102 protein-coding genes, 2 tRNA genes, 1 other RNA gene, 1 pseudogene and 2 riboswitches (1 of these 108 running past the window's edge) are annotated in these 112601 nt (G+C 73.3%); of the genes and pseudogenes, 74 read left to right on the top strand and 32 right to left on the bottom strand.

Going from position 1 to position 112601, the window contains the following annotated elements; translation table 11 throughout:
- On the top strand, window positions 1-2842 hold the 3' portion of the coding sequence (locus tag ACFW6A_RS23060; RefSeq protein ID WP_386642416.1) for an NAD-glutamate dehydrogenase. It extends 2120 nt beyond the left edge of the window; 2842 of the gene's 4962 nt are visible here — the last part of the coding sequence; the start codon falls outside the window, past its left edge; its stop codon occupies window positions 2840-2842.
- 130 nt (window positions 2843-2972) lie between these two features.
- Here ACFW6A_RS23060 and ACFW6A_RS23055 read toward each other — a convergent pair whose 3' ends face one another.
- Together ACFW6A_RS23055 and ACFW6A_RS23050 are read right to left on the bottom strand one after the other, a co-directional pair.
- Window positions 2973-4295, bottom strand: a complete 1323-nt coding sequence (locus tag ACFW6A_RS23055) for a glycosyltransferase 87 family protein (RefSeq protein WP_351854880.1) — start codon at window positions 4293-4295, stop codon at window positions 2973-2975.
- Between the two features lie 352 nt (window positions 4296-4647).
- Complete coding sequence (locus ACFW6A_RS23050; RefSeq protein ID WP_386642413.1) at window positions 4648-8712, bottom strand: FHA domain-containing protein; 4065 nt, start codon at window positions 8710-8712, stop codon at window positions 4648-4650.
- 556 nt (window positions 8713-9268) lie between these two features.
- Here ACFW6A_RS23050 and ACFW6A_RS23045 point away from each other — a divergent pair.
- From ACFW6A_RS23045 to ACFW6A_RS23030, 4 genes are all read left to right on the top strand, one after another.
- Window positions 9269-11014: a serine/threonine-protein kinase gene (locus tag ACFW6A_RS23045; protein ID WP_386642410.1), complete on the top strand. Its 1746-nt coding sequence runs from the start codon at window positions 9269-9271 to the stop codon at window positions 11012-11014.
- Window positions 11015-11176: 162 nt separating this feature from the next.
- A complete protein-coding gene (locus tag ACFW6A_RS23040; protein ID WP_386478234.1) occupies window positions 11177-12430 on the top strand; it encodes a serine/threonine-protein kinase in 1254 nt (417 codons plus the stop codon).
- A gap of 132 nt (window positions 12431-12562) precedes the next feature.
- Complete coding sequence (gene prfB, locus ACFW6A_RS23035; protein WP_351855224.1) at window positions 12563-13672, top strand: peptide chain release factor 2; 1110 nt, start codon at window positions 12563-12565, stop codon at window positions 13670-13672.
- Window positions 13673-14036: 364 nt separating this feature from the next.
- Window positions 14037-15155 carry an LPXTG cell wall anchor domain-containing protein gene (locus ACFW6A_RS23030; RefSeq protein WP_386642407.1) on the top strand — a complete coding sequence of 373 codons (1119 nt, stop codon included), beginning with the start codon at window positions 14037-14039 and terminating at the stop codon, window positions 15153-15155.
- Window positions 15156-15232: 77 nt separating this feature from the next.
- On the opposite strand, the gene ACFW6A_RS23025 is transcribed toward ACFW6A_RS23030, so the two are convergent.
- Window positions 15233-15415 carry a hypothetical protein gene (locus ACFW6A_RS23025; RefSeq protein ID WP_043227494.1) on the bottom strand — a complete coding sequence of 61 codons (183 nt, stop codon included), beginning with the start codon at window positions 15413-15415 and terminating at the stop codon, window positions 15233-15235.
- A gap of 237 nt (window positions 15416-15652) precedes the next feature.
- Here ACFW6A_RS23025 and ftsE point away from each other — a divergent pair, with 237 nt between their 5' ends.
- From ftsE to ACFW6A_RS22995, 6 genes are all read left to right on the top strand, one after another.
- Complete coding sequence (gene ftsE / locus ACFW6A_RS23020; RefSeq protein ID WP_351855218.1) at window positions 15653-16342, top strand: cell division ATP-binding protein FtsE; 690 nt, start codon at window positions 15653-15655, stop codon at window positions 16340-16342.
- Between the two features lie 21 nt (window positions 16343-16363).
- Entirely contained in the window at window positions 16364-17281 is a 918-nt protein-coding gene (ftsX, locus tag ACFW6A_RS23015; protein WP_351855216.1) for a permease-like cell division protein FtsX, read from the top strand.
- Between the two features lie 78 nt (window positions 17282-17359).
- Window positions 17360-18532, top strand: coding sequence for a S41 family peptidase (locus ACFW6A_RS23010; protein WP_386642404.1), 1173 nt, complete (start codon window positions 17360-17362; stop codon window positions 18530-18532).
- Between the two features lie 18 nt (window positions 18533-18550).
- Window positions 18551-19087, top strand: a complete 537-nt coding sequence (gene smpB, locus ACFW6A_RS23005; protein WP_351855211.1) for an SsrA-binding protein SmpB — start codon at window positions 18551-18553, stop codon at window positions 19085-19087.
- A gap of 80 nt (window positions 19088-19167) precedes the next feature.
- Window positions 19168-19536: a transfer-messenger RNA gene (ssrA, locus tag ACFW6A_RS23000) on the top strand.
- A gap of 186 nt (window positions 19537-19722) precedes the next feature.
- Window positions 19723-20802 (top strand): hypothetical protein, encoded by a 1080-nt coding sequence (locus ACFW6A_RS22995; protein ID WP_351855209.1) that lies wholly within the window; start codon window positions 19723-19725, stop codon window positions 20800-20802.
- A 10-nt stretch (window positions 20803-20812) separates the two neighbouring features.
- Here the strand turns inward: ACFW6A_RS22995 and ACFW6A_RS22990 are convergent, their stop codons facing one another.
- Window positions 20813-22162, bottom strand: coding sequence for an MFS transporter (locus ACFW6A_RS22990; protein ID WP_386642401.1), 1350 nt, complete (start codon window positions 22160-22162; stop codon window positions 20813-20815).
- Between the two features lie 84 nt (window positions 22163-22246).
- Here ACFW6A_RS22990 and ACFW6A_RS22985 point away from each other — a divergent pair, with 84 nt between their 5' ends.
- From ACFW6A_RS22985 to ACFW6A_RS22955, 7 genes are all read left to right on the top strand, one after another.
- Entirely contained in the window at window positions 22247-23230 is a 984-nt protein-coding gene (locus ACFW6A_RS22985; protein ID WP_386642398.1) for a LysR family transcriptional regulator, read from the top strand.
- A gap of 108 nt (window positions 23231-23338) precedes the next feature.
- Entirely contained in the window at window positions 23339-24694 is a 1356-nt protein-coding gene (locus tag ACFW6A_RS22980) for a nitrate/nitrite transporter (protein ID WP_386478253.1), read from the top strand.
- A gap of 84 nt (window positions 24695-24778) precedes the next feature.
- On the top strand, window positions 24779-25915 hold the full coding sequence (locus ACFW6A_RS22975; protein WP_351855198.1) for a uroporphyrinogen-III synthase: 1137 nt from the start codon (window positions 24779-24781) through the stop codon (window positions 25913-25915).
- A 22-nt stretch (window positions 25916-25937) separates the two neighbouring features.
- Window positions 25938-26456: a GNAT family protein gene (locus ACFW6A_RS22970; protein WP_351855195.1), complete on the top strand. Its 519-nt coding sequence runs from the start codon at window positions 25938-25940 to the stop codon at window positions 26454-26456.
- A 62-nt stretch (window positions 26457-26518) separates the two neighbouring features.
- Window positions 26519-28798 (top strand): UvrD-helicase domain-containing protein, encoded by a 2280-nt coding sequence (locus tag ACFW6A_RS22965; RefSeq protein WP_351855192.1) that lies wholly within the window; start codon window positions 26519-26521, stop codon window positions 28796-28798.
- 399 nt (window positions 28799-29197) lie between these two features.
- The gene (locus tag ACFW6A_RS22960) at window positions 29198-30613 is read left to right on the top strand and encodes an NAD-dependent malic enzyme (protein ID WP_351855189.1); all 1416 of its coding nucleotides are present in this window, start codon (window positions 29198-29200) and stop codon (window positions 30611-30613) included.
- Between the two features lie 382 nt (window positions 30614-30995).
- On the top strand, window positions 30996-31277 hold the full coding sequence (locus tag ACFW6A_RS22955; protein ID WP_017237029.1) for an HU family DNA-binding protein: 282 nt from the start codon (window positions 30996-30998) through the stop codon (window positions 31275-31277).
- Between the two features lie 85 nt (window positions 31278-31362).
- Here the strand turns inward: ACFW6A_RS22955 and murA are convergent, their stop codons facing one another.
- Window positions 31363-32709 carry a UDP-N-acetylglucosamine 1-carboxyvinyltransferase gene (gene murA / locus ACFW6A_RS22950; RefSeq protein WP_386483659.1) on the bottom strand — a complete coding sequence of 449 codons (1347 nt, stop codon included), beginning with the start codon at window positions 32707-32709 and terminating at the stop codon, window positions 31363-31365.
- Between the two features lie 299 nt (window positions 32710-33008).
- On the opposite strand from murA, the gene ACFW6A_RS22945 reads away from it, so the two are divergent.
- The 9 genes from ACFW6A_RS22945 to ACFW6A_RS22905 all read left to right on the top strand — a co-directional run bounded on the left by ACFW6A_RS22945 (window position 33009) and on the right by ACFW6A_RS22905 (window position 43813).
- Window positions 33009-33569 (top strand): YqgE/AlgH family protein, encoded by a 561-nt coding sequence (locus ACFW6A_RS22945; protein ID WP_351857312.1) that lies wholly within the window; start codon window positions 33009-33011, stop codon window positions 33567-33569.
- Window positions 33570-33599: 30 nt separating this feature from the next.
- Window positions 33600-33896: a DUF3039 domain-containing protein gene (locus ACFW6A_RS22940; protein ID WP_043227505.1), complete on the top strand. Its 297-nt coding sequence runs from the start codon at window positions 33600-33602 to the stop codon at window positions 33894-33896.
- Window positions 33897-34132: 236 nt separating this feature from the next.
- A complete protein-coding gene (locus ACFW6A_RS22935) occupies window positions 34133-35437 on the top strand; it encodes an extracellular solute-binding protein (RefSeq protein WP_386642394.1) in 1305 nt (434 codons plus the stop codon).
- Window positions 35434-36396: a sugar ABC transporter permease gene (locus ACFW6A_RS22930; RefSeq protein WP_351856930.1), complete on the top strand. Its 963-nt coding sequence runs from the start codon at window positions 35434-35436 to the stop codon at window positions 36394-36396. The genes ACFW6A_RS22935 and ACFW6A_RS22930 overlap by 4 nt, the downstream gene beginning before the upstream one ends.
- The gene (locus ACFW6A_RS22925) at window positions 36393-37241 is read left to right on the top strand and encodes a carbohydrate ABC transporter permease (RefSeq protein ID WP_386642391.1); all 849 of its coding nucleotides are present in this window, start codon (window positions 36393-36395) and stop codon (window positions 37239-37241) included. Before ACFW6A_RS22930 ends, ACFW6A_RS22925 begins: the two co-directional genes overlap by 4 nt.
- A 4-nt stretch (window positions 37242-37245) precedes the next feature.
- Window positions 37246-38871 carry a beta-N-acetylhexosaminidase gene (locus ACFW6A_RS22920; RefSeq protein ID WP_351856934.1) on the top strand — a complete coding sequence of 542 codons (1626 nt, stop codon included), beginning with the start codon at window positions 37246-37248 and terminating at the stop codon, window positions 38869-38871.
- Between the two features lie 309 nt (window positions 38872-39180).
- Complete coding sequence (locus ACFW6A_RS22915; RefSeq protein WP_351856936.1) at window positions 39181-40056, top strand: FAD binding domain-containing protein; 876 nt, start codon at window positions 39181-39183, stop codon at window positions 40054-40056.
- The gene (locus ACFW6A_RS22910; protein WP_386642388.1) at window positions 40053-41489 is read left to right on the top strand and encodes a 2Fe-2S iron-sulfur cluster-binding protein; all 1437 of its coding nucleotides are present in this window, start codon (window positions 40053-40055) and stop codon (window positions 41487-41489) included. The genes ACFW6A_RS22915 and ACFW6A_RS22910 overlap by 4 nt, the downstream gene beginning before the upstream one ends.
- On the top strand, window positions 41486-43813 hold the full coding sequence (locus ACFW6A_RS22905) for a xanthine dehydrogenase family protein molybdopterin-binding subunit (protein WP_351856940.1): 2328 nt from the start codon (window positions 41486-41488) through the stop codon (window positions 43811-43813). The genes ACFW6A_RS22910 and ACFW6A_RS22905 overlap by 4 nt, the downstream gene beginning before the upstream one ends.
- Window positions 43814-43894: 81 nt before the next feature.
- Here ACFW6A_RS22905 and ACFW6A_RS22900 read toward each other — a convergent pair whose 3' ends face one another.
- Both ACFW6A_RS22900 and ACFW6A_RS22895 read right to left on the bottom strand, forming a co-directional pair.
- On the bottom strand, window positions 43895-44278 hold the full coding sequence (locus ACFW6A_RS22900; protein WP_351842067.1) for a hypothetical protein: 384 nt from the start codon (window positions 44276-44278) through the stop codon (window positions 43895-43897).
- Window positions 44279-44341: 63 nt separating this feature from the next.
- A tRNA-Cys gene (locus ACFW6A_RS22895) sits at window positions 44342-44413 on the bottom strand.
- A gap of 469 nt (window positions 44414-44882) precedes the next feature.
- Between ACFW6A_RS22895 and ACFW6A_RS22890 the strand changes: the two genes are divergently transcribed.
- The 8 genes from ACFW6A_RS22890 (at window position 44883) to ACFW6A_RS22855 (ending at window position 53220) form a co-directional block, all read left to right on the top strand.
- Window positions 44883-45191, top strand: coding sequence for a hypothetical protein (locus tag ACFW6A_RS22890; RefSeq protein ID WP_386642385.1), 309 nt, complete (start codon window positions 44883-44885; stop codon window positions 45189-45191).
- 10 nt (window positions 45192-45201) lie between these two features.
- Window positions 45202-47313, top strand: a complete 2112-nt coding sequence (locus ACFW6A_RS22885) for a hypothetical protein (RefSeq protein WP_386642382.1) — start codon at window positions 45202-45204, stop codon at window positions 47311-47313.
- Window positions 47310-47960, top strand: a complete 651-nt coding sequence (locus ACFW6A_RS22880) for a hypothetical protein (RefSeq protein WP_386642379.1) — start codon at window positions 47310-47312, stop codon at window positions 47958-47960. Before ACFW6A_RS22885 ends, ACFW6A_RS22880 begins: the two co-directional genes overlap by 4 nt.
- 141 nt (window positions 47961-48101) lie before the next feature.
- On the top strand, window positions 48102-49559 hold the full coding sequence (locus tag ACFW6A_RS22875) for an MFS transporter (RefSeq protein ID WP_386642377.1): 1458 nt from the start codon (window positions 48102-48104) through the stop codon (window positions 49557-49559).
- Window positions 49560-49599: 40 nt separating this feature from the next.
- The gene (locus ACFW6A_RS22870; RefSeq protein WP_190222087.1) at window positions 49600-49800 is read left to right on the top strand and encodes a ribbon-helix-helix protein, CopG family; all 201 of its coding nucleotides are present in this window, start codon (window positions 49600-49602) and stop codon (window positions 49798-49800) included.
- Entirely contained in the window at window positions 49797-50183 is a 387-nt protein-coding gene (locus ACFW6A_RS22865; protein ID WP_386642373.1) for a type II toxin-antitoxin system death-on-curing family toxin, read from the top strand. The genes ACFW6A_RS22870 and ACFW6A_RS22865 overlap by 4 nt, the downstream gene beginning before the upstream one ends.
- Before the next feature lie 126 nt (window positions 50184-50309).
- Complete coding sequence (locus ACFW6A_RS22860; protein ID WP_351842055.1) at window positions 50310-52106, top strand: DEAD/DEAH box helicase; 1797 nt, start codon at window positions 50310-50312, stop codon at window positions 52104-52106.
- A gap of 472 nt (window positions 52107-52578) precedes the next feature.
- Complete coding sequence (locus ACFW6A_RS22855) at window positions 52579-53220, top strand: IclR family transcriptional regulator (RefSeq protein ID WP_386642370.1); 642 nt, start codon at window positions 52579-52581, stop codon at window positions 53218-53220.
- 121 nt (window positions 53221-53341) lie between these two features.
- Here ACFW6A_RS22855 and ACFW6A_RS22850 read toward each other — a convergent pair whose 3' ends face one another.
- Window positions 53342-54283, bottom strand: a complete 942-nt coding sequence (locus ACFW6A_RS22850; protein WP_386482479.1) for a helix-turn-helix domain-containing protein — start codon at window positions 54281-54283, stop codon at window positions 53342-53344.
- Window positions 54284-54400: 117 nt separating this feature from the next.
- On the opposite strand from ACFW6A_RS22850, the gene ACFW6A_RS22845 reads away from it, so the two are divergent.
- Window positions 54401-55504 (top strand): acetylhydrolase, encoded by a 1104-nt coding sequence (locus ACFW6A_RS22845; protein ID WP_386642367.1) that lies wholly within the window; start codon window positions 54401-54403, stop codon window positions 55502-55504.
- Window positions 55505-55548: 44 nt separating this feature from the next.
- Window positions 55549-56331, top strand: coding sequence for a S16 family serine protease (locus tag ACFW6A_RS22840; RefSeq protein ID WP_351842049.1), 783 nt, complete (start codon window positions 55549-55551; stop codon window positions 56329-56331).
- On the opposite strand, the gene ACFW6A_RS22835 is transcribed toward ACFW6A_RS22840, so the two are convergent.
- The 4 genes from ACFW6A_RS22835 to ACFW6A_RS22820 form a co-directional block, all read right to left on the bottom strand.
- Entirely contained in the window at window positions 56264-57601 is a 1338-nt protein-coding gene (locus ACFW6A_RS22835; protein WP_351842047.1) for an MFS transporter, read from the bottom strand. The two genes, ACFW6A_RS22840 and ACFW6A_RS22835, sit on opposite strands and share 68 nt — an antisense overlap.
- The gene (locus tag ACFW6A_RS22830) at window positions 57598-57774 is read right to left on the bottom strand and encodes a hypothetical protein (protein WP_351842045.1); all 177 of its coding nucleotides are present in this window, start codon (window positions 57772-57774) and stop codon (window positions 57598-57600) included. Before ACFW6A_RS22830 ends, ACFW6A_RS22835 begins: the two co-directional genes overlap by 4 nt.
- A 431-nt stretch (window positions 57775-58205) precedes the next feature.
- Entirely contained in the window at window positions 58206-58814 is a 609-nt protein-coding gene (locus ACFW6A_RS22825) for a helix-turn-helix domain-containing protein (protein ID WP_351842043.1), read from the bottom strand.
- A gap of 116 nt (window positions 58815-58930) precedes the next feature.
- Window positions 58931-59407 (bottom strand): Lrp/AsnC family transcriptional regulator, encoded by a 477-nt coding sequence (locus tag ACFW6A_RS22820; protein WP_386642364.1) that lies wholly within the window; start codon window positions 59405-59407, stop codon window positions 58931-58933.
- A gap of 121 nt (window positions 59408-59528) precedes the next feature.
- Here ACFW6A_RS22820 and hppD point away from each other — a divergent pair, with 121 nt between their 5' ends.
- Entirely contained in the window at window positions 59529-60674 is a 1146-nt protein-coding gene (hppD, locus tag ACFW6A_RS22815; protein ID WP_351842042.1) for a 4-hydroxyphenylpyruvate dioxygenase, read from the top strand.
- A 57-nt stretch (window positions 60675-60731) separates the two neighbouring features.
- Here hppD and ACFW6A_RS22810 read toward each other — a convergent pair whose 3' ends face one another.
- Window positions 60732-62159, bottom strand: coding sequence for a tetratricopeptide repeat protein (locus ACFW6A_RS22810; RefSeq protein WP_386642361.1), 1428 nt, complete (start codon window positions 62157-62159; stop codon window positions 60732-60734).
- A gap of 97 nt (window positions 62160-62256) precedes the next feature.
- Here ACFW6A_RS22810 and ACFW6A_RS22805 point away from each other — a divergent pair, with 97 nt between their 5' ends.
- Window positions 62257-63645: an FAD-linked oxidase C-terminal domain-containing protein gene (locus tag ACFW6A_RS22805; RefSeq protein WP_351842038.1), complete on the top strand. Its 1389-nt coding sequence runs from the start codon at window positions 62257-62259 to the stop codon at window positions 63643-63645.
- A 76-nt stretch (window positions 63646-63721) separates the two neighbouring features.
- On the opposite strand, the gene ACFW6A_RS22800 is transcribed toward ACFW6A_RS22805, so the two are convergent.
- Window positions 63722-64213, bottom strand: coding sequence for an SsgA family sporulation/cell division regulator (locus tag ACFW6A_RS22800; protein WP_351842036.1), 492 nt, complete (start codon window positions 64211-64213; stop codon window positions 63722-63724).
- Window positions 64214-64517: 304 nt separating this feature from the next.
- Here ACFW6A_RS22800 and ACFW6A_RS22795 point away from each other — a divergent pair, with 304 nt between their 5' ends.
- Both ACFW6A_RS22795 and ACFW6A_RS22790 read left to right on the top strand, forming a co-directional pair.
- Window positions 64518-65834 carry an RDD family protein gene (locus ACFW6A_RS22795; protein ID WP_386642358.1) on the top strand — a complete coding sequence of 439 codons (1317 nt, stop codon included), beginning with the start codon at window positions 64518-64520 and terminating at the stop codon, window positions 65832-65834.
- Window positions 65835-65957: 123 nt separating this feature from the next.
- Entirely contained in the window at window positions 65958-66632 is a 675-nt protein-coding gene (locus tag ACFW6A_RS22790) for an RDD family protein (protein ID WP_351842032.1), read from the top strand.
- 21 nt (window positions 66633-66653) lie between these two features.
- Here ACFW6A_RS22790 and ACFW6A_RS22785 read toward each other — a convergent pair whose 3' ends face one another.
- Window positions 66654-66932 (bottom strand): hypothetical protein, encoded by a 279-nt coding sequence (locus tag ACFW6A_RS22785; protein ID WP_351842030.1) that lies wholly within the window; start codon window positions 66930-66932, stop codon window positions 66654-66656.
- A 384-nt stretch (window positions 66933-67316) separates the two neighbouring features.
- On the opposite strand from ACFW6A_RS22785, the gene ACFW6A_RS22780 reads away from it, so the two are divergent.
- Both ACFW6A_RS22780 and ACFW6A_RS22775 read left to right on the top strand, forming a co-directional pair.
- On the top strand, window positions 67317-69749 hold the full coding sequence (locus ACFW6A_RS22780; RefSeq protein ID WP_351842028.1) for an immune inhibitor A domain-containing protein: 2433 nt from the start codon (window positions 67317-67319) through the stop codon (window positions 69747-69749).
- A gap of 145 nt (window positions 69750-69894) precedes the next feature.
- Complete coding sequence (locus ACFW6A_RS22775) at window positions 69895-70206, top strand: hypothetical protein (protein ID WP_351842026.1); 312 nt, start codon at window positions 69895-69897, stop codon at window positions 70204-70206.
- 55 nt (window positions 70207-70261) lie between these two features.
- Here ACFW6A_RS22775 and ACFW6A_RS22770 read toward each other — a convergent pair whose 3' ends face one another.
- Together ACFW6A_RS22770 and ACFW6A_RS22765 are read right to left on the bottom strand one after the other, a co-directional pair.
- The gene (locus tag ACFW6A_RS22770) at window positions 70262-70861 is read right to left on the bottom strand and encodes an isochorismatase family protein (RefSeq protein ID WP_386479363.1); all 600 of its coding nucleotides are present in this window, start codon (window positions 70859-70861) and stop codon (window positions 70262-70264) included.
- Window positions 70862-70969: 108 nt separating this feature from the next.
- Window positions 70970-72298: a nicotinate phosphoribosyltransferase gene (locus ACFW6A_RS22765; protein WP_351842022.1), complete on the bottom strand. Its 1329-nt coding sequence runs from the start codon at window positions 72296-72298 to the stop codon at window positions 70970-70972.
- A 109-nt stretch (window positions 72299-72407) separates the two neighbouring features.
- On the opposite strand from ACFW6A_RS22765, the gene clpS reads away from it, so the two are divergent.
- The 10 genes from clpS to ACFW6A_RS22715 all read left to right on the top strand — a co-directional run bounded on the left by clpS (window position 72408) and on the right by ACFW6A_RS22715 (window position 80058).
- Window positions 72408-72713: an ATP-dependent Clp protease adapter ClpS gene (gene clpS / locus ACFW6A_RS22760; RefSeq protein WP_043228132.1), complete on the top strand. Its 306-nt coding sequence runs from the start codon at window positions 72408-72410 to the stop codon at window positions 72711-72713.
- On the top strand, window positions 72713-73294 hold the full coding sequence (locus ACFW6A_RS22755) for a DUF2017 domain-containing protein (RefSeq protein WP_351842020.1): 582 nt from the start codon (window positions 72713-72715) through the stop codon (window positions 73292-73294). The genes clpS and ACFW6A_RS22755 overlap by 1 nt, the downstream gene beginning before the upstream one ends.
- A 318-nt stretch (window positions 73295-73612) precedes the next feature.
- Complete coding sequence (locus ACFW6A_RS22750; protein WP_351842018.1) at window positions 73613-75049, top strand: amino acid permease; 1437 nt, start codon at window positions 73613-73615, stop codon at window positions 75047-75049.
- Between the two features lie 77 nt (window positions 75050-75126).
- Window positions 75127-75552 carry a M67 family metallopeptidase gene (locus ACFW6A_RS22745; protein ID WP_351842016.1) on the top strand — a complete coding sequence of 142 codons (426 nt, stop codon included), beginning with the start codon at window positions 75127-75129 and terminating at the stop codon, window positions 75550-75552.
- A riboswitch (cobalamin riboswitch) is annotated at window positions 75545-75693 on the top strand. (Overlaps the previous gene by 8 nt.)
- 37 nt (window positions 75694-75730) lie before the next feature.
- Window positions 75731-76705 carry an ABC transporter substrate-binding protein gene (locus tag ACFW6A_RS22740; RefSeq protein WP_351842014.1) on the top strand — a complete coding sequence of 325 codons (975 nt, stop codon included), beginning with the start codon at window positions 75731-75733 and terminating at the stop codon, window positions 76703-76705.
- A complete protein-coding gene (locus ACFW6A_RS22735; protein WP_386642353.1) occupies window positions 76702-77778 on the top strand; it encodes a FecCD family ABC transporter permease in 1077 nt (358 codons plus the stop codon). Before ACFW6A_RS22740 ends, ACFW6A_RS22735 begins: the two co-directional genes overlap by 4 nt.
- Window positions 77775-78560 carry an ABC transporter ATP-binding protein gene (locus ACFW6A_RS22730; RefSeq protein ID WP_351842010.1) on the top strand — a complete coding sequence of 262 codons (786 nt, stop codon included), beginning with the start codon at window positions 77775-77777 and terminating at the stop codon, window positions 78558-78560. The genes ACFW6A_RS22735 and ACFW6A_RS22730 overlap by 4 nt, the downstream gene beginning before the upstream one ends.
- 44 nt (window positions 78561-78604) lie before the next feature.
- A complete protein-coding gene (locus ACFW6A_RS22725; RefSeq protein ID WP_351842009.1) occupies window positions 78605-78721 on the top strand; it encodes a putative leader peptide in 117 nt (38 codons plus the stop codon).
- Between the two features lie 102 nt (window positions 78722-78823).
- Window positions 78824-79102, top strand: a complete 279-nt coding sequence (locus ACFW6A_RS22720) for a MoaD/ThiS family protein (protein ID WP_351842007.1) — start codon at window positions 78824-78826, stop codon at window positions 79100-79102.
- Between the two features lie 5 nt (window positions 79103-79107).
- Window positions 79108-80058, top strand: a complete 951-nt coding sequence (locus tag ACFW6A_RS22715) for a PLP-dependent cysteine synthase family protein (protein WP_189847358.1) — start codon at window positions 79108-79110, stop codon at window positions 80056-80058.
- Window positions 80059-80065: 7 nt separating this feature from the next.
- Here the strand turns inward: ACFW6A_RS22715 and ACFW6A_RS22710 are convergent, their stop codons facing one another.
- Entirely contained in the window at window positions 80066-80545 is a 480-nt protein-coding gene (locus ACFW6A_RS22710) for a type II toxin-antitoxin system PemK/MazF family toxin (RefSeq protein ID WP_351842005.1), read from the bottom strand.
- A gap of 206 nt (window positions 80546-80751) precedes the next feature.
- On the opposite strand from ACFW6A_RS22710, the gene ACFW6A_RS22705 reads away from it, so the two are divergent.
- On the top strand, window positions 80752-81504 hold the full coding sequence (locus tag ACFW6A_RS22705; RefSeq protein ID WP_351842002.1) for an MBL fold metallo-hydrolase: 753 nt from the start codon (window positions 80752-80754) through the stop codon (window positions 81502-81504).
- A gap of 77 nt (window positions 81505-81581) precedes the next feature.
- Here the strand turns inward: ACFW6A_RS22705 and ACFW6A_RS22700 are convergent, their stop codons facing one another.
- Both ACFW6A_RS22700 and ACFW6A_RS22695 read right to left on the bottom strand, forming a co-directional pair.
- Window positions 81582-82835 carry a PTS transporter subunit EIIC gene (locus ACFW6A_RS22700; protein ID WP_351842000.1) on the bottom strand — a complete coding sequence of 418 codons (1254 nt, stop codon included), beginning with the start codon at window positions 82833-82835 and terminating at the stop codon, window positions 81582-81584.
- Between the two features lie 304 nt (window positions 82836-83139).
- On the bottom strand, window positions 83140-84438 hold the full coding sequence (locus tag ACFW6A_RS22695) for a PTS transporter subunit EIIC (protein ID WP_351841998.1): 1299 nt from the start codon (window positions 84436-84438) through the stop codon (window positions 83140-83142).
- A 237-nt stretch (window positions 84439-84675) separates the two neighbouring features.
- Here ACFW6A_RS22695 and ACFW6A_RS22690 point away from each other — a divergent pair, with 237 nt between their 5' ends.
- From ACFW6A_RS22690 to rdgB, 4 genes are all read left to right on the top strand, one after another.
- Complete coding sequence (locus ACFW6A_RS22690) at window positions 84676-84909, top strand: PTS glucose/sucrose transporter subunit IIB (RefSeq protein ID WP_351841996.1); 234 nt, start codon at window positions 84676-84678, stop codon at window positions 84907-84909.
- 151 nt (window positions 84910-85060) lie between these two features.
- Window positions 85061-85792 carry a ribonuclease PH gene (gene rph / locus ACFW6A_RS22685; RefSeq protein WP_351841994.1) on the top strand — a complete coding sequence of 244 codons (732 nt, stop codon included), beginning with the start codon at window positions 85061-85063 and terminating at the stop codon, window positions 85790-85792.
- A 99-nt stretch (window positions 85793-85891) separates the two neighbouring features.
- Window positions 85892-86278: a hypothetical protein gene (locus tag ACFW6A_RS22680; protein ID WP_386479383.1), complete on the top strand. Its 387-nt coding sequence runs from the start codon at window positions 85892-85894 to the stop codon at window positions 86276-86278.
- A gap of 8 nt (window positions 86279-86286) precedes the next feature.
- Window positions 86287-86895, top strand: a complete 609-nt coding sequence (rdgB, locus tag ACFW6A_RS22675) for an RdgB/HAM1 family non-canonical purine NTP pyrophosphatase (RefSeq protein ID WP_351841992.1) — start codon at window positions 86287-86289, stop codon at window positions 86893-86895.
- 49 nt (window positions 86896-86944) lie between these two features.
- On the opposite strand, the gene ACFW6A_RS22670 is transcribed toward rdgB, so the two are convergent.
- The 3 genes and pseudogenes from ACFW6A_RS22670 to bcp all read right to left on the bottom strand — a co-directional run bounded on the left by ACFW6A_RS22670 (window position 86945) and on the right by bcp (window position 87868).
- Window positions 86945-87028 (bottom strand) — tRNA-Leu (locus tag ACFW6A_RS22670).
- 35 nt (window positions 87029-87063) lie between these two features.
- Window positions 87064-87293 (bottom strand): annotated as a pseudogene (locus ACFW6A_RS22665) (HNH endonuclease); the annotation flags it as partial.
- A gap of 107 nt (window positions 87294-87400) precedes the next feature.
- Window positions 87401-87868 (bottom strand): thioredoxin-dependent thiol peroxidase, encoded by a 468-nt coding sequence (bcp, locus tag ACFW6A_RS22660; protein ID WP_030760903.1) that lies wholly within the window; start codon window positions 87866-87868, stop codon window positions 87401-87403.
- Between the two features lie 124 nt (window positions 87869-87992).
- Between bcp and ACFW6A_RS22655 the strand changes: the two genes are divergently transcribed.
- The 3 genes from ACFW6A_RS22655 (at window position 87993) to ACFW6A_RS22645 (ending at window position 89146) form a co-directional block, all read left to right on the top strand.
- A complete protein-coding gene (locus ACFW6A_RS22655) occupies window positions 87993-88313 on the top strand; it encodes a DUF3618 domain-containing protein (protein WP_351841989.1) in 321 nt (106 codons plus the stop codon).
- Window positions 88314-88336: 23 nt separating this feature from the next.
- Window positions 88337-88672, top strand: coding sequence for a co-chaperone GroES (locus ACFW6A_RS22650; protein WP_030760898.1), 336 nt, complete (start codon window positions 88337-88339; stop codon window positions 88670-88672).
- 48 nt (window positions 88673-88720) lie between these two features.
- Window positions 88721-88792: riboswitch (guanidine-III (ykkC-III) riboswitch) on the top strand.
- A 33-nt stretch (window positions 88793-88825) separates the two neighbouring features.
- Window positions 88826-89146 (top strand): multidrug efflux SMR transporter, encoded by a 321-nt coding sequence (locus ACFW6A_RS22645; RefSeq protein WP_351841987.1) that lies wholly within the window; start codon window positions 88826-88828, stop codon window positions 89144-89146.
- Here ACFW6A_RS22645 and ACFW6A_RS22640 read toward each other — a convergent pair whose 3' ends face one another.
- Window positions 89147-91318, bottom strand: coding sequence for a transglycosylase domain-containing protein (locus tag ACFW6A_RS22640; RefSeq protein WP_386479389.1), 2172 nt, complete (start codon window positions 91316-91318; stop codon window positions 89147-89149).
- Between the two features lie 357 nt (window positions 91319-91675).
- Here ACFW6A_RS22640 and ACFW6A_RS22635 point away from each other — a divergent pair, with 357 nt between their 5' ends.
- The 4 genes from ACFW6A_RS22635 to ACFW6A_RS22620 are packed head-to-tail and all read left to right on the top strand — an operon-like array spanning window position 91676 to window position 95612.
- A complete protein-coding gene (locus tag ACFW6A_RS22635; RefSeq protein ID WP_351842083.1) occupies window positions 91676-92479 on the top strand; it encodes an ABC-2 family transporter protein in 804 nt (267 codons plus the stop codon).
- Window positions 92472-93320, top strand: a complete 849-nt coding sequence (locus tag ACFW6A_RS22630; RefSeq protein ID WP_386642349.1) for an ABC transporter permease — start codon at window positions 92472-92474, stop codon at window positions 93318-93320. The genes ACFW6A_RS22635 and ACFW6A_RS22630 overlap by 8 nt, the downstream gene beginning before the upstream one ends.
- Window positions 93321-93329: 9 nt before the next feature.
- The gene (locus tag ACFW6A_RS22625; protein WP_351841983.1) at window positions 93330-94328 is read left to right on the top strand and encodes an ATP-binding cassette domain-containing protein; all 999 of its coding nucleotides are present in this window, start codon (window positions 93330-93332) and stop codon (window positions 94326-94328) included.
- Between the two features lie 15 nt (window positions 94329-94343).
- Complete coding sequence (locus ACFW6A_RS22620) at window positions 94344-95612, top strand: DUF445 domain-containing protein (protein WP_351841981.1); 1269 nt, start codon at window positions 94344-94346, stop codon at window positions 95610-95612.
- A 166-nt stretch (window positions 95613-95778) separates the two neighbouring features.
- On the opposite strand, the gene ACFW6A_RS22615 is transcribed toward ACFW6A_RS22620, so the two are convergent.
- The 4 genes from ACFW6A_RS22615 to ACFW6A_RS22600 form a co-directional block, all read right to left on the bottom strand.
- Window positions 95779-96081 (bottom strand): hypothetical protein, encoded by a 303-nt coding sequence (locus ACFW6A_RS22615; protein ID WP_351841979.1) that lies wholly within the window; start codon window positions 96079-96081, stop codon window positions 95779-95781.
- 67 nt (window positions 96082-96148) lie between these two features.
- Window positions 96149-97978 carry a DEAD/DEAH box helicase gene (locus ACFW6A_RS22610; protein WP_386642346.1) on the bottom strand — a complete coding sequence of 610 codons (1830 nt, stop codon included), beginning with the start codon at window positions 97976-97978 and terminating at the stop codon, window positions 96149-96151.
- Window positions 97979-97980: 2 nt separating this feature from the next.
- Window positions 97981-99393 carry a transcriptional regulator gene (locus tag ACFW6A_RS22605; RefSeq protein WP_386642344.1) on the bottom strand — a complete coding sequence of 471 codons (1413 nt, stop codon included), beginning with the start codon at window positions 99391-99393 and terminating at the stop codon, window positions 97981-97983.
- Window positions 99394-99454: 61 nt separating this feature from the next.
- Window positions 99455-100144, bottom strand: a complete 690-nt coding sequence (locus tag ACFW6A_RS22600; protein WP_319010316.1) for a hypothetical protein — start codon at window positions 100142-100144, stop codon at window positions 99455-99457.
- A gap of 298 nt (window positions 100145-100442) precedes the next feature.
- Here ACFW6A_RS22600 and ACFW6A_RS22595 point away from each other — a divergent pair, with 298 nt between their 5' ends.
- The 3 genes from ACFW6A_RS22595 to ACFW6A_RS22585 all read left to right on the top strand — a co-directional run bounded on the left by ACFW6A_RS22595 (window position 100443) and on the right by ACFW6A_RS22585 (window position 102882).
- The gene (locus ACFW6A_RS22595; RefSeq protein ID WP_386642339.1) at window positions 100443-101195 is read left to right on the top strand and encodes a hypothetical protein; all 753 of its coding nucleotides are present in this window, start codon (window positions 100443-100445) and stop codon (window positions 101193-101195) included.
- A gap of 126 nt (window positions 101196-101321) precedes the next feature.
- Window positions 101322-101525, top strand: a complete 204-nt coding sequence (locus ACFW6A_RS22590) for a hypothetical protein (protein ID WP_386642336.1) — start codon at window positions 101322-101324, stop codon at window positions 101523-101525.
- A 163-nt stretch (window positions 101526-101688) separates the two neighbouring features.
- Complete coding sequence (locus ACFW6A_RS22585) at window positions 101689-102882, top strand: DNA cytosine methyltransferase (protein WP_386642333.1); 1194 nt, start codon at window positions 101689-101691, stop codon at window positions 102880-102882.
- Here the strand turns inward: ACFW6A_RS22585 and ACFW6A_RS22580 are convergent, their stop codons facing one another.
- From ACFW6A_RS22580 to ACFW6A_RS22570, 3 genes are all read right to left on the bottom strand, one after another.
- Window positions 102883-103362 (bottom strand): very short patch repair endonuclease, encoded by a 480-nt coding sequence (locus ACFW6A_RS22580; RefSeq protein ID WP_386642330.1) that lies wholly within the window; start codon window positions 103360-103362, stop codon window positions 102883-102885. It abuts the gene before it with no gap.
- A gap of 77 nt (window positions 103363-103439) precedes the next feature.
- On the bottom strand, window positions 103440-104399 hold the full coding sequence (locus ACFW6A_RS22575; RefSeq protein ID WP_386642327.1) for a NaeI family type II restriction endonuclease: 960 nt from the start codon (window positions 104397-104399) through the stop codon (window positions 103440-103442).
- 108 nt (window positions 104400-104507) lie between these two features.
- Entirely contained in the window at window positions 104508-105530 is a 1023-nt protein-coding gene (locus ACFW6A_RS22570; protein ID WP_386642324.1) for an SEC-C metal-binding domain-containing protein, read from the bottom strand.
- A gap of 62 nt (window positions 105531-105592) precedes the next feature.
- On the opposite strand from ACFW6A_RS22570, the gene ACFW6A_RS22565 reads away from it, so the two are divergent.
- The gene (locus ACFW6A_RS22565; protein WP_351841959.1) at window positions 105593-106432 is read left to right on the top strand and encodes a class E sortase; all 840 of its coding nucleotides are present in this window, start codon (window positions 105593-105595) and stop codon (window positions 106430-106432) included.
- Here the strand turns inward: ACFW6A_RS22565 and ACFW6A_RS22560 are convergent.
- Window positions 106404-107849: an MFS transporter gene (locus tag ACFW6A_RS22560; protein WP_386642320.1), complete on the bottom strand. Its 1446-nt coding sequence runs from the start codon at window positions 107847-107849 to the stop codon at window positions 106404-106406. The genes ACFW6A_RS22565 and ACFW6A_RS22560 overlap by 29 nt on opposite strands.
- Window positions 107850-108040: 191 nt before the next feature.
- On the opposite strand from ACFW6A_RS22560, the gene ACFW6A_RS22555 reads away from it, so the two are divergent.
- From ACFW6A_RS22555 to ACFW6A_RS22535, 5 genes are all read left to right on the top strand, one after another.
- Window positions 108041-108571, top strand: coding sequence for a winged helix-turn-helix transcriptional regulator (locus ACFW6A_RS22555; RefSeq protein WP_351841955.1), 531 nt, complete (start codon window positions 108041-108043; stop codon window positions 108569-108571).
- Between the two features lie 73 nt (window positions 108572-108644).
- Entirely contained in the window at window positions 108645-108950 is a 306-nt protein-coding gene (locus ACFW6A_RS22550) for a DUF6412 domain-containing protein (RefSeq protein ID WP_386479972.1), read from the top strand.
- Window positions 108951-109317: 367 nt separating this feature from the next.
- Complete coding sequence (locus ACFW6A_RS22545) at window positions 109318-110112, top strand: membrane protein insertase YidC (protein ID WP_351841953.1); 795 nt, start codon at window positions 109318-109320, stop codon at window positions 110110-110112.
- Between the two features lie 138 nt (window positions 110113-110250).
- Window positions 110251-111120: a fumarylacetoacetate hydrolase family protein gene (locus tag ACFW6A_RS22540; protein WP_351841951.1), complete on the top strand. Its 870-nt coding sequence runs from the start codon at window positions 110251-110253 to the stop codon at window positions 111118-111120.
- Window positions 111121-111339: 219 nt separating this feature from the next.
- The coding region (locus ACFW6A_RS22535) for a choice-of-anchor A family protein (RefSeq protein ID WP_386642316.1) at window positions 111340-112601 on the top strand (1262 nt) is incomplete at its 3' end.

Below are 112601 nucleotides of genomic sequence, written 5' to 3'. Positions count from 1 at the left end.
CCTGCGCCAGGCCGGTTCGACGTTCAGCCAGGACTACATGGAGGACACCCTCCGCAACAACGTCCACACCACCCGGCTGCTCGTCTCCCTCTTCGAGGCCCGGATGGCGCCGGAGCGCCAGCGCGCCGGCACCGAGCTGACCGACGGCATCCTGGAGGAGCTGGACGGCGCCCTCGACCAGGTCGCGAGCCTGGACGAGGACCGGATCCTGCGGTCCTTCCTCACCGTCATCAAGGCCACCCTGCGGACCAACTTCTTCCAGAAGGCGGCCGACGGCGCCCCGCACGCGTACGTCTCCATGAAGTTCGACCCGCAGGCCATCCCCGACCTGCCGGCCCCGCGGCCCGCCTTCGAGATCTGGGTGTACTCGCCCCGCGTCGAGGGCGTCCACCTGCGCTTCGGCAAGGTCGCCCGAGGCGGCCTGCGCTGGTCCGACCGCCGCGAGGACTTCCGCACCGAGATCCTCGGCCTGGTCAAGGCGCAGATGGTGAAGAACACCGTCATCGTGCCCGTCGGCGCCAAGGGCGGCTTCGTCGCCAAGCAGCTCCCGGACCCCGCCGTGGACCGCGACGCCTGGCTGGCCGAGGGCATCGCCTCGTACAAGACCTTCATCTCGGCGCTGCTCGACATCACCGACAACCTGGTGGCCGGCGAGGTCGTGCCCCCGGTCGACGTGGTCCGCCACGACGAGGACGACACCTACCTCGTCGTCGCCGCCGACAAGGGCACCGCCACCTTCTCCGACATCGCCAACGGCGTCGCGGAGGACTACGGCTTCTGGCTCGGCGACGCCTTCGCCTCCGGCGGCTCCGCCGGCTACGACCACAAGGGCATGGGCATCACCGCCCGCGGCGCCTGGGAGTCCGTCAAGCGGCACTTCCGCGAGCTGGGCCACGACACCCAGACCGAGGACTTCACCGTCGTCGGCGTCGGCGACATGTCCGGCGACGTCTTCGGCAACGGCATGCTGCTCTCCGAGCACATCCGCCTGGTGGCCGCCTTCGACCACCGCCACATCTTCATCGACCCCACCCCGGACGCGGCCACCTCGTACGCCGAGCGCCGCCGCCTCTTCGACCTTCCCCGCTCCTCCTGGGCCGACTACGACACCTCGCTGCTGTCCGCGGGCGGCGGCGTCCACCCGCGCACGGCCAAGTCGATCCCGGTCAACGCCCACATGCGGGCCGCGCTCGGCATCGAGGAGGGCGTCACCAAGCTCACCCCGGCCGAGCTGATGAAGTCGATCCTCCAGGCCCCCGTGGACCTGCTGTGGAACGGCGGCATCGGCACGTACGTGAAGTCCTCGGCCGAGTCCAACGCCGAGGTCGGCGACAAGGCCAACGACGCCATCCGCGTCGACGGCCAGGACGTCCGCGCCAAGGTCGTCGGCGAGGGCGGCAACCTCGGCGCCACCCAGCTCGGCCGCATCGAGTTCGCCCGCAGCGGCGGACCCGGGCGCGAGGGCGGCAAGATCAACACCGACGCCATCGACAACAGCGCCGGCGTCGACACCTCCGACCACGAGGTCAACATCAAGATCCTGCTCAACGGGCTCGTCGCCGAGGGCGACATGACCGTCAAGCAGCGCAACAGGATCCTCGCCGAGATGACCGACGAGGTCGGCCGGCTCGTGCTGCGCAACAACTACGCGCAGAACACCGCCCTCGCCAACGCCGTCGCCCAGTCGCCGTCCCTGCTCCACGCCCACCAGCGCTTCATGCGCCGCCTGGGCCGCGACGGGGCGCTCGACCGCTCGCTGGAGTTCCTGCCCAACGACCGGCAGATCCGCGAGCTGCTCAACAACGAGAAGGGCCTCAGCCAGCCCGAACTCGCCGTCCTCCTCGCGTACACCAAGATCACGGTGGCCGACGAGCTGATCGGCACCGAGCTGCCCGACGACCCGTACCTGGCCGGCCTGCTCCACGCCTACTTCCCGACGCTGCTGCGCGAGAAGTTCGGCGAGGCCGTCGACAACCACGCGCTGCGCCGCGAGATCATCACGACCGTCCTGGTCAACGACACCGTCAACACCGGCGGCTCGACCTTCCTGCACCGCCTCCGCGAGGAGACCGGCGCGTCCCTGGAGGAGATCGTCCGCGCCCAGACCGCGGCCCGGACCATCTTCCGGCTCGGCGAGGTCTGGGACGCCGTCGAGGCCCTCGACAACCGGGTCCCGGCCGAGGTCCAGACCCGGATGCGGCTGCACTCCCGCCGACTCGTCGAGCGCGGCACCCGCTGGCTGCTCAACAACCGGCCGCAGCCGCTCGCGATCGGCGAGACCATCGACTTCTTCGCCGAGCGGGTCGAGCAGGTCTGGGAGCGGCTGCCCGAGCTGCTGCGCGGCTCGGACGCGGAGTGGTACCGCTCGATCCTCGACGAGCTGACCGGCTTCGGCGTCCCCGAGGAGCTGGCCGTGCGCGTCGCGGGCTTCTCGTCCGCCTTCCCGACGCTCGACATCGTCGCGATCGCCGACCGCACGCAGAAGGACCCGCTGGCCGTCGCCGAGGTCTACTACGACCTGGCCGACCGCCTGCGGATCACCGACCTGATGGACCGGATCATCGAGCTGCCGCGGGCCGACCGCTGGCAGTCCATGGCCCGCGCCTCCATCCGCGAGGACCTCTTCGCCGCCCACGCGGCGCTCACCTCCGACGTCCTGGCCGCCGGCAACGGCACCTCGACGCCCGAGGAGCGCTTCAAGGCGTGGGAGGAGAAGAACGCGGCGATCCTGGGCCGTGCCCACACGACCCTGGAGGAGATCCAGGGCTCGGACACCTTCGACCTGGCCAACCTGTCGGTGGCCATGCGGACGATGCGGACGCTGCTGCGCACGCACAGCTAGCCGAGGGAGAACCGGAGGGCCCCGCAGGACGCGTCCGCGTCCGGCGGGGCCCTCCGGCCGTTCCGGGGCAGTGGGGGCTGCGCGGGCCGTGGGGACGTGGGGCCCGTGCGGGCTGCGCGGGCCGTGGGGGCTATGAGGGGGGCTGTTCCTGTACGGGGGTGACCGTGGCCCGCCACAGGCGGTGGGCGGCGACGACGGCCGCGGCGAGCAGCAGGGCGTTGCGGAGGACCATCACCGTCAGGCCGGCGGGGGCGCCGGCGACGACCTCCGCGTACAGGACGGGGTACGCGAGGGAGCTGAGCGCCGCCGCGGGGAGCAGGAGCAGCGCCACCGGGCGCATCACCGTGCGCCGGGAGGTCAGGCAGACGGCGGCGAGGCCGAGGAGCCAGACCAGGTACTGGGGGCTGATCACCCGGCTCGTGACGGTGAGGAGCAGGACGGCGGCGAGGGCGGCGTCGAACGGGGTGGCCTCGGTCCAGCGGACGGCCCGGAGCCGCCACAGCACCAGCCAGAGGAGGGCGGCGACGGTCAGCAGCAGGAACAGGTGGCCGAGGGTGGAGACGTACGGCCCGACGTACTCGTACGCGCCGTAGCGGATCTCCGCCGTTCCCGGCCACAGGCCGGCCGCGCGGCCCAGGGCGAGCGCGGTGCCGCCCAGCGACTCGACCTGGACGCCCCGGGCGCCCTGCCCGCGCAGGAAGCCGAGCGAGCCGGAGAAGAAGAGCGCCAGTACGGCGAGGAGGGTGGCGGCGGTGACCGCCGCGGCCGTCCACGCCTCCCGGGTGGTGCGCCCCCGGGGCGTGCCGATCAGGGCGAGCGCCGGCCACACCTTGACCAGCGCGCCGAGTCCGGCGAGCGCGCCGCCGAGCCGGTGGGCGGCGGGGGAGCGGCCCTTGAACAGCAGCAGGGCGAGGACGGCGAGGGCGGTGGCCTGGACGTCGTACCGGGCGAGCGGCAGGTGCAGGAGGAGCGGCAGGGCGCAGACCCAGTACCAGGCGCCGTGGGTGAGCCGGGAGCGGTCGGCGACGGCCAGGCCGAGGGTGACGGCGGCGTCGGCGAGGAGGGTCAGGACGACGAACGCCTGGGTGTAGCCGAGCCAGGGCATCAGCAGCCCCGGGGCCATGATCACCAGCCCGGCGCCGGGCGGGTACTGCCAGGTCGGGTCCGAGGGCGGGAAGGTGCCGTCGGCGAACAGGCCGTACCAGTGGCGGTAGAGGAGCTGCACCTCGTGGCCGACCCCGCCGATGCCGAGGCTGTCGCTCGCGAGCAGGGCCAGCATGCCGACGCGGGTGACCAGCCAGACGGCGGCGAGCGCGAGGGCCGGGCCGCGGCCGACGGTGACGAAGGTGGCGGACGTGAAGGTGTCCGACTCGAAGGGCGAGCGGGTGAGGGAGGGGGGTGCGGGGGCGCGGGGACCGGAGGCGCGGGAGCGGGGGCGATCGGGCGTCGTCACGCTCCGACCTTAGGTCCGGTATGGGAGATATGCCCTATGCGGAGGGCGGGGGGACGCCCGTCTTGGTGAACTCCTTGGGGGGTGGGGTGGGGTGGGCGGACGGACCCGGGGCTGGTGTCGGGTTCAGGTTCGGGCCTGGGCCCGGGGCCAGGACTTGGGCCGGGGTCGAGGTCGAGGCGAGGTGAGGCCCGGGGACGGGTCGGGTCTGGGCCAGGGTCGGGCTCGGGGGCGAGTCCGAGCCAGGGTCGGGTCTGGGCCGGGGACAGACGTGGGTCGGGGCGGGCGTGGGTCCGATTCTGGGCTTGGGGGAGCGGGGCCGGGGCCGGAGTCCGGACCCGGCACGAGCTCGGGGTCAGGCGTGGGTGAGTGGGGGGACCGGGGCGGCCTCGACGGAGCGGGCCGCGCGGTCCAGGGCGCTGGCCAGCAGGGCCAGGTCCGTCGGGCCGTTGCCCAGCTCGCGGACCGGGCGGCGGGCGGGCGGGTCGCCCATCCGCTCCCACTCCAGGGGGACCACGGTCGGGCGCTGGGTCGCCGTCCGGGGGATCCTGCCGGTGACGCGTCCTGCCTGGAAGGGCGTCACGCGGCCGTCGGGGTGCCCCAGCCGGCCCCGGCCGGGCGCCGGGACGTCGGGGCCGGGCGTGGCGGGCGGCGCGTCCAGGACCACGCGGAGCCGGGCGCCGTGCGCCAGGTCCGTGTCGGCGGTCCGGTCCGGGCGGGCGGAGGCCGCGATCAGGTGCACCCCGAGCCGCTCCCCGTGCCGCGCGACCGCCTCCAGGGCCCGGACGACGGACCCGGCGGCGGGCCGCCCCGGGGCGCCGAGGGCGGGGGCGACGAGGGCGTCGAAGTCGTCCACGAGCACGACGAGCCGCGGCAGCGGCACCCGGCTCGCGGCCGGGCGCGGGAGGTGGTCCTCCTCGCCCCCCGGCCGGGGCACGCGCGCGCTGCCCCGGTCGCCGGCCGGCGCGTGTCCGGCGTCCGCCCGGAGCGTCCGGCCGCCGGCCCGCTCCCCGGCGTCCGCCGCTTCGGCCGGCCGCCCCCCGGGCAGGCCGCTCGACGCCGCCGCGACGTCGCCGGCCCCGGTACGGGACGTGCGGCCGCTCGCGGCGCCGGGGAGCTCCCCGGCGCCCGGGTACGGGATCCGGCCGCTGCCCTGCCGCGGGAGGTCGCCGGCCCCGGGGTGGGCGGTCCGGCCGCTCGGCGTACCGGAGAGGTCCCCGGGAGCCGGGTACGGGGTCCGGCCGCTCGCGGCGGCGGAGAGGTCGCCGGAGACCGGGTACGGGGTGCGGGCGCCGCTCGTTCGGGGGAGGTCGCCGGCGCCGGGGTGGGGCGTGCGGCCGCTCGCGGTGGCGGGGAGGTCCCCGGGAGCCGGGTACGGGGTCCGGCCGCTCGCGGTGCGGGGGAGGTCGCCCGGGGTCGGGTACGGGGTGCGGGGGCCGTTCTGCCGGGGGAGGTCGCCGGCACCGGGGTAGGGGGTGCGGGCGCTGGTGGAGCGGGGGAGGTCGGCGGTGCCCGGGTGGGGGGTGCGGCTGCTGGAGGTGCCGGTGACGTCCTCCGTGCCGGGGTAGGCCGACCGGGCGCCGCGCCCCGGGTCGTCGGTGCGCAGGGTGCGGCCGCTGGGGCGGGCGGGCAGGTCGGCGGCGCCCGCGCGGCCGCCCAGGCGGCCGCCGAAGGCGGCCGGGAGGTCGCCCACGCGGGCGCGGCCGCCCAGCCGGTCGCCGGGGGTGTCGGGAAGCTCGTCCGAGGCGCGGTCGGACGGGGCGTCCGCGCCCTGGTACGGGGTCCGGGCGCCCGGCGGGCTGTCGCCGACCGCGCCGGTGCCCGTGCGCAGGGTCCGGCCGCTCGGCCGGTCGCCGGGCTCCGCCGCGTCGGGGAGCCGGAGGCTCGCCCGGACGCCCTGCGGCACCGACTCGGCGGCGCTCGCGGACCGCTGTCCGATCACCGAGCGGGTGCTCCGGAGCTCGCCGAGGTCCGCGTCCCCCAGCAGCTCCGCGCGGCGCTTCAGCTCCGCGCCCAGCGCCTGCGCGAACTCCCGCATCCGCACCGGGTCCGACGCCACCAGGTGCTCGGTGACGTGCGGCAGCTCCGTACAGGCCGCGAGGCCCTCGCCGCGCTCGCCGCCCGCCCCGTCCACCAGGAGCAGCCCGAGCCGGTCCGGGCGGCCGCCGGCCGCGAGGGAGGCGGCGACGGCGCGCAGCAGCTCCGTGCGGCCGCTGCCCGCCGGGCCCTCGATCAGCAGGTGCGGGCCCTCCGCCGTGAGGTCGACGGAGAGCGGGCCGCGCGGGCCCGCACCGAGGACGGCCGTGCCCTCCCCGGCGGACGCCCAGCGGGCCATCAGCGACGCGGGCGTGGCCCGGGCGAGACCCAGCTCGTCCAGGAGCCGGGCCGACGGCGGCAGCGCGGCCGCCCGTCCGGGCGCGGCCGACGCCGCGTCCGTGCGCAGCGGGGCCAGCGCCCGCCCGAAGCGCTCCGCCCAGGCGACGGAGACCGCGTCCACGACGCCGACCGTGCCGTGTCCCGCGGCCCGGCCGCCGGACGTCCGCAGCAGCCGCAGCGCCGTCGCCACGTCACCGCTCAGCAGGGCCGCGGCCCCGCACTCGCGGAAGGCGAGGGAGGCCGCGCACGCCGCCTCGTAGGTGGCGGCGACCGGCGAGGCCGGGGAGGCCGGGGGCGCCTCGGCCAGGCAGATCAGGTGGATGCCGGCCGCCGCGCCGGCCCCGGCGAGCCGGGCCACCGTCTCGCGCAGCGCCGCCGTGCCGGGGTCGCCGTCCACGACGACGAGGGTCGCCGGGCCCGTGTGCCGCGCGGCGGCCTCCGCGACCGCGGCGCGGTCCGCGCTGGCCCAGCCGGGCCCCAGCGGGCCGTCGTCCAGCCGGCGGGTCAGCTCGGCCGTACGGGCCTCGGCCTGCTCGCGGTCGTACGCGAGGAGCAGCCGGCAGTCCTGGCCGTGCGCGGGCCGCACGTGCGGGAGCCAGCCGAGCCAGCCCCAGGCGCGCCGCCGCTCCTCCAGGGAGCGGTTGCGGTCGGCGCTGACCAGGACGATCTCCAGGTCGGCGGGGGAGTGCAGGGCGGCCAGCTGGGCCACCACGGAGCGGGCCAGGCCGGCCAGCCGGTCCGCCGGTCCGGCCAGGCCCAGGGAGCCGGCCTCGCGCAGCCCGACGGTGACGGGCACCCCGGACAGCTCGGCGCGGTCGGCGGTGCCGAGCCGGACGACCAGGGCCTCCGGGTGGTGCGGGGCCCGCTCCCACAGCCGGGGGCCGGGGCCGAGCGCGGTGAGCAGGACGGCCGCCGGATCGGGCCAGGTGTCCGGCGCGGCGGTCGCGCCGGACACCTCGGACCAGGGGGTCTCGGAGGCCGCCGCGGCCGGGCGGGCGCCGGGGGCCGGCTCCGCCTCGCGGCCGCCCGCGAGCCGCCGGGCCCAGGCGCCGAGCCCGCGCCGGCCGGTCCTGCGGGTGGCCGGGTCGCCGCCGTCGGAGTCCGTACGGACGCGGCCGTGCGCCCCGGCCCCGTCACCGCCGTCGGGCTCCGGGGCCCTGGCGTGCCCGGCGTCCGGCCGCGCCCCGGCCAGGGGGACGCCCCGCGCCCCGCCGTGCGTCTCGGGGCCCTGCCCGGCCCACGAGGGCGCGCCGGCGGCAGGGGCGGGGTCCCGGGGCCCGGCGGACGCGGGCCACGCGCCCGTGGGGCCGTCCGGGGCCGGCCACGCGCCCGTGGGGCCGTCGTGCGGGGCCCGCGGGGCGTCGGTCCCGTCCGGGGAGGCGGCCGGCGGCAGGGGGATCCGGAGGTGGCCCTCGCCGTCGGGGGCCGTGGGCAGGGCCTCGCCGTCCGCGGGGGCGTCCTCGGGGACCGTGAGGCGGAGGGTGGACTCGCCGAGGCGGAGGAGCGCGCCGGGGCGCAGCCGGACGGGGCGGTCGCCGACGGGGGCGCCGTCGAGCGTCGTGCCGTTGGTCGAGCCGAGGTCGGCGACGGTGACCCGGCCGTCCCGGGCGACGGTCACCGTGCAGTGGGCGCGGGAGACGTCGGGGTCGTCCAGCGGCACGTCCGCCTCGACGGAGCGGCCGATCCTGATCGCCCCGTCGTGCAGCAGGTGCACCCCGCCCGCGTCCGGTCCGGCGACCACGTGCAGCCGGGCGGCGGAGGACGCGGTGGCGGCGAGGCCGGTCCGGTCGTCCGGGTCGGGGGCCTGGAGCGCGAGCACCGCCCCGTCCACCAGCGGCGGCTCGCCCAGGACGCAGCAGCGGGCGTCCAGCCGCTCCGCGCCCGCGTACAGCACGGGCGTGCCGGTGCCGGCCGCGTCGGGGCCGGTGACGGCGGCGGCCAGGTTCGAGGCCACGGCGGACAGCGCCGTGCCCGCGGGGGCCGTGACGAGCACGTCGCGGGCGCGCCCGGCGTGCGGCGCGAGGACGGTCAGCCGGATCTGCATCGCCGTCAGCGGTCCCTTCTGCGCGACATGCCCGGCAGGGGACCGCCCCGTGTCACCCCCCACCCGGCACGGACGCGTCGCCCGGTACAGGTCGGCACGGCGCGGGGGCTCCCGACCCCATGGACGCGACGTGCTGGAGGCATCCTCGCACCTGCCGCCGACAACCCGCCGCCGGGTCACCCCGAAGTGATCTTGAACCGTTGTCCGCGGCCGCCGGGTGTGACGCGAAAACGCCAGGTCGACCCGGGGCACGGGGCCGGTGCGGCAACCATCCCGGCCGGAGGAGCGTCTTCTTCCGGACAAGTTGGGACGGAATCCGGGTGGGGTTCCGGCCGTGCCCGCCGCCGGGGACGGACGGCTCTCCGGCGGTCCGGCGGGTCGAACGCGCCAGCGGAAATCCGCCGGTGGACGACCGGGCTGTGACCCGTTCGGCGGCACTAGAGTGGGTCGGACACCCGGACGGGTCACAACAGAGACGACAGGACCTCCGGGGCCCGGCTCGGCACGCCGAGCGGCGCCGGCCACCCGGGACCACGATCAGCAGGGAGCGCGTGACGTGCGGCCTATCGGCAGCAAGTACCTGCTCGAGGAGCCGCTCGGCCGCGGCGCCACGGGCACCGTCTGGCGAGCCCGCCAGCGGGAGGCGGCGGGCGCCGAGGCGGCCGTGGCCGGCCAGCCCGGCGAGACCGTCGCGATCAAGGTCCTCAAGGAGGAGCTGGCCAACGACGCGGACATCGTGATGCGCTTCCTGCGCGAGCGGTCCGTGCTCCTCCGGCTCACGCACCCGAACATCGTGCGGACCCGCGACCTGGTCGTCGAGGGTGACGTCCTGGCCCTGGTCATGGACCTCGTCGAGGGCCCCGACCTGCACCGCTACCTGCGCGAGAGCGGCCCGCTGACCCCGGTCGCCGCCGCCCTGCTCACCGCGCAGATCGCCGACGCGCTCGCCGCCAGCCACGCCGACGGCGTCGTCCACCGCGACCTCAAGCCGGCCAACGTGCTGCTGGCCGAGCGGGACGGCGCCATGCACCCGATGCTGACCGACTTCGGCATCGCCCGCCTCGCCGACTCCCCGGGCCTCACCCGCACCCACGAGTTCGTCGGCACGCCCGCGTACGTGGCGCCGGAGTCCGCCGAGGGCCGCCCGCAGACCTCCGCCGTCGACATCTACGGCGCCGGCATCCTCCTGTACGAGCTGGTCACCGGCCGTCCGCCGTTCGCCGGGGGCTCCGCCCTCGAGGTCCTCCACATGCACCTCAGCGAGGAGCCCCGCCGCCCCTCCACGGTGCCCGCGCCGCTGTGGACGGTCATCGAGCGCTGCCTCAGCAAGAACCCGGACCTGCGGCCCAGCGCCGTCAACCTGGCGCGCGGCCTGCGCACGGTCGCGGCCGGCATCGGCGTCCACTCCTCGCCCGCCCAGATCGAGGCCGCCGAGGGCGTCGGCGCTCTCCTCGCCCCCGACCCCGACCCGGCGCAGGTGCCCGGGACGCCCGGCGCGGCGGACCCCACGCAGGTGCTGCCCGCCGGGGCCGGTGCCGCCGCGGCCTTCGACCCGGCCGCCGCCACCAGCGTCCTGCCCACGGGCGGCCCGGCCGGCGCGGCCGACCCCACCACGGTGCTCCCGACGGGCGGCCCGGCCGGCGCGGCGGACCCGACCGCCGTCATGCCCGCCATGCCGCCGAACCCGCCGGCGGAGGACCCGCACCCCTGGCAGACCCAGCTGCGCGCGGCCCGGGACCGCAACGAGCAGACCCAGGTGCAGTACCTGGACCCCGACGAGGACCCGCTGCGCCGCCGCCCGGCGCGCCGCCCGCAGCAGCCGCCGCAGGCTCCGCCGTACCAGCAGGGCCCGCCGCCGCAGCAGTACCGGCAGCAGCCCCAGCAGCCGCCCTACCAGCAGCCGCAGCAGCCGCCGCCGTACCAGCAGCAGCGCCCGGCACCCCAGCGGCCCGCCCCGCAGCCCTACCAGCCGGCCCCGCAGCAGTACGCGCCCCCGCAGCCCCCGCAGCAGCAGTACGCGCCGCCGCAGCAGCCGCAGCCCCAGCCGCCCGCCCCGCGCGAGCCGCGCCGGCGCAGCGCCAACCCGGTGCGGATCCCCGGACTCGGCTGCCTCAAGGGCTGCCTGGTCATGGTCGTCCTCTTCGTGGTGGCCGGCTGGCTGGTCTGGGAGCTCACCCCGCTCCAGGACTGGATCGCCCAGGGCAAGGGCTACTGGGAGGCCATCGGCGACGGCATCTCCACCGTCACCGACTGGATCTCCAGCATCGGCGAGGCCACCGGATCCGGCGGTACCGGCCAGTAGCAGCGGCCGCCCCCGGGGCGGCCCCGAGGGCGGTGCGCCCGCGTTCCCGCGGTCGTACCGCCGATTTATCGACTTCCGAGGGGTGATTTCCCTCCGGAAGTGACGTCCGGCGGCCGGGGACGCGTAACTTTGACGCGAACCGCAGCCGCTGAGGGAGCAGTCTTGGCACGGAACATCGGCAGCCGCTACACCGCCCACCAGATCCTCGGACGGGGCAGCGCCGGAACGGTGTGGCTCGGCGAGGGACCCGAAGGGCCCGTCGCCGTCAAACTGCTGCGCGAGGACCTGGCCTCCGACCAGGAGCTCGTCGGCCGCTTCGTGCGGGAGCGGACGGCCCTGCTCGGGCTCGACCACCCCCGCGTGGTCAAGGTCCGCGACCTCGTCGTCGACGGCAACGACCTCGCCCTCGTGATGGACCTGGTCCGCGGCACCGACCTGCGCACCCGGCTGGACCGCGAGCGCCGCCTCGCCCCCGAGGCCGCCGTCGCGATCATCCGCGACGTCGCCGAGGGCCTGGCCGCCGCCCACGCGGCCGGCGTCGTGCACCGGGACGTGAAGCCGGAGAACATCCTCCTCGACATGGAGGGCCCGCTCGGCCCCGGCGGCGCCCACCCCGCGCTCCTCACCGACTTCGGCGTCGCCAAGCTCATCGACACCCCCGGCCGCACCAAGGCCACCCGGATCATCGGCACCCCCGACTACCTCGCCCCCGAGATCGTCGAGGGCCTGCCGCCCCGCGCCGCCGTCGACATCTATGCCCTCGCCACCGTCCTGTACGAGCTGCTGGCCGGCTTCACCCCCTTCGGCGGCGGCCACCCCGGCGCCGTCCTGCGCCGGCACGTCACCGAGACGGTCGTCCCGCTCCCCGGCATCCCCGAGGAGCTGTGGCAGCTGCTCGTCCAGTGCCTCGCCAAGGCCCCCGCCTCCCGGCTGCGCGCCTCCGAGCTGGCCGCCCGCCTCACGGACGTCCTGCCGCTGCTCAAGGGCATCCCGCCGCTGGACGTGGACGAGCCGGGCGCCGAGCCCGCGCCCCAGGAGCCGTACGAGGAGCCCGCCCACGCCGTCCCGGACGGCGCGGCCGCCGACACCGCGCGCCGCCGCGCCGCCGTGCCGCTGGTGCCCGGCGCCTCCGCGGACTCCCACCGCGACACCCACACCTCCATGCGGGTGCCCGGCCCGGACGAACTCTCCGGCGGCCCGCACGGCACCGCCCGGGCCCCGCGCCCGGCCGGCGCCCGGCGCCCCGGCTCGGCCCGGAACAAGGCCGGTGCGGTCCGCAAGCGCCGGATCGTCCTCGGCATCGCCGCCGCCCTGGCGGCGGGCGCGCTCGGCGTCGGCGGCTACCTGGCGGTCGCCGGGGACGAGGGGACCGCGCCCCAGGACTCCCGCCCGTCCTCGGCGCCCGCGCAGCCGTAGGGCCCGGCCGCCCCCGGAGCGGGCGGTCGCGGGACCCGGTGGCCCCGGCGCCGGGCGGTCGCGGGACCCGGTCGTCCACGGGCCGGACGGGCGCAGGTTCGGCTCCCGGCCCGGAGCCGTTACGCTGGACGCGTGGCAGTCGTCGATGTATCCGAAGAGCTGAAGTCCCTCTCCTCGACCATGGGGTCGATCGAGGCCGTCCTGGACCTCGACAAGCTGAGGGCAGACATCGCCGTGCTCGAAGAGCAGGCCGCGGCCCCGTCCCTCTGGGACGACCCGGAGGCGGCGCAGAAGATCACCAGCAAGCTTTCCCACCTCCAGGCCGAGGTCCGCAAGGCCGAGGCGCTGCGCGGTCGCATCGACGACCTCGGGGTGCTCTTCGACCTCGCCGAGGAGATGGACGACGCGGACACCCTCGCCGAGGCCGAGGCGGAGCTGGTCTCCGTCCGCAAGGCGCTCGACGAGATGGAGGTCCGCACCCTCCTCTCCGGCGAGTACGACGAGCGCGAGGCGCTGGTCAACATCCGCGCCGAGGCCGGCGGCGTCGACGCCTCCGACTTCGCCGAGCGCCTCCAGCGCATGTACCTGCGCTGGGCCGAGCGCCACGGCTACTCCACGGAGATCTACGAGACCTCGTACGCGGAGGAGGCCGGCATCAAGTCGACCACCTTCGTCGTCAAGGCCCCGTACGCCTACGGCACCCTCTCCGTCGAGCAGGGCACCCACCGCCTGGTGCGCATCTCGCCCTTCGACAACCAGGGCCGCCGCCAGACCTCCTTCGCGGGCGTCGAGATCCTCCCCGTCGTCGAGTCCTCCGACCACGTCGAGATCGAGGAGTCCGACCTCCGCGTCGACGTCTACCGCGCCTCCGGCCCCGGCGGCCAGGGCGTCAACACCACCGACTCGGCCGTGCGCATCACGCACATCCCGACCGGCATCGTGGTCTCCTGCCAGAACGAGCGCTCCCAGATCCAGAACAAGGCGAGCGCCATGAACGTCCTCCAGGCCAAGCTCCTGGAGCGCCAGCGCCAGGAGGAGCGGGCCAAGATGGACGCCCTCAAGGACAGCGGCAGCTCCTGGGGCAACCAGATGCGCTCCTACGTCCTCCACCCGTACCAGATGGTCAAGGACCTCCGCACGGAGTTCGAGGTCGGCAACCCGCAGTCCGTCCTGGACGGCGAGATCGACGGCTTCCTGGAGGCCGGCATCCGCTGGCGCAAGCAGCAGGAGCAGGCGAGGTAATCGCCCCGCAGCGTTCCTTTCGGGCCCCGCACCCCTCGGTGCGGGGCCCGGTGCGTTCGCCGGTGCAAGCGGTCGGGGGGCCGTCGGGGTGCTTTGTCGACAAGGGAACTGCCGTTGCGGGGGCCGTAGTTCCGGGTTTACGTCACAGTTGCATCGTCACATGTCGTCCAACTGGTGATCTTTCGGGCATCGCACGCGCAACGGCCTTGACGCTGCATCGGAAACTCGGAAGGGTGGCTGGATGGCATGCGCATATCTGGGGCGCGTGTGAACGGGGGCAGGTCCAGTAACCATGACGCTTCCCGTGCCCGGGGCCCCTGGCGCTGCCCCATGACGAGATGAAGCTACTGGGGGTAGCAACCAGATGACCAACAAGACGCGAGTCCGCCTGGCGCGAGTCGCGGCCGGTGCCGTGATCATCGCCGGTGCGTCCCTGACCGCGGCGGGCGCCGCGCAGGCCGTCGGCGGGAACGACGATGCCCTCGTGAACGTCAGCGTTCAGAACGGGGAGGGCGACGGCGACCCCTGCGAGACGGACCCGCTGGGCTGCAACCCGGGCGGTGGCGCTGACGGTGGTGCCGATGGCGGCGCTGACGGTGGCGCCGACGGTGGCGCGGCTGACGGTGGTGCCGACGGTGGCGCGGCCGATGGTGGCGCCGACGGTGGCGCGGCTGACGGCGGTGCCGACGGTGGCGCGGCCGATGGCGGTGCCGACGGTGGCGCGGCCGATGGTGGCGCCGATGGTGGTGCGGCTGACGGCGGTGCCGACGGTGGTACGGCCGATGGCGGTGCCGACGGTGGCGCGGCCGACGGCGGTGCTGACGGCGGTGCGGCCGACGGCGGTGCTGACGGCGGTGCCGATGGTGGTGCGGCCGATGGTGGCGCTGACGGTGGCGCGGCCGATGGTGGCGCCGACGGTGGCGCGGCTGACGGCGGTGCTGACGGTGGCGCGGCCGACGGCGGTGCCGATGGTGGTGCGGCCGATGGCGGTGCCGACGGTGGCGCGGCCGATGGTGGCGCCGATGGTGGTGCGGCTGACGGCGGTGCCGACGGTGGCGCGGCCGACGGCGGCAACGGCAACGGTGGCAACGGCGGTAACGGCAACGGCGGCAACGGCAACGGTGGTAACGGGAACGGCGGCAACGACGCCGGTTCCACCACCACGACCGGTGGCTCGGCCGACGGCGGTTCCTCCGCCGACGGTGGTTCGGGCGACTGCACCGTGACCGCCGACGGCGTCGAGTGCGGTGGCTCGACCGGTTCCACGGGCTCGACCGGTTCGACCGGCTCGAACAACAACACCGACACCCAGCAGGTCGGCTCGCAGCCGGTGCAGCAGGGCGAGGCCAAGGAGGAGCTCGCCGAGACCGGTGCGGCCGAGACCTCGTTCCTGATCATCGGCGCCGCCACCATGATCGCCGGTGGCATCGGCTTCCGCTTCCTGCCGCGCCTCGTGGCCGGCGGACGCGGCGCCGCCGCCTGAGCGCAGTAGTACGCAGAAGGGCCGGGGAGGCTTCCTCCCCGGCCCTTCGGCATGCCACGCTCCGGCTCGCGTGCGGCTCAGACCGTGCGGACCGCCGCCAGCAGTGCCAGCGTCGCCACCAGGGCGATCACCAGCGTCAGCACCATCGCGGGGGACAGTCCCTGCGGCTCCAGACGCTGGCGGCTGGCCCGGCAGACGGGACAGCGACCCTCGGCGACCGGGGCCGCGCAGCTGGCGCACACCAGTCGGTCGTAGGTCATACGCTCTCCTCCTCCCGCACGGGGCTCACACCGGGACAACGCCCGGTACCGTCCGGACGTTCCCCCTACCACTCTGCCAGCTCCGCGGGGTTCCGGCGCGCCCCGGCCGCGAACGGCCCCGGACCGCCCCCGAGGGCGAAAAAGGATAAAGCACGCAAGCCCGGACCGCGACTGCGCGGGGCTTCCCGGTTCGCGTAAGGTCACGCACACCTACTCCCGGCCGACCGTGGTGCATTCGTGATCCGATTCGACAACGTCTCCAAGTCCTATCCGAAGCAGAACCGCCCCGCGCTCCGGGACGTTTCCCTGGAGATCGAGAAGGGGGAGTTCGTCTTCCTCGTCGGTTCCTCCGGCTCCGGAAAGTCGACCTTCCTCCGGCTGATCCTGCGGGAGGAGCGCGCCAGCCAAGGGCAGGTGCACGTCCTCGGCAAGGACCTCGCCCGAGTGTCCAACTGGAAGGTGCCGCACATGCGGCGCCAGCTCGGCACCGTCTTCCAGGACTTCCGCCTGCTGCCGAACAAGACGGTCGCGCAGAACGTGGCCTTCGCCCAGGAGGTCATCGGCAAGCCGCGCGGCGAGATCCGCAAGGCCGTGCCCCAGGTGCTCGACCTGGTCGGCCTCGGCGGCAAGGAGGACCGCATGCCGGGCGAGCTGTCCGGTGGTGAGCAGCAGCGCGTCGCGATCGCCCGCGCGTTCGTCAACCGCCCGATGCTGCTGATCGCCGACGAGCCCACCGGCAACCTCGACCCGCAGACCTCCGTCGGCATCATGAAGCTGCTCGACCGCATCAACAGGACAGGGACCACCGTCGTCATGGCGACCCACGACCAGAACATCGTCGACCAGATGCGCAAGCGCGTCATCGAGCTGGAGAAGGGCCGCCTCGTCCGCGACCAGGCGCGCGGCGTCTACGGCTACCAGCACTGACGGCGGGGGAACCAGAACACCATGCGCGCTCAGTTCGTGCTCTCCGAGATCGGCGTCGGCCTCCGGCGCAACCTGACGATGACCTTCGCCGTCATCGTCTCCGTGGCCCTGTCGCTGGCCCTCTTCGGCGGTGCCCTGCTCATGCGCGAGCAGGTCTCCACGATGAAGGACTACTGGTACGACAAGGTCAACGTCTCCATCTTCCTCTGCAACAAGACGGACGCCTCGACCTCGCCCAAGTGCGCCAAGGGCGCCGTCACCAAGCAGCAGCGCGAGCAGATCCAGGCCGATCTGAAGAAGATGGACATCGTGGAGAACGTCATCCACGAGAAGGCCGAGGAGGCCTTCGCGCACTACAAGGAGCAGTACGGCGACACCGCCATCGCCTCCGTCATCACCCCGGACCAGATGCAGGAGTCGCTCCGGGTGAAGCTGAAGGACCCGGAGAAGTACAAGGTGGTCGCCACCGCCTTCGCCGGCCGGGACGGCGTCGAGTCCGTCCAGGACCAGCGCTCCATCCTGGAGACGCTGTTCAACATGATGCGCAGCGTGAACTACGCGGCCGTCGCGCTGATGCTCCTGATGCTGATCATCGCGCTGATGCTGATCATCAACACGGTCCGCGTCTCGGCCTTCAGCCGCCGCCGCGAGACCGGCATCATGCGGCTGGTCGGCGCCTCCAGCTTCTACATCCAGATGCCGTTCATCATGGAGGCCGCCTTCTCCGGCCTCATCGGCGGCGCCTTCGCCTGCGTGCTGCTCGTGGCCGGCCGGTACTTCCTCGTCGACCACGGCCTCAACCTCGCCGAGCAGATGCCGCTGGTGAACTTCATCGGCTGGGACGTGGTCCTCGCCCAGCTGCCTCTGGTGATCGTCATCGGCCTGCTGATGCCGTCCGTGGCCGCGTTCATCGCGCTGCGCAAGTACCTGAAGGTGTGAGAAGAGACCTCCGGCGGCGGATGGCGTCCTGAGGCCAAAGCCCCGGGAGCGCCGTCGCCTTGTCCTAGAGTGGGCGCCATGCCGGCCGGCCCCGCGCCCCTCTGTCTCCGGCCCCGCGGCGTCGTCCGCGGGGCCGTTCTCACGCTGGTCTTCGCCGGGGTCCTCGCCACCGGCGCCGCGACCGGCGCGCTGCCCCGGGAGGACGGCGCCGGGCGGGAGCCCCGTACCGGCGCCGGGGACCGCGCCGTCTTCGACCGGGCGGCCCTCCACCGCGTCGCCGCCGAGGCCGTCGCCGACGGCAAGTCGGGCAAGCAGGCCGCCGAGGAGTTCGTGAGCCGCAGCGGCGACCGCTGGGGCGCGGTCTACGACCGCCGGGAGTACGCCGAGTTCGAGGAGTCCCTCGACGGCGCCTACACCGGCGTCGGCCTCTCCGTGGCCGGTACGTCCCCGGGCGGCGGCGCCGAGGTCACCCGGGTCCGGGCCGGCGGGCCCGCCGAGCGGGCCGGGGTGCGCACAGGGGACCGGCTGCTCGCGGTCGGCGGACGCCCCACCGAGGGCCGGTCCGCCTCCGAGGTCGTCTCCCTGCTGCGCGGCGACGGCGTGGCCGGCTCCACCGTGGCCCTGCGCGTCCGGCGCTCCGGCATGACCTGGACCCAGACCGTGCGGCGGGAGCGGCTCGCGACCGACCCCGTCACCGTCAGCCGCCCCGACGAGCGGACCGTCGTCATCAGGGTCGCCGCCTTCACCCGCGGCGTCGGCGCCCGGGTCCGGGAGGCGGTCCGCACCGCCCCGGCCGGCGCGGGGGTCCTGCTCGACCTGCGCGGCAACTCCGGCGGCCTGGTCGACGAGGCGGCCTCCACCGCCTCCGCCTTCCTGGACGGCGGCCTCGTCGCCACATACGACGTCGAGGGCGAGCAGCGGGCCCTGTACGCGGAGCGGGGCGGCGACACCGGCCGGCCCCTGGTCGCCCTGATCGACGCCGGCACCATGAGCGCGGCCGAGCTGCTCACCGGTGCGCTCCAGGACCGGGGCCGGGCGGTGACCGTCGGCTCCAGGACCTTCGGCAAGGGCGCGGTGCAGATGCCGAGCACCCTCCCGGACGGTTCGGTCGCCGAGCTGACCGTGGGCCACTACCGCACCCCCGCCGGGCACGAGGTCGACGGGCGCGGCATCGCCCCCGACCTGCCGGCCGCGAAGGGGGCGGAGGAGCGGGCCCGCACGGTATTGAGTGGCCTCGGAGGGGGCTCGTAGTGCGAAAATGACCGCACTATGGCTAAGGGACTCGTCAACGTGCAGGGAAAGCCTGCCAAGAAGCCCCAGGACAAGGGGCCCGAGCGCAAGCTCATCGCGCAGAACAAGAAGGCGCGCCACGACTACCTCATCCTCGACACGTACGAGGCGGGCGTGGCGCTCATGGGCACGGAGGTGAAGTCGCTCCGGATGGGGCGGGCCTCGCTCGTGGACGGCTTCGTCCAGATCGAGGGGCACGAGGCGTGGCTGTACAACATCCACGTCCCCGAGTACATGCAGGGCAGCTGGACCAACCACTCGGCGAAGCGGAAGCGGAAGCTGCTGCTGCACCGGGCGGAGATCGACAAGCTGGAGCAGAAGGCGTCGGAGACCGGTCACACGATCGTGCCCCTGGCGCTGTACTTCCTGGGCGGCCGGGTGAAGTGCGAGATCGCGCTCGCCAAGGGCAAGAAGGAGTACGACAAGCGGCAGACCCTGCGGGAGAAGCAGGACACCCGCGAGACGGCGCGGGCCATCGCGGCGGCGAAGCGGCGGCAGCGCGCCCAGGAGCGTTAATCCGCTGGCAACCGGGCCCGCCGTTCACGTACCATGGGCCACGCACCCCACCGAGGGCGCACCTTTTGAAAAAACAACATGGGGATGATCGGTTTCGACAGCGGATGTCGAAGCAGGGGAAGCGTGTCGAGGAAGCGGCAATGATCTCGTAAACCACGCGCCGAAACCAATAATCGCCAACACCAAGCGCGATTCCTTCGCCCTCGCTGCCTAAGTAGCGACTTGCGAAGTGTCAGCCCGGGGCTGTTCCCGACCCGGATCCTGGCATCATGAAGGGGACTAAACCTTGATCCCGGTCACGGGGTGAAGAGGGAAATCAAACAGTGACTGAGCCCGTTCCGGACTTGTCTGGGTGATCCGGAGGGCTGAGAAACTCGTACCAGACTGCACACGGAGAAGCCCTGGTTCCGCACCGTTGGACGCGGGTTCGATTCCCGCCATCTCCACCGAGAGCCCGGGAGGCCACGCGCCTCCCGGACACCTCATCCCATGTGGGCGAAGGCCCGGCGACCGCACGAGCGGCCGCCGGGCCTTCGTCGTGTCCGCGGGGGCGTCGCGCCCCCTTGTCGACTTGGTCTGTACCTGCCACTCTTCCGGAGCCGCCCCCCAGGACACGGCAACCCCCGGAGGCACGTATGCGTCACCGACCCCTCGCGGTCCTGCTCATGCTCCTCGCCCTGCTCGTCCCCGCCACCGCCCCGGCCCAGGCCGCCGCCGCCCCCGTGCAGGTCTACGGCGCCTGGCACTGCGGGGACGACTACTGCACCTGGGCCACCGTCCGCGACCTCGCCGAGTTCGACGCCAAAAACCACTGGCTGGTCGACCGGGGCGACGGACGCCCCTCCGTCAACCTCGTCGTGCTCAGCTTCGTCGAACCCCTCAAGCTGCTGCGCCGCACCACGGACGCCGGCACCGTGAACGGCGTCCCCGCCGGGATGAGCCGGGACGTCGTCCAGTACTTCACCTCCCGGGGCGTGCGCGTCATGCTCTCCATCGGCGGCATCACCTACACCGACGAGTGGGACGCCGCCCTCGCCGAGGACCCCGCCCGGCTGGGGCGGAACGCCGCCGCCGTCGCCGCCGACCTCGGCGTCGGCATCGAGATCGACTACGAGCAGAACACCGGCCCGAACCTCGCCGGCCTCCAGGCCTTCATCGACGCCTACCGCTCCGTCCACCCCTACGACGCCACCGGCACCCGGCCCGCCGCACGGCTCACCATCGACACCGCCGCCGGCGACCGCTGGCTGATCGACATCAACCGCAAGGCGACCGCCGACTGGCTGCGCACCGACGCGCCCGTCCTCGACTACGCCAACGCCATGGTGACCGCGCGCCCCTCCTCCGCGAGCACCCACACGGCGAACTGGCAGGAGCACATCGACGGCAAGGCGCAGTTCGCCCCGCCCGTCCCGCCGCTCGCCCCCGCCAAGTTCACGGCCGGACTGTACGTCGCCTACGGCCGCAGCCCGCTGCCCGAGTGCACCGACTTCGCGAACTCGCTGCAGAAGGCCACCGGCGACTGGGTGCGCAACGCGGCCCCCCACGGGGCCGGCACCACCCCGGGCCTGCTCGGCTACATGTTCTGGGCCGCCGAGAAGCCGTCCACCCGGGGCCTCGGCACGCAGGAGCCCGACGGCTGCGAGGGCGGCGTCGGAGCCGGGGCCACCGCCCACGGCGTGCAGGTGCCGATGCCGCCGCTGCGCCAGAGCTGAGCCGGCGTCCTCACCCGCGGGCGCGGCGGTCGACGCCGGCCGCCGCGCACAGGGCCAGGGCCAGGGCCGCCGCCGTCACCGGGAGGACGAAGCCGAGCGCGGGGGCCGGGGCGTGGTCGGCGGTCCATCCCGCGGCGGCGGAGCCGGTGGCGATGCCGCCCAGCAGGGCGGTCACGGCCAGGGTCATGCCCTCGTTCAGCTGGGAGGGCGGGGTCAGCCGCTGGACCAGCGCCATGCCCGTCACCATCGTGGGGGCCGTCGCCATGCCCGCCACCAGGAGCCCGGCGGCCAGCGCGAGGAGCGACCCCGTCCCGGACACCAGCAGCGGGGCCGCCATGAGGAGCGTCATCGCCGCCAGGCAGGTCCGCAGGCCCGCCGTGCGGCGGGCCCGGCCGTAGAGGAGGCCGGCCGCGCAGGAGCCCGCCGCCTGGAGGGCCAGGACGGGGCCCGCCAGGGGGCCGTCCACGTACGCCAGGGTGGTCACCTCCATCGAGCCGAAGATCGCGCCCGTGGCCAGGAAGACCGCGAGCAGGGGCGCCATGCCGGGCGCGCGCAGCGGCGAGCCCGCCGCGGTGCGCGGGGCGACCGGCGGCTCGGTCGACCGCTGGGCGGCGAAGAGCAGGACGCCCGTCAGGAAGAGGAGGGTGGCCGCCAGCGCGCCCGCCTCCGGGAAGAGCGCCGAGCAGAGCACCGCCGCCAGCACCGGGCCGAGCATGAAGCACAGCTCGTCGACGGCCTGCTCGAAGGCGTTCGCCGTGTGCAGGGCGGCCGGGTCGCCGCGCAGCAGGTGCGCCCACCGGGCCCGGGACATGCCGCCCGTGTTCGGCGTGGCGGCGGCGAGCGCGATCGCGCAGAACAGCGTCCACGCGGGCGCGTGCCCGCGCACGCAGAGCAGCAGCACCAGATGGCCCAGGGCGGCCACGGCCGCGGCCGGGACGGCCACCCGGGCCTGCCCGTGCCGGTCGACCAGCCGGGCCACCCACGGGGCCGTCACGGCGCTTGCCACCAGTCCGGTCGCCGTGATCGAACCCGCCAGCGCGTACGAGTCGTACGCCGCCGAGATCATGATCACCTCGCTGACCCCGAACATCCCCGCCGGCAGCCGCGCGATCAGGTTCCCGGCCGTGAACGCACGCGCCCCGGGCACGGCGAAGAGCCGCCGGTAGGGATTGCGGGGGAGCGGGGGGCCCGGGACGCCGGCGGAGGAGGCCGGCGGCGGGGCCGGCGCCGGAGCCGTGGCTGATGCCGGGGTGGCGCGCTGGGCCGGGACCGGGTCCGGGGCCGGGGTCGTGGAGGTGTGCGGGGCCGGGTCCGGGGCCGGGGTCGTGGAGAGGTGCGGGGCCGGGGTGGGGTGGGGCATGGGACCAGGCTCGGGGCGGGGCGGTGGGGGCGTCCAACACCTGTGCGGTCGCCATTCACGCACCCGTGTTGTTGAATGCGGCGGGTGCCCCCTCCGTACGACATCGAGCCCCGGCTGCTGCGCGCCTTCACCGCCGTCGCCGAGGAGCTGCACTTCACCCGCGCCGCCGGACGGCTCTTCGTCGCCCAGCAGGCGCTCAGCCGGGACGTCCGGCGGCTGGAGCGCGAGATCGGCGCCCAGCTCTTCGTGCGGACCACCCGGCAGGTCGCCCTCACCCCGGACGGCGAGCGGCTCCTGCCGCACGCCCGCCGGGTCCTCGACGCCCACGACGCGCTCCGCGACGCCTTCCGCGCCGAGCCGCGCCCCCTCCTCGTCGACCTGAACACGCCCGGCCTCACCCACGACCGCGTCCTGCGCCGCGCCCGCGAACTCGCCCCGGAGCAGGAGCTGATGGCCCGCTTCGAGTCCGGGCTCACCGGAGCCGCCGGGGAGATCCTGGCCGGGCGGCTCGACGTCTCCTTCGGACGGTACGGCGGGCTCCCGCCCGCGCTGCGGGCCCGGCTCGACGCGTGCTTCGTGCGGTACGAGCCGATGGCGGTGATCCTGCCCGAGGACCACCCGCTCGCCGCCCTCCCCGAGGTGCCGCTCGGCCGGCTCGCCGGCGAACGCCTCTACGCCGGCGCGGGCAACGACCGCACCCCCGAGTGGACCGACCTCGCCGCCCGGCTCTTCGCCGGCCGCGGCATCGACCTCGCGCCGCCCGCGCCGCTCGCCGTCGGCAAGGAGGAGTTCCAGCGGGTCATGGCCAGGCACCGGCGGCCGGTCCTCGCCGTCGTCGGCTTCCCGCCCATGCCCGGCTGCGTCCTGCGGCCCCTCGTCGACCCCGTCCCCCTCTCGCCCGTCAGCCTGGTGTGGCGCAGGGGACTGCGCCACCCCGGTCTCGACGCCCTCCGCGCGGCCGCCGCCGAACTCGGCGGGCGCGAGGGCTGGCTGCGCCGCCCGCCCGGCTCCTGGCTGCCCGACGACGAGCCGGGGGTGCCGCTCACAGGGCCGGCCCCCGCCGGGTGAGAGCAAGGTTCCTCCGGCGTCACCTCGCGGCACGGCCCTGAAACGCCGGGTTCCTACCGTCGGGGGCACCAGGATCCGGGACCGGGTCCGACTCCGTGGAGGTGCGAGATGGGCGGGCGCTGGATCGACGTCTGGGAGCCGGAGGACGAGGCCTTCTGGCGGGAGAAGGGCGAGCGGATCGCCCGGCGGAACCTCGCCTTCTCCGTGTTCTCCGAGCACATCGGCTTCTCCGTCTGGAGCCTGTGGTCCGTGATGGTCCTCTTCATGGGGCCCGAGTACGGGATCGACCCGGCGGGGAAGTTCTTCCTCATCGCCACCGCGACCTTCGTCGGCGCGCTGATCCGCATCCCGTACACCTTCGTCGTCGCCCGCTTCGGCGGCCGCAACTGGACGGTCTTCAGCGCCCTGCTGCTCCTCCTGCCCACCGGCTTCGCCTACGCGGTGATGGAACCCGGCACCTCCTACGGCACCTTCGTCCTCGTGGCCGTCCTCACCGGCGTCGGCGGCGGCAACTTCGCCTCCTCCATGACCAACATCAACGCCTTCTTCCCGCTCCGGAAGAAGGGCTGGGCGCTCGGCCTCAACGCCGGCGGCGGCAACATCGGCGTCCCCGTCGTCCAGCTCGTCGGCCTCCTCGTCATCGGCACCGCCGGCGCGCTGCACCCGCGGATCGTCCTCGGCGTCTACCTGCCGCTGATCGTCGCCGCCGCCGTCTGCTCGGCGCTCTTCATGGACAACCTCACGCCCGTCAGGAACGACACCGGCGCCTTCCGCGAGGCCGTCCGGGCCCGCCACACCTGGATCATGGCCTTCCTGTACACCGGCACCTTCGGCTCCTTCATCGGCTACAGCTTCGCCTTCGGCCTGGTCCTCCAGACCCAGTTCGGCCGCACCCCGCTCCAGGCCGCCTCGCTCACCTTCGTCGGCCCGCTGCTCGGCTCCCTCATCCGGCCCCTCGGCGGCTCCCTCGCCGACCGGCACGGCGGCGCCCGCATCACCCTCGCCACCTTCCTCGCCATGGCCGCCGCCACCGGGATCGTGGTGTACGCCTCGGTGACCGAGTCCCTCGCCGTCTTCCTCGTCGGCTTCACCGCCCTCTTCGTCCTCAGCGGCCTCGGCAACGGCTCCACCTTCAAGATGATCCCGGCGATCTTCCTCGCCCAGGGCCACCGCAAGGGGCTGAGCGGCGAGCCCGCCGAGGCGTACGGACGGCGGCTCTCCGGCGCCTCCATGGGCGTCATCGGGGCCGTCGGCGGCCTCGGCGGCCTCGGCATCAACCTCGCCTTCCGGCAGTCCTTCCAGACCACCGGCACCGGCACCTGGGCCTTCGTCGCCTTCCTCGCCTTCTACGCCGCCTGCATGGCCGTCACCTGGGCGGTATACCTTCGCCGCCCGCCCCTCGTCCCCGACACCGCCGAGTCCGCCGAGGAGCCGGTGACCCGGCCCGGATACGCGAAGGTGTGAGCGGAGGTGCCCGGCGCGTACCGTAACGGCCAGGAAATACGCGTGAACCCCGACCGTCACGCGTCCGCGTCACCCTCGATGACCATGGACCAGCACGAACACGGACCCCTGGCCGGCTTCACCGTCGGCGTCACCGCGGCCCGGCGCGCGGACGAACTCATCGCCCTGCTGCGCCGGCGCGGCGCGGCCGTCGTGCACGGCCCCGCCCTGCGGATCGTCCCCCTCGCCGACGACACCGAACTCCTCGCCGCCACCAAGGAGATCATCGGCAGCACGCCGGACGTCGTCGTCGCCACCACCGCGATCGGCTTCCGCGGCTGGGTCGAGGCGGCCGAGGGCTGGGGGTGCGGCCCCGAGCTCCTCGACGCGCTCCGCGGGGTCGAACTCCTCGCCCGCGGGCCCAAGGTCAAGGGCGCGGTCCGGGCCGCCGGGCTCACCGAGTCCTGGTCGCCGTCGTCCGAGTCCATGGCCGAGGTCCTCGACCGGCTCCTCGCCGAGGGCGTCGACGGCCGGCGGATCGCCCTCCAGCTCCACGGCGAACCGCTCCCCGGCTTCGTCGAGGCGCTCACCGAGGCCGGGGCGACCGTGCTGGGCGTGCCCGTCTACCGCTGGATGCCGCCCGAGGACCCGGTGCCGCTCGACCGGCTCATCGACGCGGTGCTGTCCGGCTCCGTCGACGCGCTCGCCTTCACCAGCGCGCCGGCGGCGGCCTCGCTGTTCGCCCGCGCGGGCGAGCGGGGGGTGCGGGACCGGGTCGTCGAGGCGCTGAGGCACGAGGTGCTCGCGGTGTGCGTGGGCCCCGTGACGGCGCTGCCGCTCCAGGCCGAGGGCGTCCCGACGCACCAGCCCGAACGCTTCCGGCTCGGGCCGCTCGTGCAGCTGCTGTGCACCGAACTGCCCGCCCGGTCCCTGGTGCTGCCCGTCGCCGGGCACCGCGTCGAGATCCGGGGGCACGCGGTGCTCGTCGACGGCGAGCTGCGGCCCGTGCCGCCGGCCGGCATGGCCCTCCTCGGCCTGCTGGCGCGGAAGCCCGGATGGGTGGTGTCGCGGGCGGACCTGCTGCGGGCCCTGCCGGGTTCCGGGCGGGACGAGCACGCGGTGGAGACGGCGATGGCGCGCCTCCGCGCGTCGCTCGGCGCGCCCAAGCTCGTCCAGACGGTCGTCAAGCGCGGCTACCGCCTCTCCCTGGATCCCCTCGCCGACGACGCCGGAGCCCCGTGACCCGGCGGGTACCGTACGCACCATGGACGACAGGGTGGGGATCCGGGAGGCCCGCGACGCGGACGCGGAGGCGCTCGCGCGGGCGCTGGCGCGCAACCGGGCGTACATGCGCCCCTGGGAGCCGGACCGGGCCGAGCGGTACTACACGGCCGAGGCGCAGGCCGAGCGGCTGGCCGACGGCGGCCGGCGCTGGTTCGCCGTCGACGGGGAGCGGATCGTGGGGGCCGCGATCCTCTCCGGGATCGTCCTCGGGCCGTTCCGCAGCGCGAGCCTCGGCTACTGGGTGGACCCGGAGTACGGCGGTCGGGGCCTCGCCACCGCCCTCACCGAGGAGGTGGTCCGCGCCTCCCGCGACACGCTCGGGCTGCACCGGATCGAGGCGTGCACCCTGCTCGACAACCACGCCTCGCAGCGCGTGCTCGCCAAATGCGGCTTCGAACGGATCGGCACGGCCCCGCGCTACCTCCACATCGCGGGGGAGTGGCGCGACCACCACCTCTTCCAGCGGATCCTGCACGACCAGGCACCGCCCCTCGCCTGACACGGCAGCCACCGGTGGCGTACCTTTGACGGCTGCCCAGTGCACGTCAGAAGGGGGCCTTAGTGGCCGCGCAGGAAGCCGTCGACACGGTCAGAGACCGTGAGATCGGCGTCGAGCAGGAACATCTGGACCAGGTCTACCGCCGCCTGGAGGAGAAGATCCACGAGGCGGAGTTCCTGATGAACGACGCCGCGCAGAAGGGGCACGTCGGCACGCCCGGCGCCCTCGCCGAGCGCGACGCCCAGGTCTTCCGCGCCGGCGTCCACCTCAACCGGCTCAACAACGAGTTCGAGGACTTCCTGTTCGGGCGGATCGACCTGCTGGAGGGCAAGGACGGGGTCAAGGGGCCCGACGGCGCCTACACGTCCGTGGAGCCCGCCGACGACGCCGTCCGCGCCGACAACACCGCCGACATCGGCGAGACCCTGCACATCGGCCGCATCGGCGTCCTGGACGCCGACTACTCCCCGCTGGTCATCGACTGGCGCGCGCCGGCCGCCGCGCCCTTCTACCGGTCCACGCCCGTCGAGCCCGGCCGGGTGGTGCGCCGCCGGGTCATCCGCTCCAAGGGGCGGCGGGTCCTCGGCGTCGAGGACGACCTGATGCGCCCCGAGCTGAAGGCCGCCCTGGACGGCGCCGAGCTGCCCGTCATCGGCGACGGCGCGCTGATGGCCGCCCTCGGCCAGGCCCGGAGCCACTCGATGCGCGACATCGTCTCGTCCATCCAGGCCGAGCAGGACCTCGTCATCCGCGCCCCCGCCGCCTCCGTCACGTACGTCGAGGGCGGGCCGGGCACGGGCAAGACCGCCGTGGCGCTGCACCGGGCCGCCTACCTGCTCTACCAGGACCGCAGGCGGTACGCCGGCGGCATCCTGATCGTCTCGCCGACCCCGCTGCTCGTCTCGTACACCGAGGGCGTGCTGCCGTCCCTCGGCGAGGAGGGGCAGGTCGCCATCCGGGCGCTGGGGAACCTGGTCGACGGGGCCGAGGCCGACGCGTACGACGAGCCCGCCGTCTCCCGGATCAAGGGCTCCTCCCGGATGCTCGCCGTGCTCCGCAAGGCCGCGAGGGGCGCCCTCGACCAGCCCGACACGCCGAAGCTGCTCCGGGTCGTCGCCTTCGGCCGCCGCCTGGAGCTGGAGGAGAACGAGCTGCGGCGGATCCGGCAGAACGTGCTGTCCGGCACCGCCCCCGTCAACCTGCTGCGGCCCCGCGCCCGCCGCCTCCTCCTCGACGCCCTCTACGCCCGCTCGGGCGCCGCCGGCCGGCACAGCGACCCGGAGCTCGCCGCCGAGCTGCGCTCCTCCTTCGACGAGGACGTGTCCACCGAGGACTCCTTCCTCGCCTTCCTCGACGCCTGGTGGCCCGAACTGGCCCCGCGCGCCGTCCTCGACGCCATGGGCGACGAGAAGCGGCTCGGCCGCTGGGCCCGCCGGATCCTCAACCCCGGCGAGGTCCGCCGGGTCGCCCGCTCGCTGCGCCGGCCGGGCCTCTCCGTCCACGACGTCGCCCTCCTCGACGAGCTGCACACCCTGCTCGGCGCCCCGGCCCGGCCGAAGCGGAAGCGGGAGTACGACCCGCTGGACCAGCTGACCGGCCTGGAGGAGCTGATGCCGGTGCGCGAGGAGACCCAGCGGGAGCGGGCCGAGCGGCTCGCCGCCGAGCGCACCGAGTACGCCCACGTCATCGTCGACGAGGCGCAGGACCTGACGCCCATGCAGTGGCGGATGGTCGGCCGGCGCGGCCGGCACGCCACCTGGACGATCGTCGGCGACCCGGCGCAGTCCTCCTGGTCCGACCCGGACGAGGCCGCCGCCGCCCGCGACGAGGCGCTGGGCTCGCGGCCGCGCCGCCGCTTCGAGCTGACCGTGAACTACCGCAACCCGGCCGAGATCGCCGAGCTGGCCGCCAAGGTCCTCGCCCTCGCCATGCCGGGCAAGGAGTCCCCGAGGGCGGTCCGCTCGACCGGCGTCGAGCCCCGGTTCGTCGCCGTGGCCGGGGGTGGCGACCTGGCCGGGACCGTGCGGGCCGAGGCCGAGCGGCTGCTCGCCCGGGTCGAGGGCACGGTCGGCGTGGTCGTCGCCATGGACCGGCGCGCCCAGGCCGCCGGCTGGCTCGACGGCCTGGGCGACCGGGTGGTGGCGCTCGGCTCCCTGGAGGCGAAGGGGCTGGAGTACGACGCCACCCTCGTCGTCTCCCCGGCCGAGATCGCCGACGAGTCCCCGGCCGGGCTGCGGGTGCTGTACGTGGCCCTCACCCGTTCGACGCAGGCGCTGACGGTGCTCGCGGGGGAGCGGGACCTGCCGGACGAGGCGGGGGTGCCGGACCTCCTGCGGGACTGAGGCGGCCCGGACGGCCCTGGCGCGCGGTGGCGATTTCAGGTCAACACGCGCCGGGGGAATCACCTTCGGGGAGGGTTTGTTAGCCTGGTCGTGACACCGGCTCGATCCAAGCCCCCGGGCCCAACCTTCGTCCCTCAGAGGGACCACTTGCCGCGAGGCGAGCATGGCGGGTCGGTGTCACTTAGACGTACATACGAAGTTGGGGCCCCGGTCGTCTTCCGATGACCGGGGCCTCTTCTGTTGCCCGCGAAACTCTCGTATGGTGGAAACTACTTTCCGAAAACAAAATGACCGCATTACCTGCTACCGGCGGGTAGGTGCGACGATCGGAGGGCGCCGCCAGGGCAACCAGCCGGGGCGGCGTAGCAACGAAGCTAGGGAAAGCAGAGGAACCCGGCCATGGCAACGGCGCCCAGCGTCTCGTACTCGATGACGGTCCGGCTGGAGGTGCCCGCGAGCGGCACCGCGGTCTCGCAGCTCACCGCAGCGGTCGAGTCCCACGGAGGTTCCGTCACCGGCCTCGACGTCACCGCCTCGGGCCACGAGAAGCTCCGGATCGACGTCACCATCGCCGCGACCTCCACCGCGCACGCCGACGAGATCGTCGAGCGGCTGCGCGACATCGAGGGCGTCGTCCTCGGCAAGGTCTCGGACCGCACGTTCCTGATGCACCTCGGTGGCAAGATCGAGATGGCGTCCAAGCACCCCATCAGGAACCGTGACGACCTCTCGATGATCTACACCCCGGGCGTGGCCCGCGTGTGCATGGCGATCGCCGAGAACCCCGAGGACGCCCGCCGCCTCACCATCAAGCGCAACTCGGTCGCGGTCGTCACCGACGGCTCCGCCGTCCTCGGCCTCGGCAACATCGGCCCCAAGGCCGCCCTGCCCGTCATGGAGGGCAAGGCCGCCCTCTTCAAGCGCTTCGCCGGCATCGACGCCTGGCCGATCTGCCTGGACACCCAGGACACCGACGCCATCGTCGAGATCGTGAAGGCGATCGCCCCGGGCTTCGCGGGCATCAACCTGGAGGACATCTCCGCCCCCCGCTGCTTCGAGATCGAGGCGCGGCTGCGCGAGGCCCTGGACATCCCGGTCTTCCACGACGACCAGCACGGTACCGCCATCGTCGTGCTCGCCGCCCTCACCAACGCCCTGCGGGTCGTCGGCAAGGGCATCGGGGACGTCAGGGTCGTCATGTCCGGCGCCGGCGCGGCCGGTACGGCGATCCTCAAGCTGCTGCTCGCCGCCGGCGTGAAGCACGCGGTCGTCGCCGACATCCACGGCGTCGTGCACGCCGGCCGCGAGGACCTGGTGGAGGCCCCGGCCGACTCGCCGCTGCGCTGGATCGCCGACAACACCAACCCGGAGGGCGTCACCGGCACCCTCAAGCAGGCGGTCGTCGGCGCCGACGTCTTCATCGGCGTGTCGGCCCCGAACCTGCTGGACGCCCAGGACGTGGCCGCGATGGCCGAGGACTCCATCGTGTTCGCGCTCGCGAACCCCGACCCGGAGGTCGACCCGGCCGCCGCCCGGCAGACCGCCGCCGTGGTCGCCACCGGCCGCTCGGACTTCCCGAACCAGATCAACAACGTCCTGGTCTTCCCCGGCGTCTTCCGCGGCCTGCTCGACGCGCAGTCCCGCACGGTGAACACCGAGATGATGCTCGCGGCCGCCAGCGCCCTCGCGGACGTCGTCACGGAGGACGAGCTGAACCCGAACTACATCATCCCGTCCGTCTTCAACGACAAGGTCGCGGGCGCCGTCGCCGGCGCCGTGCGGACCGCCGCGAAGGCGGCGGGCGCGGGCGCCTGACGGCCGCTCCGGGGCGCGCCCGCGCGCCCCGGACGCCTCCGGGGGTCCCCCGGGGGGCGGTAACCGAGCGTGTCGCGATTCGCGGAGCCGTAAACCCGCCTTTAGGGTGGCTTTTCGGCTCCGCACCGTTTGCGGGGAGTCGACGCTACGTCACCACCAGGGGGTTCCGGCGCTTTTCGTGTGACCCCAGGGGGTGCCGGATTGGCGTTCCCGCCGCTGGTGGGGGCAGGATGCTCCCCCGAGGACTTCGTCCAGGGGGGAACCCCCAGGGCGCGAGGGATCCACGAGAGGCAGACCCCGGTTCCGGGGACTGTCCGAGGCCCCTGGCAGCATCGGCTTCGATCTCACGCCTCACAGGCAAGAAGAACACGGGAGTAACAACATGAACCGCAGTGAGCTGGTGGCCGCGCTGGCCGACCGCGCCGAGGTGACCCGCAAGGACGCCGACGCCGTGCTGGCCGCCCTCGCCGAGACCGTCGGCGAGGTCGTCGCCAAGGGCGACGAGAAGGTCACCATCCCCGGCTTCCTGACCTTCGAGCGCACCCACCGTGCCGCTCGCACCGCTCGCAACCCGCAGACCGGCGACCCGATCAACATCCCGGCCGGCTACAGCGTGAAGGTCTCCGCGGGCTCGAAGCTCAAGGAAGCCGCCAAGGGCAAGTAAGCAGCCTGTAGGCGCACGAAAAGGGCGGCCACCCCTTCCGGGGTGGCCGCCCTTCCGTATGCCCCTCTGAGGGCCCCTGGCGGGCTCAGACGAGTGCGCTGCCCGGCAGCTCGACCTTGGCGCCCAGCTCCACGAGCTTGTCCATGAAGTTCTCGTAGCCGCGGTTGATCAGCTCGATGCCGTGGACCCGGCTGGTGCCCTGGGCGGCGAGGGCCGCGATCAGGTACGAGAAGCCGCCGCGCAGGTCCGGGATGACCAGGTCGGCGCCCTGGAGGCGGGTCGGGCCGCTGACGACCGCAGAGTGGAGGAAGTTCCGCTGGCCGAAGCGGCAGTCGGAGCCGCCCAGGCACTCGCGGTACAGCTGGATGTGGGCGCCCATCTGGTTCAGCGCCGAGGTGAAGCCGAGCCGGGACTCGTACACCGTCTCGTGGACGATGGAGAGGCCGGAGGCCTGCGTCAGGGCGACGACCAGCGGCTGCTGCCAGTCGGTCTGGAAGCCGGGGTGGACGTCGGTCTCCAGGTGGATCGCGTTCAGCGAGCCGCCCGGGTGCCAGAAGCGGATGCCCTCGTCGTCGATCTCGAAGGCGCCGCCGACCTTCCGGTAGGTGTTGAGGAAGGTCATCATCGAGCGCTGCTGGGCGCCGCGCACGTAGATGTTGCCCTCGGTGGCGAGCGCCGCGGACGCCCAGGAGGCCGCCTCCAGGCGGTCCGGGAGGGCCCGGTGGGTGTAGCCGTCGAGCTTGTCGACACCGGTGATCCGGATGGTCCGGTCGGTGTCCATCGAGATGATGGCGCCCATCTTCTGCAGGACGCAGATGAGGTCCTCGATCTCGGGCTCCACCGCCGCGTTCGACAGCTCGGTGACGCCCTCGGCGAGCACCGCGGTGAGCAGCACCTGCTCGGTCGAGCCGACCGAGGGGTACGGGAGGCGGATCTTGCAGCCGCGAAGGCGCTGCGGGGCCTCCAGGTACTGGCCGTCGGCCCGCTTCTCGATGGTCGCGCCGAACTGGCGGAGCACGTCGAAGTGGAAGTCGATGGGCCGGCCGCCGATGTCGCAGCCGCCGAGGCCGGGGATGAAGGCGTGGCCCAGGCGGTGCAGCAGCGGGCCGCAGAAGAGGATCGGGATCCGCGACGAGCCGGCGTGGGCGTCGATGTCGGCGACGTTGGCGGACTCGACGTGCGTCGGGTCCAGCACCAGCTCGCCGGGCTCCTCGCCGGGGCGGACCGTCACGCCGTGCAGCTGGAGCAGCCCGCGGACGACGCGGACGTCGCGGATGTCCGGCACGTTGCGCAGTCGGCTCGGACCGCTGCCGAGCAGGGCGGCGACCATCGCCTTGGGCACGAGGTTCTTCGCGCCGCGGACGCGGATCTCACCCTCCAGCGGGGTGCCGCCGTGGACGAGCAGTACGTCATGGCTGTCTGTGCCGGTCATGAATCTCGCGTTCCGGAGTCGTCGGTCGGGTGGCCAGAGAAAAGGGTAAGGGGCCATTGCACCCCGATCGGGCCCCTCGGGGTGCCTGTCAGATGTAATGAATTCGGCACAACACCCTCCGTTTCCGTGATCTTGCGGAGGGTCACCGTCCGGTTGTCTCCGGCGGGCGGTCCGTCACCTCCCGTCCCGCCCCTCCCGACCTGCGAGGCTCGCTCGCTTTCCCCCGGATTCCCCCGGCCTCTCCCCGCGTCGCGCCCGAGAACCCCCGCGCGCGCCGAAGATGCGGGATCATGTGTCGCATGACCGAGGTGTCCTCGCTCACAGGACGGCTGCTCGTGGCCACCCCCGCCCTCGCGGACCCGAACTTCGACCGCGCGGTGGTGCTGCTGCTCGATCACGACGACGAGGGCTCGCTCGGCGTCGTCCTCAACCGCCCCACCCCCGTCACCGTCGGTGACGTGCTCGCCCCCTGGGCCGGGCTGGCCGGCGAGCCGGGCGTCGTCTTCCAGGGCGGCCCCGTCTCCCTCGACGCGGCCCTCGGCCTCGCCGTCATCCCCGGCGACGAGGGACCGCTCGGCTGGCGCCGGGTCTTCGGTGCGATCGGCCTCGTCGACCTGGAGACCCCGCCCGAACTCCTCGGCCCCGCGCTCGGCGCCCTCCGCATCTTCGCCGGCTACGCGGGCTGGGGCCCCGGCCAGCTGGAGGCCGAACTGACCGACGGCGCCTGGTACGTCGTCGAGTCCGAGCCCGGCGACGTCTCCTCCCCGACCCCCGAGACCCTCTGGCGCCAGGTGCTGCGGCGCCAGCGCGGCGACCTCGCGATGGTCGCCACCTACCCCGACGACCCTTCGCTCAACTGAGGCCCGCGGGGTTCAGTACCCTTGGGTCCCATGAGCACTCTCGAGCCCGAGCGCGGGGCAGGTACGGGAACCCTCGTCGAGCCGACGCCGCAGGTGTCCCACGGTGACGGCGACCACGAGCGCTACGCCCATTACGTCCAGAAGGACAAGATCATGGCGAGTGCCCTCGACGGCACTCCCGTCGTCGCCCTGTGCGGGAAGGTCTGGGTGCCGGGGCGCGACCCCAAGAAGTACCCGGTCTGTCCGATGTGCAAGGAGATCTACGAGTCCATGGGCTCGGGCGGAGACAAGGACAAGGGCGGCAAGGACGGCGGCAAGGGGAAGTAACCCCCGCCACCGGCCCCGTCGGGAACGGCCCCCGTCGTACGCACCAGCGGTGCGTACGACGGGGGCCGTTCCGTTTTCCCCGGGGCCCGCGGCGGGCTCGCGGGGCCCCGCCGACGGGCCCGAAGTGGTCGAGACCTCTTGTCGTGATCGCCGGGCGCGCCTAACCTCACCGCTGTTGTTGTGAGGCACGAAACGCCCGTTGCGCATGGTGCAACGCATGCTCGGAGGGGAACGTCATGAAACTTCCTGCCCGGATCGCCGCCCCCATCGCCCTGCCGCTCGCCGCCCTCGTCCTGGCCGCCTGCGCGCCCCAGACCTCCGCCCCCGCCGCCGACGGGGACGAGAAGACCGGCACCCTGCGGGTCTGGCTCTTCCAGGAGGTCGCCAACCAGCCCAAGGAGAAGGTCGTCGACGGCGTCGTCGCCGCCTTCGAGGAGAAGCACCCCGGCGCCGACGTCGAGGTCGAGTACATCCCCGTCGAGACCCGCGCCCAGCGCGTCAAGGCGGCCTTCAACGACCCGAAGTCCGCCCCCGACGTCATCGAGTACGGCAACACCGACACCGCCGGATACGTCGCGGACGGCGGACTCGCCGACGTCACCGCCGAATTCACCGCCTGGGACCAGGCCGCCGACACCGACGCCACCGCCCGGGAGTCCGTCACCGTCGACGGCAAGGTCTACGGCGCCCCGCTCTTCGTCGGCGTCCGCGCCCTCTACTACCGCACCGACGTCTTCCGGGAACTCGGCCTCGCCACCCCCAGGACCCAGGACGAACTCGTCGCGACCGCGAAGAGGATCCGCAAGGAGAAGCCGGAGCTGTACGGCCTCGCCGCCGGCGGAGCCTTCACCTACGGCGCCCTGCCCTTCGTCTGGGCCGCCGGCGGCGACCTCGCCACCCGGGACGCCTCCGGCTCCTACCGGGCCGCGCTCGACTCCGACGCCGCCGTCAGGGGCCTCACCACCTACACCTCGCTCCTCGGCGACGACAACTGCCCCGCCGCCACCTGCGCCCAGATGGGCGGCAACGCCACCATCACCGCCTTCGCCGCCGGCAAGGCCGGCATGGCCATAGGCGGCGACTTCAGCCACGCCGCCGTCGAGGCCGGACAGGTCAGGGGCAAGTACGCCGTCGTCCCGCTGCCCGGCACCACCCCCGGATCCATCGCCCCCGCCTTCGCCGGCGGCAACAACATCGGCGTCCTCAAGTCCACCTCGCACCGCACCCTCGCCGTCGACCTCATGAAGGAACTCGCCGGCAAGAAGACCCAGGCCGGGCTCTTCGACGCGATGGGCTTCCTGCCCACCTTCACCGACGTCCGCGCCGACGCGGCCCGCCGCAAGCCCTTCGTGAAGCCCTTCATCGACACCCTCGCCGCCGGCACGAAGTTCGTGCCCGCCACCCCCGCCTGGGGCCGCATCGACTCCTCGCTCGTCGTCCCCACGATGCTCCAGGAGATCGCCAGCGGCCGGAAGGACGTGAAGACCGCCGCCGGCGACGCGGCGAAGAAGATGGACGCGTCCTTCGCCGAGGCGGGATGAACCGCGTGACGCTCACCGCCCCCGCGCCGCCGGCCCCCGCGCCCCCCGCGAAACGGCCCGCCCGCCGCCCCCGGAGTCGTACCGGCACCTCCGCCTGGACCCCCTGGCTCTACCTCCTGCCCGCCCTCGCCGTGCTCGGCGCCCTGCTCGTCTACCCCGTCTACCAGCTCGGCCTGATCTCCTTCCTGGAGTACACCCAGGCCCAGGTCAGCGGCGGCGCACCCACCTCCTTCCAGGGCCTCGGCAACTACACGGCCCTCTTCGCCGACCCGCAGTTCCGCCAGGTCCTCCTCGCCACCGTCGTCTTCGCCGCCGCCTGCGTGGCCGGCACCCTCGTCGTCGGCTGCGCGCTCGCCGTGCTCCTCACCCGGGTACGGGCGCTGCCCCGCCTCGCCCTGATGCTCGCCGCGCTCGGCGCCTGGGCCACCCCCGCCGTCACCGGCTCCACCGTCTGGGTCTTCCTCTTCGACGCCGACTTCGGCCCCGTCAACAGGCTCCTCGGCCTCGGCGACTTCTCCTGGACCTACGGGCGGTACAGCGCCTTCGCGCTCGTCCTCCTCGAAGTCGTCTGGTGCTCGTTCCCCTTCGTGATGGTCACCGTCTACGCCGGGATCCGGGCCGTCCCCACCGAGGTCCTGGAGGCCGCCGCCCTCGACGGCGCCTCGCAGTGGCGGATCTGGCGGACCGTCACCGCGCCGCTGCTCCGCCCGATCCTCGCCGTCGTCACCATCCAGTCCGTCATCTGGGACTTCAAGGTCTTCACCCAGATCTACGTGATGACGGGCGGCGGCGGCATCGCCGGGCAGAACCTGGTCCTCAACGTCTACGCCTACCAGCAGGCCTTCTCCTCCTCCCGGTACAGCCTGGGCGCGGCCATCGGCGTCGTCATGCTGCTGATCCTGCTCGCCGTGACCCTGGTGTACCTGCGGCTGCTGCGCCGCCAGGGGGAGGACCTGTGACCGCCCGCCACGCCCCGCGCGTCCGCCGCCCCGGACGGCTGCTCGCCGAGGCGGCCGCGCTCCTCACCGCCGTCGCCGTCGCCTTCCCGCTGTACTGGATGGTGCTCTCCGCCTTCAAACCGGCCGGCGAGATCCAGTCGACCGAGCCGAGGCCGTGGACCCTCTCCCCGTCCCTCGACTCCTTCCGGCGCGTCTTCGAGCAGCAGGACTTCGGCCGCTACTTCCTCAACAGCCTGCTGGTGGCGACCGCCGTCGTGCTCGCCTCCGCCGTCATCGCCTTCCTCGCCGCGACCGCCGTCACTCGCTTCCGCTTCCGGTTCCGCACCACGCTCCTGGTGATGTTCCTGGTTGCCCAGATGGTGCCGGTCGAGGCGCTGACCATCCCGCTCTTCTTCCTCATGCGCGACGCCGGACTCCTCAACACCCTCGGCTCGCTCGTCCTGCCGCACCTCGCCTTCTCGCTGCCCTTCGCGATCTGGATGCTGCGCGGCTTCGTCCGGGCCGTGCCGGAGGCGCTGGAGGAACAGGCCCGGATCGACGGGGCGAGCCACGCCCGCTTCCTGTGGACGATCCTCTTCCCGCTGGTCCTGCCGGGCCTGGTGGCCACCAGCGTCTTCTCGTTCATCTCCACCTGGAACGACTTCCTCTTCGCCAAGTCGTTCCTCATCAGCGACACCTCGCAGTCCACCCTCCCGATGGCACTGCTCGTCTTCTTCAAGCCCGACGAGAACGACTGGGGAGGCATCATGGCCGGCTCGACCGTGATGACGATCCCGGTCCTCGTCTTCTTCGTACTCGTACAGCGCCGCCTGGTCTCCGGACTGGGCGGGGCGGTGAAGGACTGACACGATGACAGAGACGGACCTGATCCCGGCGCCCCTGACGGCCGGCCACCCGGAGGGCCTGCTCCCGCTCGGCGCGGGCACCGCCCTCGACGCCGGACCCGGCACCGGCCCCACCGCCCGCTGGCTGCGCTCCGTCCTCGGGGCCGCCACCGGCCTGCCCCTCCCCGACGGCACCGGCCCGGGCGCGGTCCGGCTGCGGATCTCCCCGGAGACGGAGCGGGAGCACGGCCCCGAGGGCTACCGCCTCTCCGTGAGCGGCGACGGCGTCCTCCTCGACGGCGGCGGGCCCGCCGGGCTCTTCTGGGGCGCCCAGACCCTCCGGCAGCTCCTCGGCCCCGACGCGTACCGCCGGGCGCCGCTGCCCGGGCGGACCTGGGGGCTGCCGTACACCGAGGTGGCCGACCGCCCCCGCTTCGGCTGGCGCGGCCTCCTCCTCGACGTCTCCCGGCACTTCACCGCCAAGGAGGACGTGCTGCGGCTGCTCGACCTGATGGCCGCGCACAAGCTGAACGTCTTCCACTTCCACCTCACCGACGACCAGGGCTGGCGGATCGAGATCGAGCGGTACCCGCGGCTCACCGAGGTCGGGTCCTGGCGGGCCCGCTCCAAGCGGGGCCACCGGGCCTCGCCGCTGTGGGACGACACCCCGCACGGCGGCTTCTACACCCAGGACGACATCCGGGAGATCGTCGCCTACGCCGCCGAGCGGCACATCACCGTCGTCCCCGAGATCGACCTGCCCGGCCACTCGCAGGCCGCCATCGCCGCCTACCCCCGGCTCGGCAACACCGACGTCGTCGACACCGCCGCCCTCACCGTCTGGGACACCTGGGGCGTCAACCCGAACGTCCTCGCCCCGACCGAGGAGGTGCTCCGCTTCTACGAGGGCGTCCTCGAGGAGGTCCTGGAGCTGTTCCCGTCGACCTTCGTGCACGTCGGCGGCGACGAGTGCCCCAAGGACCAGTGGAAGGAGTCCCCGGCCGCCCAGGCCCGGATCGCGGAGCTGGGCGTCGGCGACGAGGAGGGCCTCCAGTCCTGGTTCATCCGGCACTTCGACCGCTGGCTCGCCGACCGGGGCCGCCGCCTCATCGGCTGGGACGAGATCCTGGAGGGCGGCCTGGCGGAGGGCGCGGCCGTGTCGTCCTGGCGCGGCTACGGCGGCGGGATCGCCGCCGCCGAGGCCGGGCACGACGTCGTCATGTGCCCGGAGCAGCAGGTCTACCTCGACCACCGGCAGGACGGCGGCGAGGACGAGCCGGTGCCGATCGGCTTCGTGCGGACCCTGGAGGACGTCTACCGCTTCGAGCCCGTCCCGCCGGGCCTGTCCGAGGCGGCGGCCCGGCACGTCCTGGGCACCCAGGCCAACGTGTGGACCGAGGTGATGGAGAACCGGGCCCGCGTCGACTACCAGGTCTTCCCCCGCCTCGCCGCCTTCGCCGAGGTCGCCTGGTCCGCGTTGCCCGCCCCCGCCGACCGCGACACGGACGGCTTCCTGCGCCGCATGGAGACCCACTACCGGCGCCTCGACGCCCTCGGCGTCGCCTACCGGCCGCCGGCCGGCCCCGCGCCCTGGCAGCGCCGCCCCGGCCTCCTCGGGCGCCCGATCGACGGACCGCCCCCGATCGTGTGAGGCAGCTCGCTCTCCGGGGTCACCCGGGAGCGGCGAAACGGGAGTTACCTTCTCTGTCAGGGCGTCCCGTGGCGTCCCGGGACGGTTCCGGCCATCCCGGGCGTCCCGGGTGGCCGGGGCGTCCGGCGGCGAGGGGGCGCGCGCGGCCCCTCGCTCCGGACGGCCCGGAAGATGTGCCAGAGTTGCCACGTCCGGCCTGTGAGCACGTACGGTACGCCCACACACAGGCGCGCCGTGCGCCCGCTCGCACGCGCGCGGCGGCCGGGCACAGTCGGGGACGTACCGGGACAACCGGGAAGGGGCAGCGGGTTGACCACGCACGCACCACAGACGGCGCAGTCCGTGACGCTGCCCGCCTCGCTCGACGAGGCGGTGGACGCGCTGACCGCGATGCCGGCGGCCGTGCCCGTCGCCGGCGGCACCGACCTCATGGCCGCCGTCAACCGCGGTCAGCTCCGCCCCGCCGGACTCGTCGGCCTCAGCCGCATCAACGAGATCCGCGGCTGGCAGTACCAGGACGGCCACGCCCTCCTCGGCGCCGGCCTCACCCACGCCCGCATGGGCCGCCCCGACTTCGCCGCCCTCATCCCGGCCCTCGCCGCCGCCTCCCGCGCGGCCGGGCCGCCGCAGATCCGCAACGCCGGCACCCTCGGCGGCAACGTCGTCACCGCCGCCCCCACCGGCGACTCGCTGCCCGTGCTCGCCGCGCTGGAGGCCGACCTCGTCGTCGTCGGCCCGCTCGGCAGCCGCGAGATCCCCGTCTCGCACCTGCTCGCCGGCCGCGACCTGCTCGCCCCCGGCGAGCTCGTGGCCTTCGTCCGGGTGCCGCTGCTGCACGCCCCGCAGGTCTTCCTCAAGGCCACCGGACGCACCGGCCCGGCCCGCGCCACCGCCTCCGTCGCCGTCGTCCTCGACCCGGCCCGGCGCGGGGTGCGCTGCGCCGTCGGCGCGGTCGCCCCGATGCCGCTGCGCCCGCTGGAGGCCGAGCGCTGGATCGCCTCCCTCGTCGACTGGGACAACGACCGGGGGCTCGCCCCGGAGGCCCTGACGGCCTTCGGCGAGTACGTGGCCGCCGCCTGCGTCCCCGACCCGCCGGGCGAGGAGCAGCTGCCGCCCGCCGTACAGCACCTGCGGCGCACCGTCGCCACACTCGCCCGCCGGGCACTGGGGAGGGCCCTGTCGTGAACGCCGGCAACAACGAGCCGAACGAGACCGTGGCACCCGCCGCGCCGGGCGGCTGGGAGCCGATCCCGCAGAGCGAGGGGTACGACGAGGGCGCGACCGCCTTCGTCCACCTGCCGCCGGAGTTCATGCTGGACGGGGTGCCGCTGGAGGCCCCCGGCCACGGCTACACGCCGCCGATGATCGTGCCGCTCCAGCCGCTGACGCAGCCCGCCGAGGGCGTGGAGTTCTTCGCGCCGGAGCCGGAGCCCTTCCCCGGGCCGTTCCAGGAGCAGGGCCCCGAGCCGCTGCCGCACGGGTACGGCGAGGAGGCCGCGGGCGTTCCCGCCGCGCGTCCGTACGCGGAGCACGACCCGCACGCGACGGCGGAGTGGCACTTCGGCGGGACCGGCCAGTGGGAGGTCCCGGTCGTCCCCGAGGCGGCGGGGGCCCTCCGCGAGCCGGCGCCCGGCTTCCCGGCCGAGCCCTTCGAGCAGGCCGAGCCCCCCGTGCCGGCCGAGCCCCCCGTGCCGGCCGATCCGTTCGAGTCCGTCGCGCCGGCCGCGCCCGTCGCGGAGGAGCTGGCCGCCCCCGGGCCCGTCTCGTACGAGCAGGCCCCGCCGACCCTGCCGGGCGGCGCGCCGGCGCCGTGGGCGGTGCCGGATGCCGCGGCGGAGCCCGTACCGGCGCCCGCCTCGGAGCCCGTCGCGGAGCCCGCCTCGGAGCCCGTGGAGGAGGCGCCGTCCGTCGTCGAGGAGCCCCCGTCCGTCGAGGAGCCGGGGGCGGAGCCGGAGCCGGAAGCGGGGCCCGGGGCCGTCGTCGAGACGGCCGGGGCCGAGCCGGGCCTCCCGGACGTGCCGGACGCCCCGGTCCCCTCGTACACCTCCGTCGACAGCGACGAGCACCCGCACACCTCCTACGTGCTGCGGGTCAACGGCGCCGACCGGCCGGTCACCGACTCCTGGATCGGGGAGTCGCTGCTGTACGTGCTCCGCGAGCGGCTCGGGCTCGCCGGGGCCAAGGACGGCTGCTCGCAGGGCGAGTGCGGGGCGTGCAACGTGCAGGTGGACGGCCGGCTCGTGGCCTCCTGCCTGGTGCCCGCCGCGACCGCCGCCGGGTCCGAGGTGCGGACCGTCGAGGGCCTCGCCGTGGACGGCGAGCCGTCCGACGTGCAGCGCGCGCTCTCCCGGTGCGGGACCGTCCAGTGCGGCTTCTGCATCCCGGGCATGTGCATGACCGTGCACGACCTGCTCGAGGGCAACCACGCCCCCACCGAACTGGAGACCCGCCAGGCCCTCGCCGGCAACCTCTGCCGCTGCTCCGGCTACAAGGGCGTGCTCCAGGCCGTCGAGGACGTCGTCGCCGAGCGCGCCGCCGGCGCCACCGAGCACGCCACCGCGGGCGAGGACGACGCCTCCCCCCGCATCCCGCACCAGCACGACGGAGGCTCGGCGTGAGCAGCGACGCGACGACCGCCATCCCCACCCTCCCCTTCGCGGAGGCCGCCGGGGCCGCGCCGGAGCCCGAGACCCCGCTCCAGGGGCTCGGCGCCTCCCTCCCGCAGGCCGACGCCCGCGCCAAGGCCGAGGGCACCTTCCCGTACGCCTCCGACCTGTGGGCGGAAGGCCTGCTGTGGGCCGCGATCCTGCGCTCCCCGCACGCCCACGCCCGGATCGTCTCCGTGGACACCTCGGCCGCCGAGGCGATGCCCGGCGTCCGCGCCGTGGTGACCGCCGCCGACGTGCCCGGCGCCGCCACCTACGGCCGGCAGGTCGCCGACCGGCCCGTCTTCGCCGACGGCCTGGTCCGCCACCACGGCGAGGCCATCGCCGCCATCGCCGCCGACCACCCCGACACCGCCCGGCTCGCCGCCGCCGCCGTCCTCGTCGAGTACGAGCTCCTGGAGCCCGTCACCGACCCGGAGAAGGCCTTCGCCGCCGAACCCCTCCACCCCGACGGCAACCTGATCCGGCACATCCCGCTCAGCTTCGGCGACCCCGAGGCCACCGGCGAGGTCGTCGTCGAGGGCCTCTACCGCGTCGGCCGCCAGGACCCCGCCCCCATCGGCGCCGAGGCCGGACTCGCCGTGCCCCGCCCCGACGGCGGCGTCGAGCTGTACACCGCCTCCACCGACCCGCACACCGACCGCGACCTCGCCGCCGCCTGCTTCGGCCTCGCCCCCGACCGGGTCAAGGTCGTCGTCACCGGCGTGCCCGGCGCCACCGGCGACCGTGAGGACCCCGGCTTCCAGATCCCGCTGGGCCTGCTCGCGCTGCGCACCGGCTGCCCGGTGAAGCTCACCGCCACCCGCGAGGAGTCCTTCCTCGGCCACGCCCACCGCCACCCCACCCTGCTGCGCTACCGCCACCACGCGGACGCCGAGGGCCGGCTGGTGAAGGTCGAGGCGCAGATCCTCCTCGACGCCGGCGCCTACGCCGACTCCTCCTCGGAGTCCCTGGCCGCCGCCGTCGCCTTCGCCTGCGGCCCGTACGTCGTCCCGCACGCCTTCGTCGAGGGCTGGGCCGTCCGCACCAACAACCCGCCCTCCGGCCACGTCCGCGGCGAGGGCGCCATGCAGGTGTGCGCCGCCTACGAGGCGCAGATGGACAAGCTCGCCGGCCGGCTCGGGATCGACCCCGCCGAGCTGCGCATGCGGAACGTACTGGCCACCGGCGACCTCCTGCCCACCGGCCAGACCGTCACCTGCCCGGCCCCCGTCGCCGAACTCCTCGCCGCCGTGCGGGACTTCCGGCTGCCGCCCCTCCCCAAGGACACCCCGGAGGAGGAGTGGCTGCTGCCCGGCGGACCGGAGGGCGCGGGCGAACCCGGCGCGGTGCGGCGGGGCGTGGGCTACGCGCTGGGCATGGTGCACATGCTCGGCGCCGAGGGCACCGACGAGGTCTCCACCGCCACCGTCCGGGTCCTGGACGGCGTCGCGACCGTCATCTGCGCGGCGGTGGACACCGGTTCGGGCTTCTCGACCCTCGCGCGCCAGATCGTCCAGGAGACCCTCGGCGTCGACGAGGTCCACGTCGCCCCCGTCGACACCGACCAGCCGCCGGCCGGCGCCGCCACCCACGGCCGCCACACCTGGGTCTCCGGCGGCGCCGTCGAACGCGCCGCCAAGATGGTCCGCACCCAGCTCCTCCAGCCGCTGGCCCACAAGTTCGGCATGTCGACGGAGCTGCTCCAGATCAGCGACGGCAAGATCACCTCGTACGACGGCGTCCTGTCGACCACCGTCGCCGAGGAGATGAACGGCAAGGAGCTGTGGGCCACCGCCCAGTGCCGCCCGCACCCCACCGAGCCGCTGGACGGGTCCGGGCAGGGCGACGCCTTCGTCGGCCTCGCCTTCTGCGCGATCCGCGCGGTCGTCGACGTCGACGTCGAACTCGGCGCCGTCCGGGTCGTGGAGATGGCCGTCGCCCAGGACGTCGGCCGGATCCTCAACCCCGCCCAGCTCGCCACCCGCATCGAGGCCGGCGTCACCCAGGGCGTCGGCGCGGCCCTCACCGAGAACCTGCGCACCGCCCGCGGCCTGGTCCGCCACCCCGACCTCACCGGCTACGCCCTGCCGACCTCGCTGGACGCGCCGGACATCCACATCGTGAAGCTCGTCGAGGAACGGGACGTCGTCGCCCCCTTCGGGGCGAAGCCGGCCAGTGCCGTCCCGGTCGTCACCTCGCCGGCGGCCGTCGCGGCGGCCGTCCGAGCGGCCACCGGCCGCCCGGTCAACCGCCTGCCGATCCGGCCCCAGGCGGCGGTGGCGGCGACCCCCTGACCGGGCGGACGGCCCCCGCCGCCCGGCGGGGGCCGTCCGCTCCGCGAGGGCCGGCCGACCCGCGAGGGGGCCGGCCGCCTCTCACTCCTCCGCGATCTCCACGCGGGAGGTCAGCTGGGAGGCGGCCAGCACGGTCCCGCGCGTGAGGAGGGCGGCCAGCAGGACCGTCCCCCACCCCTCGACGTGCATGGCCGAGACCTTCGGCGCCAGCCAGGACAGCAGCCACCAGATCAGGGCGTCCTGCGCGAACCCGACCGCCCCGAACACGGCGAGCACCGGCACCGGCACGCGCCCCGAGGGCCCGACGTACACGAGTTGGGTGAGCACGACCACGACGACCGCCGCGACCATCAGCCCGAGCAGGGCGTCGGCGTCCTCGCCGTCGAAGGTGATGCCGGGCAGCAGCCCCCCGGCCAGGCCGACACCCACGAGGGTGCCCAGTCTGCGTCTGCCGTGATCATTCATGCGGCGGACCATGGCACATCCCCGTACGGCCGGGGAAGGCCGTACGGGGATGTGCCGAAGCGGAGACCGCGGCGGGATTCGAACCCGCGTCACTCGCTTTGCAGACGAGCCCCTGAACCACTCGGGCACACGGTCGTGTCGGTGTGGCGACAAGGAAGACACTAGGAGCCGCCGGAAAGGGCCTCAAGGGGATCCGGAGGCATGCCACGGGACCGCAATGCCACTGCCATACGCCGTTCACAGTCGGGGTAGGGGTGGAGGCGGGGACGGAGGCGGGGCGGAGCACCTGACGAACTTGCCGACGGCCCGGGTGGCCGATAGCGAACGTGAACGTATATGCAGTATCGGTTCGCCTGCTACTTGGGCTGGGTGGTACGGGTTTCCTCGACCGGCTGGATCTCGACGTGTACGTCCGTGTGCTTCTGCGTATACGCGTAAGCTTCCGTGCTTCACCGGTGGACGGGGGTATGCGATGGCCTGGCAGGAGTGGGAACGGCTCAAGGCCGAAGCGGCTGAGCGACAGTCGACGCAGATGCAGCTGAACCGAGCCGGCGGGGGCGCCGGAGCTCCCGCCGGTGCCGGTGGGGCAGGTGTCCTGGGAAGCGTGCCCGAGAAGAAGAAAAAAGCCGCCAACACCATCGAGACCACGCTGGAGCCGGGCACGCGGAAGGCGGCCGACGTCGCCGACGCGCCCACGGCCGCGGCTGTCAGGTCCTTCGCGGGCTGGGACACGGCCGTGGGCCTCAGGAAGGCCCACGAGAAGTGGGACGACCAGGTGAAGCAACTGCTGGGGCGGCTGAGTTCGCACAAGGCCGGCTTGCGGGGCGCGGTCAGCACCCTGACGGGAACCGACGCCACGGCCGGACTGACGGTCCGCTCCGTGCAGTCCGGCCTCTCGGGCCTGGAACGGTAGGGCGGGACCTGTGCCGAGCTATCAGCAGATCATGGAGACGGACTTCTCCGCTCTCACCGGCGCCGCGGACGGCTGGAAGAACATGGCGGCGAAGTTCACGATCCTCGAGGACATCTTCGCGAAGGAGGTCCAGAGCGTCTCGACGGGAGGCGGCTGGAGCGGGGAGAGCGCCACCGCGTCGATCCAGCCCTTCGTGGTGACACGCAAGGAGTACGCCTCCGCGCAGAAGGAAGCGCGCGCCATGGAGTCGCTCCTCCGTGACGCGCACGCCGGGTTCGTCGAACTCAAGGCGGCGGTGAAGTCGGCGGTCGCCGACGCCGTCGACGCGGGGATGAAGGTCTCGGACAGCGGCGTCGCGAGCTACGACTTCGGCAAGGTCGACGCGACCACGGCGAAGACCGTCCGTCAGGACCCGGACCTCCCGAACGTCGAGGACTCCCACACCCGCGCCATCATGAACGCGGTGAAGGCGGTCGGCGAGTGGGACGAGGACGTGAAGCGCGCCCTCCTGAACGCCTCGGGCGCGGACGCGAGCTGGCCGGTCGGGTTCAACCCGAGGCCGGTCGGCGACGTCGAGGCGGTGGAGGCGCTGGCCCTGACGGAGAAGGTCCGCTCGGGGAAGGCCTCGCCCGAGGAGCTCGAGCACTACCGGAAGCTCCTGAGCCAGAACGCCGACGACAAGCGCTTCAGCGAGGGATACCTGTACGGCCTGGGCGCGGAGGGGATGTTGCGACTCGCCGACCAGATGAACAGGGCGGCCCACGACGGCGACGTCTCCGCAGCCGACAAGAAGCTCTACGAGTCCCTCACCACGAGCCTCGCCACGACGCTCGTGTCGGGCACCAGGGACCCGAACAGCTACGCCTACAGGCCCTTCATGCAGGAGCTCGACAACGTCGGCGACGAATCGCTGGGCGGCGACGACCCGGTCCACGGGTACCAGGTCCTCACGACGCTGATGGAGAACGGCGAAGGCTACGGGAAGCAGTTCCTCAACGACGTGGGCCACGGCATCATCGACGCCGAGCGGGAGCACGTGGACTGGTCGCACGACGATGACCCCGAGCGCCCGAACCTCGTGGCCGATCCGCTGGACGCACTGCTCAGGACCATGAGCGAGGACCCGGAGTCGGCCGAGTACTTCCTCGACCCGGCCGCCCAGGGGAACAAGAACGACCACCTCGCGTACCTGCTCACCGAGCGCGAGTGGGACCTCGAGGGCACGCCCAAGGCGGAGGGCCTCGGCGCGGCCCTCCAAGCCGCGGCCACCGGCCACGCGCCCGGCGAGAAGCTCGGCCCGCCCGGCCCGCACACCGAGGGCCAGGCGCGCGTGATGCACGACACCATCCGGCTGCTCGACAGCGAGATGGGCGGCGACGAGTTCCCGGAGCACTTGGAGGACCTGCGCCGGCCACTGGCCCAGGCGATGGCCGACTACGTATCCGACACGCATGTGATTCTTCAGGGGCAGGAATCGGACTACGGCGGCGTCGGTGGCAGCGACTCCATCCACGGTTCGGGGAAGGAGTCGCACATCGCCGTGGGGCAGGGAAGCCTCGTGCGGGTTATGCGGGGGATCGCGGACGACGCCCCTGCCTTCTCCCTGCTGTACGACACCGAGCGGACCTACTCCGCCTCGGTGCTGGACGGCGCCCCGGGCTTCTCGGGCACCGTGCACGATTCCAGCGCCGACTGGAACAACCGGGCCAGCGGCATCGGCAACGCCATGGGCGCACTCAACGGAATCGGCACCGATGTGTACGTCGACAAGCAGGACGACAGGGAGAAGTGGGCGGAGCAGACGGCCAACTACTCGGTCAACGGCGTCAACGGAGTCATCGGAGAGCTCCCGGTGGTGGGTTCGGCGGCCAGTTCGCTCGTCGACACGATCGGCTTCCACTGGGAGCAGAGCGTCAAGGACGACGCGGAGGACACGGCAAAGCGGGAGGGCAGCGAGGGCTATGCCAAGGGAGCGGACGGCCTCAACCAGATGATGGACAACTGGGGAAAGCGCGAGCAGGTCATGGAAAGCAGTGCCCACGAAACGGCGCGGCGTGAGGCCAACACTTCGTTCACCAGCGGCAGGGATGCGGCCAGAGCGCATCTTCAGTCGCCGAAGTGAGGGTGGAGATGCGCAAGCGGTTCGCCGGGCTGCTCGCCCTCGCCGTAATGGTCACGTCCTGTGCGTCCGAGTCCGAGCCCATGCCCTCCGTGGAGTCTCTCTGCGTCATGCGGGAAGGCTCGGACGGCGAGAAGGCGGTACAGCGGACACTCCGGTCCGATCGGTTCGGCACCACCTTCTACGTGACGACGGAGGAGCTGGTGCAGCGCCTCGGCGAGTATCTGCGCGAGGCGAGGGGCGGGACCGTCAACACGTGTGATTACGCTCCCCGACCCCAGCAGGGTTCGAAGGGGGTGGGCGTCCGATTCTCGTGGACCCCACCCGGTGAGTTGGACTGGGGCAGGGTGCCGCCGGAGGAGGTCACCCGCTACGACGTCAACGGTGTGCGCGTCGAGTCGATCCACTGGCTCGCCAAGCTTTCCGTGGCATGCCGACTGCCGGGAGAGCTTGCGGAAGCCTCCCGGAAGGCGATGTTCCAGGTCGAACTCTCGAATCTGCTGAACTCCGAGAGGCGGGAGGACACCGAGGCCGAGAAGCGGCAGATCGAGCTCCTCTACATCCTGGCGGGACGGGCCACCGACGCACTCGGTTGTGAGGGCGATCCCCTCAACGGCGCCCCCGTGGTGAAGCCGTCGCCCGCCTCGTAGGGCTCCGCGGCGGGCGGTGCGCCGGGGGCCGGCCAGGGCCGCCGTAGGCCGTCCGCAACCGGGGGCGTACGACCAAAGGGGGAAGGCGGGATACGACCCGCGACAGGGGTCACATCGGGGGACGACCCTTACCCTGGGCCCATGAGCGCCCTCGAACCCCGGGAAGCCGGGACCGCCGTCGATCCCCTGCCCCCCGAAGCCCCGAGGGGCTCCGTCCTCGACGCCACCCATCGGGCGCTCAGCATCGGGATCGTGTCCGTCGTGCTGCTCATCGCCTTCGAGGCGACGGCGGTCGGGACGGCCATGCCGGTGGCCGCGCGGGAGCTGGACGGGGTGTCCGTCTACGCCTTCGCGTTCTCCGCGTACTTCACGACCAGCCTCTTCGGGATGGTCGTCGCCGGGCAGTGGTCCGACCGGAACGGGCCGCTGGTGCCGCTGACGGCCGGGATCAGCGCCTTCGCGGCGGGGCTGCTGCTGTCGGGGACGGCCGCCGCGATGTGGGTGTTCATCCTCGGGCGGGCCGTGCAGGGGCTGGGCGGCGGGCTGGTGATCGTCGCGCTGTACGTGGTCGTCAGCCGGGCGTACGAGGAGCACCTGCGGCCCGCGATCATGGCGGCGTTCGCGGCGAGCTGGGTCGTGCCCTCCGTGGTCGGGCCGCTCGCGTCGGGGACGATCACCGAGCACCTGGGGTGGCGGTGGGTCTTCGTCGGGATCCCCGTGCTCGTCGTGCTGCCGCTGGCCCTCGCGCTGCCGGCGATCCGGCGGACCGCCTCCGGGCCCGCCGATCCGTCGGCGCCCGTCGCGCCCTGGGACCGGCGGCGGATCCTGCTGGCCCTCGCGATCTCGGCGGGCGCCGGGCTGCTCCAGTACGCGGGGCAGGAGCTGCGCTGGCTGTCGCTGCTGCCCGCCGCCGTGGGCGCCGTGCTGCTCGTGCCGGCGGTGCGGGGGCTGCTGCCGCGCGGCACGGTGCGGGCGGCGCGCGGGCTGCCGTCGGTGGTGCTGCTGCGGGGCGTGGCCGCGGGGTCGTTCATCGCGGCGGAGTCCTTCGTGCCGCTGATGCTCGTCACCCAGCGGGGGCTGAGCCCCACGCTCGCCGGTCTCTCGCTGGCCCTCGGCGGCCTGACCTGGGCGCTCGGTTCCTGGATCCAGTCGCGGCCATGGACGGAGCCGTACCGGGAACGTCTCGTCGTGCTCGGGATGGTGCTCGTCGCCCTCGCGATCGCCGCCGCGCCGAGCGTGCTGCTGCCGGCCGTGCCGGTGTGGGTGGTGGCGGTGGCCTGGGGCTTCGGCTGTCTCGGCATGGGCGTGGTGATCGCCTCGACGAGCGTGCTGCTGATGAAGCTGTCGCCGCCGGAGGAGGCGGGCGCGAACTCGGCGGCCCTCCAGATCTCCGACGGGCTGTCGAACGTGCTGCTGCTCGCCGGCGGCGGCGCGGCCTTCGCGGCACTGGGCGGCGGGGCGGTCGGGCACGCGGTGACCTCGGCCGCCTCCGAGGCCTCCCATCCGGGCGCCTTCGCCGCCGTCTTCCTGCCGATGGCGGGGGTCGCGCTGGTGGGGGCGTGGGTGGCGACGCGGCTGGGGGTACGGACGGGGGGCTGAGTGGTACCACTCTGACCCCACCCGGTGGTACCGTTCTGGTATGGCCATGAACCTGCGTCTTCGCGACGACCAGACGGAAGCCCTCAAGCAGCGCGCCGAGCAGGAGGGCACCAGCATGCACGCCCTCCTCCTCAAGGCGGTGGACGACTACCTGGCGCGCACGGCCCAGGAGGCGATCGTGCGGAAGACGGCCATGGAGCAGGCGGCCAAGTGGCACGAGCTGATGGAGCGCCTGAAGTGACGTGCGTCTACCTCTCCGGCGAGGACGTCCTGGTCATCGCCGGATACGCGGTCGACGACCAGGCCATCGTCGTCCGGGACGCGGGGCTGCTGGAGTCGGCGGTGCACAGGCCGTCCGCGGCGATGTTCGGCGAGGAGGCCTATCCCGGCCCCGTCGACAAGGCCGCCGCACTCCTCCAGTCCCTCGCGGTCAACCGTCCGTTCGTCGACGGGAACAAGCGCACGGCCTGGCTCTCCTGCGTCACCTTCCTCGCCATGAACGGCGTCCAGTTGCGACCGGACATCGACGCGGCGGAACGCCTGGTCGTCGACGTCGCCACCGGCTCGCTCGACGAGGTCAAGGCGATCGCGCAGGGGCTGCGCGAACTGATCCTCCCGGCGTGAGGTGGGTCGCAAAGCGCGCGGCCCCGCACCGTTTCGATCGAGGTTCCGTCCACCCCGCCGGTAAGGTGGCCCGGTTGTCATATCTGGACGAGCGTCTGGACGAGCGTCGAACCGTGACCGGAGATCGTGACTACCACCACCGCCACCTCCTCTCATCACCTCTCTCCCGCCTTCCCCGGCCGTGCTCCCTGGGGCACCGCCAACAAGCTGCGCGCCTGGCAGCAGGGCGCGATGGAGAAGTACATCCAGGAACAGCCCCGTGACTTCCTCGCGGTCGCCACACCAGGGGCCGGCAAGACCACCTTCGCGCTGACCCTCGCGTCCTGGCTGCTGCACCACCACGTCGTGCAGCAGATCACGGTCGTCGCCCCCACCGAGCACCTCAAGAAGCAGTGGGCGGCCGCCGCGGCGCGGATAGGGATCAAGCTGGACCCGGAGTACAGCGCGGGGCCGCTCAGCAAGGAGTACGACGGCGTCGCCCTGACCTACGCCGGCGTCGGCGTGCGCCCCATGCTCCACCGCAACCGCTGCGAACAGCGCAAGACCCTCGTCATCCTCGACGAGATCCACCACGCCGGTGACTCGAAGTCCTGGGGCGAGGCGTGCCTGGAGGCCTTCGACCCGGCCGCGCGCCGGCTCGCCCTCACCGGCACGCCCTTCCGCTCCGACACCAACCCGATCCCCTTCGTGACCTACGAGGAGGGGAACGACGGCATCCGGCGGTCCTCCGCCGACTACACCTACGGATACGGGAACGCCCTCGGCGACGGCGTCGTCCGCCCCGTCATCTTCCTCTCCTACAGCGGCAACATGCGCTGGCGCACCAAGGCCGGCGACGAGATCGCCGCCCGGCTCGGCGAGCCGATGACCAAGGACGCCGTCTCGCAGGCCTGGCGCACCGCGCTCGACCCGCGCGGCGACTGGATGCCGAACGTGCTCCGCGCCGCCGACCAGCGCCTCACCGAGGTGCGGAAGTCGATCCCGGACGCGGGCGGCCTGGTGATCGCCTCCGACCAGGACTCGGCCCGCGCCTACGCCAAGCTGATCCGCGAGATCACCGGCACCAGGGCCACCCTCGTCCTCTCCGACGAGGCCGCCGCCTCGGAACGCATCGACGAGTTCAGCGAGTCCACGGACCGCTGGATGGTCGCCGTCCGCATGGTGTCCGAGGGCGTCGACGTGCCCCGCCTCGCCGTGGGCGTGTACGCGACGACGATCTCGACGCCCCTGTTCTTCGCCCAGGCCGTCGGCCGCTTCGTGCGATCGCGCAGGCGCGGCGAGACGGCGTCCGTGTTCCTTCCCACCATCCCCAGCCTCCTCGGCTTCGCCAGCGAGATGGAGGTCGAGCGCGACCACGTCCTCGACAAGCCGAAGAAGGCGGGCGAGGACGAGGACCCGTACGCCGAGTCCGAGAAGGAGCTGGCGGAGGCGGAGAAGCAGCAGGACGAGGACACCGGCGAGCAGGACATGCTGCCCTTCGAGGCGCTGGAGTCCGACGCCGTCTTCGACCGCGTCCTCTACAACGCCGCCGAGTTCGGCATGCAGGCCCACCCCGGCAGCGAGGAGGAGCAGGACTACCTCGGCATCCCGGGCCTCCTCGAACCCGACCAGGTGCAGCTCCTCCTCCAGAAGCGGCAGGCCCGGCAGATCGCGCACAGCCGCAAGAAGCCGGACACCGAGGCCGACCTGCTGGAGCTTCCGGCCGAGCGGCGCCCCGTCGTTTCCCACAAGGAACTCCTGGAGCTGCGCAAACAGCTCAACACCATGGTCGGCGCCTACGTCCACCAGAGCGGCAAGCCGCACGGCGTGATCCACACCGAGCTGCGGCGGGTCTGCGGCGGGCCCCCGAGCGCGGAGGCCACCGCGGGCCAGATCCGCGAGCGGATCAAGAAGGTGCAGGAGTGGGCCACCCGGATGCGGTGACCCGGGTCCCCGGCCCGATGCGGTGACCCGGCCCCCGGCACGATGCGGTGATCCGGCCCCCCCGGCACGTGAGGAGGCCCGTACGACGGCGGTCGTACGGGCCTCCTTCCCGTCCCGCGCGAGGCGGGGCGGGAGCCGGGGCCGGCCCCCACGGACGGCCGACCGGCACCTTCCACGCTACGTGCACGACATAGCCGTTCTTGTCAGCCAAAGTCCCGAGGAGGGCCGACGAAGGTCCTGAACCGTCCGCATCCGGTCGCCCGCGCCCGGATTCTGGACGAGGTCTTCCGCTGAGCGGAGCGGGTCGCTACTGTCCCGGCACAAAGCAACCGCCCCGTGGCAGCGCCGCCGCGGAGCGCAGCCGGTGTTTCCCCTTCCTGCCGGCGGCCTCTGACGTGCGTCGCCGACGGGACCGGCGCCGCGAACCCCGTGGGAGCCCGCCGCCACTTTCTCTTTCGAAGGAGAGGGCGTCGTGACCGCGGAGACCTCCCAGACGCTCGACAGGGGACTCAGAGTCCTCAAACTGCTCGCCGACACCGACCACGGCCTGACCGTCACCGAGTTGTCCAACAAACTCGGGGTCAACCGGACCGTGGTCTACCGGCTGCTCGCCACCCTGGAGCAGCACGCCCTCGTCCGCCGCGACCTCGGCGGCCGGGCCCGCGTCGGCCTCGGCGTGCTGCGCCTCGGCCGGCAGGTCCATCCCCTGGTGCGGGAGGCGGCCCTGCCCGCCCTGCGCTCGCTCGCCGAGGACATCGGCGCGACCGCGCACCTGACGCTCGTCGACGGGGCGGAGGCGCTCGCCGTCGCCGTCGTCGAGCCCACCTGGACGGACTACCACGTGGCCTACCGGGCCGGCTTCCGCCACCCGCTGGACCGGGGCGCGGCGGGCCGGGCGATCCTCGCCGCCCGCCAGGGCACCCTCATCGAACCGGGCTTCACCCTCACCCACGGCGAGCTGGAGGCCGGGGCGAGCGGGGCGGCGGCGCCGCTGGTCGGCGTCACCGGCGTCGAGGGCAGCGTCGGCGTGGTCATGCTCGCGGACGTGGTCCCGGAGCGGGTCGGCCCCCGCGTGGTGGACGCCGCCCGCGAGGTCGCGGACGCCCTGCGCTAGCCGCCCGCCGTACCCCCGGGGGCACCCGCCGGTCGGCGGGTGCCCCCGCGGCGTGCCCGGCCGGGCCGCGGTGCGCCCGCGGATTCCCGGGAACGGGTCGCGTGGCCGTGGTGTGCCGGGGTCAGCGGAGCAGCAGGTCCGCCACTGTCGTGCGGGTGTGGTGGACCGAGCGGCCCGTGCGGGCCGTGCTCAGCAGGCCGGCCGTGCGGAGGGCCGCCGTGTGGGCCGAGACCGTGGCCGCCGACACGCCCAGGAGCCGGGCCAGCTCGGTCGTCGTACGGGGCACGGGCAGGGCGCGCAGCAGCGCCGCCCGCGTCGGGCCCAGCACGCCCGCCAGGGGCTCCTCCGGGCCGCCGGGGCCCTCCGGTACGGGAGGCAGCCCCGGGCCCGCCGGGTACGCGACGACCACCGGCCGCCCCGGCCGGTCCTGCACCAGCGGCCCGCCCCGCCAGTGGAAGGTCGGCAGCAGCACCAGGCCGCGTCCGCCGAGCCGGACCTCCCCGCTCCCGGCCGGCCACGTCCACACCCCGCCGTCGAAGCGCGAGCCCGGCGCCAGCGCCGTCAGCGCCGCCCCCAGGCCGCCCTCGGCCAGCGCCACCGCGTGCCGTGCGAACTCCGCCCGGTGCAGGTCCTGCACCCGCCCCCACACCGGCGCCAGGACCGCCCCGTACGCCGCCCGCTGCGCGTCCGCGAGGGTCCGCCACGCCTCGGCCCCGCCCGCGTGCAGGGCCCGCACCCACGCCGGGGCCGGGCCGCGCCCCGCGTACACCCGCGCCAGCTCGGACCGTACGAGCCCCGGCGCCGCCGCCCGGATCTCCGCGAAGCCCTCCCGCCGGGTGTCGCCCAGCACGTCCAGGAACACCGGGGCCGAGCCGCCCGGCACCAGATCGGCCAGCGGCCCCGCGCCCGCCGGCAGGGCCCGCGCCGTCCTGGCCCGCCACCGCCCGAACAGCAGCCCCTCGTGCGGCGCGCCCAGCATCAGCAGCGCCGCGTGCAGCTCCGGCACGGGCGACGGCCGCGGCGCGCACCGCACCCGCGCCAGGTCCTCCGCCGTGAAACGCACCCGCAGCAACCCCACGACCCCCGTCGTCCCGTCCAGCCGTCCGGCCGTCCCGTCCAGCCTTGAGGCCGGAGCCGAAAGCCTCGCCCCGGGCTCCCGCCGCCCACCAGCATGCCCGTCATGACCAGCCTCTCCCGCCGCGGCCTCGGCAAGGCCGCCCTCCTCGGCGCCACGACCGCCCTCCTCGGGTCCCGTGCCGCGCACGCCGCCCCGCCCGCCCCCGCCGGCCCCCTCGTGCCGGTGCTGCCCGCGCCCACCGGCCCCCACCCCGTCGGCGTCGTCCGGCACGCCTTCACCGACCGGTCCCGCACCGACCCCTGGGACCCCGCCCGGGGCGCCCGCCAGGTCGTCGTCAGCGCCGTCTACCCCGCCCGGACCGTCGCCGGCCGTCCGCGCGCCCCGCAGCTCACCCCCGCCGAGGCGCCCGTCTTCGCCCGGCTCGCACCGCTGGTCCGGGGGCTGCCGGCCACCGGGGTCGACTGGGGCGCGGTGCTCACCCACGCGCACACCGGCGCCCCGCCGCTGCCCGGCCGCAGGCCCGTCGTGCTGTACACGCCCGGCGGCGGCGACGCCCGCACCCTCGGCACCGGCCTCGCCGAGGAACTGGCCAGCCACGGCACGGTCGTCGTCCTCGTCGACCACCCCGGCGAGGCGAGCCAGGTGGAGCTCCCGGACGGCACCGTCCGGGAGACGGTGCTGTACGGCCCGCCGGACCCGGCGACCTTCCGGACCATGGTCGACACCCGCGTCGCCGACCTCCGCCTCGTCCTCGACCGGCTCGGCGAACTCACGGTCGCCGCCGTCACCGACCCCCGCCGCACCGGGGTGTACGGCCACTCCGCCGGCGGCACCGCCGCCGCCCTGCTCGCCGCCCGCGACCCCCGGATCCGGGCCGTCGCCGACCTGGAGGGCTATCTCGACCTGGAGCCCTGGCCCGGCCGCAGGCCGCTGCTCCTGCTGCGCACCGACGGCTTCGAGGGCGCCGGGCGGATCGAGAGCTCCTGGGCGGGCCTGCGGGCCCGGCGCCGTACCCTGCGCGCCGCGAACCACTGGGTCTTCACCGACCACGCGGCGCTCGTCCCCCAGCTGCACGCCGCGGGGCTGGTGACGGACGCGGTGCGGGACGGGCTCGTCGGGCCCGGGGACGCGGCGGCGGCCACGGCCGTGGTCCGCCGCGAGCTGCGGGCCTTCTTCGGCCACGCCCCGGCCCGCGTCCGCCGCTGACCCCGGCCCAGTAGATTGGGTGCGTGCTCTCGCGTCTCTCCCGTATGCCCCGGTCCCGTGTGCTCGCGGCGTGCGCCGTGCCCGTCGTCGCGCTGGTCGCCGTGGCGGGGCTCGCGCCGCTGCCGTTCGCCATCGCCCAGCCCGGCACCACCACCGACGTCCTGGGGAAGGACGGGGGCCGGGAGGTCATCACGATCACCGGCGCCCCGGTCCGGCCCACCAGCGGGCAGCTGCGGATGACGACCATCCTCGCCACCGGCCCCGGCACGGACGTGGACCTCGGGGACGTGGCCGGTGCCTGGTTCCGCACCGACCGGGCGGTGCTGCCGCACGACAGCGTCTACCCGCCGGGGAAGTCCGACGCCGAGATCGAGGAGCGCAACCTCGGCCAGATGAAGGAGTCCCAGGACGCCGCCGCCCTCGCCGCCCTCGGCTATCTGAAGCTCGACCCGGACCAGGTGGAGGTCGACCTCCACCTGGCCGACGTCGGCGGGCCGAGCGCGGGCCTGCTCTTCGCCCTCGGCGTCGTCGACAAGCTCGACGGCGACGGTGACGGCGGCGACCTCACCGGCGGCAAGGTCGTCGCCGGTACGGGCACGATCGCGCCGGACGGGAAGGTCGGGGCGGTCGGCGGCGTCTCCCTCAAGACCCAGGCCGCCTCCCGCGACGGCGCCACCGTCTTCCTCGTCCCCGAGGACGAGTGCGCGGACGCGCGGGCCGAACTCCCGGAGGGGATGCGGCTGGTGCCCGTCTCCACCCTCAGCGGCGCGGTGGCGTCCCTGCGGGACCTGGGGCAGGGGCAGGAGTCGAAGGTGCCGTCCTGCTAGCCGGGGGCCCCGCCGCCGGCTTCGCGTCCAGGCCGCGCCAGGCGGGGAAGACCGCCGGGGCGAGCGTCACCAGGAAGTAGAGCGCGGCGACGCCGAGCAGCGTCGCCGTCAGCCCCGCCCGCTCGACCACCAGACCCGTCACCAGACCGCCCAGCGGCGTCGCCATCAGCACCCCGGCCGTACTGGCCCCGGCGACCCGGCTGCGCAGCTCCTCCGGCACCCGCTCGTACATCACGGTCGTCAGGATCGGGTTGAGCACCCCCGCGCCGAGCCCCGCCGTCACCGCCACCACGAGCAGCGGCGCCACCGTCCCCGTCAGCGCCGCCGTCACGAACAGCGGGGCGCCGGTGAGGACGAAGCCGACCGTGAAGATCCACCGGCGCGGGAAGCGGTGCCCCACCGCCCCGTAGAGCAGCGCCCCGGTGAGCGCGCACCCCGCGAAGACGGCGACCAGCAGGCCCTGCGCGGCCGGGCCGCCCAGGTGCTCCCGGGCGTGGAGCGGCAGCAGCACCGAACTCCAGCTCAGCGCCAGGCCGTTGGTGACCATGACCATCAGCATGATGCCGAGCATCAGCCGGTCGCCGAAGAGGTACGCGTACCCCTCGCGGAGGTCGGCGCGGTAGCGCTCGGGGGAGAGCGGCGGTCCGTCGCGGCGCGGCGCGGCGGCGGCGACCCCGCGCAGCCCCGCCGCCGTGAGCGCGGCGGAGAGGCCGAAGGTCGCCGCGTCGAAGAGGAGCACGGTGTCGGCGCCGACGACCGCCACGAGCACGCCGGCGAGCGCGGCGCCGCCCATCCGGGCCCCGCGCGAGACGGCGTCGTACAGGCTCGCCGCCCTCGCCAGCGGCGTCCCGGCCCGGGCGGCGAGGTCCGGCACCAGGACGTAGCGGGCGGTCTCGCCGGGCGCGTGGAAGAGGCCGTTGAGGCCCATCAGGGCGCACAGCGTCCCGTACGAGAGCGCCCCCGCGTGGTGCAGCAGCGGGATCGCGGCGAGGGCGAGCCCGCACACCACGTCGGAGGCGATGCCGACCCGGCGCCGCCCGATCCGGTCGACGACCGGCCCGCCGGCTATCGCGGAGAGCACGACCGGCAGCGCGGCGCAGAAGGCGACGAAGCCGGCCTTGCCGGGGGAGCCGGTGGTCTCCAGCGCGAACCACGGCACGCCGATGAGGGTGAGCGAATTGCCCGCGATGGAGATCGCGTTGGCGGTCAGGACGGTGAACAGGGGCGTCCGGTCGGTCCCCTGGGCGGTGACTCCCCCCGCGGCGCTCATGCGGCGAGGGTGACCGCGAGGTCGGCCGGGCCGGGCGGCTGCGCCCTCCAGACGACCGGACGCCGCCCCTCCCGCTCCCGGAACGCCGCCCGCCGGGTCGCGGCGACGGCCCTCCGGTGCGCCTCGGCGGCGGTCGTCCGGTGCAGCAGGAGATGGATCTCGGAGTTCGACATGACCTCTCGGTCCCTTCCGTGAGGGGGGGGCGGGGGCGGTGTGGGTGGGTGGTGCGGGGGCGGTCCTGGGTGGGGTGGGGTGGGGTGGGGTGGGCGGGTGCGTGCGCAGGTGGCGGTGGGCGGTGCGGGTGGGTGCGCGGGTCGGCCGGATACGGGTACGGCTTGGTGCGGGTGCGGGTGCGGGTGCGGGGTGGGCCGCTGCGCGGGGCTTTCCCCCATCCCGCCCCTTCCCGTAACCGGGGCTCCGCCCCGGGCCCCGGCGGCCTCCGGCCGTGTCCTCACACGCCGGACGGGCTGAAATCAGCCCGCAGGCGTTCGGGGCGGGGGGCCGGGGGCGGAGCCCCTGCTTTCGGGAAGGGGCGGGGTGGGGGAGGCCCCGCGCAGCGGCCCGGCCCCCGCCCCTGGCCCCCCGGTCCCGGCCCCGCCCCGCGTCACGCCTCGCGCTGCGGGAACGCGTGCAGGTGGAGGCGTACGCGGGCCGCGTCGGGGGCCTCGGCCTCGGGCGCGTCCCGGTACTCGTCGATCAGGGCGTGCAGCCGTTCGCCGAGTTCGCGCACGGCGGCGGGCGGCAGCCGCAGGGTGAAGTCGCTCATGTCCGACGCGCCGGCCCAGGCGGGCCACTCGTGGCGGGTGGCGATCCAGGTGGACAGTTCCTGGGTGTGGTGGGAGGCGGTCTCGTGGAGGAGGAGGTCGGCGGCGCCCCGGACGTCGGGGTCGGAGTTCCGGTCCAGCGACTCGTCCCAGCGGATGCCCTGCTGGGCGGCCTTCCACCACCGCTCGCGGCCCTTGCCGAGGCTCGGGTCGTCCTCGACGAAGCCGTGCGCGGCGAGCTGGCGCAGGTGGTAGCTGGTGGCCCCGCTGGACTCGCCGAGGCGTTCGGCGAGCTGGGAGGCGGTGGCCGGCCCCTGGTGCCGCAGGGACCGGAGGAGCTGCATGCGGAGGGGGTGGGCGAGGCCGCGCAGGGAGCGCGGGTCGAGCACGCGGGTCTCGTGCTTCTGGGGGGCCTTCGCGGCCTTCGCGGGCTTCTGGGGCTCGGGCATGCTCCGAGCGTAGGCATGCAAAGAAGACGTTGCAAGGGTTTCTTTGCAACATCTTCTTTGTAACTCGCTCCGCCGGGGACGGCCGCCCGCCCGCCCCGGGCGAAGCGGTCGCCCGGCTACTCCGGTTCCCCTCCCGCCGCCTGCTCCACCAGGGGGATGATCCGCAGCGGGACCGCGTTCTCCATCACGATCGCCGTCGACGCCCGCACGATCCCCTCGAAGGCCACCACCTTGTCGATCACCCGCTGGAGGTCCGCGTTCGAGCGGGCGACCAGCCGGCAGAGCATGTCCCCGTGGCCGGTGGTCGTGTGCAGTTCCAGCACCTCCGGCACCGTCGCCAGGTGCTCCCGCACGTCCGCGCCCTGCCCCTGCTTGATCTCCAGCGTCGCGAAGGCCGTCACCGGGTAGCCCAGTGCCGCGGGGTCGACCTGCGGGCCGAAGCCGCGGATCACCCCGCTCGCCTGGAGCCGGTCGAGCCGCGCCTGGACGGTGCCGCGGGCCACCCCGAGCCGCCGCGACGCCTCCAGCACGCCGATGCGCGGCTCGTGCGCCAGGAGCACGATCAGCCGGCCGTCCAAATGATCGATCGCCACGGGGTCCTCCGAATGGTCACGATGTACAAGTCGCCCGCACATACTCCCCGTTCGCTGTACAGATTGCCCACCCCAACAGCGAACTATTGCGCACCTTGCGGGTCGGCGGGACGCTGCTGCCATGACTGAGACCCTGGATCACACCCCTTCCACCGCGCGTGAGGCCGACCCCTTCCCGGTGAAGGGCATGGACGCGGTCGTCTTCGCCGTGGGCAACGCCAAGCAGGCCGCGCACTACTACTCCACCGCCTTCGGCATGAAGCTGGTCGCCTACTCCGGACCGGAGAACGGCAGCCGCGAGACCGCCAGTTACGTCCTCACCAACGGCGCCGCCCGCTTCGTGTTCACCTCCGTCATCAAGGCGAGCACCGACTGGGGCCGCTTCGTCGACGCGCACGTCGCCGAGCACGGCGACGGCGTGATCGACCTGGCCATCGAGGTCCCGGACGCCCGTGCCGCCTACGCCCACGCCGTCGCGCAGGGTGCCACCGGCCTGGTGGAGCCGTACGAGCTGAAGGACGAGCACGGCACCGTCGTCCTCGCCGCCATCGCCACCTACGGCCAGACCCGCCACACCCTCGTCGAGCGCGCGGACTACACCGGCCCCTACCTTCCCGGGTACACCGCCGCCGCCCCGATCGTCGAGCCGCCGGCCAAGCGCACCTTCCAGGCGATCGACCACTGCGTCGGCAACGTCGAGCTCGGGAAGATGAACGAGTGGGTGACGTTCTACAACGACGTCATGGGCTTCACCAACATGAAGGAGTTCGTGGGCGACGACATCGCCACCGAGTACTCCGCCCTCATGTCGAAGGTCGTCGCGGACGGCACCAAGAAGGTCAAGTTCCCGATCAACGAGCCGGCGATCGCGAAGAAGAAGTCGCAGATCGACGAGTACCTCGAGTTCTACAACGGCCCCGGCGTCCAGCACATCGCCCTCGCCACCAACGACATCGTCGCCACCGTGCGCGCGATGCGCGCCGCCGGCGTCGAGTTCCTGTCCGTCCCGGACGCCTACTACGACACCCTCGGCGAGTGGGTCGGCGACACCCGCGTGCCGATCGACGAGCTGCGCGAGCTGAAGATCCTCGCCGACCGCGACGAGGACGGCTACCTGCTCCAGATCTTCACCAAGCCGGTCCAGGACCGCCCGACCGTCTTCTTCGAGATGATCGAGCGCCACGGCTCCATGGGCTTCGGCAAGGGCAACTTCAAGGCCCTGTTCGAGGCCATCGAGCGCGAGCAGGACAAGCGCGGCAACCTGTAGCACCCGCGCCCGGCGTCCGGGGCGGGATCACGGGGCCCGCCCCGGACGCGCGCACGGTCAGTTCCCGGTCCTCCCCGGGGACTTCACCGGCGGCGCGTCCTTCGGCAGCGCGTCCTTCGGCACCGCGTCCGGGTCCGGCTCGCCCAGCTCCGCGAGCGCCGCCCGGGCCCGCGGCGCGTGCAGCGGCGAGAACGACGGGTGGATCCGCAGCGCCTCCTCCAGGTGCCGCCGCGCCGGCCCCGTCCTGCCGAGCGCCCGCTCCGTCTCGCCCAGGTGGTACGTGAACGAGGCGCTGCGCAGCCCCTCGTCGGTGGCCCTGCGCGCGAACGGCAGCGCCTCCCGCGCCTCGCCCGACCGCAGCAGCGCCCAGCCCAGCGCGTCCGCCACGGCCGCCGACCGGTGCCCCTTCGCCCACGCGGCCCGCAGCCGGGCCACCGCGGCCGCCGGATCGCCGTGGTCGGCGTCGAGCAGCCCCAGCACCACCTCGGCGGAGCCGGACGCCCAGCTCCCGCCCCGCAGCCGCTCGTACGCCGCCCGCGCGTCCCCGTCCAGGCCCAGCGACTCCGCCAGCTCCCCGGACTCCAGGACGTACTCCGGCAGCGGCTGGCGCGCCAGCGCCGCCCGCCAGTCCCGCTGCGCCTCCCCGGTCCGCCCGAGGGCCGCCAGCGCCCGCGCCCGGCCCGCCAGCGCCGGCCCGTGGTCCGCCACGAACCGCAGCGCCGTCCCGTACCGCTCCAGCGCCTCGGCCGGCTCGCCCCGCTCCCACGAGAACTGCCCCAGCCGGGTGTGGGCCACCGCCTTCTCGGTGTCCGTGGCCGCCAGCGCCGCCGCGTCCAGCGCCGTGGCGTCGGCGTCCTCCCGCCAGCCCCGGTCCCGGTAGACCCCCGCCGCCCGGCCCCGCACCACCGCCCCGCCGTGCAGTTCCTCCAGGCGCTCCATCGCCTTCCGGGCCGCCGCCGGGTCCCCGAGGCCGTTGTACGCGTCGATGAGGAGCGGGTACGCGTTCCACCGCCGCGGCGCGGCCTTCCGCACCCGCTCGCCCCACTCCTTCGCGGCCTTCCAGTCGCCCCGCGCCGCCGCGAGCACCCCGAGGCCCAGCTGCGCGTCCACGTTCCCCCGGGCCGCCGGCAGCTCCGCCAGCGACCGGTTCAGCGCCCGCTCGGCCCGCGGCAGGTCCCGTACGTCCCCGAGCCGGGTGCCCCGCTCCGTGTAGGCCGCGCCCAGCGCCGCCCACGAGGCCGCGTCGTCCGGGTGCCTCCGCAGCCACCCCTCCCGGTCCCCGATCAGCGCCGCCAGGTCCGGCAGCGACGCCGGGGCGCCCGCGTGCGCCGCGCTCGCCGCCCGCTCCGCCGGACCCGGCGGCCGCGGCGGCGCGCCCCGGTCCAGGAACTCCGGCAGGTACAGCAGCGCCGTCGCCGCGAGGACCGCCCCCACCCCGGAGGCGAGCACCGCCCGCGACACGTTCTGGCTCTTCATGGGGCTCATGCGGCTCACTCTGCGCCGCCCCCGCGCGTACGGGGAGCGCACGAGCCGCCCGTCCCGGCAGGTTCACACCGATGGCCCCGGGTGCCAGGCTGGGACCATGGACGATCTCCAGACGCCCCGCGCCGCCCTCCTCGCGGACCTCCGCGCCGGGCTCCCCGCCGACGCCGTCCTCACCGACCCGGACGTCACGGCCTCCTACGCCCACGACATGGCGGGCTTCTGCACCGCCGGCACCCCCGCGGCCGTCGTGCTCCCGCGCACCGTCGAACAGGTCCGGCACGTGATGCGGACCGCGACCGGACACCGCGTCCCGGTCGTGCCGCAGGGCGCCCGCACCGGACTCTCCGGGGGCGCCAACGCCTCCGAGGGCTGCGTCGTGCTCTCCCTCGTCAAGATGGACCGGATCCTGGAGATCGACCCCGTCGACCGCGTCGCCGTCGTCGAACCGGGCGTCGTCAACGCCGTCCTGTCCCGCGCCGTGGCCGAGCACGGCCTGTACTACCCGCCGGATCCCTCCAGTTGGGAGTCGTGCACCATCGGCGGCAACATCGGCACCGCCTCCGGCGGCCTGTGCTGCGTCAAGTACGGAGTCACCGCCGAGTACGTCCTCGGCCTCGACGTCGTCCTCGCCGACGGGCGCCTGCTCACCACCGGCCGCCGCACCGCCAAGGGCGTCGCCGGATACGACCTCACCCGGCTCTTCGTCGGCTCCGAGGGCAGCCTCGGCATCGTCGTGAAGGCCGTCCTCGCCCTCAAGCCGCAGCCGCCCGCCCAGCTCGTCCTCGCCGCCGAGTTCCCCTCCACGGACGCCGCCTGCGCCGCCGTCTGCACGATCATGGAGCGCGGCCACACCCCCTCGCTCCTCGAACTCATGGACCGCACCACCGTCCAGGCCGTCAACCGCACGGCGCGGATGGGCCTCCCCGAGTCCACCGAGGCGCTGCTCCTCTGCGCCTTCGACACCCCCGACCCGGCCGCCGACCTCGCCGCCGTCGGCGCGCTCTGCACGGCCGCGGGCGCCACCGAGGTCGTCCCCGCCGCCGACGCGGCCGAGTCCGAACTCCTCCTCCAGGCCCGCCGGCTCTCCCTCACCGCCCTGGAGACCCTCAGGCCCGCCACGATGATCGACGACGTATGCGTGCCCCGCACCCGGCTCGCCGAGATGCTCGCCGGCACCACCGCCATCGCCGAGAAGTACGCCCTCACCATCGGCGTCTGCGCCCACGCGGGCGACGGCAACACCCACCCCGTCGTCTGCTTCGACCCCGCCGACGAGGACGAGTCGCGGCGCGCCCGCGAGTCCTTCGACGCGATCATGGCGCTCGGCCTCTCCCTCGGCGGCACCATCACCGGCGAACACGGCGTCGGCGTCCTCAAGAAGGAGTGGCTGGCCCGCGAACTCGGCCCGGTCGGCCTGGAACTCCAGCGGGAGATCAAGCGCGTCTTCGACCCGCTGGGACTGCTCAACCCCGGAAAGCTCTTCTGAACCCGCCCGCACGCCCGTCCGCGCAATCGTCTGCCCACTCGTCCGCACGTCCGCCCGTCCGCACGCGGGCACGGGCTCACAGCTCGCCGTCCTGCGACTCGTCCGACCCCCACGGGTCGCGCAGCCACAGGTCGTCGCCGACCACCGTGGTCGCGAGCAGCTCGGCCAGGCCGTCGTCGATGCCGAGCCGCTCCGTCTCGGTGCCCGGCGGGACCGTGCGCAGGGTCCGCTCCAGCCAGGCGGACACCTGCGCCGACGGGGCCTCCAGGAGCGCGTCGCCGTCGGGGGAGGAGAGGGCCATCAGGATGACGCCGCGGCCGTCGACCTTGGTCGGCCAGATCCGCACGTCGCCGTGGCCGCAGGCCCGGAAGACGCCCTCGACCAGCAGCTCGCGGGCGAAGGTCCAGTTCACCGGGTGCTCGGAGCCGATGTGGAAGGTCATGTGCACGGCGTACGGGTCGTCGGTGCGGTAGGCCAGCCGGGCGGGCACCGGCACCGAGCGCTCGGGGGACAGGACCAGCTTCAGCTCCAGCTCGCGCTCGACGGTGGTGTGCTCGGTGTACGGCATGGCTGTGCCTCTCGCGTAGGGGCCCCGGACGGGCCTTCACCTGGAGAGAGCGCGGTCCGCCGGGTTCATTACGCGACTTCGGGAAGTTTTTTTCGGGAAGTTTTTTCCGGCCCGGCCGCGGGCCCCGTCGCACCCCGGCACCGCCCCCTTCCCGGGCCCGAACCTCACGTGGAGTGAGGGATTCCGGCCTGTGTCGCCCGAAGGCGGCCTTTCTCGCGGGCTCTTTCTTCCCTCGGCGGCGTTCTTCGTTACTGTGCCTCCTTAGTGTGGTGACGGAACGTTGTGACTGAACGGAGTCGGGGCAGTGGCTACTCCTCCCGGAGGCGGCGGCGAGGTACCGCAGGCGGGGTACTACCCGGACCCGTCGATCCCCGGATACATCCGGTACTGGAACGGCGGCTCCTGGGTGCCCGGCACGAGCCGGCCCGCCCCGAAGGACGGCGAGGCCGCGCCGGTTCCGCCCGCCCCGGCCGCGCCGGCCGGACCGGTCCTCGCCGCGAGCCCGGCCCCGGCCCCCGTGCCGGCGCCCGCCCCCGAACCCGCCCCGGCCCCCGCCCGCGTGCCGGCCGCCGTCGAGGAGACCGGGCCCGTCTTCTTCGACGAGGAACCCCTCGTCCGGGAGCCGGCCTCCGCCTGGGGGGCCGACGCCTCCCGGCAGCACGGCCCCGCCGCCGAGCGGGACCGGCCGGCCGCCTGGCCCGCGCCCGCCGCACCCGAGCCCGCCCCCGCCGCCGAACCGGCGCCCGCGCCCTCCGTCCCCGACCCGAGGTCCCCGGTCGAGTGGCCGGCCGCCCCCGCGCAGGCCGAGGCCCCCGCCGCCGACCCCCGGACCCCGAGCGCCCCCGCCCGCCTCGGCGGCATGCCCGTCACCCCCGCCCCGGCGCCGGCGCCGGCGCCCGTGCACGAGGCTCCCGCCCCGGCCCCCGCACCCGTACAGCCCCAGGCCCAGTCGGCCCCGGCCCCCGCGCCCGTACAGCCCCAGCCCCAGGCCCAGTCGGCCCCGGCGCCCGCGCCCGCCGCCCCCTCCTGGGCCCAGCCGCAGCCGCAGCCGCAGGCGCAGCAGTCCCAGCAGCCCGTCGTGCCGTGGAAGCCGCCGGTCGAGGACCCCTTCCTCGCCGCCGTCCGCGAGCAGTCCTCCGCGCCCCCGGCCGGGCTCGGCCGCCGGCTCCTCGCCCGCGTGGTCGACACCCTCCTCCTCGGCGCGATGGCGGCCGGCGCTGCCTTCCCCTTCGTGACCTCCGCCCTGGACCACATCGAGGCCAAGATCGAGGCGGCCGAGCGGTCCGGCGTCACCGTGCAGGTCTGGCTCGTCGACGGCACCACCTCGGTGCAGTTCGGCATCGCGCTCGGCCTGTTCCTCGTCCTCGGCGTGCTGTACGAGGCGCTGCCCACGGCCAAGTGGGGCCGCACGCTCGGCAAGAAGCTGTGCGGCGTCCAGGTCAGGGACATCGAGGCCCACGAGCCGCCGTCCTTCGGCCGCTCGCTGCGCCGCTGGTTCGTCCACACCTTCCTGGGCCTGCTGGTGATCGGCGTCCTCAACGTGCTCTGGTGCGTCTTCGACCGTCCGTGGCGCCAGTGCTGGCACGACAAGGCGGCCGGCACCTTCGTCGCGAAGGCCTGAGCCCGGCGCCCCGGGCCGGGGGTCCGGTGCCGGGGCCGGACCCGGGAACCTGTCGGAGGGTCAGGTCCCCCGAACGGGCGTCCAATCGTTGCGGGCCCCCGGTGGCCGGGATGCGATGCCCCCATGAGCACCGACCAGCCGCCGCCCGGACCGCCCCCCGACGACGACCCGTTCCGCAAGCGGCCCCAGGAGCCGCCGCAGGGCCCGCCGCCGGGCGCACCGCCGCCGTCCGGGCCTCCGCCGCCCGGGAGCCCGTACGACTCCCCGTACCCGCCCCCGCCGCCGTACGGCGGTTACGGCGGTGGCTACGGCGGCACCGACCCGCTCTCCGGGATGCCGCCGCTGGCCGAGTCCGGGCGCCGGATCCTCGCGCGGCTCGTCGACTGGCTCATCATCGCGGTGCCGCTCGCCGTCATCGGCATCCCGTTCGACGTCTACGAGCGGGCGACGGTGGACGGCGACGACTTCCAGACCGCCTGGACGGGCGGCGGCCAGATCGTCTTCCAGCTGCTCACGATCGTCGCCTTCGTCACGTACGACACCGTGCTCACGGCGAAGAACGGCCAGACCGTGGGCAAGCGGCTGATGAAGCTGCGCGTGGCCATGCTCAACGACGGCTCCACGCCCCCGATGAGCCAGTCGCTGCTGCGCGCCGTCGTGCTCTGGCTGCCGGCGCTGATCTGCTGCGCCTGCCTCTGGCCGCTGCTGCTGCTCGTCCTCATCCTGGTCGACAAGCCCTACAAGCAGGGCCTGCACGACAAGGCGGCGAAGACGGTGGTCGTCACCGTGCCCCAGTAGCCGCCGGCGGAACGGACGGACTCACGGACCGGTCCGGGTATCGGCTCCCGCGCCCACCTGCGCGGCCGGTACCCGGACCGCGTCGTTCCCGGAGCGCGAGGCGGGGGCGCCGGGGGTCTTGACGGGGCGCGCTCCCGAGGGCATCGTCACCGCCACGAGGACGCCGAGCACCAGTCCCGCGACACAGGCCGCGGCGACGCCGGGCGGCCCGGTGGCCCCGGTCAGGAGCAGGAGCGCGGCGGTCGCGAGGACCACGACGGCCGAACCGTAGGCGTACTGCGCTGCGTTCGGACGCTGCATGACGGATACCGCCCCTCCGGACTTCCGGTCGACTCTACGACGCTCGATGCCCGGGCGGGGCGGCGGGTAAGCGTGACCTGACCCACGGTGCCGGAGCACGGGGGGCGCACGGGTGGCACGGCCGGGCACGGAGCCCCGCCGGACGGCCGCCGCGGAGCGGCCGGGACCGGGCCGGCACCGGAACTTCCACAAGTTTTACCCGTCTTGACCGTCCGCATACCGGATTTCGGCACCCGCATAGTGCACTTGGTGTGTGCAAGTCAAGATCTGTCTTTTCTCTTCTCACTCCGGTCGAATGTCGTCACTTGTGACGCGCGACCCCGCCCGGACGGACACCCCACCTCCTGGTCCGAGGGCGCGGGCGCCGGGGAGGAACGACACCAAGTGACCAACAGACGACGGGCGCTTCGGGCATCCGCGGTCGTCGTGGCGCTCGCGGCCACCGCCGCCACCGCCTCGACCTTCAGCACCGCCTGGGCGAACGAGGACGGCAGGATCTCCGCCGCGGACGTCCGCCAGGACCCCGCGCCGGGCGGCGAGGCCGACAAGACGACGGTCGACCACGACCTCGAAGGCCCCTTCAGCGAGCAGCAGGCGCAGCAGCGCAAGGCCGCCCTGGAGCAGGTCCTGAGCGGCGAGGCCAAGGTCGAGAACCGCGGCGGCTCCAAGGTCGTCAAGCTCGACGCCAAGAAGTACGTCGAGCTCGGCCGCGAGAAGACCGACAAGATCTTCACCATCCTCGTCGAGTTCGGCGACCAGGTGGACACCACCACGCTCGTCGACCGCAAGGACGACGAGACGGACGAGCTGAAGCCGAAGTACGGCGGCCAGCCCGGCCCGCTGCACAACGCGATAGCCGAGCCCGACCGGTCGAAGGACAACTCGACCGCGTGGCAGGCCGACTACGACCAGAAGCACTTCCAGGACCTGTACTTCGGCTCCGGCAAGGACCCGAAGACCGGTCAGCAGAAGCAGTCGCTGAAGACCTACTACGAGCGCACCTCGTCGGGCCGCTACTCGGTCGACGGCACGGTCTCCGACTGGGTCAAGGTCCCGTACAACGAGGCCCGCTACGGCTCCAACTACTGCGGCCAGACCAACTGCGCCAACGTGTGGGACACCGTCCGCGACGGCGTCAACGCCTGGGTCGCCGACCAGAAGGCCAAGGGCAAGACCGACGCCCAGATCAAGGCCGACCTGGCGTCCTACGACCAGTGGGACCGCTACGACTTCGACGCCGACGGCAACTTCAACGAGCCCGACGGCTACATCGACCACTTCCAGATCGTCCACGCGGGCGAGGACGAGTCCGCGGGCGGCGGCGTCCAGGGCACCGACGCCCTGTGGGCGCACCGCTGGTACGCCTACGGCACCAGCGCGGGCAAGACCGGCCCCGAGAACAACAAGGCCGGCGGCACCCCGATCGGCGACACCGGCATCTGGGTCGGCGACTACACGATGCAGCCCGAGAACGGCGGCCTCGGCGTCTTCGCCCACGAGTACGGCCACGACCTCGGCCTGCCGGACCTGTACGACACCGCGGGCGGCGAGAACTCGACCGGCTACTGGTCGCTGATGTCCTCCGGCTCCTGGCTGGGCCTGGGCAAGGACTCCATCGGCGACATGCCCGGCGACATGAACGCCTGGGACAAGCTGCAGCTCGGCTGGCTCAACTACACCAAGGTGAGCGACGAGCAGCGCGGTACGAAGTCCACCCACAAGCTGGGCGTGGCCGAGTACAACACCAAGAACCCGCAGGCGCTCGTCGTCGAGCTGCCGAAGAAGGCCGTCACCACCGACATCGTCGCCCCCGCCGAGGGTTCCGCCCAGTGGTGGAGCGACATGGGCGACGACCTCAAGAACACCCTGACCCGCCCGGTCGACCTCACCGGCAAGTCGTCCGCCTCCCTGGAGCTCCAGGGCTGGTACGACATCGAGGCCGAGTACGACTACCTCTACACCGAGGTGTCGACGGACGGCGGCGCCAACTGGACCGCCGTGGACGGCACCGCCGACGGCGTGGCCCTCCCGCGCGACGCGGCCGGCTCCCCGGCCCTGACCGACGTCTCCGGCGCCCACAAGAAGCTCGTCTACGACCTCTCGGCGTACGCGGGCAAGAAGTTCGACCTCCGCTTCCGCTACCAGACGGACGGCGGCGCGGGCGGCAAGGGCTTCACCGCCGACGCGATCACGCTGACCGCCGACGGCGCCACCGTCTTCGCGGACGGCGCGGAGAACGGTGACAACGGCTGGACCGCCAAGGGCTTCTCGCGGGTCGGCAAGGGCTTCACCAACGAGTACGAGCAGTACTACATCGCCGAGAACCGCCAGTACGTCTCGTACGACGCCACCCTCAAGGTCGGCCCGTACAACTTCGGCTTCACCGGCGAGAAGGAGAACTGGGTCGAGCACTACCCGTACCAGAACGGGCTGCTCATCTGGAAGTGGGACCTGTCCCAGAAGGACAACAACACCTCCGTCCACCCGGGCCAGGGCCTGATCCTCCCGATCGACGCCCACCCGACCCCGCTGAAGTGGAACAACGGCACCCTGATGCGCAACCGCGTCCAGGCGTACGACTCCCCCTTCGGAACGTACCGGACGGACGCTTTCCAGCTGCACCTCAAGGACGCCCCGACCTGGGTCCGCTCGCAGCCGGGCAACCCGGTCTTCGACGACCGCAAGGGCACCTACTGGTTCCAGGAGACCGAGCGCGCCGGCGTCAAGGTCACTGACACCAACACCAAGATCGAGGTCGTCAAGGAGCCGCAGAACGGCCAGACGATCACGGTCCGCGTCGGCCCGTCGACCAAGTGATCGATTAGCCGAACGGTAAAACAGCAGGTCAGAGCATGATCGGCCGCCGCCCCCTAGCGGGCGGCGGCCGATCGTGTTTAGGTGCAGCTGACCGAGTTCCCAGGAACTCCTTATTGACAGTCGGCTCACGGGGGAGTGGTTCCGCATGCCCGGTGGAGGGTTCTGCAAGTTGCCGGGAGGCAGTGTGGTGGTCGCGATAGGGCTGCCCAGCCCGGCCGGGGACGGCGCGACCGTGCGCTTCCTCGTCCACGCCGCGAACCGCGCCCGCGCCCTGACCAGGCTGCGAAACCTGGGCCTGCGGTCGGTTTATCTGCGGGGGAACGCCGAGCCGCCCACCCCCGACGAGATCACGGCCGTCCTCCACCACCCCGACGGCCTCCTGTGGCGGTCCACGCCGGGCGCCGCCCAGGAGCTGTGGCACCCCGCCCGCACCCTGCCCAGGGCCCCGGCGGCCTGAGCCGGGCGCCGGCCGCCCGCCGGCCACCCCGGGCCGCCGGCCGTCCGGTCACCGGCTATCCGACGACCGGCTCCCCGGTGAGGGCCACGCCGGCCTCGCGGAGCTCCGCGAGCGCGCGGTCGGTGGTCTCGCGGGCGACGCCCGCCGTGAGGTCGAGCAGGACGTGGGTGCGGAAGCCCTCGCGGACCGCGTCCAGCGCGGTGGCCCGGACGCAGTGGTCGGTGGCGATGCCGACCACGTCGACCTCCGTCACGTCCCGCTCGCGCAGCCACTGCGCCAGCGTCTGCCCGTTCTCGTTCCGCCCCTCGAAGCCGCTGTACGCGGCGGCGTAGGCGCCCTTGTCGAAGACGGCCTGGACCGCGCCGCCGGCGACGGCCGGGGCGAAGTTCGGGTGGAAGCCGACGCCCTCGGTGCCCGCCACGCAGTGCCGGGGCCAGGAGTCGACGTAGTCGGGGGCCTCGCCCTCCGGGGCGAAGTGGGCCCCCGGGTCGATGTGGTGGTCCCGGGTGGCGACGACGTGCCGGTAGGCGGCGCCGGCCGCCTCGCCGACCAGCTCGGTGATGGCGGCGGCGACGTCGGCGCCGCCCGTCACCGCGAGGCTGCCGCCCTCGCAGAAGTCGTTCTGTACGTCCACGACGATCAGTGCGCGGTGCATGGCGGGTGTCCTCGGGGGTCGGTCGGGCGGTCGGAAGGGAAGCGGCCCCGAGCCTAGGGACTCCGCCTCCGCTCCGGGAGGGGGCGTCACCGGGCTCTGGACGTACCTCTAGATGTACTCGGTCGGCAGCACCGGCTCGCCGCGCGACAGCTGGATGGCCGACATCGGCAGCCCGGCGCGGGCCGCGATGTGCCGGGTGCGGGCCGCCTCCAGCGGCTCCCGGGCCACCACCTCGCCGCCCTTGACCAGCTCGACCAGGAGCTGGTCGGCGGCGAGCGCGTCCGGGACCTGGCCGGTGCCGATCACCTCGGCCGCGGCGACTCCGTCGGCGTCCTTGCGGCGCGCCGCCCACTTGCGGCCGCCGACGGACGCCTTGCCGCCCAGCGACTTCTTCGCCACCGGCACCAGCGGCGCCTTCGGGTCGGCCGAGGCGGCGCGGGCGACCAGCTTGTAGACCATCGAGCAGGTCGGGTGACCGCTGCCGGTGACCAGCTGGGTGCCCACCCCGTACGCGTCGACGGGCGCGGCGGCCAGCGAGGCGATGGCGTACTCGTCCAGGTCCGAGGTGACCACGATCCGGGTGTCCCGGGCGCCCAGCTCGTCGAGCTGCTGGCGGACCCGGTGGGCGACGAGCAGCAGGTCGCCGGAGTCGATGCGGACGGCGCCCAGCTCGGGCCCGGCGATCTCGACGGCGGTGCGGACCGCCTCGGCCACGTCGTAGGTGTCGACGAGGAGGGTGGTGCCCCGGCCCAGGCTGTCGACCTGGGCCCGGAAGGCGTCCCGCTCGGTGTCGTGGAGCAGGGTGAAGGCGTGGGCGGAGGTGCCGACGGTGGGGATGCCGTAGCGGAAGCCGGCGGCGAGGTCGGAGGTGGAGTCGAAGCCGCCGACGTAGGCGGCCCGGGAGGAGGCCACGGCGGCCAGCTCGTGGGTGCGCCGGGCGCCCATCTCGATGAGCCGGCGCCCGCCGGCCGCGGCCGACATGCGGGAGGCCGCGGCGGCGATGGCCGAGTCGTGGTTGAGGATCGAGAGGATCACCGTCTCCAGGAGCACGCACTCGGCGAAGGAGCCCTCGACGCGCAGGACGGGGGAGCCGGGGAAGTACACCTCGCCCTCGGGGTAGCCCCAGATGTCGCCGGAGAAGCGGTAGCGCGCCAGCCACTCCAGGGTCGGCTCGTCGACGATCTCCCGCTCGCGCAGGAAGCCGAGGACGGCCGGGTCGAAACGGAAGTTCTCGACGGCGTCCAGGACCCGGCCGACGCCCGCGAGGACGCCGTAGCGCCGCCCCTCGGGCAGCCTCCGGGTGAAGACCTCGAAGACGGAGTGCCGGTCGGCGGTGCCGGCCCGGAGGGCCGCCTGGAGCATGGTGAGCTCGTACTGGTCGGTGAAGAGCGCGGTCGACGGCACGTCCACCGGGAGCCCAAGGTCCGCAGCGTTCATGGGACCGATGCTAGCGCAGTATTCGTCAGTTTGACGAATACCCTGTTCGACGGCGCCCCCGGGCGGCCCGTTTGTGCGACGGGGGGCCCCGGGTGGCAGCATGGGGTAAGTGAGCATCGCGCCTATCGAGATCGAACGGACCGAGTCGGCCGAGGAGGTCTCCGCGGTCGTCGAGCCCGACGTCCCCTGGGTCACCCTCGTCCACAACGACCCGGTGAACCTGATGAGCTATGTCACCTACGTCTTCCAGGCGTATTTCGGCTACTCCAAGGACAAGGCGCACAAGCTGATGCTCGACGTGCACAACAAGGGCCGCGCGGTGGTCTCCAGCGGCACCCGCGAGGAGATGGAACGGGACGTGCAGGCGATGCACGGCTACGGACTGTGGGCGACCCTCACCCAGGACCGCGGCTGATGGCCGGCCACTTCGAGGCCGTGCCCGGCGGCGGAGCGGCCGTCGGGCTCGACGAGGTCGAGGTCTCCATCCTGCGCTCCCTGGCCGTCCAGCTCCTGGAGCTGATCGGCCCGGGCGACGAGCCCGGCGCGGACGCCGACCCGCTCGCCGCCCTCTTCGCCGAGGGCCCCAGCAAGCCGCCCTCCGACCCCGCCCTGCGCCGGCTCTTCCCCGACGCGTACGGGGACGACACCGAGGAGCTGCGGGCCGCCGCGGCCGACTTCCGCCGCTTCACCGAGAACGACCTGCGGGCCCGCAAGCGCGAGGACGCCCTCGCCGTGGTGCGCGCCCTGGACGGGCTGGTCCCCGGGGGGCCCGAGGAGTCCGTGCTCCTGAAGCTGACCCCCGACGAGTCCCGGGCCTGGCTCGGCACCCTCAACGACCTGCGGCTGACCATCGCCACGCGGCTGGAGATCACCGAGGACGAGGAGAGCGAGCGGCTCTACCGGCTGCCGGACAGCGACCCGCGCAAGCCGATGGTGATGGCCTACCTCTGGCTCGGCGCGCTCCAGGAGTCACTGGTCGGGACGCTGATGTCCTGAGTGCGGGACGCGGCAGGGCGTTCGCTCAGCGGACGCTCAAATCCGGATAACGAACTCGTTATCAGGGCGGGCGCTTTGCCGTCTTGAGTCCTTTTTGCACCCCCATTTTTGTGGTGCGCGCCACACTCAACTCCGTCGATCACCCCCCACCCCGTGATAAATCTTCACGACCACTCGGGCACGCCACCCCTGTTCCCGAGGGCGCTCGGGCCGGCTGACCGCCGGTAGCACTCCATCCACATCCGGGGGGATCAGGATCTGATCCGCAGCAGACGCAGCAGCGGTCGCGCGGATCAGCATGGAGAAAGGCGCACCACCATGACCTCAGTGCGGGTCGACAAGCAGCACGACGGCAATGAGGCCGCGGACTCCGCCCAGGGCGAGGGGTACCACCGGGCACTCGGCGCCCGTCAGATCCAGATGATCGCCATCGGCGGCGCCATCGGCACCGGCCTCTTCCTCGGGGCGGGCAAGGGCATCTCCAAGGCGGGCCCCAGCCTGATCCTCGCGTACGCCCTCGCGGGCCTCGTCATCTTCTTCATCATGCGGGCGCTCGGCGAACTCCTCATGTACCGCCCCGTCTCCGGCTCCTTCTCGGAGTACGCGCGGGAGTTCGTCGGCCCCTTCGCGGGCTTCGTCACCGGCTGGACGTACTGGCTCTTCTGGGTCGTCACCGGCATCACCGAGGTCACCGCCGCGGCCACCTACATGACGTACTGGTGGGACATCCCGCAGTGGCTGTCCGCCCTCGTCTTCACGCTCGTCCTGTACGGCGCCAACCTGATCTCCGTGAAGCTCTTCGGCGAGCTGGAGTTCTGGTTCTCCATGGTCAAGGTCACCGCCATCGTCGGCATGATCCTGATCTGCGCCGGCATCCTCACCCTCGGCTTCTCCGACGCCGGCGACACCGCCTCGATCACCCACCTGTGGGACCTCGGCGGCTTCTTCGCCGGCGAGGACGGCATCGCCTCCACCCTCATGACCCTCCAGATGGTCATGTTCGCCTTCCTCGCGGTCGAGCTGGTCGGCGTCACCGCCGGCGAGTCGAAGGACCCGAAGACCGTCCTGCCCAAGGCCATCAACACCGTGCCGTGGCGCATCGCCGTCTTCTACGTCGGCGCGCTCATCATGATCCTGTCGGTCGTCCCGTGGACCCACTTCAAGCCGGGCGTCTCGCCGTTCGTCGCCGCCTTCGAGGAGATGGGCTTCCAGGCCGGTGCCGCGATCGTCAACTTCGTCGTCCTGACCGCCGCCCTGTCCTCCTGCAACTCGGGCATGTACTCCACCGGCCGCATGCTGCGCGACCTCGCGCTCAACGGCCAGGGCCCGAAGGTCTTCACCCGGCTGACGAAGAGCGGCACCCCGCTGATCGGCACCACCTTCTCCGCCGCCCTGATGACGGTCGGCGTCTGGATCAACTACCAGTGGCCCGGCGACGCCTTCAACTACGTCGTCTCCTTCGCCACCATCTCCGGCATGTGGGCCTGGATCATGATCCTCGTCTGCCAGATCCGCTACCGCCGCAAGGCCGACCGCGGCGAGCTGCCGCAGTCCTCCTTCAAGGCCCCCGGCGGCATCTGGGCCAGCGTCTTCGCCCTCGGCTTCATCGGCCTGGTCGTCGTCACCATGGGCATGGACCAGGACAACCGCGTCGCCCTCTACGGCGCCCCGGTCTGGGGCCTCCTCCTCGGCGTCGCCTACCTGGTGCTCAAGGCCCGCAACCCCGAGGGCGCCGCCTTCGCCAAGCGCTCGTAACAAGGGTCGCGTCCGGCATCCGGGCCGTTCCGTACCACTCCTCGGTACGGAACGGCCCGTCTGCTTATCCTGTCGGCATGCTGACCCTCACCCGAGACCTGTACGACCGGATCGTGGAACACGCCCGGGCGGACCACCCCGACGAGGCCTGCGGCGTGGTCGCGGGGCCGGTCGGCACGGGCCGCCCCGAGCGGTTCATCCCGATGCTCAACGCCGCCCGCTCGCCCACCTTCTACGAGTTCGACTCCGCCGACCTCCTCAAGCTCTACCGCGAGATGGACGACCGGGACGAGGAGCCCGTGATCATCTACCACTCGCACACGGCGACCGAGGCGTACCCCTCCCGCACCGACATCACCTACGCCAACGAGCCCGGCGCCCACTACGTCCTCGTCTCCACCGCCGACACCGACGGCGCCGGCGACTTCCAGTTCCGCTCGTACGCGATCGTCGACGGCGTCGTGACCGAGGAGGACGTCGAGGTCGTCGAGGCGTACGCGTAGCCGTACCGCTAGTCTGACCGCGACCTTTCAGGGCGGCAGGACCCAGGAAGCCGGTGCGAACCCGGCGCGGTCCCGCCACTGTGACCGGCCCCCTCCCCGGGGGCCGCCAGCCAGGAACTGACCTGCCGCCTTCTCACCGCCGATCGGGGACGTGGAAATCCCCGGAGGAGGCTCCGCCATGACCCGGCGCCGCACGCTGCCGTCCGCGCTCGCCCTGCTCCCGCTGCTCGCCGCCTGCGCCGCCCCGGCGCCCGCCGGCACCGCCGCGCAACCCGCGCCCGGCTTCCCGTACACCGTCGCCAACTGCGGCGTGACGACCACGTACCAGGCCCCGCCGAAGCGCGCCGTCACCATGAACCAGCACGTCACCGAGGTGCTGCTCGCCCTCGGCCTGGAGAAGTCCCTCGTCGGCACCGCCTACCTCGACGACGCCGTCCTCCCCGCCTACCGCCAGGCCTACGACTCCGTCCCCGTCCTCGCGAAGGAGTACCCCTCCAAGGAGGCCCTCCTCGCCGCGAACCCCGACTTCGTCTACGGCGGCTACACCAGCGCCTTCGACGCCAAGGCCGGACGCGCCCGCGACGACCTGGCGGAGGCCGGCATCGCCAGCCGCCTCAACGGCGAGTACTGCGCCGACGGACCCGTCTCCGTCGACGACCTCTACCGCGAGGTCACCGAGGTCGGCCGCACCTTCGGCGTCCCCGACCGCGCCGCGACGTGGACGGAGGGCGCCCGCGCCTCCCTCGCCGCCACCTCCGCACGCCTCCGGGGCGTCGAGCCCGTCTCCGTCTTCGTCTACGACAGCGGCGACAGGACCGCCTTCACCGCCGGCGGCACCGGCATCGGCAACGACCTCATCACCCGCGCCGGCGGCCGCAACGTCTTCGCCGACCTCGCCAAGCCCTTCGGCGACGCCACCTGGGAACAGGTCGTCGCCCGCAAGCCCGAGGTCGTCCTCCTCTACGACTACGGCGCCACCACCGTCGAACAGAAGAAGCGCCGCCTCCTCGACGACCCCGCCCTGAAGGACGTCCCCGCCATCAGGAACCGCCGCTTCGTCGTCCTCCCCCTCTCCGACACCGTCCTCGGCGTCCGCGTCCCCGCCGCCGTCGACAAGCTCGCCGCCCAGCTCCACCCGGCCGCCGCCCGATGACCCCCGCCCCGGCCGCCGCCACCCGCCCGGACGCCCCGGCCGCCGCGCCCGGCGGGCCCGGACCCGGCCGGCTCCGCCGCGCCACCGTCCTCGCCGGGCTCCTCGCCGCGCTCGCCGCCGCCGCCCTCGCCTCCCTCGCGCTCGGCTCCGTACGGATCCCGCCCGGCCAGGTCCTCGACGCGCTCACCGGCCGCGCCGCCCCCTCCCCGTACCGCACGATCGTCCTCGACGTGCGGCTGCCCCGGGTCCTCCTCGGCGCCGTCGTCGGCGCCGGGCTCGCCGTCGTCGGCACCGTGCTCCAGACGCTCGTCCGCAACCGGCTCGCCGACCCCTTCCTGCTCGGGATCTCCTCCGGCGCCTCCACCGGCGCCGTCCTCGTCATCGTCCTCGGCATCGGGGCGTCCACCGCCCTCGCCCTGCCCGCCGGCGCCTTCGCCGGCTCCCTCCTCGCCCTCGTCCTCGTCCACGGACTCGCCCGCCAGGGCTCCACCATGACCGGCCCCCGGCTCGTCCTCGCCGGCGTCGCCGTCTCCTACGTCCTGTCCGCCCTCACCACCCTCCTCCTCGTCACCGCCGGCCGCCCCGAGCACTTCCAGGAGGCCCTCCACTGGTCCCTCGGCGGGCTCGGCTCCGCCCGCTGGGACAACCTCGCGCTCCCCGCCGCCGTCCTCGCCCTCGGCACCGGCGCCCTCCTCGCCCTCGCCCGCCCCCTCGACCTCCTCCTCACCGGCGAGCAGGACGCCACCGCCCTCGGCCTGGACGCCGGCCGCTTCCGCGCCGCCGTCTTCGTCCTCGCCTCCCTCGTCACCGCCGTCATGGTCGCCGCCAGCGGCGCCGTCGGCTTCGTCGGCCTCATGGCCCCGCACGCCGCCCGCCTCGCCGTCGGCGCCCCGCACCGCGGACTGCTCCCCGTCGCCGCGCTCGGCGGCGCCGTCGCCCTCGTCGTGGCCGACCTCGGCGCCCGCACCCTCGCCGCGCCCCAGGACATCCCCGTCGGCGTCCTCACCGCCCTCACCGGCGGACCCTTCTTCCTCTGGCTGATGCGCCGCCGCCCCGAAGGAGCCGCCCCGTGACCGGCCTGAGCATCGAGGGCCTCTCGTACGGGCACCGGCTCCGCGCCGCCGACCTCACCGCCCGCCCCGGCGAGACCGTCGGCCTCATCGGCCCCAACGGCAGCGGCAAGACCACCCTCCTGCGCTGCGTCTACGGCACCCTCGCCGCCACCTCGGGCCGCGCCCTCCTCGACGGCACCGACCTCACCCGGCTCACCCCCAGGGAGCGCGCCCGCCGGGTCGCCACCGTCCCCCAGGACTCCGCCGCCGACGTCGACCTCACCGTCCGCGAACTCGTCGCCCTCGGCCGCTCCCCGCACAAGCGCTTCTGGGAGGGCGACACCGCCGACGACCTGGCCCGCGCCGACGCCGCCCTCGCCCGCGTCGGCCTCACGGCCCTCGCCGGCCGCGCCTGCCCCACCCTCTCCGGCGGCGAACGCCAGCGCGCCCTCGTCGCCCGCGCCCTCGTCCAGGAACCCGAACTCCTCGTCCTCGACGAACCCACCAACCACCTGGACATCCGCCACCAGATCGACGTCCTCGCCCTGGTCCGCGCCCTGGGCACCACCAACCTGCTGGCCCTGCACGACCTCAACCTCGCCGCCGCCCACTGCGACCGGCTCTACGTCCTGGAGGCCGGCCGGATCGTCACCGGCGGCACCCCCGCGGAGGTCCTCACCCCCGAACTGCTGGCCGCCGTCTACGGCGTGGAAGCCGAGGTCCTCCCGCACCCCAGGACCGGCACGCCGACCGTCCTCTACCCGCCCGGTCCGTCAGTCGGTCGGAAAACATCCAGCATCTGAGATCACATTCCGGAACCCGGACCGGGAATCGATACGATGAGCCCATGGTTTCCCACGACGTGAGCGAAGAGACTCCGAGCACAGCCCTGCTCGTAGGCCGCCTGCACGTCGACCTGTGCCGCCTGGCCAGCGCGATCTGTCCGTCCCGCGCCGCGCTCTGAGCGACCGGCCGAGCGCCCTCACGCACGACCCCCCTCCGCGCGGGGGCCCCAGCAGCGCGCCCACCCCGTCACGTACGAGTCCTTCCGACAGGAGCCCACGCCATGGCCATCGAGGTCCGCATCCCGACCATCCTCCGCACCTACACCGACGGCGAGAAGGCCGTCGAGGGCAGCGGCGCGACCCTCGGCGAGCTCTTCGCCGACCTGGAGACCCGCCACGCCGGCATCGAGGCCCGCATCGTGGACGAGGGCAAGCTCCGCCGCTTCGTCAACGTCTACCTCAACGACGAGGACGTCCGCTTCCTGGACGGCATCGAGACCAAGCTGACCGACGGCGACAGCGTCACGATCCTGCCGGCCGTCGCCGGCGGCATGGTCTGATCCACATGCGCTACGACTCCTCGCTGGCGGCGGTCGGCAACACGCCGCTCGTCCGCCTCCCCCGGCTCTCGCCCTCGGACGACGTCCGCATCTGGGCGAAGCTGGAGGACCGCAACCCGACCGGCTCGGTCAAGGACCGCCCCGCGCTCCACATGATCGAGCAGGCGGAGAAGGACGGCCGCCTCACCCCCGGCTGCACCATCCTGGAGCCGACCAGCGGCAACACCGGCATCTCGCTGGCCATGGCCGCCAAGCTCAAGGGCTACCGCATCGTCTGCGTCATGCCCGAGAACACCAGCGAGGAGCGGCGGCAGCTGCTCGCCATGTGGGGCGCCGAGATCATCTCGTCCCCCGCGGCGGGCGGCTCCAACACGGCCGTCCGCGTCGCCAAGGAACTCGCCGCCGAGAACCCGACCTGGGTGATGCTCTACCAGTACGGCAACCCGCACAACGCGGGCGCCCACTACGCCACCACCGGCCCCGAGATCCTCGCCGACCTGCCCTCCATCACCCACTTCGTCGCCGGCCTCGGCACGACGGGCACCCTGATGGGCGTCGGACGGTACCTCCGCGAGCACAAGCCCGACGTCAGGATCGTCGCCGCCGAGCCGCGCTACGACGACCTCGTCTACGGCCTGCGCAACCTCGACGAGGGCTTCGTCCCCGAGCTCTACGACGCCTCCGTCCTCACCACCCGCTTCTCCGTCGGCTCCGCCGACGCCGTCACCCGCACCCGCGAACTCCTCCAGCAGGAGGGCATCTTCGCGGGCGTCTCCACCGGCGCCGCCCTGCACGCGGCCATCGGCGTCGGCAACAAGGCCGTCAAGGCCGGCGAGAGCGCCGACATCGCCTTCGTCGTCGCCGACGGCGGCTGGAAGTACCTCTCCACCGGCCTCTACACGGCCGCCACCACGGAGGAAGCCATCGCCGCGGTCCAGGGCCAGCTCTGGGCCTAGGCCCCCGCTAGCGCGCGAGATGGCGGACCCGGTCCCACAGGACCGGGTCCGCCTCTCCCGCTCTCCGGCGGAAATCCCGCAGCGGCACGTCCCGCAGCTCGTCCGTCTCCAGGAAGCTCGGCCGCCCCCGCGCGTCGCCCACCGCCCCCGGCGGCAGCGCGATCACCCCGGGCCGCTCGTCGTGGTACTTGCTGGTGATCTTCGCGACCAGCGCGCCGTCCCCCCGCACCGCCAGCACCAGGCACGGCCGGTCCTTGGACCCGGGCCCGTCCTCGAAGGGCACCTCGGCCCACCAGATCTCCCCGGCCCGCGGTACGCGCGCCCCGGGCTTCCGCCCGGTCGGCCGGCCCGGCGGACGGGTCCTGACCGGCGGCCGGGCACGCCCCGGGGCCGGGCGGCGCGGCGTGCGCCGCCGCCTGTCGGCGACCGCCACCACCAGCGCGATCACCACGACCGCGGCCAGCGCGGGCCACCACGACGTGTCCATACCCCATGACGTTACCGGCGCCCGGCACACCGCGCCGCCGCGCCCCGCCGTCCATCCGAACCGGTGACAGAGCCCGTGAGTTCGCCCACAACGGGCCGCCACGAAGGAGCGACCGGCCCCCGTGCGCCTTACGCTCGTCTGACCGCACGGCCTCCCCCTCCCCTTTGCGTGCCTGACCGCACCCGTCCACGGAGGTTCACGCTCCTATGAAGCTCACCGTCGTCGGCTGCTCGGGGTCGTTCCCCTCCGCGGAATCGGCCTGTTCGAGCTACCTCGTCGAGGCCGACGGCTTCCGGCTGCTCCTCGACATGGGCAACGGCGCCCTCGGCGAGCTGCAGCGCCACATCGGCCTGTACGACCTGGACGCGATCTTCCTCAGCCACCTCCACGCGGACCACTGCATCGACATGTGCGGCTACTTCGTCGCCCGCTACTACCGCCACGAGGGCGGCCGCTGCGACGCGCTCCCCGTGTACGCCCCCGAGGGCGCCGAGCAGCGCCTGACCACGGCCTACGCGGACACGCCCTCGCCCAGCGCGATGAGCGAGGTCTTCGACTTCCGCACCCTGGGGTCCGACACCTTCGACCTGGGTCCGTTCACGATCCGCACCGAGAAGGTCTGCCACCCGGTGGAGGCGTACGGCATCCGGGTCGAGCACGGCGGCCGCTCGCTCGCGTACTCGGGGGACACCGGCGTCTGCGAGGAACTGCACGAGCTCGCCGACGGGGTGGACCTCTTCCTCTGCGAGGCGTCCTTCACCCACGGCAAGGAGGACATCCCGGAGCTCCACCTCAACGGCCGCGAGGCCGGCGCCCACGCGGCCCGGGCCGGGGTGGGCCGGCTCGTCCTCACGCACATCCCGCCGTGGACGGACGGCGAGCGGAACCTCGCGGACGCGCGCGCGGTGTACGGCGGCCCGGCGGAGCTGGCGAAGGCGGGCGCGGTCTACGAGGTCTGAGCGCGGCCGTACGACAACGGGGAAGGCCCCGGAACCCTGTGCGGTTCCGGGGCCTTCCCGTCGTGCGGGGGAGGGGCTCACGCCTTGGTGAGGTCCTCGATCTCCTCCTCGGGCTCGCGGCCCGGGGTGGGGAGGTTGAACTTGGTGATCGCGAAGCGGAAGACCACGTAGTAGAGGGCTCCGAAGACGAGACCGATCGGGATGATCAGCCACGGCTTGGTCGCGTGCGTCCAGTTCAGGGCGTAGTCGATGAAACCGGCCGAGAAGTTGAAGCCCGCGTGGACGCCGAACGCCCAGGTGACGGCCATGGAGAGGGCGGTCAGCAGCGCGTGCAGCACGTACAGGATCGGCGCGATGAACATGAAGGAGAACTCGATCGGCTCGGTCACGCCGGTGACGAACGAGGTCAGGGCCAGCGAGACCATCATGCCGAGGACGACCTTGCGGCGCTCCGGGCGGGCGCAGTGCGCGATGGCGATCGCGGCGGCCGGGAGGCCGAACATCATGATCGGGAAGAAGCCGGACTGGAACATGCCGGCCGACGGGTCGCCGGCCAGGAAGCGCGGGATGTCGCCGTTGACGACCTCGCCGGCGGCGTTGGTGAAGTCACCGAGCTGGAACCAGGCGACGGTGTTCACGAACTGGTGCATGCCGATCGGGATCAGCGCGCGGTTCACACCGCCGAAGAGCGCGGCGCCACCGGCGCCGAGGCCGGTCATCCACTCGCCGAAGCTGGCGATGCCGTCGCCGATGGGCTCCCAGACCAGGCCGAAGAACACGCCCACGGCGAGGCCGACGAAGGCCATGATGATCGGGACGAGACGGCGTCCGTTGAAGAAGCCGAGCCAGTCGACCAGCTTGGTGCGGTGGAACTTCTGCCACAGCACGGCGGTCAGCAGACCCATGATGATGCCGCCGAGGACACCCGGGTCGTTGTACTTGGCGGCGATGTCCGCGCCGTCCTGGACCTTCGCCTCGACGACGGGGAAGGCCTGGAGGACCTTGCTGTAGACGAGGAAGCCGACGACCGCGGCGAGCGCGGTGGAGCCGTCGGCCTTCTTGGCGAAGCCGATGGCCACGCCGACGCAGAAGAGCAGGGGGAGGGCGCCGGTGATGGCGCCGCCCGCGTTGCCGAAGACGGCGGAGACCTTGTCCCAGCCGAGACCGTCGGCGCCGAACACGTCCGGCTGGCCCAGCCGGACCATGATGCCCGCGGCCGGCAGCACGGCGATCGGCAGCTGCAGGCTGCGACCGACCTTCTGCAGGCCCTGGAACAGGCCGGATCCGCGCTTCTTCGCGGGAGCGGCGGCCTGGGCGGTGGCCGTACTCATCAACTTCCTCCAGTAGGCAAGGCGCCGCCAGAGGACAGTGGAAAGGGGGTGACGGCGGCGTCTCGTGGAACGCGGTGGTCTGGACCGCGTGGTCTACACCAATGAGTGGTGTAGACCAGTTGTAGCACGTGAGACTTAGATAAGGAACCTGCGAATTTTTCTCGCGAGGGCATAGTGATGAAGGCGTGACAAAAGGCCCCCGGACCAGGGGGTCCGGGGGCCTTCCGCAGGGCTCGGCGGGGGCCGGAAGCCCCGCCGCCACGGGGCTTCCGGCCGGAGGGCCGCGACGGTGCGCGGCGCCTCCTCACTTCACGTTGTCGCGCTCCATCTCCTCGCCCACCTCGTCCGGCTCGCGCCCCGGGGTCTGGAGGTCGAACCGGGTGATCGCGAAGCGGAAGATCACGTAGTACACGACCGCGAAGGCGAGGCCGATCGGGATGATCAGCCACGGCTTCGTCGCGAGGTTCCAGTTGATCACGTAGTCGATCAGGCCGGCCGAGAAGCTGAAGCCGTCCTTCACGCCGAACGCCCACGTCACCGCCATCGACACGCCCGTCAGCACCGCGTGGACCGCGTACAGCAGCGGCGCGATGAAGAGGAACGAGTACTCCAGCGGCTCCGTGATGCCGGTGACGAACGAGGTCAGCGCCACCGAGAGCATCAGGCCGCCGACCTCCTTGCGGCGGTGCGGCTTCGCGCAGTGGGTGATCGCGAGCGCCGCCGCCGGCAGCGCGAACATCATGATCGGGAAGAAGCCCGTCAGGAACTGGCCCGCGTCCGGGTCGCCCGCCAGGAACATGGGGATGTCGCCGTGGACCACCGTGCCGTCCGGCTTCTCGTACGTGCCGAACTGGAACCAGATGGGCACGTTCAGGAACTGGTGCAGGCCGATGACCAGCAGCGCCCGGTTCGCCAGGCCGAAGATGCCCGAACCCCACGCGCCGAGCCCGACCAGCCAGTCGCTGAAGCTCTCCAGGGCGTCGCCGATCGGCGGCCAGATCCACAGGCAGAGCGCGGCGAAGGCGATCGCCACGAACGTCATGATGATCGGCACGAGCCGGCGGCCGTTGAAGAAGCCCAGCCAGTCGACCAGCTTCGTCCGGTGGTACCGCTGCCACAGGTACGCGGTGAGCAGGCCCATGACGATGCCGCCGAACACGCCCGGGTTCTGGTACGTGTAGCCCGCGAAGGAGTCGTCGGCGCCGAGGCAGCCGCCGATGATGTCCTTCGTCCCCTCGGGGCAGTCCTTGGGGAACTGGCGCAGCACCGTGTAGTAGACGAGGAAGCCGACGACCGCGGCCAGCGCGGTCGAACCGTCCGCCTTCTTCGCCATGCCGATCGCGACGCCGATGCAGAACAGCAGGGGCAGGCCGAGGCTGCCGTCGAGCAGCGCGCCGCCCGCGCCGGCCATCACCTTGGCGACGTTGTCCCAGCCGAGGCCGTCGGCGCCGAAGACGTCCGGCTGGCCGAGCCGGTTGATGATGCCTGCGGCCGGGAGCACGGCGATGGGGAGCTGAAGGCTGCGCCCCATCTTCTGGAGGCCCTGGAAGAGATTGCCCCACAGGGACTTCTGCGGTCGCGCCGCGGCGCTGTCCGTACTCATCGGCGACCTCCCTGCCCCGGAACAAGCCGGGGCCGCGTCACGTTGCACACTGGTGTAGACCACTTGCGGTAGGCTCCGGGAGCCCGCTGAGGACAGGCCGCCGGTGATCGTCATCATTCGGCAGAACGGCGGCACTCGCTCGCGAAGTTGGGCCAACCGTGGGTTACCGTGACCAAGCGGACCATCGGTGCGCCGAGATTCGCGTGTCCCGCGAACGGAACGGACAGGGAGAAACACATGGCCACCAAGGCTGAGAAGATCGTCGCCGGGCTCGGCGGCATCGACAACATCGAAGAGGTCGAGGGCTGCATCACCCGCCTGCGCACCGAGGTCTCCGACGCCGGCCTCGTCGACGAGGCCGCGCTCAAGGCCGCCGGCGCCCACGGCGTCGTGAAGATGGGCACCGCCATCCAGGTCGTCATCGGCACCGACGCGGACCCGATCGCCGCCGAGATCGAAGACATGATGTGAGCAGCTGACACCAGCTGACGAGGGCCCGTTCCGGCAGGGGAACGGGCCCTCGTGCGTCCCCGGGAGGGAACCTCGCGCGTCCCCGGGAAGGGGCCCCGCGCGGACCCGGCGGCGGGCCGGGACCCCGTACGGATGGGGCTAGGCTCGTCCCATGTCTCGCATCGACGGCCGTACCCCCGAACAGCTCCGCCCCGTCACCATCGAACGCGGCTGGAGCAAGCACGCCGAGGGCTCCGTCCTCATCTCCTTCGGCGACACCAAGGTCTTCTGCACCGCCTCCGTCACCGAGGGCGTCCCCCGCTGGCGCAAGGGCAGCGGCGAGGGCTGGGTCACCGGCGAGTACTCCATGCTCCCGCGCTCCACCAACACCCGCGGCGACCGCGAGTCCGTCCGCGGCAAGATCGGCGGCCGCACCCACGAGATCTCCCGCCTCATCGGCCGCTCGCTGCGCGCCGTCATCGACTACAAGGCGCTCGGCGAGAACACCATCGTCCTCGACTGCGACGTCCTCCAGGCCGACGGCGGCACCCGCACCGCCGCCATCACCGGCGCCTACGTCGCCCTCGCGGACGCCGTCGCCTGGGCGCAGGCCAAGAAGCTCGTCAAGCCCGGCCGCAAGCCGCTCACCGGCACCGTCTCCGCCGTCTCCGTCGGCATCGTCGGCGGCGTCCCGCTCCTCGACCTCTGCTACGAGGAGGACGTCCGCGCCGACACCGACATGAACGTCGTCTGCACCGGCGACGGCCGCTTCGTCGAGGTCCAGGGCACCGCCGAGGCCGAGCCCTTCGACCGCGCCGAGCTCAACGCCCTCCTCGACCTGGCCGCCGCCGGCTGCGCCGACCTCGCCGACCTCCAGCGCAAGGCGCTCGACGCCACCCTCTGAGGAACTCTCCCGCCCCGGGCTGCGTCCTTTACGGCAAGGGGCGCGCGGCCGTACCGTGCGCCCCGCCGACATGTACGCAGCCAGGGGAGGACCCGACCAGTGAAGCGCCGCCGCACCATAGCCCTCGCCGTCGCCACGGCGGCCGCAGTGACCACCCTGCTCACGGGCTGCGGAGCCCTCGACAAGGCGATGGACTGCGTGAAGACCGCCGACGCGATCGCCACCTCGGTGGGCAAGCTCCAGCAGGCCGTCTCCAACGCCACCAACGACGTCACGCAGATCGAGGAGTCCCTCGACTCCATCTCCGCGGAGCTGGGCAACCTCAAGGACACGACCGACAACGCCGACCTGTCCAAGGCGGTCGACGACCTGACCAAGGGCGTCGAGTCGGTCCGCACGGCGGTCAAGGAGGGCGACGCGACCCCCGACATCACGCCCGTCACCGACGCGGCCGCCGAGATCGGCAAGGTCTGCACCCCGGGATAATCGGGGGCATGACCCGACAGCGCCTGATCCTCGCCACCCGCAACGCGGGCAAGATCACCGAACTCCACGCGATCCTCGCCGACGCGGGCCTCGACCTCGACCTCGTCGGCGCGGACGCGTACCCGGAGATCCCCGACGTCAAGGAGACCGGCGTCACCTTCGCCGAGAACGCCCTCCTCAAGGCCCACGCCCTCGCGCAGGCCACCGGCCTCCCCGCCGTCGCCGACGACTCCGGCCTCTGCGTCGACGTCCTCGGCGGCGCCCCCGGCATCTTCTCCGCCCGCTGGTCCGGCACCCACGGCGACGACAAGGCCAACCTGGACCTGCTCCTCGCCCAGCTCTCGGACATCGCCGACGAGCACCGCGCCGCCCACTTCGCCTGCGCCGCCGCCCTCGCCCTCCCCGACGGCACGGAACGCGTCGTCGAAGGCCGCATGGAGGGCACCCTCCGCCACGAGCCGACCGGCACCAACGGCTTCGGCTACGACCCGATCCTCCAGCCGTCCGGCCACACCGTCACCTGCGCCGAACTCACCCCATCGGAAAAGAACGCCATCAGCCACCGGGGCAAGGCCTTCCGGGAGCTGGTCCCGGTGGTGCGGGAACTGCTGGGGTGACAGCGACGAGAAGGGGCGCCCCGCCTTGCGGCGGGGCGCCCCTTCATCGTGCGGCCGATGGGACTCGAACCCACATGGGCGAAACGCCCAGAGGCACCTAAAACCTCCGCTTATACCATTCAGCAACGGCCGCTTGCCCCGCCATGCTACCGGTGACGGATCGCCCGGCTAAGAGCTACGCCGCTTTCCGTCCCGGCACCAGGTCTCGGTCACCGCATGACAGTTGGGGCGCAGCAGGCGAAGGTTCTCGCGCCGGTCGTCGCTCCGGTCTCCGTTGATGTGGTCGATCTCCAGAGTCATCGGTTTGCCGTGCCACTGGGGCCCATACCGCACCCGGCGCACTGATCGGGAACGTCGGCCTCCCGCAGGGCGCGCCGCAGCGTCCGGGTGCCGGCGCGGCTCCCGATATCGGACGGTCACGTCACATCCCGTACGGAAAGCGGACGGGCCCGCGCCCCTGTCGGTGGAGGGGTGCGGGCCCGTTCGGGCGGGGCCGGGGCGCGGCTCAGATGCCCAGGTCGCGGATGATCTTGGCTACGTGGCCGGTGGCCTTGACGTTGTAGAAGGCGTGCTCGACCTTGCCCTCCTCGTCGACGACGACCGTGGAGCGGATGACGCCCGTGACGGTCTTGCCGTAGAGCTTCTTCTCGCCGAAGGCGCCGTACGCCTCCAGGGTGGACTTGTCGGGGTCGCCCACCAGGGTGACCTTCAGGTTCTCCTTCTCGCGGAACTTCGCGAGCTTCTCCGGCTTGTCGGGGGAGACGCCGATGACGTCGTAGCCGGCGGCGGCCAGGACGTCGAGGTTGTCGGTGAAGTCGCACGCCTGCTTGGTGCAGCCGGGGGTGAGGGCGGCCGGGTAGAAGTAGACGATGACCTTGCGGCCCTTGTGGTCCGCGAGGGAGACCTCGTTGCCGTCCGCGTCCGGCAGGGTGAAGGCGGGGGCGGTGTCGCCGGGCTGCAGTCGCTCGCTCATGGCTCGCTCTCCTCGGGGGTGTGCGCGTACGCGATGAGCCTAATGGGGGTCGGGGACAGCCTCCCGGCGGCGGAACTGACAGACTGTCCACCAACGACCGGATCACGACTACGGAGGCAGCGCGGTGTCGGACGCCAGGACCCCTGCGCAGATCGAGGCGGACATCGTCCGCCGGCGCGACCAGCTCGCCGTCACGCTCGACGAGATCGGCATTCGGATGCATCCGAAGACGATCATCGGAGACGCGAAGGCCAGGGTCGCCTCGACCGTCGACGAGACCGCGGGGCGGGCGTTCGTCGCCGTGAACCGGGTCGTGTCCGACGTGAAGGCACGTTTCACCACCGAGGACGGCGCCCCCCGCCTGGAGCGGGTGGTCCCGGCCGCGCTCGTGGCCGTCGCCGTCGTCGGGCTGCTCCTGTCCTCCTCCCGGCGGCACAAGGGCTGAGCCGGGCCGGTAGGTTCGTTCCCGTGAGCGAGAACACCCACGACAAGCTGCCCATCCGGATGCTCCACGACCGGGTCCTGGTCCGCACCGACTCCCCGGAGGGGGAGCGGCGCTCCGGGGGCGGGATCCTGATCCCGGCGACCGCCGCGGTCGGCCGCCGCCTGGCCTGGGCCGAGGTGGTCGCGGTCGGGCAGAACGTCCGGACCGTCGAGATCGGCGACCGGGTGCTGTACGACCCCGAGGACCGCGCCGAGGTGGAGGTGCGGGGCGTGGCCTACGTCCTGATGCGGGAGCGGGATCTGCACGCGGTGGCGGCGGACCGGTTCCAGAGCACGGACTCGACCGGGCTGTACCTGTAGCGAGTGAACGGGCGGAGGCCCTGGTGACCGGTGTCACCAGGGCCTTTGCCCGTTCTTTGCTAGGCTGGGGGGACCCCGACGAGACGCGCCGTACCGGGTCATCGGAAAAGACGACGCACCTTTCCTTTTCCGTCTCGCGGAGGTGTTCTCGTCATGGCCTGGGTTCTGCTCATCGTCGCCGGTCTGCTCGAAGTCGGCTGGTCGATCGGCATGAAGTACACCGAGGGCTTCACCCGTCTGTGGCCCAGCGTCCTCACCGGCGCCGGGATCGTCGCCTCGATGCTGCTGCTGTCGCAGGCCGCGAAGACCCTCCCCATCGGTACCGCCTACGGCGTCTGGGTCGGCATCGGCGCGGCCGGCGCGGCGGTGCTCGGCATGGTGGTGCTGGGTGAGCCGGCGACCGCCGCCCGGATCTTCTTCGTCTGTCTGCTGCTGGTCGCCGTGGTGGGCCTGAAGGCGACCTCGGGGCACTAGCTAGCGGTCGGCCCGCTTTCCGCCCGGGCGTTTCGCCGCGCCCGGGCCCGCCTCGCCGGTGTCGGACCAGCCGTCCCCGCTCCCGCCCCCGTCGCCCTCGTCCTCCGGGCCGTCCGGTGTCGGCGGCACCTCGGGGAGTGCGGCGCCCGGCATCAGGCGCAGGTCGAAGTCGCGTACGGGTGCGTCCGCGAGGGCCTCGCGGGTGAAGCGGGCCCAGATCTCGGCCGGGGGGCCGCCGCCGTTGACGCGGGGGAGGCCGAGGGCGCCGTACAGCGGTTCGTGGGCGCCGGACTCGGGGTCCTGGCCCATCAGGGCGACGACGGTGGCGAGTTCGGGGGTGTAGCCGGCGAACCAGGCCGCCTTGTCGTCCTCCGCGGTGCCGGTCTTGCCGGCCGCCGGCCGTCCGGCGGCCTGCGCGGCGGTGCCCGTACCGGTCTCGACGACGCCGCGCAGCACGGCGGTGGTGGTGTCGGCGGCCTCGCGGCCGACGGCCTGCCGGGGCTCGGCGGAGGGCAGCGGCAGCGGCTCCCCGTCGCGGGAGAGGGCGACGACGAGGGTGTGGTCGCCGCGCCGGCCGTGGGCGGCGAGGGTCGCGTAGGCCTGGGCCACGTCGAGGACGCTGGCGGTGGCCGGGCCGAGCGCGATGGAGGGGGAGGCGGTGAGGTCGGGGGTGGCGGCCGGCAGGCCGAGGGCGACGGCGGTGCGGCGCACGTGCGCGGGGCCGACGTCGACGGCCATCTGGGCGTAGACCGCGTTCACCGAGCGGTCGGTGGCCTCGGTGACGGGGATCTCGCCGTAGCTCTCGCCGTCCTCGTTGGCGGGGTCGTACGGGCTGCCGGGCCAGCCCTCGACGGGCCGCCGGTCGGTGCCGTCGTAGAGGGTGTACGGGGTGATCGGCTCGCCGTACTGGGTCCGGGCGCCGCTCTGCACGGCGGCGGTGAAGACGAAGGGCTTGAAGGTGGAGCCGACCTGGTAGTCGCGGCGGGTGGCGTTGTTGACGTACTGCTCGGTGTAGTCGACGCCGCCGTAGAGGGCGACGACGCGGCCGGTGGCCGGTTCGACGGCGGCGGCCCCGGCCCGTACGTACCGGTCGGCGGGATGCGCGGCGGGGTCGAGGCGGTGGGTGACGCGGTCCTCGACGGCGCGGACGAGCGCGGCCTGGCGGTCGGGGTCGAGGGTGGTGACGATCCGGAAGCCGCCGCCGGCGAGGGTCTTCTCGTCGACGATCCCGCGGGTGGTGAGGTACTCCTCGACGGCCTGCACGAGGTAGCCGCGCTGGCCGGAGAGGCCGGTGGCGGGGCGGGCGGTCTGCGGGTCGGGGAAGCGGAGCGCGGCGCGTTCGCCGGCGGTGAGCCAGCCCTCCTTGACCATGCCGTCGAGGACGTAGCCCCAGCGGGCGAGGACCGCGGGCCGGTTCTCGGGGCGGGTGGTGACGTCGTAGGCGCTGGGGGCCTTGAGGAGGGCGGCGAGGTAGGCGCCCTCGGCGGTGCCGAGGCGCTCGACGTCCTTGCCGTAGTAGGCGTGGGCGGCGGCCTGGATCCCGTAGGCGTTGCGGCCGAAGTAGCTGGTGTTGAGGTAGCCCTGGAGGATCTCGTCCTTGGTCTTCTCGCGCTCCAGCTTGATCGCGATGAAGAACTCCTTGGCCTTGCGGGTGAGGGTCTGCTCCTGGCCCAGGTAGTAGTTCTTGACGTACTGCTGGGTGATGGTGGAGCCGGACTGGCGGCCCTTGCCGGTGACGGTGTTCCAGGCGGCGCGGACCATCGCCTTGGGGTCGACGGCGCGGGAGGTGTGGAAGTCGCGGTCCTCGGCGGCGAGGACGGCCTGCCGGACGGTGAGCGGGATCCGGTCGAGGCGCACGTTCTCGCGGTTGACCTCGCCGTCGCGGGCGAGGACGGTGCCGTCGCGGTAGAGGTACAGGTTGGACTGGGCGACGGCGGTGGCGTTGGCGGCCGGGATGGACACCAGCAGGTATCCGGCCACGAAGGCCCCGGCGAGGAGCACCCCGCCGAGCAGCAGCAGCCGGACGGTGACGCGCAGGAGGCGGCGGAGGAGCGACCCCCGGGGCCGGGCGCCCGCGCGCGGCGCGGGGAGGGTGGGGTCCCGCGGTGCCCAGCCCGGGTCGTCCGGTGGGGGCGGCGCGGCGGGCGAGGCAGGACGTGCAGAAGGGGACATGGCATCACATAGTGCACATAAAGCGCGCGAAACTCCCGAAGGTGAGGGGTGACCGCCGGGAAATCGATCGCGAAATACGCCGGGGGGCACGTGGGGTCTCCGCCGGGAGGCCGTCCGCCTCCGTCGGAGGCCGCCCCTCCGCAGGGTCATCACGGGGAACTCGCCCCCCGCAGGGCCACCCCGGGGAACTCGCCCCCCACAGGGAGCCCGCCTCCCAGGGAGCCCGCCCCCCAGGGGCTCCGCAGGAAACCCGCCCCCTCCGGCGGGAAAACCGCTCGCGGTGGGGTGGCGGGGGCCACTAGGGTCGTGCGCTTCGTCCTTCTTCCTCCGCACACGCACCGAAAGGGCGGCTCCATGCTGCGGCTGTACGCGACCGTGGCCGCGGGCGGCTTCCGGCGGTACGCCACCTACCGGGTGGCCACGCTGGCGGGCCTCTTCACCAACACGGTCTTCGGATTCGTCTTCTCGTACACCTACGTCGCCCTGTGGGCCGAACGACCCCAGCTCGGCGGCTACTCCACGGCCGACGCCCTCGCCTACGTCTGGATCGGCCAGGCCCTCATCACCGTCTGCGGCATGATGGGCGGCGGCTTCGAGGACGAGCTGATCGAACGGATCAGGACCGGCGACATCGCCGTCGACCTCTACCGCCCCGCCGACCTCCAGGCCTGGTGGTGCGCGGCCAACGCGGGCCGCGCCGCCTACCAGCTGCTCGGCCGCGGCGCCGTCCCCCTCCTGATCGGCGCGCTCGCCTTCCGCTTCACCCTTCCGGCCGGCCCGGCCGGCTGGGCCGCCTTCCTGCTCGCGGTTGCCCTCGGCTCGTTCGTGTCGTTCGCGCTCTGGTACCTCGTCGCCATGAGTGCCTTCTGGCTGCTCGACGGCCAGGGCGTGGTGCAGGTGGCCTGGCTCGGCGGCCTCTTCTTCTCCGGGATGCTGCTCCCGCTGAACGTCTTCCCCGGCGCGCTCGGCGAACTCGCCCGCGCCCTGCCGTGGGCCGCCCTGCTCCAGGTCCCGGCGGACGTGTACCTCGGCCGGTACGGCGAGGGCGCGGACCTGGTCCGCGCGTACGGCTTCCAGCTCGGCTGGCTCGTGGTGCTGCTGGCGGCGGGACGGGCGGCGCAGGCGGCGGCCACGCGGAAGGTGGTGGTCCAGGGTGGCTGAACCGCCGCGCGCCGAGGAGCGGTACGGCACTGCCGCCGACGCCTGGCGGACGTACCGCATGGTCGCCGCCATGTGGATCCGCTCCACCCTGGCCTACCGCGCCTCCTTCGCGCTGACCCTCTTCTCCTCCTTCTGCGTCACCTTCTTCGACTTCGTCGTCATCCTGCTGATGTTCGGCCAGGTCCAGGGCCTCGGCGGCTTCTCCTTCGCCGAGGTCGCCTTCCTGTACGGCACCACCGGCACCGCCTTCGGGATCGCCGACCTGGCGCTGGGCTCGCTCCAGCGGATGGGGCGCCGGATCCGGGACGGTTCGCTCGACGTGTTCCTGCTGCGGCCGGCGCCGCTGCTCGCGCAGGTCGCGGCGGACACGTTCGCGCTGCGCCGGCTCGGCCGGGTGCTCCAGGGGCTGATGGTGCTGGTGTGGAGCCTGGTGCTGCTGCGCGACGAGGTGGCCTGGACCTGGGGGAAGACCCTGATGGTGCCCGGGATGGTGGGGTGCGGCGCGGTGATCTTCATGGCGGTGATGGTGCTGGGCGCGTCGGCGCTCTTCTGGCTCCAGGACGCGGCCGAGGTCACCAACTCGTTCACGTACGGAGGGAACACGCTGCTCCAGTACCCGCCGACGGTCTTCGCGCAGGACCTGGTGAAGGGCGTGGTCTTCGTGGTCCCGCTGGCCTTCGTGAACTGGCTGCCCGCCCTGTACGTCCTCGGCCGCCCCGCCCCGGCCGGGGTGCCGTCCTGGGCGGCCTTCGCCTCCCCGCCCGTCGCCCTGGTCTGCTGCGCGGTCGCGGGCCTGGCGTGGCGGGCGGGCGTCCGCTCGTACCGATCGACAGGAAGCTGAGGTCCCGCCATGGGAGAGCCGCTGATCGAACTCGACGGTCTGGAGAAGACCTTCACCGTCCGCCGGAAGACGGGACGGCTGAGACGCGAACGCCGGGAGGTCCGGGCCGTCGACGGCATCTCGTTCACCGTGGACCGGGGCGAGATGGTCGGCTACATCGGCCCCAACGGCGCCGGGAAGTCCACCACCATCAAGATGCTGACCGGCATCCTCACCCCCAGCGGCGGCCGCCTGCGCGTGGCCGGCATCGATCCGGCGCGGGAGCGCACCCGTCTGGCGCGCCGCATCGGCGTCGTCTTCGGCCAGCGGACCACCCTCTGGTGGGACCTGCCGCTGCGCGACTCGTACCGCCTCACCCAGCGGATGTACCGGATCCCCGACGCCCGCCACCGCGAGAACCTGGCCCGCTGCGTGGAGCTCCTGGAGCTGGGCGACCTCCTCGACGTGCCGGTCCGCCAGCTCTCCCTCGGCCAGCGGATGCGCGGCGACATTGCCGCCGCCCTGCTGCACGACCCGGAAGTGCTGTACCTGGACGAGCCGACGATCGGCCTCGACGTCGTCTCCAAGTCCCGGGTCCGCGCCTTCCTCCGCGAGCTGAACGCCGAGCGCGGCACCACGGTCCTCCTCACCACCCACGACCTCACCGACATCGAGCAGCTCTGCTCGCGGGTGATGGTCATCGACCACGGGCGGCTGGTGTACGACGGCGACCTCCCCGGCCTGCACGAGGCCGGCGGCGGCGAGCGGATGCTCGTGGTGGACCTGGCGCACGAGCTGCCGCCGATCGACTCCGTGCCCGGCGCCCGCTTCGTACGGGCGGACGGACCGCGCCAGTACCTCGCCTTCCCGGCCTCCGCGTCCGCCGCGCCGCTCGTCGCGGCGGTGGCCGAGGCGTACCCGCTGGTGGACCTCTCGGTGCGGGAACCGGACATCGAGTCCGTGATCGCGAAGATGTACGGGGGAGCGCCCGGGGGAACTCACGAGGAGCGCCGGGAGTCCCTGTTGTAAGGAGGTCGGGACGGCATGGTGAGTTTCTCGTACACGGCTGCGGACGAGGAGAAGAGCAGGGGCGTCCGCCGCATGAAGGCCCTGGCGACGGCACTGCTGGCGCTGGTCGCGGTGGTCTACGCGCTGGCGACCTGGGCCGAGAAGGCGGGCGCGGGCGCCTGGGCCGGGTACGTGGCGGCGGCGGCCGAGGCCGGCATGGTCGGCGCGCTCGCCGACTGGTTTGCGGTGACGGCGCTCTTCCGCCACCCGCTGGGCCTGCCCATCCCGCACACGGCGATCATCCCCACCAAGAAGGACCAGCTGGGCGCCTCGCTCGGCTCCTTCGTCGGCGAGAACTTCCTCTCGGCCGACGTCGTACGGGGCCGGCTGCGGGCCCTGGGCGTGGCGAAGCGCCTCGGCACCTGGCTGGCGGACCCGGCCCACGCCGACCGCGTCACGGCGGAGCTCTCCACGGCCCTGAGGGGCGCCCTCACCGTCCTGCGCGACGCCGACGTGCAGGCGGTGGTGGGCGAGGCGATCACCCGGCGGGCCGAGCAGGCGGAGATCGCACCGGGCGTCGGCAAGACCCTGGAGCACATGGTGGCGGACGGCGCCCACCGCCGCGCCGTCGACCTGGTCTGCGCCCGCGCCCACGACTGGCTCGTCACCCACGGCGACTCGGTCATGGACGCCGTCCAGGGCGGCGCCCCCGGCTGGACCCCCCGCTTCGTGGACCGCAAGGTCGGCGAGCGCGTCTACAAGGAGCTCCTCCGCTTCGTCACGGAGATGCGCGACATGCCCGGGCACCCCGCCCGCGCCGCCATCGACCGCTTCCTCACCGACTTCGCCGCCGACCTCCAGGCCGACACGGACACCCGCGCCCGCGTCGAACGCCTCAAGTCCGACCTGCTGGCCCGCCCCGAGGTCCAGGACGTCATCGCCTCCGCCTGGTCCTCCGTCCGCTCCCTGATCATCGCGGCGGCCGAGGACGACCAGAGCCAGCTCCGCCTCCGCGCCCGCGCCTCCCTGATCTCCCTCGGCAAGCGCCTCGCCTCGGACACCCGCCTCCAGCAGAAGGTCGACAGCTGGCTGGAATCGGCGGTGACCCACCTGGTCACCACCTACCGCCCCGAGATCACCTCCCTGATCACGGACACGGTCGCCGGCTGGGACGCCGACCAGACCTCCCGGAAGATCGAGGCCAACATCGGCCGCGACCTCCAGTTCATCCGCATCAACGGCACGGTCGTGGGCGCCCTGGCCGGCCTCCTCATCCACACCGTCAGCCACGCCTTCGGCGCCTGACCGCGCGGCGCTCCGGAAACCCCGCGCGCCCGGCTCCGGGCCAACGCGCCCGGCTCCGGGCCGTGCGCCCGGCTCCAGCGACCGTGCGCCCGGGCCCGCGCGCCCGGCTCCAGCGACCGTGCGCCCGGCTCCGGGCCAACGCGCCCGGCCGCCCGGAACGGAGGACTCAGCCCCGCCCGCGGGTCACGGCCCAGGAGGCGGCCCCCATGGCCCCGGCCACGGTGAACACCGCCGGCCACGCCCCCACCTTCTTGGCCAGCGGATGCGACCCCCCGAACGCCGCCACATAGGCCGCCGACAGCCCCACGGCCGTCTTCACCCCGCCCACCCGCTGCCACTCCCGGGCGGCCACCCCACCGGCCACGGCGAGCACGACCCCACCGAGCGGCCGCTTCTTCGTCCACCGAGCGACGGCGTACCCGCCCACGAGCCCTGCGGCGGCGACGGCGGGGGAGGGGATGCGGGGCATGGCGGGACCTTCTTCCGGTCGGAGGGTGTGCGTCCTTCGAGCGTACGAGGAGCCGGAAAGCCTGGGCTCAGTGGGCCTCCAGGTGGCTGAGGAGGGCGTGCATGTCCCACGTGTCCATGCCCCAGGGGGTGGGATCCTCTTCGGGGTCGGCCAGTTCCCGTACGAGGGGGTCGTCCAGGATCTGTCCCATGAAATCGAGCTTGCGGCCGAGACGCTCGTGCACGATGCCGTCGATGGTTCCCTCGGCGACCAGGACCGTCACCCGGGTTTCCGTGTCCGGGTCCAGCCCGAGCCTGTGAATCCGGTCGAGGCTCTGCAGGTAGCGCCCGGCCGCGAAATCCCGGTCCAGGTAGATTGCGTCGTGGCAGACGTGGTGGAGGCTGATCCCCTCGCCGAGCGTGGCGGGGTTGGAAAGCAGCACCATGCAGTCCGGATCTTCCCGGAACCTGCGGATCTGTTCGTCACGGTCGGGAGTGGCACCGTGGACCACTGCGGGGCTGAGGGAGCCGAGGGCCGCTGCGAGCGTGGTCAGGTTTCTGACGAAGGTTGACCAGACGAGGGTCTTCCGTCCCGCGCGGGCATTGTCGGTCACTGTCCGGAGGACGGCTTCGTACTTCGGGGACATCTCGTAACGGGGCAGGTCCCGCATGAGTTCCAGTAGCGGGAGTCCGGTTGAGGCCGGCTGCGGAGTGGCGAAGAGCGGCAGGGGCTGGTGCCGGTCTGACCCGGACTCCAGAAGGGCCGGGTTGGTGCTGGCCATCATCAGGTACACGAGGACCTTGCCCAGCCGGGCGAACTCTTCCTTCTCCCGGTCCTGGAGATCCGTCAGCTGGTTTCTGAGCGCCGAATAGAGCCGCCGGTGGGCGTCGGGCAGCTGGATGTACTTCACCCGTACGTCCACCGGAGGCAGCTGGAGCTCGCTCTTCGTCGTGCGTGTGAACAACGGGCGCAGTACCCGGCTCGCATGGCCGAGGTCACCACCGGACACCGCCCGGTCCACAGCCCTGCGGCCGTGCCCTGGCCAGACGAAGGACAGCAGGCTCTCCAGGTCCTTGGCGCCGTTAGGCGCGGGGGTTCCCGTGAGTATGAGCCGGTGTCTGGCCAGTGGCCCCAGGGCCATGCAGCTGGCGCCGTAGGTACCCCTGACGCCGAGCTTCATCCGGTGGGCCTCGTCCAGGACCATCAGGGCCGGGACGGTCGTCAGCCAGTCGGCGAGCTGGGACTGCTGCCGGCTCAGTCTCTCGTAGTTGACGAGCAGGATTTCCGCTTCGGTGTCCAGGGCGTTCCTGAGGACCCGGACCACTGGAGGGTCCGTGAAGCATTCCATGGCCTCGTCGGTCCATGCCTCGTACGCGGACTTCGGACTGACGACCAGCAGCCGCCTGACCTTTCCTGCCTGGCGGAGGGCCGCGTACACGGCCAGGGCGGCGCGGGTTTTTCCCGCACCGGGCACACTGAAGTTCGCGCCGTGGGTGAGGGACAGGAGCTTTGCGACGTCCCTCTGCTGGAAGCTTGTCAGAGGAGCGCACCAGGCTGGGCCCAGGAGGCCGGGGACCTCGGAGGGTGCGATCTCCTCCGGGACGGGCTCTCCCCGGCTTCCGGCCTGGAGCCGGGCCTCGACAGCCTGGGAATCCCTTACCGATCCTTCAGCGAGTTCCCGCAGGTCCGGTGCGAAGGACACACCGGCCGGATCGTGCCAGTGCGTGAGGAGCGTGAGCTGTGCGAGGAACTCCTCCAGGTCCACCTCCGCTGCCTGAGCACCGCGATGGCTTCCGCTCGCGTAGCGGGCGATGAACCGGACCAGGCGTTCCTGGCTATCGGCAAGGGTGCGGAACACGACCTTGGTCCGGGTCTCGTCAAAGCCGAGTCTGAGCGAGGGCTCTTCGGTTCCGGGCACGTTCAGCTCTCACTCGCCTTGATCAGCCAGGTGACTCCGTCGCCATGCGTGGTGACGCCGCGGCTGGCCTGGCGGGCGAGCTTCGCGAGGCTGCTCCTGACGCGAAGCAGCGCGCTGTCGAAGCTCTCCTCGTCCAGGCTGTTGCTCCCGAGCGCCTGGACCAGGTCGTTCACGCTCTGGTCGATGGCCGCGCGGGCGTCGTCGAGGCGTTCGGCGGTGGTCTGGCGAACCTTCTTCAGACGGTCGTCCCGCTCGGCCGAGTCCAGCGCGCGGCGCATTCCCTTGCGCGCGGCCGCGAGTTCGTGCTGCGCGGCTTCCCGCACGGCGTCCGGGAGGTGGCGCGCGGATTCGGTGGCGTGCGCCCGCAGAATCTGGTCGGTCACTGCCCGGGCCCGGACGACGGGGTCGGCCGGGGGAGCCACGGCGACTGAGAGGCCGGGGATGGCGATCCCCGCCGGCTCGTCCGCCGTGGGCGCGGCGGACTCGAACAGTTCGGGAAGGCTGTCCTCCAGGTACGTCCCCTGGAAGTCCTCGCCGATGTAACGGGTCCTCGTCTTGGCGAAGTCCAGGATGATCGCGGCGATCCGGTTCTCCTTGACCCGCTCCGCCTTCTCCTGGCTTGAGCCGGCCACCTTCATGTAGGTGCGGTACAGCTCCTTCAGGTTCTCCTGGTGGCCCTCGAAGTCCGAGAGGGCGAGCTGGGCACCGTCGGGTGTGACGCTGCGCTCGATCATGTCCCGGATCACTCCGAGGATCCAGCGCTCCTGCTTGAACGTCTTGAGCTGGATGTGGAAGTCGCGGACGATGTCGGCGGCCTCGCGCCCCAGCAGCTCCTGTTCCTCCATCGCGAGCAGGCGGTTGATGTAGGAGTAGTCACGGCGCTTGTCAGGACGCAGCTGCAGAGCCAGCTCGACCGCGTTGATGTCGTCCCAGGTGAAGGAAGGCGGCAGTACGCCCACCCGGATGCTGGAGCGCCCCAGCTTGCGCAGCGCCGCCGCGCGGGTGTTTCCGTTGACGAGGATGCCCTCGTGCGTCATGAGGCCGGGTTCCTGCTGCTCGACGGAGCGCAGGCTCTCCATCAGCGCCTCGAAGTCCGGGTCGGTCTCGTTCGGGTTGGCGGGCTTCCCTATGAGCAGCTTGTTCAGGTAGTCCTGGCTCTCCGCACTCCAGGGGTCCGCCTCAAGACCGCGGGCTAGCACGGGGTCGTGGTCCCGCTGGGCCCTGATCCGGTGAGTCGCCGGGTTGTAGTAGACGTCACCCAGCGGCATGTCGATGACGCCGACGTGGAGAGGCCGGCCGTTCCACTCCACTGTGACGGTCTCGTGGATCTTGTTGCCCGTCGTCGACTCGTGGAGCCGCCGTGCGACGAGTTCGGCGTTCTCCTGGCTCTTCGGCGGAAGAGCGAACTTCAGCATCCCCATGGTTCTCCTCAACTCCGGCACCCTGTCCGTTTCCTGCAGATCTGCGGACCGGCGGCTACGGACGGTCGACGGCCGCGCGGATGGTCTCGCGCGACTCCGCCGGCAAGCTGCGGTACTCGCCCCAGAGCCGTTCCATGGCACTGAAGTCCCGCCGGTCCGCGGACACCCACTGAGCGAAGAGCTCGCGCTCGACTCCGCTCATCTTCGCCAGCCGGCTCAGCACGTCCGTCACGTCCGTCTGCCGGCCCCGGCCGCCCACCCTGCACCTGCGGCATTCGGTGACCATCTCGACGGACTTGCCGCCGGGCTTCAGCACTTCTCGCCGGGCGATGTCCAGCTGCGCGGTCTCGATTCCGCCGTCGTAGGCCTCGCCGGCGGCGATGCCGCAGACCCGGCAGAGGTGATCGTCCTTCTCGAGGATCTCACGGCGCTGAGTCCCGGTGATGGCGGCGGTGGCCGACTTCGCGCGCGCCTGACCGGGCTTCCATACCTCGGCGCCCATCTCGACGAAACGGTGCTCGTGAGGGGAAAGGGTGGGGTCTTCGCGGTTCGTCGCGATGTTCCAGCCGTGCACCCGGAGGTCCCGCATGCGCCGGTCGATCTGAGAGGTTTCCGGAAACGCTTCGCGGAGCTGGGTCTTCGTGAAGACCTCACCCACGCCGACCTCGGTGACGAGCCACAGCGCGCAGCGGACCATCGTTCCCTGTCCGCTGTTCCTCCACGAGGGAATGCCGGCGTTCGTCAAGATTCTCTCCTTTTCCGCCGGTCTGATTCCTTTGCCGCTTAAGGCGGTTGATGTCCGGACCGGTCTGCCCCTCCATTGGACGTGTCGAGAGGCGGGGAGATCAAGCGGTCTCCGGTGTTTGCGGCCGATCGCAAACACCTCGGCCTGCGGTGGGACTTGAAACGCAAACACCGGGAAGCGGCTGGTCGTGCCAACGCAAACACCCAGAGGTGCGGAATAAGGCATTCCCTGTTGCGGAGGGTCCACGTGATCACGAGAGACTGATTGCCCGCCATATCCGCATGCCTATGGAGGTTCGGTGGCCGCTTTAGGTCAGGTTCGTACGACGTTCTGGGACGGGTGCACTCCCGCGCGCACCGCGTTCGTCACCAAGTTCCGCGATCTCGTCGGCGCGATGCCGTCGGAGAAGCAGCGCTCCCGCGCGCTCCAGCTGGCGATCCCGCCCAGCACTTTGTCGAACTACTGGAGCGGGCGCCGCATGCCGCGCGTGCAGACGCTCCGTGCGATCTTCGAGGCTGTGCGGGCGCATGCCGCCGCGGGCCTGCCCGTCACCCTCGCCGAGCTCGAGGAGCTCCGCTCGTACGCCCTGGAGGGACGCCAGAAGCGCGACGTCCAGGCGGTGCTCGTCATCGCCGGTTCCGTGCCCGCCGTGCGGGTGCCCACGTCGGCCGCCGGACGGTCCGGCGAGGTTCCGGCAACGGGACCGGCGGAAGGACCGGCGCGGGACCGGCACAGCGCGCGGAGCGCAAAGGTGAGCGAAACCCTTGAGGTCCTCCACTCCGCGCGGGCGTCTGGTGACCTGCGCCACCTCATCGGTACGGCCTGGTCCGCGAGCAGGACCCTCAGCGAGGCCGATTTCTGTGAGGCGGTGGGGGCGCTGCACGCCACGGGCGATACGGATCTGGCGGAGGCGCTGCTCCTGGCGGACGGGCAGCGGGAGGCCGCCGACACGATGCGGCTCGCGCTCGCCCTCATGGGGGCTGGTCTCCACAGCTCGGCCGAACTGGTCATGCGAGCCAGCCTGCCCTCGGGAGGCGGCACCCGGGGCTAGCACGACCCGCCTCCGCGGCATCTCCAAAGCAGCACCAGTACGGGGTGAGCCACGTCGTCCGCCCCGGTCTTCGCGGCGCCTGGATCCGGGCTGCCTTCACCCACGTCACACTGGAGTCACTTCCTCATGCTGCACTTCTCGCTGCCCGTGATCGTCGCTCTCGGGTTCACTCTCCTCTGGGCGGCCCTCGCCGCCGTGTGCGCCGTCGTCCTGGCCTGGCGTGTGGGGCAGACCACGGCCGCCGCGGTCGTGTGGGGAGCCGGGACCTTCGCCGGCGCGTTCATGATGATGGTCCCGGTGATCACCCTGCTGTACGGGGCGGACGGCTAGCGCCGGCCGGGTGCCGCCGCTGACGGCCTCTCGCGCGTGCGGGTTAGGGGGAGGCCGCATGATGCCTCACAATTGGCGAGCGTTGTTGTCAGTGGGGTCTGTCACCCTCTGTGATAGCTGGTGGCACAAGGCGCCAGCAGGGTTCGTGTTCGAAGGAGGGTGCATGGCCAGCACTGAATCGGAGTTCACCTCGATCGAGATCTGTGCTGGAGCCGGCGGACAGGCCATCGGCCTGCACCGTGCCGGTTTCCGGCACCTGGCGCTCGTGGAGATCGACAAGCACGCGAGGGAGACCCTGCGGCGCAACATCGAGGCGCGGCCGGACTGGGCCTGGGAGAAGCAGCACTGTGACCTTCGTCATGCGGACGTCAAGGACTTCGAGCCCCTGGACACTGTCCTCAAGGACGGGAAGCTGATCGAGCCGGGAGAGCTGGACCTCCTGGCCGGCGGCGTGCCGTGCCCGCCCTTCTCCCACGCGGGCAAACAGCTGGGCAAGGACGACGAGCGAGACCTCTTCCCCCGGATGCTGGAACTCGTCGAGCAGCTGCGGCCGCGCGCCGTGATGATCGAGAACGTGCGGGGCATCCGGGACCCCAAGTTCTCGGACTACCGGGACTACATCGAGGCCAGGCTGCAGAGCGGGACCTACCGTGCCGATGACGGCACACTCGTGACTGACGAGGGACTCGGGTACGAGGTGTGCCACTGGGGCATTCTGGAAGCACACGAGTTCGGCGTTCCGCAGCTGCGGCCCCGCGCGATCCTTGTCGCCATCCGCAAGGACGTCCTCAAGAACGATGTGAAGTACGAATGGCCGACGCCGACGCACGAGCACCCGGTCAGCGTCGTCGAGGCGCTTGAAAAGTCGATGGAGAGGCGTTTCCAGGCGTACCACGGCGGTCCCCGGGACCAGGCGGCGCGGGCCGCCTACGCGCGCTGGCACGCCAAGGCCACCGAGCGCCACCAGGAGCTGGCGGGCAAGGGCAGCGCCGGCATCGCCCCCACCCTCGTGGGCGGATCGAAGAAGCACGGCGGTGCCGACCTCGGACCGAGCAGGGCCAAGGCGGCCTGGAAGCAGCTGGGCGTCTCCGGCCTCGGCGTGGCCAACGACGCTGAGACCGCTCGGAAGAAGCAGTCGGAGGACCGCGATCTGTTCGGTGCCGACGGGCCGATGCTGACCGTCGAACAGGCGGCGATCGTGCAGGGCTTCCCCAGTGACTGGATCTTCGATGGCGGCAAGACCGCTCAGTACCGCCAGGTGGGCAACGCCTTCCCGCCGCCGGTCGCGGAAGCCGTGGGACGGTCGATCATGGACGTCCTGAAGGCCGCCCGGGAACGGGACGCGCGGCAGTCCTGATCACGTCGTGCCCGTGCCGCGTGCACGGGCACGACGCTGTTCCACCTCGGCGGCGATCCGCGCCGCGCACTCCTCTGGGGGTTCGTGTTCCCAGAACCGGAGCACCGTCCATCCGGCCTCTCTGAGGCGCTGGTCCGTATCGCCGTCCCGTGCCATGTTGCCGGCCACCTTGCCGGACCAGTAGCCCGGGTTGGTACGGGGAGCCACATAGTGCTCGGGACACCCATGCCAGTAACAGCCGTCGATGAAGACAGCCACTTTCACAGGCCGGAACACGATGTCCGCCGTCCGCCTGAGGTCGGGCAGTGGGCGAGCGGCCACGCGATAGCGCAGACCTTGTGCGTGCAGAAGCCTCCGGACCAGCTGCTCCGGCTTGGTGTCGCGGCTGCGGATCGCCTGCATGTTCCGGCGCCGGGCGGCTGAGGACGCCCAGGAGCCTTCCGGTGGCGACCATGCCGGTGTGTCACTGGACTGTGGCATTGAACTACTGTTCCTCCCGCTACCAGCCTGCCAGAGCCCATGAGGTTTCCGGGCCGGACGGGGCCAGGCCGGGGCGGCTACTCCGTGTGGGAGGGCAGGGACGGGCCAGGCGCGGGGGCATCCGCAGCCCGGGCGCGGGCCCAGAAACGGCCGTCGAGCAGTACGGCACCGCGTGTGTCCTGCGGACCGACCTCTGTCACTCGCGTGCTCACGAACTCCCCCTCCAGCGGCACGGGGACGCCCAGCCCAGCGGCGACCCGGCGGTGGCTTTCGTAGTCTCCCATGATGAGGAACCCCTCTTTGCGCAGCGCCGAGCGGGAGCCTCCGTTACCCCGTACCCGCTTCATGTAGTCCTTTTGCTGAGCCACGGTGCGGATCACGTTCCGGCTGATCCGGCGGTTCTGGACCCGGCGGAAGAGTTCGTTGAGGCGGGCCTGCCCGGAGCGCTGGAGGAAAACGGCTGCGCGGTCGCCGGGGTCCATGTGCAGAAGTGTGTTCTCGGGAAGCTCCGCGTCACGCCAGAGCCATGCGATCTTGTCGCGGTACTGCGCCTTCACCGTCAGCTTCAGATCGCGGTTGCTGCCGAAGTTCAGCCATTCGTCCCGGACTCTGAAGACGCCGGCACTCCACCGGCTCTGTTCGTCGTTCGCCCAGACGAGCAGGCAGAGGTGTCCCCGTGCCTCTGGCGGGATCATCCAGGCCCCGAACTGCTGGGAGTACTTGCAGTCGACGTCGATGCCGGCGATGCGGTAGTCCATATCGACGCCGTCGTCGAACTTGAACTCTCGCTGGAGTTTGATTTCGACCAGGGTCCCCGCGTGAGTCTTCTCTGTCTTGTAGAGGGACTTCCAGTCGTAGCGCCCGGTGTCCTCGCCGTTGAGCAGCTGGTCGATGGTGTCACGGAGAGCGCGTGCGAAACGGGACTCGGCGGAGTTCACATGGCGTAGGTGATTCCAGACGGCGGCGAGTTCGGGGTCGTCGAGCAGCACGGCTTGTGTGGCGACGTTCATGGCCGCGTCGATGTCTATGGGCAGCAACGACAGGGTCCTGTCTGTGGACGGAACGGGCTGGTGAAAGCCGGCCCGGCTGCCGAGGAGTGTCCCCAGGGCGGCGGGGGCTATGTCAAACCTTCCAGGCCCTGTTCGTCACCTGTCGGCAGGCTCTCCGCCTACCGCCCCGTGGCACTCCCCGTACGTCCGCTCCGAGTCGCACCAGCATGCCTCCGTGCGGAGGGGGGGCCAGGGGAGGGCTCGGGAGCGGGCGGCGAGGGTGGTGGCGTATTGGGGGAGGAGGGCGGGGTGGGAGGGGTGGGTCTGTTCGGAGGCGGCGAAGGCTTCGTAGGAGGGGACGGTGGCGCGGACGATGCCGAGGTTGGGGGTGCCGGCCGCCGCGAGTTCGCGGAGGGAGGCTTCGAGGTCCGTGAGGTGGGCGCGGTAGGTGGGGTACTCGGTCTCCAGTTCCGGATAGGCGGCGAGGAGTTCCGTCAGTTCCCGTTCCGGCCAGTGGAGGACCGCCACCGGGAAGGGGCGGGAGAGGGCCGTGCGGTAGGCGCCCAGTTCGGAGCGGAGGCGGGTGATCTCGGCCTGGAGTTCCGCCGGGTCCGAGGAGCCCAGGGACCAGAGGCGCTTGGGGTCGTGGAGCTCGTCCAGGGGGATCGTGCCCTGGTGGAGGGCGTCCGCCCGGGTGTCCCAGTCGTCGTGGGGCAGGGCCAGCATGCGGCGGATGCGGTGGCGGGTGGCGAGGAGGGAGCGGGTGGGGTGGGGGAGTTCCGCGGTGCCCGGCGGGACGAGGAGCGTCGCCGCTTCCGTGAGGGTCCGCTCCGCCGCTTCCAGCTCGTCGTGGGCCTCCAGGGTCTCCGCCGCGATCTCCCACGGGGGCGCCTCCGTCGGGCGTGAGCGGCGCACGCCCTCGATGATGGCCCGGGCCTCGGCCTCGTGGCCGTACTCCCACAGGTTCGCCGCCTTCAGCGCGCGGATCAGGTGGGGGTCGGCCGGGGTGCCGGACAGGAGGTCGTCGTAGAGGGCCGTCGCGCCCGGGCGGTCGTCCGCCAGCTCCAGGTGGGCGGCGGCCCGGAGCAGCAGCGGTTCCCGGTCGCCGGGGTACTGCTTGGCGGTGCGCAGCAGGCGCTCGGCTTCGGCGGTGTGGGCGGCAGGCGTGTCGGGGCGCATGCCTTCACCGTACTGCTGTACGGCCCTGGAGAGTTGGCGCCGCAGCGCTTATCGTGCCGGGCGTGCGAGACAGGGGACGCGGGGGACGGGAGCGGGTGCCGGTCGTCGTCCAGGCGCGGTCGGGGCGGAGCGGGCTCGCCCGTGTGCTCTGGGTCGGGGCCGAGACCGTCGTCACCTGCGGTGTTCTCATCCTGCTCCTCGTCGTGCACCAGTTGTGGTGGACCAACCAGCAGGCGCGTGCCGAGGCCGGTGAGCAGGTGGCCGCGCTGGAGCGGGAGTGGGAGATCTCTCCCCCGGGGGGCGGGGGGCTTCCTTCTCGGGACGGCTCTCCCTCCGTCCCCCCGTCGCCGTCCTCCTCGGGGGCTTCGCCTTCCGTCTCCGCTTCCGCCTCCGCCGTTCCCCCTCCCTCCGGTGGGGGTGCTTCCGCTCCCCGGCCGTCCTCCGCGCCCGGCCGTACGCCCTCTGGCGAGGCCTTCGCCGTGCTGCGGATCCCGCGGATCGGGCTGACCGTGCCCGTCGCCCGGGGGATCTCCAAGAGCAAGGTGCTCGACAAGGGGTACGTGGGGCACTACCCCGGCACCGCCTCGCCCGGGCGGGCCGGGAACGTCGCGCTCGCCGGGCACCGGAACACGCACGGCGAGCCGTTCCGGTACGTCAACCGGCTGCGGAAGGGGGACGAGATCACGCTGCGGACGCGGGAGGGGACGTACACCTACGTCGTCGACCAGATCCTGCCGGTGACCTCGCCCCGCGACACCGGCGTCATCCAGCCGGTGCCGCGGTCGATCGTCAAGCCGTCGTACGGGTACTCCGAGGCCGGCTCCTACCTCACCCTCACCACCTGCACGCCCGAGTTCACCTCGCGCTACCGGCTCATCGTCTGGGCGACCCTGCGACGGTGAGGGCTGCGCCGGCCAGGGCCAGGGCCGCCGAGGCCGCCAGGGCCGTGTCCGGGGACGCCGCCGACAGGGCGAGCATCAGCGACACGCCGGCCGCCGAGCCGATGTAACGGGCGGTGTTGTTGGCGCCCGAGCCCATCGCCGCGCGTTCCGGCGGGACGGAGTCGACGGCGAGTCGGGGGAGCGCCGCGTTCAGGAGGCCGCTGCCCGCGCCCGCCACCACCAGGCCGGCGACCAGGCGCGGCCAGGGGAGGGCGGGGGAGTCCGCGGTGCCGAGGAGGACGAGGACGCCCGCCGCGGACAGGACGAAGCCGAGGGCCAGTTGGTACGGGGCGGAGAGCCGGCCCGCGAGCCGGCGGGCCTGGAGCGCGACCGCGAACGCCGTGCCCGACCAGAGGACGAAGAGGCCCGCCGCCGCCAGCGCCGACAGGCCCGCGCCGTGCTGGAGCAGCGCGGGCAGCACGCTGAACAGGCCGATCACCGCCAGCCCGGTGAAGAGCGCCCCCACCGTCGACGCCCGGAAGGCCGGCTGCCGCAGCAGCCCCGGGTCGACCATCGGGTCCGCCACCCGGCGCTCCACCAGCAGGAACAGCGCGGTGAGCGCCACCGACGCCAGGAGCAGCAGGGCGGGAGCGGGCCGCAGCCAGCCGTCCCGCCCCAGGGTGAGGGCCGTCAGCAGCGCGCCCAGCGCCAGCGCCAGGGTCGTCGCGCCCGCCAGGTCCGGGCGCCGGCCGCCGCCCGGAGGACGTACCGCCGGGGGACGTACCGCCGGGGGCTTCGCGAGGGTACGGGCCCCGAGTGCCGCCGTCGCCAGCGCGACCGCCCCCAGCGCCGCGTACGCCGAGCGCCACTCCACCAGGGCGAGCGCCCCGGCGAGCAGCGGACCGAGCGCGATCCCGCCGCTCACCGCCGCGCCCCAGACGCCGGTGGCCCGGATCCGGTCGCGGCCGGAGGGGTACGCGTCGGCGAGCAGGCCCAGGCTGCCGGCGAGGATCGCCGCGCTCGCCGCGCCCTGCGCGATCCGCGCCGCCGTGAAGAGCGCCGTCGAGCCCGCGAAGGCGCCGAGCGCCGTCGTCACGCCCAGCGCCAGCGTGCCGAGCAGGAAGACCCGCCGCCTGCCGTGCGCGTCGGCCAGCGCGCCCGCGACCAGGAGCAGGGCGGCGAGGCCGAGCGGGGTGCCGTTGAGCAGCCACGCCTGCGCCGACGTCGGCGTCCCGAAGGCCTCCGCCGTCTCCGGGAGGGTCGCCATCGGCGCCGTGTAGTTCATGAGCGCGACGGTGGTGGCGAGGGCGGTGACGGCGAGGGTGGGGCCGCCGCCGGGAGTAGTGGCGGGAGCGGGAGTGGGAGTGGGAGTGGGGGCGGGAGTTGTAGTGGGCGTGGGCGTGGCGTCGGGGGTGGGGGAGTGGGCTGCTGTGCGCATGGGGCCTCCGCCCGGGCAGGGGTGCGACGGTCGGTCGGTGGGGTCAGTGGGGTCAGTGGGGTCAGTGGGGTCAGTGGGAGCAGTTCAGTCGGCTGGGTCGGTGCGGTTTGGTTCGGTCGGTTCGGTCATTGAACTCAGACCTTACCCTGATCGGTTCGTTCAATGAACCCTCTTTCGGTACGCTGGTTCCCATGGCCCTCGGCAAGGACTACGCCCAGCAGCAGTGCTCCATCGCCCGCGCGCTGGAGGTCGTCGGCGAGCGCTGGACCCTGCTCGTCGTGCGCGACGCCTTCTACGGCGTCCGCCGCTACAGCGACTTCCTCGCCCACCTCGGCGCCCCGCGCGCGGTCCTCGCCGCCCGCCTCCAGGCCCTCGTCGACGCGGGCGTCCTCGACCGGCGCCGCTACCAGGAGTCCCCGCCCCGCGACGAGTACGTCCTCACCGCTCGCGGCCTCGCCCTCTGGCCCGTCCTGTGGGCCCTCGGTGCCTGGGGGAGGGCCGAGGTGCCCGGCACGCTGCCCATGCGCCACTTCCACCACGCCGACTGCGGCACCGAGCTGGGCCCCTCCGGCGCGTGCCCGGTCTGCCGCGTCCTCGTGGCGCCCGCCGACGTCGAGATGCGGCCCGGCCACGGGCTCGACCCCGACCCAGACGAGCCCGTCGCCCGGGCGCTCCTCGCGCCGCGCCGGCTGCTCACCCCGCTGGACCCGGCGGCCTTCTGAACCGCCGGGAACTCTCCCGTACGGCCGTTCGTCCTACGGGGCGGACAGTGAAGTACGGGGAACGGGGGGCGCGGTGAGCGGGAGTCTGGTCCTGCGGCGAGTCGCGCCCCTCGTTCTGCTGCCGGTCCTCCTCCTGGTGGCCTTCGCGGGGCTCGCGCTCGCGGACGGCTCCGTCGGCGCGGCCGTCGTCCTCGCGGTCTCCGCCGTGGCCTGCGGCTTCTTCGGCGCCCGTACGGCTCCGGCCGTGCCGCCCACGCGCATCCGCACCGCGCTGCGCGACCGGGCCCGCCGCACGGCCTTCCTCCCGCAGCGCGACCCCGACGCCGCGGGCCGGAGCCGGCCCCGGGCGCCCGGGCATCCCCTCCCGACGACCGCCTAGGCGTTCCCGCACCCGCGCGCCGCACCCGCCGCGCCGCGTCACCGCGCCCGTCACCAGGCGCGCCACCACGCGGCGCCGCTGCCACCCGCGCCGCGGCCCACCGCCGCACCGCCGTGCCGCGGCCCACCGCCGCGCCGCAGCCCGCAGCCCCGTGGCCGCAGCCCGCAGCCCGCAGCCCGCAGCCCGCAGCCCCGTGGCCGTAGCCGCAGCCGCAGCCCCGTGGCCGTAGCCGCAGTCGCAGCCCCGTGGCCGTAGCCGCCAGTCGCCGCCGCAGCCCGCCGCGCCCACCCTGCGAGACGCCTTCGCGCGGTCCGTCATGCCGAGACGCACATCCCATCCCCGGCACGACGAACCCCGGAGGGTTCCCTTGTCCTTCTTCCCGTCCCCGCTTCTCGACGCCTTCTCCGCGCTCGTCGACCGGCTCGCCGGGCTGTTCCAGCCGCTCGCCGCCGACGCCTCGACCGCCCTCGCCGTCGTCCTCCTCACCGTGCTCGTCCGGATCGCCGTCCACCCCCTCTCCCGCGCCGCCGTACGGGGCCAGCAGGCCCGGGCGCGGCTCGCGCCCCGGATCGCCGCGCTCCAGGAGAAGCACGGGCGCCGGCCGGAGCGCCTCCAGCGGGCGATCCTGGACCTGCACGCCGAGGAGAAGGTCTCGCCGTTCGCGGGGATCCTGCCGGGCCTGCTCCAGGCGCCCGCGTTCCTCCTCCTGTACGCGCTCTTCTCCTCCGGCGACCGGATGGGCGGACACGCGCTGCTCGGCGCGCCCCTCGACGGCCGCTGGGCCGGGGCCCTCGGCGACGGCGGGCCCTTCGGACCGGCCGGCCTCGTCCACCTCGGCCTCTTCGCGGCGGCCCTCGCCGTCGCCGCGTACCAGTACCTCGGGACCCGCCGGGAGACGGCGCGGGCACGGGCGGAGGCGGAGGCGGAGGCGCAGGCGCAGGCGAAGACGCGGCAGCGGAGGCGGACGCCCCCGGTGCCGCAGGGGCCCGCGGCGGCGGTGGGCCGGTTCCTGCCGCTGCTCTCCTTCGGGACCGCCGTGACCGTCGCCGTCGTGCCGCTCGCCGTCGCCCTCCACCTCGTCACCAGCACCACCTGGTCCGTCGTCGAGCGGGCGCTGCTCATGCGGCGGCCGCTCCCGCCCCGCGTCCCTACTCGCGCGTAAGGGTCCGCAGGCTGAACGGGGTCTTGCGGGCTGAACGGGAGTCTTGGAGGATCGGACGATCCTCCGATGGCCGCACTCCATCGGCCGGGGCACCGAAGGGCCTCCCCCCGGGCCCACCTCGACCACAGGGAGAAGACCATGAAGCTGCTGCGAGTCGGCCCGCCGGGCGCCGAGCGCCCCGCCCTCCTCGACGGGGGCGGGACCCTCCGTGACCTGTCCTCCTTCACCGACGACGTCGACGGCAGTCTGCTCTCCGACACCGCCGCGCTCGACCGGATCCGCGCCGCCGCCGAGGCCGGCGTGCTGCCCGCGTACGGCGGCTCCGGCGACCCCACCGGGCTGCGCGTCGGCCCGCCGGTCGGCCGGATCGGCAAGGTCGTGTGCATCGGGCTGAACTACCACGGCCACGCCGCCGAGACCGGCCAGGCCACCCCGGCCGAGCCGGTCGTCTTCCTCAAGGCCGCCGACACCGTCGTGGGCCCGGACGACACCGTGCTCGTGCCGCGCGGCTCGGTGAAGACCGACTGGGAGGTCGAGCTGGCGATCGTCATCGGCCGGACCGCCCGCTACCTGGAGACCGACGAGGAGGCCCTGGCGCACGTCGCCGGGTACGCGCTCGCGCACGACGTCTCCGAGCGCGAGTTCCAGATCGAGCGCGGCGGCACCTGGGACAAGGGCAAGAACTGCGAGACCTTCAACCCGCTCGGGCCCTGGCTCGTCACCGCCGACGAGGTGCCCGACCCGCAGGACCTCACGCTGCGCCTCTGGGTCAACGGCGAACTCAAGCAGGACGGCCACACCTCGGACCAGATCTTCCCGGTAGCCGAGGTCGTCCGGTACGTGAGCCGGTTCATGACGCTCTACCCCGGTGACGTCATCAACACCGGGACGCCTGCCGGCGTCGCCATGGGGCAGCCGGAGCCCAAGCCCTACCTCCGCCCCGGCGACGTCGTCGAGCTGGAGATCGAGGGCCTGGGGCGCCAGCGCCAGGAGCTCAAGAGCGCCTGACCCGCCGAGCGGCCGCCCGTCGGGCGGCCATCCGCCGCCCGGCGCCGGCCGCTCGGCATCGGCCGCCCGGCACCTGTCGGGCGGCACCTGTCGGGCGGCACCTGTCGGGCGGCCATCCGCCGTTTTGGCGACCGCCGTTCCGCCCCGAGGGCGTCGATTCCGGCAGCACCCCGCGTGGGGTGCCGCCATTTTCGTACCATTTTCTGCATATTGCGGCATATGGAATCCGTGAAGATCGAACGAGCCCCCGTCCGCAGGACGCGTCTCGCCCTCTCCGCCGCGACGGCCGTCCTCGCCGCCGGCGCCCTCGTCGGCGGTCTCGCCGTCACCGGCGCCGCCGACCCGCTGCCCGGCGGGCTCGGTCCGTGCAAACCCGGCACGTGCCCGCCCACGTACCCCGACATCAACAACGGGGCCGTGGTGTGGCGCGACAACGCCGTCAACGTCTTCGTCGGCGGCGACTTCCTGGTCCGCGAGGCCGCCGCCGAGGCCGAGGGGAAGGTCGTCGTCCTCGGCGGCTTCGACCAGGCCAAGCGCGCGGACGTCTCGCAGGTCTACAACGTCGGCGTCGCGGGCGTCGGTTCGCGCGTGGTGCCCGACAACGGCAGCGCCTTCCTCAGCGTCGGGAAGGACGTCACCGTCGCCCCCGGGCAGCGGCTCCTCACCGAGGAGGGCTCCGTCACCGGCAAGACGCTGTACGCGGGGACCGCCACCGGCACCGTGACGCCGGCGCCCGTCAAGGACGCCGCCGCCGTCGCCCCGTACACCGCGCTGCGCGACGAACTGACCGCCGCCAGCCGCTGCTACGCGTACCCGACGGCCGGCGACTCCACCCCCCGCACCCCCACCGGCACCGCCGTCAACAACGGCTCCGAGACGGTCTTCACCGGCGACGGCACCTCCGCCCTCCAGGTCTTCAACGTCGACTTCGACCTGGAGTCGCCGTCCGGCGGACAGCAGGGCATCTCCTTCGCGAACATCCCCGCGAACGCGACCGTCCTCGTCAACCTCCTCGGCGGCGAGCGGACCATCGACACCTACATCGCCGGCCTGCCGGGGCTCCGCGACCGGCTGCTGTGGAACTTCCCCGACGCGACCCGGGTGAAGTTCGAGGGCACCGCGCAGTTCGCGGGCAGCGTCCTCGTCGGCAACCAGGCCAGCACCAGCACCATCACCATGCCGGGCATGAACGGCCGGTTCTTCACCACCGGCAACCTGACCCACGCGTCCGAGCCGGGCGGGGGCGGCGGCCAGGAGATCCACAACTACCCCTTCAACGGCGACCTGCCGTCCTGCGACGAGGACCCGACGCCGACGCCGACCGATCCGACGCCGACGCCGACTGACCCGACGCCGACGCCGACCGATCCGACGCCGACGCCGACTGACCCGACGCCGACGCCGACCGATCCGACGCCGACGCCGACTGACCCGACGCCGACGCCGACTGACCCGACGCCGACGCCGACTGACCCGACGCC

Origin of the sequence: Streptomyces sp. NPDC058758 (assembly GCF_042746075.1) — a bacterium.
Taxonomy (GTDB): domain Bacteria; phylum Actinomycetota; class Actinomycetes; order Streptomycetales; family Streptomycetaceae; genus Streptomyces.
Note: the sequence above shows the minus strand (reverse complement) of the source record. Positions and strands in the feature narration are given on the sequence as shown.

Excerpts from the sequence above, each read along its gene's own strand:
- ACFW6A_RS23050 (WP_386642413.1), bottom strand. The coding sequence starts at position 8,712 with ATGCAGATCCGGCTGACCGTCCTCGCGCCGCACGCCGGGCGCGCCCGC.
- ACFW6A_RS23030 (WP_386642407.1), top strand. The coding sequence starts at position 14,037 with ATGACCAACAAGACGCGAGTCCGCCTGGCGCGAGTCGCGGCCGGTGCC.
- ACFW6A_RS23025 (WP_043227494.1), bottom strand. The coding sequence starts at position 15,415 with ATGACCTACGACCGACTGGTGTGCGCCAGCTGCGCGGCCCCGGTCGCC.
- ftsX (WP_351855216.1), top strand. The coding sequence starts at position 16,364 with ATGCGCGCTCAGTTCGTGCTCTCCGAGATCGGCGTCGGCCTCCGGCGC.
- ACFW6A_RS23010 (WP_386642404.1), top strand. The coding sequence starts at position 17,360 with ATGCCGGCCGGCCCCGCGCCCCTCTGTCTCCGGCCCCGCGGCGTCGTC.
- smpB (WP_351855211.1), top strand. The coding sequence starts at position 18,551 with ATGGCTAAGGGACTCGTCAACGTGCAGGGAAAGCCTGCCAAGAAGCCC.
- ACFW6A_RS22995 (WP_351855209.1), top strand. The coding sequence starts at position 19,723 with ATGCGTCACCGACCCCTCGCGGTCCTGCTCATGCTCCTCGCCCTGCTC.
- ACFW6A_RS22990 (WP_386642401.1), bottom strand. The coding sequence starts at position 22,162 with ATGCCCCACCCCACCCCGGCCCCGCACCTCTCCACGACCCCGGCCCCG.
- ACFW6A_RS22980 (WP_386478253.1), top strand. The coding sequence starts at position 23,339 with ATGGGCGGGCGCTGGATCGACGTCTGGGAGCCGGAGGACGAGGCCTTC.
- ACFW6A_RS22975 (WP_351855198.1), top strand. The coding sequence starts at position 24,779 with ATGGACCAGCACGAACACGGACCCCTGGCCGGCTTCACCGTCGGCGTC.
- ACFW6A_RS22970 (WP_351855195.1), top strand. The coding sequence starts at position 25,938 with ATGGACGACAGGGTGGGGATCCGGGAGGCCCGCGACGCGGACGCGGAG.
- ACFW6A_RS22960 (WP_351855189.1), top strand. The coding sequence starts at position 29,198 with ATGGCAACGGCGCCCAGCGTCTCGTACTCGATGACGGTCCGGCTGGAG.
- ACFW6A_RS22955 (WP_017237029.1), top strand. The coding sequence starts at position 30,996 with ATGAACCGCAGTGAGCTGGTGGCCGCGCTGGCCGACCGCGCCGAGGTG.
- murA (WP_386483659.1), bottom strand. The coding sequence starts at position 32,709 with ATGACCGGCACAGACAGCCATGACGTACTGCTCGTCCACGGCGGCACC.
- ACFW6A_RS22945 (WP_351857312.1), top strand. The coding sequence starts at position 33,009 with ATGACCGAGGTGTCCTCGCTCACAGGACGGCTGCTCGTGGCCACCCCC.
- ACFW6A_RS22940 (WP_043227505.1), top strand. The coding sequence starts at position 33,600 with ATGAGCACTCTCGAGCCCGAGCGCGGGGCAGGTACGGGAACCCTCGTC.
- ACFW6A_RS22935 (WP_386642394.1), top strand. The coding sequence starts at position 34,133 with ATGAAACTTCCTGCCCGGATCGCCGCCCCCATCGCCCTGCCGCTCGCC.
- ACFW6A_RS22930 (WP_351856930.1), top strand. The coding sequence starts at position 35,434 with ATGAACCGCGTGACGCTCACCGCCCCCGCGCCGCCGGCCCCCGCGCCC.
- ACFW6A_RS22920 (WP_351856934.1), top strand. The coding sequence starts at position 37,246 with ATGACAGAGACGGACCTGATCCCGGCGCCCCTGACGGCCGGCCACCCG.
- ACFW6A_RS22900 (WP_351842067.1), bottom strand. The coding sequence starts at position 44,278 with ATGAATGATCACGGCAGACGCAGACTGGGCACCCTCGTGGGTGTCGGC.
- ACFW6A_RS22875 (WP_386642377.1), top strand. The coding sequence starts at position 48,102 with ATGAGCGCCCTCGAACCCCGGGAAGCCGGGACCGCCGTCGATCCCCTG.
- ACFW6A_RS22870 (WP_190222087.1), top strand. The coding sequence starts at position 49,600 with ATGGCCATGAACCTGCGTCTTCGCGACGACCAGACGGAAGCCCTCAAG.
- ACFW6A_RS22845 (WP_386642367.1), top strand. The coding sequence starts at position 54,401 with ATGACCAGCCTCTCCCGCCGCGGCCTCGGCAAGGCCGCCCTCCTCGGC.
- ACFW6A_RS22840 (WP_351842049.1), top strand. The coding sequence starts at position 55,549 with ATGCCCCGGTCCCGTGTGCTCGCGGCGTGCGCCGTGCCCGTCGTCGCG.
- ACFW6A_RS22835 (WP_351842047.1), bottom strand. The coding sequence starts at position 57,601 with ATGAGCGCCGCGGGGGGAGTCACCGCCCAGGGGACCGACCGGACGCCC.
- ACFW6A_RS22830 (WP_351842045.1), bottom strand. The coding sequence starts at position 57,774 with ATGTCGAACTCCGAGATCCATCTCCTGCTGCACCGGACGACCGCCGCC.
- ACFW6A_RS22825 (WP_351842043.1), bottom strand. The coding sequence starts at position 58,814 with ATGCCCGAGCCCCAGAAGCCCGCGAAGGCCGCGAAGGCCCCCCAGAAG.
- hppD (WP_351842042.1), top strand. The coding sequence starts at position 59,529 with ATGACTGAGACCCTGGATCACACCCCTTCCACCGCGCGTGAGGCCGAC.
- ACFW6A_RS22810 (WP_386642361.1), bottom strand. The coding sequence starts at position 62,159 with ATGAGCCCCATGAAGAGCCAGAACGTGTCGCGGGCGGTGCTCGCCTCC.
- ACFW6A_RS22805 (WP_351842038.1), top strand. The coding sequence starts at position 62,257 with ATGGACGATCTCCAGACGCCCCGCGCCGCCCTCCTCGCGGACCTCCGC.
- ACFW6A_RS22800 (WP_351842036.1), bottom strand. The coding sequence starts at position 64,213 with ATGCCGTACACCGAGCACACCACCGTCGAGCGCGAGCTGGAGCTGAAG.
- ACFW6A_RS22790 (WP_351842032.1), top strand. The coding sequence starts at position 65,958 with ATGAGCACCGACCAGCCGCCGCCCGGACCGCCCCCCGACGACGACCCG.
- ACFW6A_RS22785 (WP_351842030.1), bottom strand. The coding sequence starts at position 66,932 with ATGCAGCGTCCGAACGCAGCGCAGTACGCCTACGGTTCGGCCGTCGTG.
- ACFW6A_RS22775 (WP_351842026.1), top strand. The coding sequence starts at position 69,895 with ATGCCCGGTGGAGGGTTCTGCAAGTTGCCGGGAGGCAGTGTGGTGGTC.
- ACFW6A_RS22770 (WP_386479363.1), bottom strand. The coding sequence starts at position 70,861 with ATGCACCGCGCACTGATCGTCGTGGACGTACAGAACGACTTCTGCGAG.
- ACFW6A_RS22765 (WP_351842022.1), bottom strand. The coding sequence starts at position 72,298 with ATGAACGCTGCGGACCTTGGGCTCCCGGTGGACGTGCCGTCGACCGCG.
- ACFW6A_RS22755 (WP_351842020.1), top strand. The coding sequence starts at position 72,713 with ATGGCCGGCCACTTCGAGGCCGTGCCCGGCGGCGGAGCGGCCGTCGGG.
- ACFW6A_RS22750 (WP_351842018.1), top strand. The coding sequence starts at position 73,613 with ATGACCTCAGTGCGGGTCGACAAGCAGCACGACGGCAATGAGGCCGCG.
- ACFW6A_RS22745 (WP_351842016.1), top strand. The coding sequence starts at position 75,127 with ATGCTGACCCTCACCCGAGACCTGTACGACCGGATCGTGGAACACGCC.
- ACFW6A_RS22740 (WP_351842014.1), top strand. The coding sequence starts at position 75,731 with ATGACCCGGCGCCGCACGCTGCCGTCCGCGCTCGCCCTGCTCCCGCTG.
- ACFW6A_RS22735 (WP_386642353.1), top strand. The coding sequence starts at position 76,702 with ATGACCCCCGCCCCGGCCGCCGCCACCCGCCCGGACGCCCCGGCCGCC.
- ACFW6A_RS22725 (WP_351842009.1), top strand. The coding sequence starts at position 78,605 with ATGGTTTCCCACGACGTGAGCGAAGAGACTCCGAGCACAGCCCTGCTC.
- ACFW6A_RS22720 (WP_351842007.1), top strand. The coding sequence starts at position 78,824 with ATGGCCATCGAGGTCCGCATCCCGACCATCCTCCGCACCTACACCGAC.
- ACFW6A_RS22715 (WP_189847358.1), top strand. The coding sequence starts at position 79,108 with ATGCGCTACGACTCCTCGCTGGCGGCGGTCGGCAACACGCCGCTCGTC.
- ACFW6A_RS22710 (WP_351842005.1), bottom strand. The coding sequence starts at position 80,545 with ATGGACACGTCGTGGTGGCCCGCGCTGGCCGCGGTCGTGGTGATCGCG.
- ACFW6A_RS22705 (WP_351842002.1), top strand. The coding sequence starts at position 80,752 with ATGAAGCTCACCGTCGTCGGCTGCTCGGGGTCGTTCCCCTCCGCGGAA.
- ACFW6A_RS22700 (WP_351842000.1), bottom strand. The coding sequence starts at position 82,835 with ATGAGTACGGCCACCGCCCAGGCCGCCGCTCCCGCGAAGAAGCGCGGA.
- ACFW6A_RS22695 (WP_351841998.1), bottom strand. The coding sequence starts at position 84,438 with ATGAGTACGGACAGCGCCGCGGCGCGACCGCAGAAGTCCCTGTGGGGC.
- ACFW6A_RS22690 (WP_351841996.1), top strand. The coding sequence starts at position 84,676 with ATGGCCACCAAGGCTGAGAAGATCGTCGCCGGGCTCGGCGGCATCGAC.
- rph (WP_351841994.1), top strand. The coding sequence starts at position 85,061 with ATGTCTCGCATCGACGGCCGTACCCCCGAACAGCTCCGCCCCGTCACC.
- rdgB (WP_351841992.1), top strand. The coding sequence starts at position 86,287 with ATGACCCGACAGCGCCTGATCCTCGCCACCCGCAACGCGGGCAAGATC.
- bcp (WP_030760903.1), bottom strand. The coding sequence starts at position 87,868 with ATGAGCGAGCGACTGCAGCCCGGCGACACCGCCCCCGCCTTCACCCTG.
- ACFW6A_RS22645 (WP_351841987.1), top strand. The coding sequence starts at position 88,826 with ATGGCCTGGGTTCTGCTCATCGTCGCCGGTCTGCTCGAAGTCGGCTGG.
- ACFW6A_RS22640 (WP_386479389.1), bottom strand. The coding sequence starts at position 91,318 with ATGTCCCCTTCTGCACGTCCTGCCTCGCCCGCCGCGCCGCCCCCACCG.
- ACFW6A_RS22625 (WP_351841983.1), top strand. The coding sequence starts at position 93,330 with ATGGGAGAGCCGCTGATCGAACTCGACGGTCTGGAGAAGACCTTCACC.
- ACFW6A_RS22620 (WP_351841981.1), top strand. The coding sequence starts at position 94,344 with ATGGTGAGTTTCTCGTACACGGCTGCGGACGAGGAGAAGAGCAGGGGC.
- ACFW6A_RS22615 (WP_351841979.1), bottom strand. The coding sequence starts at position 96,081 with ATGCCCCGCATCCCCTCCCCCGCCGTCGCCGCCGCAGGGCTCGTGGGC.
- ACFW6A_RS22605 (WP_386642344.1), bottom strand. The coding sequence starts at position 99,393 with ATGCTGAAGTTCGCTCTTCCGCCGAAGAGCCAGGAGAACGCCGAACTC.
- ACFW6A_RS22590 (WP_386642336.1), top strand. The coding sequence starts at position 101,322 with ATGCTGCACTTCTCGCTGCCCGTGATCGTCGCTCTCGGGTTCACTCTC.
- ACFW6A_RS22585 (WP_386642333.1), top strand. The coding sequence starts at position 101,689 with ATGGCCAGCACTGAATCGGAGTTCACCTCGATCGAGATCTGTGCTGGA.
- ACFW6A_RS22580 (WP_386642330.1), bottom strand. The coding sequence starts at position 103,362 with ATGCCACAGTCCAGTGACACACCGGCATGGTCGCCACCGGAAGGCTCC.
- ACFW6A_RS22570 (WP_386642324.1), bottom strand. The coding sequence starts at position 105,530 with ATGCGCCCCGACACGCCTGCCGCCCACACCGCCGAAGCCGAGCGCCTG.
- ACFW6A_RS22560 (WP_386642320.1), bottom strand. The coding sequence starts at position 107,849 with ATGCGCACAGCAGCCCACTCCCCCACCCCCGACGCCACGCCCACGCCC.
- ACFW6A_RS22555 (WP_351841955.1), top strand. The coding sequence starts at position 108,041 with ATGGCCCTCGGCAAGGACTACGCCCAGCAGCAGTGCTCCATCGCCCGC.
- ACFW6A_RS22540 (WP_351841951.1), top strand. The coding sequence starts at position 110,251 with ATGAAGCTGCTGCGAGTCGGCCCGCCGGGCGCCGAGCGCCCCGCCCTC.